Genomic DNA, 109,885 nt, shown 5'->3' with positions numbered 1-109,885 from the left:
CGCCAAGACTGCACCCGCCAAGACTGCACCCACCGAGACTGCGCCGGCCAAGCCCAATGCCTCCGCCGTTCCTCCCGCGCAAGCAGCCGCAGCGGCTCAACCAAAGTCGCCCTCCTCGGCCGACTATGCGAGCGCAAGGCCTGAGATCGTCGCCCTCAACCGCATCGGCAAGCTCAACGATTCCACCGTGAACCGCTTCGCGATCCGCGGTGAGACCGCTAATTTGTACACCGCGCTGTCGGTGCTGTCGGGGGCGCCGGTCGAGATCGTCGAGCACGTCATGACCGACGACGATTGCGAGGGCCTGGTCATGGCCTGCCGGGCGTCGCGCCTGAACTGGGCGACCACGCTTGCGATTCTGAGCAACCGCAGCGGCGCCCGGCTCTCTTTCGCCCAGCGCGAGCGCGCGCAGCTGATTTTCGAAACGCTTCTATTGTCGACCAGCCAATGGACGGTGCGCTGGGGGGAAATCGCAGCAAGCACCAACACAAGCGATCCGGGAAATCGCGGCGCGAAAATGGGGGTTAGCCGATGAAGTTCGACGGTCGCAAGGCGCTTCGTGTACGGATGGACCACAGGCAGGCGGTGAACCTGATGGGCTCGGACGGCACCTGGCGGCGCAGCTGCGTGCTGCTCGACGTGTCGCAGACAGGTGCCAAGATCGAGGTCGAAGGCTCGCTCGACGTGCTGCAAGCCAAGGAATTCTTCATGCTGCTATCGTCGACGGGTCTCGCCTACCGGCGCTGCGAGCTGGTCTGGATCGACGGCACCTTGGCCGGCGTGCACTTCATCAACGCGGACAGCAAGAAGAAGTCGGCGAGCGCGAAGGTGGGAGCCGCCCGGACCAAGTAGGCAAACCGGCTCACCACATCATCAAGCTCGCTCAACTCCAGTGCAGTTCGGGTTCATCCGTGCAGAAAGCGCGAACCACCATCCGCCCCGTCAAAGGCGACGGCAGCATCCGAGCGGCGCAATTGGCGCGCCCGTTCGTGCATGTGCTGGCGGATTCCTCCGACAAATTGGCGGGCATCTGCGCGGCGCTCGAACGGCAATTCATCGTCGCCGGCGAACGGCTCGACGCGGAAGCCAGGCTGTCGCAAGTGCCGTTTGCCATCGTCATCCGCGCGGAGCTGCGTGACGTCGACAATATCGCGGCGATCAAGAAGCGGTCAGCCAGGCTGGCAAAGGCCGCAAAGCGCATCTTTCTCGTCGAGCACGCCTCGCACGTCCGCATCTCGCAAGCCTATGCGCTCGGCGCGACGCTCGTCCTTCCCGGCCCGCTCAACAAGACCAAGCTGCTGGCGGCGCTGGCTGATCCGGCCGAGCCGGCCTCGGACTCATTGGGCGGTTCGACCCAGCCGGACAACGCCGTCGAGACGGCTGCCACCGCCATCGCGTCGATGTTCACGGCCGTCACACTTGGCCAGCCGCTTGATGTCGACGGCACCAAGGACGCCGGACGCCAGATTGCCGACCGCATCACCCAGCATGGCCTGTCCGAATGGCTCACCACGGTACGGCGCCACCATGAAGGAACATATCAGCATTGCTTGCTCGTGACCGGCGTTGCCATCGACTTCGGGCTGAGCCTCGGCGTTGGACGAGTGGATCTCGAGCGTCTGTATTCGGCCGCCATGTTCCACGACATCGGGAAGGCGCAGATCCCGCTTGCGATCCTCGACAAACCCGGCCGTCTCGATCCCGAGGAGCGCGCCATGATCGAGACGCATCCGGCGGCGGGCTACGACTTTCTCAAGGGCCAGGAGAAGATCACGCCGGAAATTCTCGATGCCGTCCGGCATCACCACGAATTTCTCGACGGCAGTGGCTATCCGGATGCGCTTGCCGGCGAGAGCATCAACGACATCGTGCGCATTCTCACGATATCGGACATCTTCGCCGCGCTGATCGAGCACCGGCACTACAAGGCGACGATGCCGCGCACGGATGCCTATAATATTATTTGCGGCATGACCGGAAAACTTGAGAAGGCACTGGTCATATTCTTCAAGAAGGTCGCACTCTCACGCTGAGCGTGCGCCAAACCAGCGGGCGGACCAAGACATCGCGGCTGCGCCTAATGCGTAGCCCGGTATTTGATGCGGCGCGGGATCGAGCGGCAGGCCAGTCCTTCGGCCAGCAGCTTCATGTCCTCGCGCCGGCCACTGCGGACCAGCCTGCCGAACTCTTCAGGAGTAAAAGGAAGACTGGGATCATCATCGATCGGACGCTGTATCCGCGGACCGAACAACCGTCGAACCAGGCTAGCCAGCCGCCGCATGTCAATTCCCTCGCGCCAGCAACAAACCTTTGAGTCCGTATATTGTTCCTCCTGCACGGATGAGATTGCAAGAGGCCGTAACGAGTCCGCACGAAAAATTTCGTGGGGGAATAATCTCCTCCGGCCTCTCCGTGTCAGTCGGCGAAACCGACGTAGCGGACGAACTCGTCATTGCCCTCGCGATCCGAACGCACGGCGTTCGCGGCAAAGTTGTCGTCGGGATAGCCCATCGCAACGCAGGTCATGATGACCTCGTCCTCGGGAATCTTTGCGACCTCGCGCACGATGTCGGAGCGCATGATGCCCTGCCCGTTGATCACAGAGCCGAGCCCGCGGTCCCAGGCCGCCAGCACGATGCCGTAGCAGAGCGCACCGAGATCGAAATGGCAGACGGCGCCGGGATCGAGCACACGGTCATAAGTCAGCACCAGCGAAACCGGCGCGTCGAACTGGCGGAAGCCGCGCAGCACCCAGTCCTGCCGCATCGGCTTGTCGTCACGCGCAATCCCCATCGCGCCGAACAGCTTCTTGGCGATGTCGACCTGACGGGTGCGATGCACGCCCTGGTACTCGCCATGGCTGATGATGTCGCGCTTGACCTTGGCGCCGCCGACCATCTCCTCCATGTTGCGGCGGCGCAGCTCTTCCAGGGGGCGGCCCGTCAGCACATGGACATGCCAGGGCTGGGTGTTCATCGACGACGGTGCGCGCTTGGCGCTGTCGATGATCGCCTCGACCACCGCGCGCGGCACTGGCTGCTGTTTGAAACCACGCACGCTGCGGCGCGATTGGACCAGCGTTTCGAATTCCACCTCAAGACCTCCCTGCCCGTTCATTCATCTGCACGACATCTGCAACACGTCTCCGGTTGCCGATGCGGTGCGCGAAATCTATGCTAACGGCCAAGCAAGACCAAGAACCCCGTGAGGACCCGATCATGGCCGCACCGCTCGATCCCGTCGTCGCCCAGATCATTCCGCTGCTGCCGCTGCGCGATCCCACGACGATGACGCCACAGAGCGCCCGCGATTCCTTGCGCGCACTGGCTACCGCGCGAGCGGCCGTGCCGCCGCCGCCCGTCGATGCCGTGCAGGATATCAAGGTCAGGGGCGGCGCCGGCCCGCTAGATGCGCGCGTTTATCGCGTCGGCAGCGCGCCCGCGCCCACTGTTGTGTTCTTCCACGGCGGCGGCTGGGTCGCGGGTGACCTCGAGACCCACGACCGGCAGGCGCGCAATCTCGCGATCGAGACCGGCGCGGTCGTGGTCTCAGTCGACTATCGCCGCCCGCCGGAAACGCGCTTTCCCGGCGCCTTCGAGGACGCCTTCACGGCTGCGAGCGACGTGTTCAACCGTGTCGCGGAATTTGGCGGCGATGCAAAGCGTCTTGGCGTTGCCGGTGACAGCGCCGGCGGCAATCTCGCAGCCGCTACCGCGATCGCCTGCCGCGATGCCGGCATTGAGCTCGCCGCGCAGCTCCTGGTCTATCCCGTGACCGACGTCGCGGGCGGCTATGCCGACGCGCGCGAGAACGCGCGCTTTCCATCGCGCGTCGAGAATGCAGAAGGCTACTTTCTCTCGCGTGCCGTCATGGAATGGTTCGCCGGCCATTATCTCGCTGACGCCGGTCACGCCACCGACTGGCGGGTCTCGCCGCTGCGTGCCGCCTCGCTCGCAGGCCTTGCGCCCGCGATCGTGACCACCGCCTGGTTCGATCCGCTGCGTGACGAAGGCGCGGCCTATGCGAAAGCACTGGAGGCCGCCGGCGTGCGGGTGAAGCATCACGAGGGCGCCGGTCTGATCCATGGCTATTTCGGCCTCGGGGACGCCTCCGAGGTCGCCCGTGCCGAAGCGCAGCGTGCACGCGCCGACTTCAAGGCGTTGCTCGCGCGCGGGGTCTAGAGACCCTGGGCGGACAAAAATCCGCAATGTCCGTCGTGCCCCGGCCCTGATCCTGCTTGATTGCGCCACGATTCCGGGCTCCAATTCCCGCGCCATCTTTTTGGTTTAGGGAGACACCCATGATGAAGCGAATTTTCCTGGCTGCGATCGTTGCCACCTTTGCAGCGGGCTCGGCCCTTGCGGACGACACCTGCGAGAGCAAGGCAGTCGGCAAGGACGGCAAGGCGCTCGCCGGCGCGGCCAAGACCTCGTTCATGAAGAAGTGCAAGGAAGACGCCTGCACGCCCAAGGCCGTCGGCTCCGACGGCAAGCCGCTCGCCGGCGCCGCCAAGAACAGTTTTATGAAGAAGTGCGAGATGGGCGCCTGATCGCGGCGAGTTCTACTCCCTCGCCCCGCTCTTGTCCGTCGAAGCCTTGGCGAAGGCGGATGCGGGGCCGCGACGAGCTCCGCTCGCGCTGAGACGGTTGGGGTGAGGGGGAGTCTCCGCGGGGACGGCGTTAGTTGGATTCGTGGGGAGTTCCCCTCACCCGAATTTGCGCTTCGCGCAAATTCAACTCCAGAACGTCTGGCGCGCGATGCCCGCACTCACCCGCCAACTTGGTCAGTCCTTTGCGAGGGTCTCGGAAGAAAATCAAAAGCGCCCTTCGCCGAGCTTTGCTTTTGTCGCAACTACGGTTGATGCAAAGAGTGTGGACGCACGATGCTGGTGCGCCCGTAATGTGTCGATGAGCTGATCAATATCGTGGCTGGTATGCCCAGCATTGAGTTGAATGCGAAGGCGCGCTTTGCCCAAGGGGACCGCAGGGAAACGAACGGCATCGACGTGGATGCCCGATTCGCCAAGCGACAGCGCGAGAGCGTCAGCGGCATCCTCATCTCCGATCAGAATTGGGACGATCGGCGAGTCTGTCGAAATGAGCGGATAGGGCAGTTCAGACATCCTTGTGACGAAGTAACGCTGATTTTCCCACAAGCGAGCACGACGTTCAGGTTCGTCCACGACCATGTCGACCGCTTCGCTCAGGGCGATCGCTTGATCCGGTGGCAATGTCGACGTGAATCCATAGGCTGAGCAGGCTAGACGAATGATCTCGGCAATATGAGCCTCCGTGGCAATGAAGCCACCAATCCCGCCATAGGCTTTACTGAGCGTGCCCATGTAAATGATGCGTGCGCTTGTGACACCGAAATGTTCGCAAATTCCACCACCGTTTTCACCAAGTATCCCGGTCCCGTGAGCATCGTCTACATAAAGTGTCGCGTCGTAGCGTTCGGCAAGCTGCAATAAGTCGGGTAGAGGCGCAATATCGCCGTCCTGGCTGAAGACCCCATCCGTGACGATGATTTTGGTTGTGGCGGTTGATTTCTTGAGAAGTGCTTCAAGGTGGTTGAGATCAAGGTGACGATAAGTTGCCCGCGCGGCTCCGGACATGCGGATGCCATCACGGATACTGACATGATTCAATTGGTCCCCAAAATAAGCGTACGTATATTCCCGCGCGCTGGTGAATCCGTAAATGCGAGCATATTTGGACGTTTGCGGAAGAGACGACAGAACTCCTAAGTTCGCCATGTATCCCGTGGCGAATAGTACCGCGGCATCCTTCTTCTTACAGGCTGCGAGTTTGTGCTCAAGCTCGCTGTACACTGCCAGGTTTCCGGTCAGCAGCCGTGACTCGCAGTTTCCTAGGCCGTAGGTTTCTAGCCCCCGTGTTGCTGCACTGATCAGCCGAGCGCTAGTCGCAATTGATAGATAGTTGTTGGTGCTGAAAGAAATATATTTTCTTCCATTGGCCAGAAAGGCCGGAGTGGGCAGAGATTCAACCGGATCTCCATCGTGCAAATTCTGATCAACAAGCCACTTGGCCATTTCAGTAAATTCTTGCAAGCAAACCCCTTAAATTACGGTCCCAGATCGGTGTCGTACCCATATGAAAGTGCATGCCACTCGATTGGCAAGGGGCAAGGTAACTGCGGTCGAACTGCGCCCCACGCTGCGCTAGGCCGTTCGTAACAGCCTGTGTGCATACTTTACCTAAAGCAGCGCGCCAAGCTATTTGCGAGGCCGCACTCCTGCCGTTGAAGACAAGCCTAGTGTCCCGCGCAGCTCCGATACTTACTTCTTACCGAGATATTGCAAGCTCAGTAAGGTTTTGTCGGTCGCATCCCGTGCCTCCCGACAGTCTTGAAGCCAGCGGCTTTCAGCGCGTGTTGTACACGAGGTGGCAGACGTACGCTTTCCAGAAGCGTGTCGTCGGGCAATTCAGGGCGAGAGACGCGCCTTCATTGTGGAGCGTCTGCCATTGAGAGTTTGCCACTGATTGGATCGATGTGGATTTGCTTGGCGCTTTTTTTAGTTCGAACAAGAATCTCCCAAACAGCTTTCCCGCGCACTTGCTCCAATCCCGCGTTGAGAGCCCGACCACCGTTTGTCTTCTCGGCCAAGGCAATAGCTTCGCGTAGTGTGATTTTGGCGCCCTTCAACGCGGCTAACTCCGCCTTGTCCTCCGCGTCCAGAGCTGACTCCTCCACTACAGTCCCGCTGCCGATGGCTTGGCCGCTTGTTGCGTCAATAATGCCGTCCCAGACCTTCCGATTGGCATAGGTTCGGACTGCGTAGGCCGGCACGCCGTTTTGGGGTTCGAAGCTTACGTCGAGCACGCTCGCACCTGCCTGAAGCTTTTCGGCGGCGGCAATAACATCGGTAACCGAAAGCTTGGCTGTTGCGAGAGCGTTGGTTTCGCCAAGCGCGGCCGTCTTAGGAGGATTGGCCGGATCGAGGATCAAGAGCAAGGCGTGTAGAGCATCTTTTGCGCCCGACGCTTGAGGTTGGTCGGCGCGCAGCTGAGCGAGTGCAACATCAATGGCCTTATCGACGGCTTGCCATTGCTCGGGATGGCGCGGGCGAAGCTTGACTTCAGCTCTATCCCAAGCCGCTTCGAGATCCTTTATGCGCATCTTGGCACGGTCGAGATCCCCGGCATCGACGATGCCAAGCGTGTCTGCGGCGATGTTGCGAAAAATTGAAAGATCGCCCAGATTCCGAGGCTGGTTCGCGGTGCCCTGCGCCGAGGCTGCGCCCCCGACAAAAAGTGCGAGTAGCAGAAAACCGAAAATGCCAAAGAGCCGATTGAGCGAAGGGGAGCGCATGATCCTTAATCCTCACGAAGAGCAGAGCGTGAGCTTAATGTCCATTACTTAGGGGAGACTGAGGAGCCGCGGGCGGAGACCGCCTCGCAGCCCGGGGCCTCCAGCATTGCCGTTAGCACTTCGGGCTCTTAGAGCCTACTACAGGTGTCCACCCATTCGGAGGAGGTTCAGACCTCTCCCCGCAAGCGGGGCGAGGTGAAGAAAGACCTTCAATCCCGCTTGAAGTCGAAGGCGGCTCCCTGCGCGCCCAAACAAAGTCAAGCGATGACATCACAACCCTAGACAGAAGCCGTCGGCTGACGGATCATGGCGTGCTGAGCGAATTGGGGCGCATCGACCAGGCTTTCCAGGAAAGGGACGTCAAGATGTGGCAACTTCGAGTGCGTAATCAGATCGTGGCGACAGTGAGCTTGCTCTTTGTGCTGCTCACCAGTTTTGACGTCGCGAATGCAAGGGGCCCCGGTCTGCCCAACGTCATGGTTCTCGCGACCGGCGGCACGATCGCCGGCACCGGGGCGAGCAGCACGACCGTGGTCGGTTATACCTCGGCCACGGTGGGCATCGAGACCCTCCTGAACGCCGTTCCCGAACTGAAGGCGGTGGCCAACGTCAAGGGCGAGCAGGTTTTCCAGATCGCCAGCGAGAACATGAACAATGACTACTGGCTGAAGCTTGCCAAGCGCGTCAACACGCTCCTCGCGCAGGACGACGTCGACGGGATCGTGATCACGCACGGCACCGATACGATCGAGGAAACCAGCTATTTCCTGGACCTGGTGGTCAAGAGCAAAAAGCCCGTCGTCATCGTCGGCGCGATGCGGCCGTCGACAGCGATCAGCGCGGACGGGCCGATTAACCTCTTCAACGCCGTGATCCTCGCGGGCAGCGAAGAGGCGGTCGGCAAGGGCGTGCTCGTCGCCCTCAACGATCAGATCAACGCGGCGCGCGAGGTGACCAAGAACAACACCTCGACGGCAGACACCTTCCGCACGCCGGAACTGGGCTTCCTCGGCTACATGCAGGGCAACAAGCCGTACTTCTATCGTCAATCGACGCGCCGGCACACGGCGGACTCCGAATTCGACGTTTCTAACCTCGATACCCTGCCGCAAGTCGATATCGTCTACGGCTACGCCAACATGAACCGGGTCGCGATCGACGCTTTTGTCGCCGCCGGCGCCAAGGGGATCGTGCACGCTGGCGTAGGTGACGGCAGCCTTGCCCGGCCCGCGGTCGAGCCGGCTCTCGACGAGGCCCACAAGAAGGGTGTCGCGATCGTTCGCAGCAGCCGTGTCGGCAACGGTATCGTCGCGCGCAATGGCGAAGCCAAGGACGACGAACACGACTTCATCGTCTCGGATACGCTCAATCCGCAAAAGGCGCGTATCTTGCTGATGCTGGCGCTGACCAAGACGACCGACAGCAAGGAAATCCAGCGGATGTTCTACACGTATTAGGGCGTCCGAGGCGCGGCGTCGGTGAGCGCGGAGATTGATCCCGGATTGCGCAGCGCGCCATCCGGGCCACCGCTCATCGCTACGACCGCAACCCCGGCGCTTCCTGCCCGGTGCGCGCGACATACTCCGTGTAGCCGCCGCCATACTGGTGAATGCCTTCGGGCGTCAGCTCGAGCACGCGGTTCGACAAGACGCTGAGGAAGTGGCGATCATGCGAGACGAACAGCATGGTGCCCTCGAAATCCGACAGCGCGGTGATCAGCATTTCCTTGGTGGCGAGGTCGAGATGGTTGGTCGGCTCGTCCAGCACCAGAAAATTCGGCGGATCGAACAGCATTTTTGCCATCACCAGCCGCGCCTTCTCGCCGCCTGACAGCACGCGGCAGCGCTTCTCGACGTCGTCGCCGGAGAAGCCGAAGCAGCCGGCGAGCGCGCGCAAGGAGCCCTGCCCCGCGGTCGGAAACTGGTCTTCCAGCGACTGGAACACGGTGCGCTCGCCGTCGAGCAGATCCATCGCGTGCTGGGCGAAATAGCCCATCTTGACGCTGCCGCCGAGTGCCACGGTGCCCTCGTCCGGCTCGCTCGCGCCAGCGACGAGCTTGAGCAGCGTCGACTTGCCGGCGCCGTTGACGCCCATCACGCACCAGCGCTCCCTGCGGCGGATCATGAAATCCAGCCCGTCATAGATGCGCTTGGCTCCATAGCCCTTGAACACCTTCTTCAAGGCGACGACGTCCTCGCCGGAGCGCGGCGCCGGCAGGAAGTCGAACGCCACCGTCTGGCGGCGGCGCGGCGGCTCGACCCGCTCGATCTTGTCGAGCTTCTTGACCCGGCTCTGCACTTGGGCGGCATGCGAGGCGCGCGCCTTGAAACGCTCGATGAACTTGATCTCCTTGGCGAGCATCGCCTGCTGGCGCTCGAACTGCGCCTGCTGCTGCTTCTCGTTCAGCGCGCGCTGCTGCTCGTAGAACTCGTAATTGCCCGCGTAGGTCGTGAGCGAGCCGGAATCGATCTCGACTACTTTGGAGATCACGCGGTTGATGAACTCGCGGTCATGCGAGGTCATCAGCAGCGTGCCTTCGTAATCGTGCAAGAACTTCTCGAGCCAGATCAGGCTTTCCAAATCGAGATGGTTGCTCGGCTCGTCGAGCAGCATGACATCAGGACGCATCAGCAGGATGCGGGCCAGCGCCACGCGCATCTTCCAGCCGCCGGAGAGTTTGCCGACGTCGCCGTCCATCATCTCCTGGCTGAAGCCGAGGCCTGAGAGCGCTTCGCGCGCACGGCCGTCGAGCGCGTAGCCGTCGAGCTCCTCGAACGCGTGCTGGACCTCGCCATAGCGGGCGATGATTTCGTCCATCTGGTCGGCCTTGTCGGGGTCGGCCATGTCGGCCTCGAGCTGGCGCAGTTCGGCTGCGACCTCGCTGACGGGACCTGCGCCATTCATCACCTCAGCCACGGCGCTCCGGCCACTCATCTCGCCGACGTCCTGGTTGAAATAGCCGATGGTGATGCCGCGATCGGTCGAGACCTGCCCCTCGTCGGGCAGTTCCTCGCCGGCGATCATCCGGAACAGGGTGGTCTTTCCCGCGCCGTTCGGGCCAACGAGGCCGATCTTCTCGCCCTTGTTGAGGGCGGCGGAGGCTTCGATGAACAGGATCTGGTGGCCGGCTTGCTTGCTGACGTTGTCGAGGCGGATCATGGGGGTCTTTTGCGGGAATGTTGCGTTGCGGCGTAATAGGCCATGCCCACGCCCAAGGGAAGCCCGGCCGGGCCCGGGTTTCACCCCCGCTCCTGACAAATCCTTAGCAATTTTCCGCCAGAACCGCGGGTGGCGACGTCCAGCGAATCTGACGGACATCCGTCGATCTGACGCTTGCTGAGACCCCGGGGGGAATGCCGATGAAAACTCGCTTTGGCCTGGCCATGGCCGCCGCACTCATGCTCGGCGGCAGCGCCGCAACGGCTCAGACCCTGCCCGATTACATGGCGCCGATCTCCGGCAAGACCAATGCCGCGCCCGGCGACGTCGCGACCAGGGACGTGCTGGCGCTGAACACGACGATGTTCGAGCTCTATGGCGACGCGGCAAAACTGTTCCAGAAGAACATCCTCGACAAGCACCCCGTGATCCTCGGCCTGTTCTCCGGCGCCGGCGGACGCCTGATCCTCTATCGGCCGGGCCAGCCGCCGCTCGACGCACCGCAGGTGCCGGTCGTCTATCAGCTACTGAAATCGGTCGGCCACAGCACCATGGCGCTGGCCGAGGTGGTCGGCCCCTATGTCGACAATCCCGACAACAAATCCTGGCGCGGCGCGATGCTGGCCTTTCGCAGCCGGATGCAGTCGGCGCTGGACAGCCTCGACGCCACGCCGATGCAGGCCGACTGGCGCGACAACAACCGCACCATCCTGAAAAACAACATTGCCTTCATGGACGAATGCCTTGCGAGCGGCGTCATTCCGTTCGCTAAGCTAGAGGCCTTTGGCAAACAGCAGGCCCCCTTCCTCGCCAAAAACGTCGCGTGGGCGGCCCAGACCCAGGTCGCGCACTGGATGGGCGTACTGGCTGACTGGAAGGCGCAGCTCGGTCCCGACTGGGAGAAGACCTATGCCGCCAGCAACACCATCTACGTCGCGCGGCAGAACAACGTGATCTTCAGCGTGCTCGCGCAGTTCTTCGGCCCGGAGGCCATCAACACGCGCCTGCTGCTGATCGAGACGGTCTCGTTCACCACGACGCCATCAGACATGCTGGAATCGCTGACGCGGATCATCGCCGACCGCTCGGTCGGCGCACTGTTCTTCGGCAATTATCACTTGATGGACTACGAGCTGATGGGAGGCGACGCGCGCGCCGCGATCATCGCCGAGACGGGAAAGCGCGGCATGACACCGTTCCTGCCCCCGCTGGTCCCGTTCGGCTCCAAGCAATGGCCGACCCTGGTCACGCCCGGCCCCGGCCCCGCGACGATCGCCGACCTCAAGTGAAGGTTTAGGCCAGACGAGAGGCGGCTGCGTTCGTGCCGGCCGCCTTCACCTCTCGTAAACAGCCGCCCTGTTCTATTCCCGCATGGCGAATCATGACAGCTTCGGGCCAGCGTTGGCGCGTATCCAAGAGACCTTGTATAAGGATGAGACCATGCGGCCTTCGCGACGCGAGTTCGTGAAGTGGTTGTCGGCGGGAGGCATTTCGGTCAGCCTGTCGCATCTCGCTGCGGCGGCAAGCGCGCCCTTTGCGACGCACGAGACGCTTCCCGGACGCGGACATTTCAATCCAGCAACAAAGGGCGCCGGCCGCGTCGACGGCGTCGCCAAAGTCACCGGCGCCAAGCTCTACGCCTCCGACTTCCGCGCCAATGATCTGCCCGGCTGGCCTTCCGCCACCTCGCACGCGATTTTGGTGCGCGCCAACGACGCGACGCACGTCTACACCGGCATGGACCTCGCCCGCCTCTCGGGACCACTCAAGCCTTCGGTCGTCGTCACGGCGAGCGATCTCGACCGCATCGGCACGCAGGTGCCGGCATTCTATGCCGGCGACCTGTTCTGCCCGCTCGGCAAGACGCCGCTCTATCTGGGCCAGCCGGTCGCGCTTCTGATCTTCGAAAAATTCGACGCCTTCGATCAGGCCCGCCTCGTCCTGCGCGACGGCACCTTCGTCAAGTTCGGCGAGGAAACGGGGCCAGTGATCGCGCCCGATTACGGTGCCTTTCGCTTCACCCGCGTGGCAGGATCCTCGCCGGAGAAGCCGGACCTCTATTCGCCGGTGCTGGCCGGCTGGGTGTCGCCGAAGAAGAGCCAGAACGCGGCATTGCCGGTGTGGACACCGCTCGCCAAGGAGACACCGGCCGACTACGCCAAGGCTGCGAAATACGGCGAGCAGATCCGCGCCGAGCTCGCCGCGGAGGACGCCTCGCTCCTGGTGCTCGACCGCGAGTTCGAGACGCAGTCGGTCGACCCGATGTTCCTGGAGCCGGAATGCGGGCTCGGCTGGTACAGCGGCAAGGGCGGCAGTCTCGAGCTGGTGCTCGGCGTGCAGTCGCCTTATGAGGCGACCGAGTCGATCGCAACTCTGCTCGCCAAGGCCCACGCGCCCTACAAGCCCGCGCACATCAATGCGCAGTTCGCCCATGTCGGCGGCGGCTTTGGCGGCCGCGACCACACGCCGTTCATTCTCTATGTCGCGCTGGCCGCGATCTGCTTCCCCGGCAAGCCGGTGCGGCTCGCGCATGACCGCTATCAGCAATTCCAGGCCGGCATCAAACGCCACGCGATCAAGATGCGCTCGCGGCTCGGCATCGATCGTGCGACTGGCCTGATCAAGGCGTTTGCCGCCGATCACGTTCTCGACGGCGGCGGGCTGCAGAACTTCTCCACCAACGTGGCGGTGGTCGCCGCCACCGGCGCGATCGGCATCTACGACATTCCCAAAGTCGACGTCACCACGACCGCGCTGCATTCGCGCGGCGTTACCGCCGGCTCGATGCGCGGCTACGGCACGCTGCAGACCATGACCGCGCTCGAAGCGCTGATCGACGAAGCAGCCAGCGAGCTCCAGCTCGACCCCATCGAATTCCGCCGCCGCAATGCGCTGAAGCAGAACGGCCGGACCATGACCGGCAATCCCTACATCGTCTCGGTGCGCACGCCCGAAATCCTCGACAAGCTCGAAAAGCATCCGATCTGGCAGCAGCGCGCGCAGCTCAGGCAAACCACGGGCGATCGGCTGGTCGGCACCGGGGTTGCCTGCGTCACCAAGGATTACGGCTCCGGTGCGGACTGCTCGCTCGGCCGCGTCGAGCTCGGCGCCGACGGCAGAATCGCGATCTTCTGCGATCATGTCGAGATGGGCAACGGCATCGGCACGGCGCTGGCCAACCGCGTCGCGAGCCATCTCGGCACTATTGCCGACGAGGTCTCGGTCGCGCGCGTCGACAGCTACGACGTGCTCGGCCTCGTCACCTCGGGCGATCCCTACACGATGGATCAGAAGACCCAGGACACAGCGGAACGCAATCCGCGCTGGGTGCCCGCGATCTCATCGGCGACATCGGCCTCGATCGGCGCCCATGTCGGCACGCACTCGTCGGCGGAAGCCGCGCGCGTCATCTTCCGCTTCGGCCTGTGGCCCGCGGCGCTGGAGTTGTGGCGCATTGCGAAGACCGACCCGCGCGCACGGCAATGGGCGAGCGCGAGCTGGCGGAACGGCCAACTCACGATGCCCGGCCTTGCGCCGCTGGCGCTGACGACGCTGGCCGCAACGGCGCATGTACGCGGCTTCGTGACCGGCGCGGTCGCGCACAGTTTTTCGCGCTGGGCCTGGTCGCGGGCGCGCTTTGCCTTGCTCGGCGAGCAATGGCGCGCCGACATCGATGCGCTGGCGATTCGCAGGGGCAGCGGCAAGTTCGAGCGGATCAACCGCAGCAGCGTTAAATTTCCGCCGACCGACAACAACCGTATCGGCACCGCCTTCACCTCGATGTGCGGCACGCTCGTCCTCGTCGAGATCGAGCGCGCCTCCGGCGCACTTCGCATCGCCAAGGCCTACAGCGTGTTCGAATGCGGCACCGCGTTGGTGCCTGAGGTGGTGATGGGCCAGGCCCATGGCGGCTTCGCGATGGGCGTCGGCTACGCGCTTTTGGAAACGCTGCCGCCGTTTGAGGGCGGCCCCGGCAACGGCGAGTGGAATCTCGGCCGCTACCTGGTAGCGCGTGGCTCGGATCTTCCCCTGCGCGATCTCGAGATCGAGATGCTGAAGCCGCTCACCGCGGACGAAGCGCCGAAGGGCATGGCGGAGGTCGTCATGATCCCGATCGTGCCGGCGCTGATCAACGCCATCCATGACGCCACCGGTCATCGTTTCCGCGCCCTGCCGGTCACGGCCAATCTCCTGAAGGGAGTGCTCGCGTGACGACCCTCAGCCTCACCATCAACGGCCGGAAGCACGGTCCGATGGACGTCCGCGACGATCTCTCGATGAACGATTTCCTGCGCGAGATGCTCGGCATGACCGGCACCAAGTTCGGCTGCGGCGCCGCGCAGTGCCTGAGCTGCGCCATCATCGTCGACGAGCCGGACGGTTCGAGCTACACCAGTCCGACCTGCGTCGCGCCGGCCGTGAATTTCGACGGCAAGTCGATCCGCACTGTCGAGGGGCACGCCAAAGACGGCCAGCTCTCGGTCCTGCAACAGGCCTTCGTCGATCACTTCGCCTTCCAGTGCGGCTATTGCACCGCCGGCTTCCTCAATGAGGGCCAGGTGCTGCTCGAACGTCTGGCGCGCACCCCGGTCGCCCGCGAGGCGCTGGAGCAGACCATTGCGGACGCGCTCGACGGGCACCTGTGCCGCTGCACCGGCTACATCAAATATCACGAAGCGGTGCGCGACGTGATCCTCGCCGATTCAAACCGCTATCTCGTCGCCACCAAATGAGTGCGCCAGCGATGATCACCATGCGCCTCAAGATCATGGCCGTGATGGCGACGCTGACGAGCAGCCTGTGCGCCGGCTACGCCGCGTCGGACACGGCGAGCCACGGCCTCGCCTCGCCCGAGAGCTTTGTGAACATCGCCGACACCGAAAAACGCTCGGCCGCGATCTTCACCGAGCTTGGAAAAGTGCTGACGCATCCGCGTTGCACGAACTGCCATCCCGCCGGCGACAGCCCGCGCCAGGGCGACAATCCCCGCATCCATCAGCCGCCGGTGACGCGCGGCGCCGACGGCCACGGCGTGGAAGCAATGCGCTGTCACAGCTGCCATCAGAACGCCAATTTCGAGCCCGGCCGCATTCCCGGCCATCCCGAGTGGCACCTCGCCCCGCGCGAGATGGCCTGGGAAGGCAAGACGGTCGGCGAGATCTGCGAGCAGATCAGCGACCCCGCGCGCAACGGCGGCCGCAAGGTGGAAACGCTGATCGACCACATCGGCAAGGACACCCTCGTCGGCTGGGCCTGGAAGCCCGGCTTCGGCCGCTCCCCCGCGCCGGGCACGCAGGAGCAGGCCGGCGCGCTGGTGGAGGCTTGGGTGAAGACGGGCGCGGCGTGTCCTGCGCCGTGATGGGGCGTTGGGGCGAGCGCTCATCAGTGTCGGCTTCAGAGGTCAAAGCGGAAGTCGCCCGCTTGGTCATCATCGACGGCTTGTGACCCGTTGCGGACGTGGGCACCCTTGCGCCGCAAGTCCAGCAAGTGACCCGCGGGGCTTGGATCACGCCGCGGATCTAGTATGAGGGATTGCAGTTTAGCTCCTTGATCCTCCCGGCGGCGTCAAACGCAAAAAGCGCGCTCATAACACCCGTATTGGTGACGTACGAGATAATGGTCCCGTCGTTGTGCGAGCGATTGAGATCGTCCAACTCGCCTGCCGGATGCTCTCGGAGGCGATCGACCCAATAGGCACGAAGTGCCTCGCGGCTAGCCATGGTTTTGACGCCGCAGCGGCCGCAGCCGCAGTGAACCACGGCATCTTCGGCATACATTTCTAAGATCGCCTCGATATCGCCCGCGCGGTAGGCATCGAGCCAGTCAATCGCAACCGCCATCGGGTCAAATGACATAACTCCTTACCTAAATGTCCTCAAAGTCGCGGTTCCAAGTCAGGTTAGCCCCGCCAAGCCTCTTTCTTCATTCGATTAGTTGTATTTTAATATCTCTCCCGGCCTCGGCCATATGCCAAAGTCCATAGATGGCCGGGCCGAGGCAGAGTCCATGTTAGACGTGCCTGCGAAGCATGGGATGTTCGAGTGCAACCGGCTTGTGATCGTAGATCGACAACCGATCGTTCTACGGGGGCTGAAATCGATACTCGGAGCACAGCAGGACTTCGACGTTGTCGCGTCATGCAGCGATGGAACAAGCTGCCTCGAAGCCATCCGGAATTTGACACCCGACGTCGCGCTTGTTGCCGACACCCTGCCAGACCTGACGGTAACCGAGATCCTGGCGATTGCGAAAGCTGAGACTCTCCCCACGCGCCTGGTGTTCTTTACCGAGTCCGAATCCAACCCCGATCTAACCGCAGCGACCGCTGCTGGCGCCTGCAGCGCAATTTCGAAGTCCGTCTCCCCCGACACCATGCTGCGACTCCTGCGGCTGTCGACGAAGCGCAGCGTGTCGCCCGAGCATTTCGCTCTCTCGCCAACCGGCAAGGAAGCCGACGGCGTCGGCAAAATTGAAAAGACGCTGGAGCTATTGACGCACCGGGAACGTCAAATCGTGCGACTGGTGTCAGAAGGAATGTCGAACAAGGAGATCGCGCGCCGGCTAGACGTTTCACCGGGGACGGTCAAAGTACACCTGTACAATATATTTCAGAAGCTTGAGATCACCAACCGGACTGTGCTCGCTACCCTTGCGTTGTTAAGACATCCCTCCGGCTTCGGTACACTCGCGGTGGCCTTTCTGGTGATCGCCATTGCGGACGAGCTCAAGGCGTCGGAAGCGAACGACATATTTCCGGATGACAACGGCATCGGCCACCCGGGAGAGCACACCGGATATGAGCCCTGGAAAAAAGCCATTCTCCAGCAGCTCATCGTCTGGGACTCCGGCGAGACGCTCGCGCTCAGCCAGAGAGACTTTTTGGCCAAGGCGAGCCAAATCACGACCGCGGCGGCGGCACTGGAAGCGCGGCGCGCAGCTGAGCAATCTGCAGGCTCAAAATCTTGGAAACACCACGGTCCTGTTGGATCGAGCACGCCCAATCTTCCTGCGCCTCTGCTGCGAGGAACCAGTGACACAAAGATTGGAGGCGAACCGACCGCCGACCATCAATTCCCACGGCTTACTTCCAATCCGTTGATTCATGCAGGGTATGGCACCTTCGCCACTCTCGCCGGTGCGTTGATCTACGCACTGCACGACCCGCATCTCGGCGTGCAGTCGCATGACCCGGGCAAAGCGTCGATCGATAGCTTCGTCGTCGCCGCAGAGAATGCGACCATAAAACTAGCCGCGATCACCCATGCCGACGCCAATCATCTAGACAACCCAGCCCCGGGTTTCCCTTCGCACGATTTCCGCCCCCCTTCCGGGAACGTGACCACCGGAAACGAAAGCGTCGCTGGAGAAGACGCTCCGAGCCAAAAGAGTCATGACGCCGAGGGTGACGCACTCCAAAAACCTGTTCGCTTAGTGGACGCCGGTCACGATGCCAGTGTTGGCGGATATAGCCGCGATCAGCTGTTGGGCGGCAAAGATGATAAAAACGTTCATCGCTCCGCGACGGATTCCAATACCTCGTCCCACTCTGCCTTCGATTTCGCATCCGGGTCGAGCAGGATCAATCTTGCGACTTTAGGAGCGCTTGCGTGGCTGCATATGACAGTCGCAAGCAAGTCTATACCGCCACATACCCTCGCCTGGATCTACAACTCCGCGAGCAATGAAACGATCGTCTATGTGAATCCGACCGATCATGTTCTTGGTATCGGAGATCGCGATCTGCTGGAAGTCCATCTGCAGGGGATTGTATCCGTCGCGGAGCTGGAGTTCGTCGACCAGCGAGAAGGCGCAGCTGTCGCCATCACCTTTGAGAAGCTCGAAGAAGCGCTGACATCAGCGAGTACAATCGATGAGACTGCTCCGAGTAAGGACAATGTCCAAGCCAGCATCGAGGCGAGCGAGAGCGCGCTCGGGACGGCTGGAGTTTGGGCCATTCTGGCCGACGACGGCTTGAGCTTCCAGTTCGGGCAGACTCGGACCGGCTCGGAAGCGCCGACGAGGTTCAGAACCTCCACTGGCGAGTCTGCGGATAAAACGGAAGAGAGCGATGGTGCGTCTGCCGTGTCAGCTCACGCATCATCAATCGAGCCTGCTCGTAGCGCGACGGCGACGGCAGTCGAAAATGTCCCATTGAAGAGTGGTCCGGTCAATGCGGACACCGGCGTTTCGTCGCCTGGGCCAAAGGAGATCGTCCAACCGAGCGTCGCAATGGCCGCCAGCGCGGACCACGGCCACTCGCAGCACGCTTCGGAGCCAGGGTCTGCAAAGGCGGCAGCTACGGAATCGACAGAAGCTGACTCCGAACCGGACAACGGCGTCGGCAATGGCGCGGAGCATCACGCTCCAGCTTCGGATGCTGCACGAGAGTCAGCAATGACGGGAGAACCAGGCGGAGCCGAACACGGCAAATCCGGGCACTCAACCGCGGCAAACGCACCGGACGCAGCCGAGATCGATCCGGGTGTCGCAACGGCCGCCAGCGCGGACCACGGCCACTCGCAGCACGCTTCGGAGCCAGGGTCTGCAAAGGCGGCAGCCACGGAATCGACAGAAGCTGACTCCAAACTGGGCAACGGCGCCGGCAATGGCGCGGAGCATCACGCTCCAGCTTCGGACGCTGCACGAGAGTCAGCGAAGACGGGAGAACCAGGCGGGGCCGAACACGGCAAATCCGGGCATTCAACCGCGGCAAACGCACCGGACGCAACCGAGATCGATCCGGTCGTCGCAACGGCCGCCAGCGCGGACCACGGCAACTCGCAGCACATTTCGGAGCCAGGGTCTGCAAAGGCGGCAGCCACGGAGTCGACTGAAGCTGGCGTCAAACCGGACAACGGTGTTGGCAATACCGCTGAGCATCACGCGCCAGCTTCGGACGCTGCGGGGGCGGCAGCGAAGACGGCAGAACCGGCCCTCGCGGACCACGGCAAGTCGCAGCACGCTTCGGAGTCAGGGTCTGGAACGGCGGCAGCCACGGAGTTGACTGAAGCTGGCGTCAAGCCGGACAACGGCGGCGGCAATGGCGCCGAGCATCACGCGCCAGCTTCGGACGCTGCGGGGGCGGCAGCGAAGCCGGCAGAACCGGCCCTCGCGGACCAAGGCAAATCCGGGCACTCAACCGCTGCAAACGCACCGGACGCAGCCGTGATCGATCCGACCGTCGCAATGGCCGCCGGCGCGGACCACGGCAACTCGCAGCACGCTTCGGAGCCAGGGCCTGGAACGGCGGCAACCACGGAGTCGACTGAAGCTGGCGTCAAACCGGACAACGGCGGCGGCAATGGCGCCGAGCATCACGCTCCGGCTTCGGACGCTGCAGGAGAGTCAGCGACGACGGGAGAACCAGCCCTCGCGGACCAAGGCAAATCCGGGCACTCAACCGCTGCAAACGCACCGGACGCAGCGGAGATCGATCCGGGCGTCGCAATGGCCGCCGGCGCGGACCACGGCAACTCGCAGCACGCTGCGGAGCCAGGGCCTGGAACGGCGGCAACCACGGAGTCGACTGAAGCTGGCGTCAAACCGGCCAACGGCGGCGGCAACGGCGCTGAGTATCACGCTCCAGCTTCGGACGCTGCGGGAGAGTCAGCGAAGACGGCAGAACCGATCGCCGTGGAACCCGGCAATTCGGAGCTACACTCAGCCTCTGCAAACGCACCGCAAGCAGCCGAGATCATAGAGCCGAGCGTCGCAACCGGCGGTAACGCCGGACGCGGTAACTCGCAGCACGCTGCGCAATCTGCTGCAATCGCATCAGAAGACGCACAGCCGGCCAAAGCTGCGTTCGAGACCGGCGGCGCAGATCAAGAACCGGCCTTCCGCTTCGATAGCGGCGTAACTCCGTCTACTCTCGTCGCGGTAGTCGAGCTTAAGGACCTAAATGATCCGCTCGATCCGCACGTTCCGCTCGGCCTGGCAGAGGACCTCGCGATGATCGTCAAAATGGGCCTGAATACACTGGACGAACACGCGGCCAACTACGGCAATAGTGGCCCGCATCATGCCACTGTACCTGCGCCTCATGACTTTCTGATTTGAAGCGTTGCATCGTCATTGACTGAAAATGGGCCTGTTTCCGTAGTTGAAGTACAGATGGACAGTGCTCAGGAGCCCTCACACCATGATTACCCCTGGACGTCATCGTCCGCTTGTACAGGACAGCTGGAATGAATCTGCTGTTCGGGTTGCGATCGAAGAAATTGCGGCGGATGCGATCGCCCATTTCGATCCCGACACCTTCTGGCCGGCTCACCCGAGTGACGACGGGGTGGGAGATGGCGATCCCAGCTTTTACAAAGGCGCGGCAGGTGTCATGTGGGCACTGGATTACTTGCATCGCATAGGGGCGACCGGCGTCGCTCCAGACTTTCGCTCTGTGCTGCCAAAGCTGATTGAGCGGACAGTCATCGACCACGAAGCCAGTTCGCCGACCGATTACGAGAAGCATGGCTCGCTGCTTCGCGGCGACATGGGGGCGGCACTTCTCGCAATGCGCCTTGAGCCCACATCGAGCCTCGCCGATCTGGTTTATAGGCGCGCCGAAGGAAATATTGGACTACCAATCCGAGAACTCATGTGGGGCATGCCGGGGTCGATGGTTGCGGCGGTCCACATGGGCGAGATGACGCAGGAAGGGCGATGGCGCGGCCTCTTCGAGGTTCAGGCGGCGCGGCTGTTGGCCGAACTGGAGGACACGCCACAAGGTCCACTTTGGACCCAGGATCTTTACGGTGCCAGAGACCGCTTTCTCGGGCCCGTGCACGGCTTCGCTGGCAACGTCATCCCGTTATTGCTTGGATGGGACTGGTTGACGGCGGCGCAGCAAGCACACGTAGCCGAATTTGTGCCGAAAACGCTTGAAGCGAATGCTTGGCGGTACGACGTTGGAACAACATGGGGCCCGAGAAGCAAGCGCGAGAAGCGACTTTTCATATGTCAGCACTGTCACGGTGCGCCGGGAATGGTGACGACCTTTGCTGACGCGCCCTTCGCTACGCGAGAATTCGACGCGCTTCTGTTGGATGGCGGGCGCTTTGCCTGGGCCGCCGGACCACTAACAAAGGGCTCGAACCTTTGCCACGGCACGGGTGGAAATGGTTACGCATTCCTCAAACTCTACCGACGCACGAATGACCCGATCTGGCTCGACCGCGCGCGCCAGTTCGCCATGACTGCCATCTTCCAATATCGCGGCGCTCAGATGGTTGCCGGCCGCGGTCGGTATTCGCTTTGGACCGGTGACATCGGTCTTGCCATCTACCTTTGGGATTGCATCACAGCGGACGCTCAATTCCCGACTATCGATGTGTTCTGACAAAGTATCGTCAGGACTAGCGAACCGGGGATTACCGTGCATAAAAATCCAAACGCCATCCTGCGGGCTATGCGGCTTCGGTCAGCGCTTGGCGGACACAGTTAGTCGCGCCGCTTGGTCGTCTTCGACGGCTCATGTCTCATAGCAGACTAAGACAACTTGTATTAGATTGTCGGCCGCATATAGCCAAACGGAGCGCGGGATGCCCCTTTTCGAAAAAGTGGTCAGCGTGTTGGCCGTACTTGTTGTGAGCGGATTTTGTGCAGCAGTGGCGGCGGACACACTTGAATATGACCGCGTAACGTCGACAGACCTCAAGTGGAATCCGCTACCCTCTATGCCCAAGGGGACGCAAACGACGGTGCTTCACGGTAATCCTGGCAAACCTGGACTTTATACCGTCCGGCTAAAAATACCAGCAAATTCAAAAATGCCGGTACACTCTCACCCTGATGAACGCGTCCGCGTTATCATTTCGGGGACATACTACTCTGCGCTTGGAGACAAGGTCGACGAGACGAAACTCTTGAGCTTTCCGCCCGGAACATTTTCACATGTGCCGCCCAAGGTGTGGCAGTTCGCGGAAACAAAGGATGAAGAGGTCGTATTTGAGATTACTGGAATTGGACCGACAGGCATTGACTACTTGAACGCTGAGGACGATCCACGAAAGCAAAAATAACGTCTGTACTCATTTCCGCTCTCGACCCTCAGCGGACGCGAGAAGAGCCCACCTGCGCAGCTATTTCAACTCGCTCGCCAGGAACTGTATGACACGATTGATCGCATCCGCGCGGGCTTCGGGATTTGATCCCGCGATCGGCGAACTGCCATCCGGCCGTTTCTGGCTGATCATTTGCATCATCGGAAGGTTCGGATGGTCGAAGGCGTGATAGGTGTTGGGATAGAAATGCATGTCAATGGGAGGGCTGCCTTCGGCCTTTGCCCGTGCGACCATGTCCTTGCACGGCCCCGGAGGCGTAGCGGTGTCTGACTCGCCCATCAGCAGCAGCATCGGTTGGCGGGGCCGCCAATGCGGGTCCTTGTCCGCGACCGGAGGGCAGTTCGGATACAAAGCGATCGCAGCCCGGAAATCCTTATCCGGCGCCACGACTTTCGGCAATGCGCCGTTGGCGATCGTGAACATCATTGCCATTCCGCCGTACGACTGACCAAGAATGGCAATGCTCTCGGACCGAACGTCGGAGCGCGACCTCAAATAATTCATCGCGCCATACACGTCCATTGGCGTCTCCCGGTTCGGCAGAACGGGGCGCGAGAAGACCGGCAACATTGCGCAAAGACTGCCGTGTCCGCGAGATTGAAAGGAGTCGATCAGGAGAAGGACATACCCCTTTTGAGAGAGGATTTCGCCCCATGTTCCGTAGAGCGGGCGGACTTCGCCTTTTTCGTTTGTTGCGCCGTCGCATCCGTGAATGCTGACAACTGCTGCAAAAGGACCCGGTCCAGATGGTCGGTAGAGATAGCCGCTGATGCTCGTTGGCGTTCCACCGTTCAGCTCACCGTCCGTCGAGGCGAACGAGACCTTCTCTTGCGCACCGGCTGTCGAAATCAATGTGAGAAGGAGACTAAACGCGAACGCAATGCAATCAAAGAACGCAATGGTCGACTTGGAGACCGAAGCCATATCGCACTCCATGGTTTTGCTAATCAGCTATTCAAGAAGCATTGCCGCTCCATCGTCTTGCTATCGGATCGTACACCGGACATCGGACATCATGCCGTTACACAATCTCTAGTATTTCAGACATTTGAGGACTGGTCATCCCCTAAACGGGTGACGAAATGCCCCGCCGCGGCGAACCCAGCCCCTGCCGTCCTTGCGGAACACGGAGTACGGTGACAGTGCATCAAATAACCAGCTATCGCCATCCTGCGGGCTGCAGCATCGGAATTTCGCTGACAGTGCACTTAATTTCTGCCACCCGCCGAACAGTGACCGCCGCAGCCGCAGGCTATTGTGATCAATTTAGTGCACTGTCACCGTAATCCCGTCGACATCCTGCGGGCTGCAGCGTCGACCACGGTGAATACCCCCGGTTAAGTGCACTGTCACCGCAACCCATCCATTTCCTAAAGAAAACGATGAGCACACGACTGCTTACTTCGCGGGGAACTATGGCCATTTCCTTGCGCTTACTTAAATCGTCTTCAGCCCGCAAAGTTATCGTCGACCACCATCTCCGCGAACTCCTGCGGCGTCAGCACTGCGTCATTCTGTCGAGCGATCTCCATGTTCCGCATCCAGAGGACCCTCAAGCGCTCAGGCATTTCAGCGTCCATACCGACAGTTCCAGCAACAATATCCTGCCACCGCCCCTCAGACTTATATAGAACTTGGAGCTTTGGCGTCATGCTCACAAGGGAGGAAGATTCCTTCTCAGGCAGTTCATCGATGGCCCAAAGAACATAGCATTCAAGAAGGCGAAGGAGTGGTCTGTCGGCGTAGCGAGGGTTGGATCGCATAGTTAGATCATATCCGGATCGAGTTCGAGATGATCGATAAAGTCGCTGAAGGAAGGCGCTACTTCGACAAGAACAAAGCCTTCATCATGCAGGCAGGCCGATACCTTCGCAGGCATAGTCGACATGTCGAGGATGAAGCATTACGGCGCACTAAATTACTGGCCCGTCGCTATCCTGCAGGCTGCAGCGTCGGTCCCCGCTTGGCGAACACCGCCGGTTGAGTGCACTGTCACCGTAATCCCCTTCTGACAGTCGTCGCAGTAGCACACCACGCTCACGATTGGCACGCCAACGCCTTGGCATCGAACGCGACCACAAGCGCATGACGACATTCTGATCGTCTGGTGTTTGGCCATCTGGTTCTCTTCTGCGCAGACCTTCCTCTTCCAGTCTATTGTCAACAAACCGTAGCGTCAAACGAGCAGATGGATGACAAGACCCGGTTGAATTGTAGCACGCCGATTGTCCGAAACTGGCCCGAGGCCGACTCCGAGACGCATCGGTTTCAACGTCGCCTTCCGAGAGCAAAGCGAACGTGACGAAGTTATGGGACGCCTACGCCCGCCGCATCGGCTTGAGCGAGGCCGCCAGCCGCAAACTGCGCTTGCCGGCGAGCGCGATGCCTTCGAGCTCGTCACCATCTTCCGTGCAGGTCCCGAAAAACCGATCCCGACCTCGTAGCTGCCGAACACGGGATTGTCGCCGTCGCCAAATCAAGGCCATCCGACTTATTCGCACAGGGCCGCTCGCGGAGCCTTTTCTGCCATGATGCCAGCATGCCCCTGTTTTGCCCGACGGGTCAAGCTAATTTCGTAAAATCCGCAACGCGCCGTTTGCTTCGGCCAATCGGCTGTTTTGTCAGCCACTTGGCTACTGTGCATGGGGTTGTTTTCGAGCGTTTGGTTTGCCGGCGTGCCCCGCGCGACCTGCCTCAGGTGTCGGTGACGCCTAAAATACTGCACGTCGCGCTCGTGCTTCTCGGCCGCCGCGCGGCTCTTGAAGGTGCCGAGGTTGCGCCGCTTGCCGGTCTTGGGATTCACCTTGCGCGAATAGAGCCGGTATTCGCCGGACGCGAGCTTGCGGATCATGGTTGCGCCTCCTGCTCGTTGTGACGTCAACCGCCCGTCCCCGCGCAAGTTCCTTTTCGAGCCGCAAGTCCCGGCGCGCGACCGCTCGATTCACCTCTCGCGAAGGGAGAGGTAAATCAAAAGCACAGCGTGGTGACGAGCTTGCCCTGCTTGTCCTTGATCGCATAGGGACAGCGCAGCCGCTCCAGCGCCTTCTTGGCGTCCTCGTCGCCGAGCGCGGCGGCACGCTCGTAATAGGCCTTGGCGGCATCCTTGTCCTTCGGACCGCCGCGGCCTTCCTGCGCGAAGGCGCCCATCCGCTCCAGCGCGCCGGGATGGTTTTGCGCCGCCGCCTTCTCGAACAGCGCGCGTGCGGCGACGTCGTCCTTCTCACCGCCATTGCCGTTGGCAAGCATCAGGCCGAGCTGGTACTGCGCCTCCGCATTGGTCTCGGCGGCCTTGCCGAGCAGCGTGCGGGCCTGCGCGGGATCGGCGGGCGCGCCACCGCCGGCGTTGCCGAGTGCCGCGAGATTGGAGACGCCGCGGGGATTGCCTGATTGCGCCGCCTTCTCGAACAGCTTTCGCGCCTGCGCCTCGTCCCTGGCGACGCCGGAGCCGGTGCCGTAGGCGACGCCGAGCTCGACCATCGCAGCGCTGGAGCCCTTGTCGGCCGCCTTGCGCCAGGCGGCGATCGCTTCGCCGGTCTGCCGGTTGGCCGCATAGGCGCGGCCGAGCGCGAACATCGCACGGCGCGACGAGGATGCCGCCTGCTTGCAGAACTTGATCGCGGTCGCAACGTCGGAGGCTGCGATGTCAGGCACGCCCTTCACATCGGCCGGCTTGTCGGGATCGCTTGCGTCGGCGGCGACACGGTCGCACAGCACAAGATCGGCCGATTGCGCACGCGCTGCGCCGGGCGCGGCAAGCATGACGAGGATGGCAAAGAGACAAGTCCGCATGACCATCACGTTGCGTCCGTGTGCCGGCGATTTCAAGGCTCGAGTCCGGATTGCCGCAGCACGGGCACGACCTCCGGCGACGCCAGATAGCGCAGCAACCAGTCGGCACCTTCGGCCTGCTTCGCATCCACCATGCGGCCGGCGGAGAACACCGCCGGCATCTGCATTTCGTGCGGGACCGGGCCGATCACCTCGATGCCGTCGACCTGCTTCAGCTCGCTGATCTGCTGCACGGCGAGGTCGGCCTCGCCGCTGACGAGCCGCTCCGCGGTAAAGCCCTGCTCGACGATGGTGGCCGTGGCGTTGATCTCGGCGGCGATGCCCATCCGCACGATCAGCTGGGCGAAGTACACGCCGCTCGCGCCGAGCCGCGAATAGGCAACGGATCGCGCCGCGAGCAGCGCCTTGCGTAGCGCGGCCTCGTTGGCAATGTCGGGATGCGGCTGCCCTGCCCGCACGGCAAGGCCGACATAGGAGCGCGCGAGGTCGACGGCGCTGTCCGCGACCACGCGGCCCTCGCCGATGATCTCGTCGAGCCCTTCGCGCGTGAGGATCACGAGATCGGCAGCCTCGCCGGCGCGCATGCGCTTGAGCAGCGCCAGCGTCGGCGCGAAGTCGGCATCGACGTGAATGCCGCTCGCCGCCTCGAAGGCGGAAGAGAGGCTGCGCATCGCGCCCATCAGGCCGAGCGTCGAGAGCATGCGAATTTTTTCCATGGGCGATTTCCCGGTGCGATCAGGCGCGATGCATCAGCTTGAGCGCCGCCGTCAGCCGCAAGCTGCGCTTGCCGGCCAGCGCGGTTGCTTCCAGCACCGCCGCCTCGCCGTCATAGCTGCCGGAGAACCCGATGCCGACCTCGTGGCCGCCGAAGATCGGATCGTCCTTGGCGGGCGTGTGCTCCTGGTTGAGGATCTGCCCCTTCCAGCGGCCGTTCGCAGCGGTGTAGCTGCCGAGATAATAGAACGAGGCATCGCCGCCGAGGATGCGGCCCCGGTTGAGCAGCATCACGCCGGTAAGCCCGCCGTCGACACCGTCGAGCATGCGCAGGTGAACCGAGTAGAGGCCGTCGACGATGCCGGCCTCGCCGACGCCGCCGGCAATCGGCACCTCGTCCTCCATGATCGGCGTCATCAGCGACTGGAAGGGCACGCCGGGCAGCTCCTTGAGCTCACCCTTGAAGCGGTAGAGATCGCCATCGGCAAACCCCTTCGCGATCAGCGTCGCATCGTCAGTGCCGGCCATGGCGCGGTAGTTCGGATCGGGGTTGTGGCGGACCGTCTTGATGACGATGTCGATGCCATCTGCGGTCTTCTCGTAGGTGCCGATATGGGCGAACGCCGAATTGCCGCCGAGCATCTTGCCATTGCCGGCATGCATCACGCTCCGGCCGACGTTGTGGCCGAGTTGAAATCGCACCTTGTAGAAGCCTTCAAACACCAGCCGAGTCCCCGGCCCCGCGCGCATCCTGCGGTCACTCTATCCCGGTTTGGGCTGACATGGACAGGCTCCAGGCCGGCATGGTCGCCAGACCCACCAACAAGCACTGTCATCGAAATGCAAAAATCCGCCGGAGCCTTGCAGCTCCGGCGGATAAGGCCAACCCGGGCCAGCCCCTGCCCGGGCCGGGAGGATCTTTAGGCCGCGGCCTTCTTGTCAGCCGGGACGGACGCGATCGTCTTCAGGATCTGCGAAGCGATCTGGTATGGGTCGCCCTGCGAGTTCGGACGGCGGTCTTCCAGATAGCCCTTGTAGCCGTTGTTGACGAAGGAGTGCGGAACGCGGATCGACGCGCCACGATCGGCCACGCCATAGCTGAACTTGTTCCACGGCGCGGTCTCGTGCTTGCCGGTCAGACGCTTGTCGTTGTCGGGGCCGTAGACGGCGATGTGGTCCATCAGGTTCTTGTCGAAGGCTGCCATCAGCGCCTCGAAGTACTCCTTGCCGCCGACCGTGCGCATGTACTCGGTCGAGAAGTTGGCATGCATGCCGGAGCCGTTCCAGTCGGTGTCGCCGAGCGGCTTGCAGTGGAACTCGATGTCGACGCCGTACTTTTCGGTCAGACGCAGCATCAGGTAGCGGGCCATCCACATTTCGTCAGCGGCCTTCTTGGAGCCTTTGCCGAAAATCTGGAATTCCCACTGGCCCTTCGCGACTTCCGCGTTGATGCCTTCGTGGTTGATACCTGCCGCGAGACAGAGGTCGAGATGCTCTTCGACCATCTTGCGAGCGATGTCACCGACGTTCGAATAGCCGACGCCGGTGTAGTACGGACCCTGCGGCGCCGGATAACCGGAGGCCGGGAAGCCGAGCGGACGACCGTCCTTGTAGAAGAAATATTCCTGCTCGAAGCCGAACCATGCGCCCTCGTCATCGAGGATGGTGGCGCGCTTGTTGGTCGAGTGCGGGGTCTTGCCATCCGGCATCATGACTTCGCACATCACCAGCACGCCGTTGGTACGGGCACCGTCCGGGAACACCGCGACCGGCTTCAGCACGCAATCCGAGCTGTGGCCTTCGGCCTGCTGGGTGGAGGAGCCGTCGAAGCCCCAGAGCGGAAGCTGCTCGAGCGTCGGGAACGACGCGAATTCCTTGATCTGTGTTTTGCCGCGCAAGTTCGGAGTCGGCGTATATCCGTCGAGCCAGATGTACTCGAGCTTATACTTGGTCATTGAGCCTCTCTGTAGATGATGCGAAAGGTGGGGTTGAGAGCCCCCGCACGTTTGTACCCGGCCATCATCGGCCGGCCCTTTACAAGCATTTTGCGTGCCAAAAGGCCGCAGCGCGGGAGGTTTTCCACCGCGACCGGAACCGGCCCGCCGGCGCAAAACCGCCCACACAACGTGCGTCATAGACGCGCACCTTCGCGTGAAGCCGCACTGCAAAAATCTCGCGGAAAACGCCCGTTTCTGGAGCAGGCAGATCCCTCTCGCAGGTTGCCGATGAAACGCACATCAACGTCCGGCAACTTTCGCAAAGCGTCTCGCCCCTGCCTAGCAACCTTTGGAATGGCCCGGGCATTAATCACCAACGCGGTGCCTTGGGGGATGCAGACAGTCGATTGCCCACAAAATAGGCGAGCACTGATTTCCTTTTCAGCACTTCCCAATTTGTGATGCGCGGCCGATATGGGGATTCCAGTAACCACAATCGAACGAGTCGGGCGCACCATGGAGGCCAAGACGCTTCGACCACAAGACGCTTCGATCAAAGGAGCAATCGCAATGATGAACAATGGTCTGAGTCACGGATCTGCGAAGATCTACCAATTCCCTGTCGGGGGCCGCGCGGCTCTCGTCGGACGCCACCATGGCGAGACCCGCCTTCCTGTCGATCACGCTTCGCTTCCCGCGAACGTCTCGATCTGCAGCGATAGCTGGTACCACCAGGACGCGGTCGACGAGGCAAAGCCCAAATGGGAACGCTAATGCCAATGTCTGGTTTGAGACCGACGCGCTCTTTCAGGCGCTCAGCGGAGGTTTGAAAAAGGGTCGAAACAACGAGGTTTCGACCCTTTTTGATTCCGGACCTGCGCTGGAGGAAGCCGCGCTTGTCGTAGTCATAAAACTCCACGATGAACTGAGTACCATCGGCAGCGATAGGTCCGGAATGTCTGTGCGCCGGCCTGCCACGCGCGGGAAATTCCAGCCGCCAGCAATGGCGATCCCCAAAAAGAATGGCCTTGTGCCGGCGCATGATCGCCCCCTGCAATAGCCTGCCGGCAACATAACAAAAGAAGCGCCCATGTCAGACTCACCTGCCCGTCACCTCGCTCTGCAAGGCGCCAGCAATTTTCGCGACCTCGGCGGCTACGCCACGACTGATGGCCGCACCACGCGCTGGCGCCACATCTTCCGCTCCAACCATCTCGGCCAGCTCACCGCTGAAGACATCGCGATCGTCCGTGCGCTGGGCGTCAGAAGCGCGTTCGACTTCCGCGGTGTCGAGGAGCGCGCGGCCGGCGTCTGCGTCGTCGACGAGATCACCGTGCATTCGCTGCCGATCGAGCCGACGGTGGTGGCCTCACTGCGCGCCGAGCTCGCCAGGGGTGCGCTGACTGCGCCGGTCGCGCTTGAGCTCATGCGCGAGTCCTATCGCAACTATGTCCGCCACAACACGCACAGCTTCCGCATGCTGTTCGGCCATCTCCTGCAGGACCACGCCCCGCTCGTGATCCACTGCACCGCCGGCAAGGACCGCACCGGCTTTGCCAGCGCCCTGATCCTGCATGCGCTCGGCGTGCCCGAGGAAGTCATTGCAGAGGATTATCTGCTGACCAATCGCCACTACAAGCGCGACGTGTCGAGCGTCTCCGATCTGCCCGCCGACGTCCTCGACGCCATCGGCTCGGTCAACGCCTCCTATCTCGATGCCGCTTTCGATGCCGTCGGCCGCGACTATGGCGATCTCGAAACTTACTTGCGCGACGGCCTCAAGCTCGGGGCGGCAGAGCGGACCGCGCTGAAGGCGCGCTATCTTCAAGCGTGAGCAACACCGGGAGCCTCACGCCGTTGGAGTTGCGGCCTTAATGATCGAATTGGTCAGGGCGAGCGATACCTGCATGGTGCTCCAATTGCTCTGATGCAGCTTCAGATCATCCTCCGGATCGAGCAGCTGCTCGAACGAAGCGTTGTTTAGCACGTGCCAGTGGCGCATGAGCGCCCAACGCTGGAACAGGTTGACCTTGGCGTCCTCGGCCGCGGTTCGAATCGCCGAAACCATCTTCTCCGCGAGATCGGCGTTGTCGTCGAACAGCATGGCCGTCACGTATTGCGGGTCGATCAGAATGACATCCATGGTCGGGTGAGCGCGCAGGAGCGCCAATCCCCCGATGATGCTTGCGACCACCTCATCGAAGTTGAACTCCTTCTGGCGAAACACGGCGTTGGTTCCGACTTGCCAGAGCACCAGGGAAGGATTGTCAGCAAAGATGTCGTCTTTGAACCGAGCCACTTCCAATGGCGCTTCTTCGCCGCCCTGGCCGCGGTTGAAGACGTCGATCCGAATTTTCGGATGGGGAGCGTCATCCTTGTAGTGCTTTCTCAAATACAGCTCGAGCCGCGCGGGATAGGGAACGACATTGCGAAGTCCCGCGGTCGAGGACGACCCCATCGCCACGACGCGCACGGGTCCGCTTGCGCTCAACGCGGCCCGGAAATTCTCCAGGGGATGCTTCAAATCAACGATCTCAGGGGGACAATCGAGAGTCGGCAATTCGTTAGACATGAACCAACCTCCGCCGCCATCTCAAGTTGCAGCAATCATTCAGCCTTGATGCCGCCGCGATTGCAAGTCCAATTCGCCTCACGCAATAGTCGGCGCGAATTGAGACGACGGAGAGTATCGTGCAGGGAAAAATCATTGTCGTGACCGGCGCGCTCGGCGCGCTTGGCAAGGTGGTCACCGACCTCGCACAATCACGCGGCGCGCGGGTCGCCGGCATCGATCACGCGCCCTCTCAACTGCCGGCGACGACCGAGCGCATCGAGATCGGCGGCATCGACCTGTCCGACCCGGCGCAGGCGAAGACGGCGGTGGACGCTGCCGCGAAGCATTTCGGCAGATTGGACGCCCTGGTCAATATCGCCGGCGGCTTTGCCTTCGAAACCGTCGCCGACGGCGACATCAAGACGTGGCACCGCATGCATGCGCTGAACGTGCTGACGGCCCTCAACGCCTCGCACGCGGCGTTGCCGCATCTTGCCGCTTCAAAGGCTGGCCGCATCGTCAATATCGGCGCCATCGGCGCGCTGCAGGCGGGCTCCGGCATGGGTCCCTACGCGGCATCGAAGGCGGGCGTGCACCGCCTCACCGAGGCGCTCGCCAACGAATGGAAGGGCAAGGTCACTGTGAACGCGGTGCTGCCCTCGACCATCGACACCAAGGCCAACCGCGCCGACATGCCGAAAGCCGACTTCGCCAAATGGGTGACGCCGCAGGAGCTTGCCGAGGTGATCCTGTTCCTCGTGAGCGACGCCGCGAGTGGCGTCACCGGTGCACTGATTCCGGTGAGCGGACGGGTGTGATCAATCTGGCACAAGCAGCCGCGGACCACGTCCGGGCAAATGCCGGTCAGCCCGAGTCCGATCCGGGCTAGACTGCCCGCAACTGATTCTCCGATCGGAAACTCGCTTTGGAAACCGCACTCTATCTCCCCGTCAAACGATTTCTCGAAGAGCTCGGCTTCTCCGTGAAAGGCGAGATCGGCGGCTGCGATCTCGTGGGCCTGAGCGCCGGCGATCCGCCGGTCGTGGTGATTGGAGAGCTCAAGCTGTCGTTCAATCTCGAGCTGATCCTGCAGGCGGTCGATCGCGCGCCGGCCGGTGACGAGATCTGGATCGCGGCAAAGATGTCGATCCGCGGCAAGGGCCGCGAGAGCGACGCACGCTATCGCAATCTGTGCCGTCGCCTCGGCTTCGGCATGTTGGGGGTGACCGACAGCGGCCAGGTCGAGGTGCTGGTGAAGCCACCGACGGCAGCCCCTCGCCGTGAACCGAAGACGCGCTCGCGGCTGGTGGCCGAACATCAGCGCCGCCAGGGTGATCCCGTGCTCGGCGGCAGCACCCGCGCGCCGATCATGACGGCGTACCGGCAGCAGGCGCTGGCCTGCGCATCGGAGCTCGCCTCAGGCCCGCGGCGCGTGCGCGAATTGCGCGAACGCTGTCCCGATGCCGGCAAGATCTTGCTTAACAACGTGTATGGCTGGTTCGAGCGCGCCGACCGGGGAATCTACGGGCTTACCGAGGCGGGACATGCGGCGCTGAAGCGCTGGCCGCAGCAACGGGTCAAGATCGATGCCGCTGTCGCGTCACCGCCATGACACCCGACCGGTGCATAGCTGAGATGCCACACCAAATTCATATTGCAATGCAACATCCAGAGCACTAGGTATCCCGGCATCAAACCGAGGCCGTTATGAGCGCAGACTGGAATACCAAATATGGCACGCGGCGCGTGCGCCACGATCCGCCCACCCTGGACGAGGCGATCTTCGCCGCCGTCGGCATCACCGACGACCAGGAGCAGCAGGCCGAGATCGCCGCGGCGCTGATGGGGATGCCGCTCGAAATCGTTCAGGCCGAAGTGAAGAAGCAGGCCCGCACCAACAGCCGTATCACAGCGACGCGCGTGATTGCCGGCGAACAGGGTGCGCAGCGCTCGATCGTGGTTGAACGCCGCGTCGTCCGCCGCTTCGGCAACGACAAGCGCACCGGCACCTGAGCGCTCATTCCCTTGCTTCAATACAAAAGCGGACCGGCCCAGCCGGTCCGCTTTTTGATTCAGGCCTTTTTTGAATTTCAAGTCTTTGGATTTCAGGCCGCGCGATTGCCGTACATGCTGGAGATCAGCTTCCAGTAGGTCGAGTTGAAATTGAGAAGCGCACGGCCGGCCTTGAACGGCGCTGCTGCGAGATCAGCGAGTTCGGCCTCGGGCGTCTTGGCAAGATCGATCGTGCCGGTGGATTCACCATGGCGGAATTGCAGATACGCGCCAAACTTCTTGGCGAGCGCCCGCATGGCGTGATTCTCCGCGCCCGTGGTGATGCGCAGGCTCTTGTAGCCCTTCCAGCGCGCTTCCGCGATCAGGCGGCTGAACAGCACAGTGCCGACGTTCTGGCGGCGGGCGGAGGCTTCCACGCTGAAGGCGACCTCGGGCAACGAATCGCCCTCCGGCGGATGCAGCTCGGCCGCACCACGGACCACGCCATCGACGATATAGGCGACGATCACGGTGCCGTCGTCGGCGCAGCGGGCGGCGTAACGCTCGATGAAGCTGTCGTCGAGAAAACCGTTGAAGCGGTCGTGCCGGCTTGCGGCATCGAGCCTCAGCAGGTGATCGCGCAACAGCGGCAATTCCTCCTGCTGGATCAGGGTCCGCACATAGCCCGGGGCGGTGCTGGCTTTGTCTTCAAGTACCACGTCAAAACTCCTCTTGGTGTCCCTCGAGGAGGCGTTCGAATCCCTAGGCCCCCAATATTGTGCATCGCAACAAATTTTTCAAGACGAGAACCTGCTCAAGTTTGAGGCAAGGGGAACGATTAATTCGTTAACAAAATCAAGGTCCCGTAGTCTTACAGGACCAGCTGCGTCTGGGTCACGACGGCGACCAGCTTGCCATCCTCGGTCTCCAGCCGGGTGGTCCAGACCTGGGTTCGGCGACCCCGATGGACCGGGGTGGCGGTGGCGATGACAGTGGTTCCCTCCTTGGCACCGCCGATGAAGTTGGTCTTGCTCTCCAGCGTCGTCGTGCCCTTGGCGTCCTCCGGCAGGTTGATCACGGTCGCCGCCGCACCAACGGAATCGGCCAACGCCATCACCGCACCGCCATGGATGGTGTGATGCAGCGTGCAGAGATCTGGCCGCACCGCCATCCGCGCTACCACGCGATCCTTACCGGCCTCGACGAATTCGACGCCTTTGAGCTCGGCGAACGGCATCTTCATCGCTTTAAGTTTCTCGAGCGGTGTCATCAGATCTCCTCCCAATTCCTTGTGCTTTCAGCGTGAATGGCCCCGCTCAGCAAAGCAATGACGTTCGAGGTCATGGCCGCGGAGCTCCTCGCAGTGACGGCCGAGACACCTTTCTTCAGGTCACCGCATTCACGACCTGATACTCCGGCCGCCGCCACACCTCACCTGCGATCACGTCCTCGATGATCTCGGCTGCCCGCATGATCTCGCGTTCGCCGATATAAAGCGGCGTGATGCCAAACCGCATGATGTCAGGCGCACGGAAATCGCCGATGAGGCCGCGGGCGATCACGGCCTGCATGGCAGCGTAGCCGCCCTCGAAGGCGAACGAAACCTGCGAGCCACGGCGCTCATGTGCGCACGGGGTCACGAGCGTCAGAGATGGACAGCGCCGTTCGACTTCCGCAATCAGGAGATCGCCGAGCGCCAGCGAGCGGGCGCGGACCTCCGCGATATCAACCCGATCCCAGATATCGAGCGAAGCCTCCAGCGCCGCCATCGCCAGCACCGGCGGCGTGCCCACGCGCATGCGCTCGACGCCGCCGGCGGCCGCATAGCCAAGCTCGAACGCGAAGGGTTTTGCGTGGCCCATCCATCCGGACAGCGCGGCGCGTGCGTCGTCGGAATGACGCGGTGCGACGTAGAGGAACGCCGGCGCGCCCGGACCGGCATTGATATATTTGTAGGTGCAGCCGGCCGCGAAATCGACGCCGCAGCCGGCGAGATCGACCGGCAGCGCGCCGGCTGAATGCGCGAGATCCCAGACCGTGACGATGCCGCGCGCATGCGCCATTGCGGTCAGCTTCGCCATATCGTGACGGCGGCCGGTGCGGTAGTCGACCTCGGTGATGTAGAGCACCGCGATCTCCTCCGACAGCGCGGCCTCGATCTCCTCCGGCGCCACCAGGCGCAATTGATGGCCGCGCCCGAGCGTCCCGATCAGACCCTCGGCCATGTAGAGATCAGTCGGGAAATTGCCGGTGTCCGACAAGACGACCTTGCGCGAAGCATCCATGTCGAGCGCAGCGGCGAGCGCCTGATAGACCTTCAGCGACAGCGTGTCGCCGACCATCACTGAGCCGGCTTCCGCGCCGATCAGCCGCGCGATGCGGTCGCCGACGTGGCGCGGCTGGGCGTACCAGCCGGCCGTGTTCCAGGCGCGGATCAGCTCGTTGCCCCACTCCGCCGTGATGACGCGGTTGACGCGCTCGGCGACACCAAGCGGCAATGCACCGAGCGAATTGCCGTCGAGATAGATTACGCCGTCAGGGAGATGAAACAGCGCTTTGGTGTCTTCGTAGACGCGAAGCCTGGCCTTAAGAGTAGACATCTTTGGTCATCTCTACAAAATCGTGCGGACGCGCCAGAGTTCGGGAAACAGCTCGATCTCCAGCATGCGCTTGAGGTAGCTGACGCCGCCGGTGCCGCCGGTGCCGCGCTTGAAGCCGATGACGCGCTCGACCGTCGTGACATGGTTGAAGCGCCAGCGCCGGAAATAGTCCTCGAAATCGACCAGCTTTTCGGCGAGCTCGTAGAGCATCCAGTGCGTCTCCGGCGCCTGGTAGACCTCGCGCCAGGCGTGAAGCACGCCCTCGCTAAAACTATGGGTCTCGCGGACGTCGCGCGCCAGCACGGCCGCGGGCATCTTGAGGCCGTGACGGTCGGCGAGCCGCAGCACCTCGTCGTAGAGGCTTGGCGTTGCGAGCTCGGCTTCGAGCAGCTTCGTCGTCCCCACATCGTGCGCATGCGGCTTCAGCATGGCGTGGTTGCGGTTGCCGAGCAGATATTCGATCAGCCGGTACTGGCGCGACTGGAAGCCCGAGGACTGGCCGAGCTGGGAGCGGAAGCGCGTATATTCGCTCGGCGTCATCGTGCGCAGCACATCCCAGGCGCCGTTGAGCTGCTCGAAGATGCGCGACATCCGCGCCAGCATCTTCATGGCCGGAGCCACCTCATCCCTGGCGATAGCGCGGCGCGCGGCGCTGAGCTCGTGGATGGCGAGCCGCATCCACAGCTCGGTGGTCTGATGCTGGATGATGAACAGCATCTCGTCATGCGCGTCCGACAGCGGATGCTGCGCGCCGAGGATCGCATCGAGCGCCAGATAGTCGCCATAGGACATGCGCCGGGCGAAATCGGTCTCGGCGCCTTCGCTTGTGGGATCGTAATCGCTGGACGTCATGACAGGCCCTCTCGATCGATCATCCCTGCCCTCGTCAGTCGAGGCCGATCAGCCGCGCGGTGATCGGCGACGACGGATCCTTGAGCGCGTCGATTACCGTGAAATGGTTCAGCCCGGGATCGATGACGAGACGCGTCGGTACGTCAAAACCGGTCCAGATATTGGCGAACAGGTCGGACTGGCGGATGAATTCCGGCCGCTCACTGCCGCCGACCCAGGCGGTCACAGGCGAATGCCCGCGCGGCAGATGCAGCGCCGCGCTTTCGCGTGTGGCTTCCTCCATCGTCATGCGCAGCGTCTCGTTCATCCTGGTCTTGAACAGCGGCCGCAGATCGTGCAGGCCGCTGATTGAAAGGGTGCCGGCGATGCGGTTGAAGACGGCGGCCTCGAGCCGGCTGTCGTCGCAGAGCATGCGCGTGACGAGATGGCCGCCGGCAGAATGGCCGGCGAGCCGGATCGGCCCCGCGACGAGCGATGCCGCTGTGGCGATCGCGGCGGTCATCTCCGCGGTGATGTCGGAGATGCGCGCGGCCGGCGTCAGCGTGTAGCTTGGCAGCGCCACTGTCCAGCCATGGTGCCGCGCACCTTCAGCGAGATCGGTCCAGGTCGACTTGTCGAAGCGCATCCAGTAGCCGCCGTGCACGAACACGACGAGGCCCTTGCTGTCGCCGTCGGGCAGGATCAGGTCGAAACGCTGACGCTCACCGGGGCCGTAGGCGATGTCGGGACGAAAACCCTTCAGCCCGACGCGGTAAGCCGCCGCCCGCTCCGCCCATTGCGCCGGCATCTTGTCCGAGCCCGGGATATGGGCCGAATTGGCGTAAGCATCATCCCAATCGCGCATCGTCACTCCCGCGGACTCGTCCAGCGAAACAGCGCCAGTCTGCCACCGGTCGGGGCGGCATCCTAGTCTTTCTTTTAAGCTTAAAGGATTTGGGAAGCCGTTGTTTCGGGCAGCGGGCTTCAAAGCCGAGATGCCGTAGGGTGGGCAAAGCGACTTGTCCGCCGTAGCTCGCAGAGCGAAGGCGGAAGCGTGCCCACCGTTCCATTGGGGATTGAGGAAAGATGGTGGGCACGGCGCAATGCGCCTTTGCCCACCCTACGACACCGCCAACGCCGCAGCCGCTACGCCTTCTCCACCCCGCACCATTCCGCGACGAACAACGCCATCGCCTTGGTCGTCTTTTTCAGCGATTCCAGATCGACGTATTCGTTGAAGCCGTGCATCTCCCCGCCGCTGGCGCCGAAGCACAGGCTGGGGATGCCGTAATTGAGTCCGTAGAAGCGGGTATCGGTGAGCGCGGTGAAGACAAGATCCTCGGCCGCGCCGCCATAGACCTTGTTGAAGGCCTTGCCGAAGGCGGCTTCCGGCGCGGCGGAATCGGTCAGCTCATAACCTTCCGACAGGAAGCCCGACCATTCAATCTCCGGCGGGTTGTTGGCGAGGAAACGGTGGTCGCGCGAAGCGGCGGCCACGCAGGCCATGATCTCCTTCTGGTGATCGGCGACCGACCAGCCCGGCAGGATCGCGATACGGCAATCAACGTCGCACCAGGCTGGCACGCTGGAGGCCCAATCGCCGCCCTTGATGATGCCGGGGTTGAAGTTGATGGGATGGTTGAGCGTCTTGAAGTGACGGTCGGCCTTGGCGCGCTCGTTCCACTCGATCTCGAGCTTCTGTAGCGCGTGGACGAGGTGATACGCCGCCATGATCGCATTGGAGCCGGAACCGGCAAAGGCGACATGGGTCGGATGGCCCTTCACCCGCAGCCGAAACCAGATCACGCCGACCTGAGAACGCACCATCTTGCCTGCGGTGGGCTCGGGAATGAAGCAGGCATCGGCCCGGTAGCCGCGCTGAAGCGTCGAGAGTGCGCCGACGCCGGTGCTCTCCTCCTCGATCACCGACTGAAAGTGGATCCGCGCGGTCGGCTTGAGGCCGGCCGCCTTGATCGCGTCCAGCGCGTAGAGCGCGCCGATGGTGCCCGACTTCATGTCGCAGGCACCGCGGCCGAACATCTTGCCGTCCTTGATCACAGGAGAGAACGGCGGCGTGTCCCACAATTCCAGCGGCCCCGCCGGCACCACGTCGCAGTGGCCCTGGAGGATCAGCGATTTGCCGGCCTCGGTGTTCGGACGATAGGTGCCGACCACCGAGCGCGCCTTGGAGAAATCATGCTCGATCGGCCCGAAGCCGCGCAGATCCTTGAGATCATCGACATTGATGTGCCAGTCGTCGACCTCGTAACCGCGCGCGCGCAAGAGGTCGCCGATCATGTCCTGGCACGGCCCCTCCGCGCCGCGGGTCGAAGGGATTGCAACGAAATCGCGGGTGGTCGCAAGCTGGGCTTCGAAGCCGGCGTCGACGGCGTCAAGAATCCTCTGCTGCGTTTCGGCATTCATCAGGCAACTCCGGGCATCCAGTTGGTCAAGGGTGCGCGCAAGCTAGCCGATTTCAGCCGTTCGGGTACTCCACAAAATAAGCATCCCGCAATGCATCTTCGAGCAGTCGGCCTTCGGAATAGCCATTCAGCGTCGCCGGCCGGCTCACGCCACCGAGCAACCGCGGGCATGGCTCCGGCGCGCCGAGAACGGTGCGGACCGGAATGCGCTCGGCGTAGATCGGCAACTCGTAGTCCTCATCGTCGTCGGCGACACCCTTGGCGCGGACCTTTGCGGAAGCTTCCTCGATCTCCATCGCGATGAAGGAGGTCGCCTTGATCTCCTGGGTGTTGCTGGCCCGCAGGCTCGCGGTGCGATCCGGGAAGAAGCGGTCGACCATCGCGACCACGGCGCGCTCTTTCTCTTGCGCGTCGGTCACGAGATAGGCGGTGCCGAACGCCATCACCGCGCGGTAATCGGCGGAGTGATTGAAGCCGCAGCGCGCCAGCACGAGGCTGTCGAGATGGGCGACCGTCAGGCACACCCGCTCGCCCCTGGTCTGGTTGCGCAGCATGCGGCTCGCGCTCGAGCCGTGCCAATAGAGCTTGGTCCCCTCGCGCCAGAAGAAGGTCGGCGTGCAATAGGGCTGGGCGTCGATGACATAGGAGACGTGGCACAGCATCGAAGAGTCCAGGATGCGATGAACCGTCTCGTGATCGTAGAAGCCGCGATCGTGCCGGCGCTTCACCTGGTTGCGCGCTGACGTCGGATAGGAATCTTGGCTCTCGGTCTGGCTCACGGCCGCCCCTCATCAGAATTGGAGAATTCCAGGGCTGTTGTAGCGGCGCATTTGGTCTGCGATAGTGCCAATTCCATGCAAAAAATTCCGACCAATTCTCTCGCCCCGGCCAAAGCCGAGTTGCCGCTCGATCTCAGCGGCCCGCACATCACCGCCGGCGCCCCCTCGGCGCACCGGCTGTACCAGGCGCTGTGCGAGATAATCGTCTCTGGCCTGGTCAAACCCGGCGAGCCGCTGCCGCCGTCGCGCACACTGGCGAAGCAGACCGGCTTTCGGCGCAACGCGGTGGTCACGGCCTACGAGCGCCTGATCGCCGACGGGTTTGCGGAAGCGACCGTCGGCTCCGGCACCTTCGTCGCTGCGCGGATCCCGGCGCGCGCCGCCGCACCGAAGAAGCCGAAGGTGATTGTCGAAGCGCCCAAGCAGGGCGCCCTCTCGCTCGGCTGCACCCATTTCGACGAGCGCGCGGTGCAGCGCTTTCGCGCGTTCGTCGGCCGTCGCATGCGCGCCTTCGGTGCCGAGCACCTGCACTACGGCGATCCGCGCGGCAGCCGCGAGTTGCGCGTTGCAATCGCCGATCATCTGCTCTCGGCGCGGGGTCTGCGCTGCGATCCCGACCAGATCATGCTCACGTCAGGCACGCTCCACACGCTGCGCATCGTTCTCGGCACGATCCTGGAGGCCGACGATCAGGTTTGGTGCGAAGACCCCGGCTATCCCATCGCGCGAAGAACCATCGCGCAATGCGGCTATCGCACCGTGCCCATTCCCGTCGACGCCCACGGCCTGCAGGTAGCGAGGGGCCGCACCGCCGCATCGGCCGCCCGCGCGGCCTATGTGACACCGTCGCATCAGTTTCCGCTGGGCGTGCAGATGTCGATGCCGCGGCGGCTCGAGCTGCTCGACTGGGCCAAGCAGGCCGGAGCCTTCGTGTTCGAGGACGATTACGACAGCGAGTTCCGCTATGACGGCGCGCCATTGATGTCGCTCGCCGGCATCGATCGCCTCCAGCGCGTGATCTACATGGGCACGTTCGCCAAGACGCTGTTTCCGGGCCTGCGCATCGGCTATTGCGCCCTTCCCGAACGCCTGATCGGCGACGTCACGGCTGCGCGCGCCGCGCTCGACCGTTTTCCCGGAACGCTGATGGAAGGCGCGGTCGCCGACATGCTCAATTCCGGCGCGTTCGCCGCAAATTTGAAGCGCGTCCGAAAACTCTATCGCGAGGCCCGCGATGCGCTGGCCGAAACGCTCGAAGCGGCGTCGGATGGCGCGCTGTCGGTCCCGGTGCCGTCGCAGGGCTTGCATCTCGTGGCCCAGTTCGATCCGGCCGTAGCCCCGGCGGTCGCGGCCGAAGCGAAACAGGCCGCGGGCGCGGAAGGCTGGCTGCTCGCCGACACCTATGCGCGTGCGCGTCCGCTGCCCGGATTCGTGCTGGGATTTTCGGGGCACGCGGTTCCGCGCCTCGTCGCCGCCGCCGAACGGCTGGCGCGGGAAGCGCGCGCCGCCTTGCGCGGCAAGGGCAAGTCGGCCCGGCAGGCGTGACAAAGGTTCACTATGAGAATCATGTGCCGCTCCCTAGATTGCGGCATCGATGCTGGAACCTCTCATCATGTCACTCCGCTACGCAGCCTGTCTTTCGTTCCTGATCTCCGCCGCACTCACGACGACGGCGTATGCAGCCACGGTCGGCCGGGAGCAGGACATCGTCGATCTCAAGCTGGGTCAGCGCGTCATGGTGGATGACGGAACCTGCCCGGCCGGACAGGTCAAGGAAGTGCGCGGTTCGAAGATGAGCGACCAGGGCGTGGTGCGAACCAGCTCCTGCGTGGCGCGGTACGGTCCGAAATCTAAGTAACGAGCATGATCCGGAAAAGTGTGAAGCGGTTTTCCGACGAGATCATGCTCAATCGATAGAGGCTACGACTTCGCCGGGTCGAACATGCACTGTAAAGTCGGCTTGGCGATCTTGGTGAAGGTCGCGCCGATCTCACCCTGCTTTGCCGCCGGCACCCAATCGGTCTCGATCGTGGGAACACCGGTCTCGCTGATGCCGCGCAGCAGCGCTTCGCGCAGGTCGCGATCCTCGACCACGGCTGCGGCATGATCATGCAGGCAGCCGCAGACCTCCTCCGGATGCTCCCAGCGCCCGAGCATGCGCGGGGCACATTGCCTCACGAACTCAGTGCGCGGATCCGGCAATCGGCTCGGTGCGCGCACCTGCGCCTGGACGGAACTGATCGTCAGAAGGGAGAGGGAGGCTGCGGCGCAGAGACGAAGGTACATGATGGCCTTTGCCGGCTGATTTTCTTGTTGGTGATCAGAAACGCGCCGCAAGAACGATTGGCTGCGGCGCCGTGGTCGTCACCGGCGAGCCGCTGTACTGGAAGGTGCCGATACCCGGCAGATTGCCGTCCGGCGCGCCGGCGAATGAGGAACCGGCGAGCACGAAGCCGAAAGCGAGGATGAAGCTGAGCGCGCGCATGGATATGTTCCAGAATTGCGTGGCCGGCGGTGTGCCGTCGTCGTTGTGACGCTGATAACCATCCGCAGTTTCTTCCGTGATGCGCCCAAAGCCCAAAATGGTTTCATTCCCTTGAGAATTGTTTCGTCGCCTGCGGCGTGACGAAACAATTCCCGGAAAACATCAATCATTTCAAATGGGGCGCGTGACGGTTTAAACCCGCTTGGGAGCAACCATCCGCGCAGGTTGAGGTGACACGGTCACATCCACGACGTCAGCGCTTCACATGCATTTTACGGTTTTCTGCTGAAGAGAACCGCAAAACGAAGGCCGGTCCCGCCGATGAACCCGGAGTTCGCCGGGCGAGACCGAAGTCGTCGAAAACCGAAAGGCCCGTCAACCGGGCACATGTGAGGAATGGCCACCATGATGGCGCAAGATCGCGCAACGGCGCGCGACGCGGCCGAACGGACCGACGGTGCCGGTCAACGCACCGCTTCGCCGGGGGCGATGGCCCTGCAATCAGGCCGCGGCTACGAGGCCGCGCCGCAGGCGTTCGTCCGGCTGAGCGGCTCGCACCTCGCGAAACCGCGTGTCAGCCGCGATCCCATCACTGAGTGAACGCGAGTGCGTCACTGAGTGAACGCGAGCGCGTCACTGAGTGAAGAAGTCGCCGCACTTCTGGACGTTCGCATCGGCTGGTCCCCACGGCATGATTGGCACCGTCGAGGTCGAATTCTTCGGCGATCCCTCGATCAGCTTGTCCGAATAAACCATATAGACCAGCACATTGCGCTTGGCGTCGCAGCCGCGCACGATCTGCATCTTCTTGAAGAAGAGCGAACGGCGCTTGCGAAACATGTCGTCGCCCTGCTCCATCTTGTCCCTGAATTTGATCGGACCGATCTGGCGGCAGGCGAGCGAGACGTCAGAAACCTCCTCGGCAAGACCGAGCCAGCCCTTGAAGCCGCCCTTTTCCGGCACCGTGAAATGGCAGGCCACACCCTCGACCTCGGGGTCGTCGAGGCCGTAGGTCGCGAGCTTGTCATTCGGGCTCATCCATTTGAACACGGTGGAGCGGCGGAAGATCAGATCCGGCTCGTCGGCGGCCTGCGCGAACGCCGTCGGGATGATCAGAGCAAGAAGGAATAAAGCGAGGCCTTTCAAGCGGATGCGGGAAAGACCAGGGAAACGAGATGACATGAAGTTCTCCGGTAACAAGTCCCGGCAATGTAGGCATGAGGTGGTCGTTCAGGAAGACGATGGCAGCCGGGCGCGGCCGCCGTTTACCGCTCCGTGAGGCTTTTTTGCTACGTCTTGGACAAAAGTAGCTGATGGCAGAACTGCCGTGCTGGTGAACGCGTATCCCCTCTGCGACACTAATGTCTGATTTGGATTATGGATTCGAGGAATGACTAGCCTGAAGGGGTCCCGTTTTGCTGCCGCGCCGACACGGCTGTGGCAGTTCGCCATTTTGACGGCCGCCAGTGCGATCGGTACGACCAGCCAGGCAGAAGCAGCGTTCTATTACACGCCGGATTATTCGGACGGGTCCTACTATTCACGGCCGGTGCGGCATCCCGACGTGCCGCAGCAGAAGCCGCAGAAGCGCGGTTCGGCTGCCAAGAGCAAGAAAGAGGCGCTCGTCGAGAAGGAGAGCGGCGCGAAGCCGCAGGGTCCGCTCGTCATCGTCGTCTCGATCGACCGCCAGAAGGTGACGATTTACGACTCCAACGGTGTGTTCGCGGAATCGCCGGTGTCGACCGGCATGAAGGGCCACTCGACGCCGATGGGCGTGTTCAGCGTCATTCAGAAGCACAAATTCCACCACTCCAACATCTATAGCGGCGCGCCGATGCCGTACATGCAGCGGATTACCTGGTCCGGTGTCGCCATGCATGCGGGCGTGCTGCCGGGCTATCCGGCCTCGCACGGCTGCATCCGCATGCCGATGGCGTTCGCCGTGAAGATGTGGAACTGGACCAAGATGGGCGCGCGCGTGATCGTCTCGCCCGGCCAGATGACGCCGCAGAGCTTCTCGCATCCGATGCTCGCCTCGCTGCGCGTCCCGCCGCAGCCGGCCGCAAGCCTCGAGCCAGCGACGAGCGTTGGCGACAAGGCGGACAAGGGCGCGCCTGAGGCCAAGGTCACGGACGCCAAGCCCGTCGAAACCAAGTCTTTTGAGACGAAGACCGCCAGCGCGGAAGGCATGCTCGAGCTGCGCTCCAGCGTCGGCCATACCGTGATGTCGGATGTGACCACGGGCAATGCGCCGATCCGCGAGGAAGCCGCCAAGACCGAGATCAAGACCGACACCAAGTCCGCCGAGGCCTCCGAGCCGGCCAAGCAGCCCGACGCAGCGGCGAAGCCTGCCGAAGCTGCCAAGGCGAGCCCGGACGAGAAGCCGGCTGACAAGGTCGAAGCCGCCAAGTCCGAACCAGTCAAAACTGACGCGGCAAGGACTGACAACAAGCCCGACGCGGCCGTGACGTCAATTGCGCCCGCGCCAGCCGCGTCCCCGGACGCAAAGAACGATCAGACCCGCGTCGCCGATCCCGCGCCGTCCGTAAAGCCGGACCTGCCGAAGCGGACCGGCCAGATCGCGGTATTCATCAGCCGCAAGGATTCCAAGCTTTACGTGCGGCAGAACTTTGCGCCGCTGTTCGAGGTACCCGTGACGATCGCGGCAAGCGAGCGGCCGCTCGGCACCCACCTCTTCACCGCCGAGGTCGACAAGACCGATTCGAACGCCCTGCATTGGTTCGTGGTGTCCCTGCCCGTCAACGCGCGCTCCGCCGCACGCGAAGACGACAGCCGCCTGACGCGCCGCCAGCGCGGCGCCGCCGTGATTCCCGTTGCCGCAAAGCCGGTGATCACGCCGGATAGCCCGACCGAGGCACTGGATCGCATCACGATCCCTGCCGACGCCATGGCGAAGATCAACGAGATGCTCACCACCGGCGGCTCGGTCATCGTGTCCGATCAGGGCATCAACCAGGGCGAGACCGGCGAAGGCACCGACTTCATCGTCCGCCTGTACTAAGCTTGGTACCGCGTCAGATAACGCGGTGTTGAGCGGGCCAGTCGCATCGGCGGAGTAAGCTCCGACCCGGATCACATTCGGGGGACGCCGCCATGCTGAACCGCAGAACCATGCTCACCACGGCGCTTCTCGCAGCAGCCACATCGGCAACGCGTGCGCGGGCCGATGGCGGCATGAGCCGGATTTCCGCTTACGCCTTCTCGTTCCCCGCTCTGTCCGGCGACGACATTCGCTTGGCCGCCTTCACCGGTAAGCCAGTGCTGGTCGTGAACACCGCCTCGCTGTGCGGCTACACCCCGCAATATGCCGGCCTGCAGGAGCTCTGGAACGAGTTTCGCGAGCGCGGGCTCACCGTGATCGGCGTGCCCTCCAACGATTTCGGCGGCCAGGAGCCCGGCGGCACCAGCGAGATCTCGGAGACCGCGCACCACCAATACGGCGTTACCTTCCCCATAACCGCCAAGGCCGTCGTAGTCGGGGCGAAGGCGCATCCCTTCTACAAATGGGCGGCCGAGGCACGGCCGAAGGAGGTTCCGAAGTGGAACTTCCACAAATACCTGATCGGCCGTGATGGCTACATCGCCGAGGTCTTTCCGTCGGCTGTCGAGCCCGCCGACACGCGCATCAAGACGGCGATTGCCAGGGCCCTGGCTGACAGCTGAGGCGCCTCGCTCAAACAGGCTCCTCCAACAGTCTTCTCAAACAGGCCTGGGCACAATTGTGGCGAAGCGCCAAACAGCCGTTGCAATAGCGATGGAGCACCATCTAGGCTAGGATGATCAGGGGCAGGACAAGTTTTGCCGGAGGCGAAAAGCCGCGGCGGAACAACGGGATCAATCTCGAGGACAACACCATGCGCGTGGCAGCAGGACTGATTTTGGCGAGCGCGATCTCTGTTGCGCTGACAGGCGCGGCATGGTCGCAGACCCCGGCCGCAAAACCCGCAGTCGCCACGCAGGCGGCCCCCGCGGCAACGCTGGCTGCGGCGCCCGCGCCGCCGCAAGCCGCTGCCTTCCCGCCCCCGCCGCAACAGGCGCCGCAGCCGGCGCGCGCGGCCTGCAACAATCCGAACGCGCTGGGCGTCGCCCGCACCGTGGAGATCGACACCACAGGCGGTCCCGGCTTCGGCTTCGAGCATTTCAAGGAGCTCGACTTCCTGCGCGACAAGGAGGTCGTGCTGACCTTCGACGACGGTCCCTGGCCGCACAACACACCGGCGGTGCTGAAGGCGCTCGCCGACCAGTGCACCACCGGCATCTTCTTCTCGATCGGCAAGCACGCCACCTACGAGCCGGAGCTCCTCAAGGAGGTTTACGCGGCCGGTCACACCATCGGCACTCACACTTGGTCGCACGCTAACCTCAACAGCAAGAAGCTGACCGAAGCGCAGCGCAAGGAAGAGATCGAGAAGGGCATCAGCGCCGTGAAATGGGCGCTCGGCGGCATCTCGCCTGCAGCGTTCTTCCGCTTCCCGGCGCTGCAACATCCGCCGGAGATGGTCACCTATCTCGGCAACCGCAACGTCGCGATCTTCTCCTGCGACATCGACTCCTTCGACTTCAAGGCTTCGAAGCCCGAGAAGGTGATCGAGACCGTGATGAAGAAGCTCGATAGCAAGGGCAAAGGCATCATCCTGATGCACGACTTCCAGAAGCACACAGCGGAAGCCCTGCCCGAGCTTCTGAACCGTCTCAAGGCCAGCGGCTACAAAGTGGTGGCGATGCGCGCCAAGGCGCCGGTCGCCTCGCTCCCCGAGTACGACCAGGAGCTGATGAAGGACGTCAAGCTGCCGACGGTGAGCTCGCGTCCGGTCAATTCCGTGGTGACGACCGTTTCCGAGTAGCCGTCGCTTGTCGTTCCGGTTCGAAGGCTACGTCATCGTCTCGGCGGACGGCATGCTCGCCGACGCCAGCGGTGTCATGCCCGACACTCTGAAGTTCGACGGTGACAAGCTGTTCTTCGAGCAGGCGCTCGATGGCGCCGCGCTGATCGTGCACGGCCGCAATTCGCATGAGCAGCAGCCGGACTCGCCCAAGCGCAAGCGGCTGATCACCACCCGCAAGATCAAGGCCCTCACCGTCGATCCGGAGATGCCGAACGCGACGCTGTGGAATCCGGATCATGCGAGCTTCGAGGACGCCTGCACCTTTGCCGATGTCGCCACGGGGCGGATCGCGATCATCGGCGGCCCTGTCGTGTTCGACATGTTCATGGACCGCTTCGACACGTTCTGGCTGTCGGAAGCCCCGCATGTGCGGCTGCCCGGCGGCGAAGGCTGCTTTGCCGGCGTCCCGGAGCGGACGCCGCACGAGGTGCTGGCGTCGCATGGGCTGAAGCCGGGCATGCCGTATCTGCTCGATGCGGCGCATGAGGTGACGGTCACGCCGTGGCGGCGGAGTTAGGCAACACAGCACTAACCGTGATGTTGCATAGCCGCAGACTTCCTCACGGTGTTCTTCGTCTGCGGTTATGTCATCGGCGCCGCCACCGGCGAGACGACAACGGACGGTTTCAGCCTGCATGGGGCGTCCGCGCTGGTGCTGTTCGCCGTGATCGTCCTGTACTTCTATCTCGGCTGGAAGGTGCTTGGCGGCACGCTCTGGCAGCGCATTCTCGGAGCGCGTTGACCCTCCCTACTACAACAGCACCGCGCCGAGCGGCCGGTAAACCCAACCTCACACGTCCCCGTAGGCCGTCTCGGCCGAGCGCGTGGCGCGGCCATAGCCCATGAGCATGAACAGTGCGCCGATGATCGAGAGATTCTTCAGCGCATCGATCAGCATCTTGGCGTTGTCGGGCGCCGCCTGGTTCCAGAAATCGTAAAACAAGAAGGTCCCGACCGCGACGTCGATGATCAGCAGCATCGCGAAGAATCGCGAGCCGAAATTCAGCGCGATCAGCAATCCCGCGATGATCTCGAGCCCGCCGACCGCGATCGCCAGGAGCTGCGGCGTGGTCATCGCCGTCGCCGTCTCGATCTGTTTCGCATAAGGCGCGATCATCTCGGGCACCACGACCTTGGTGGCGATGACATCCGCCGTCGCCTGGATGGCAAAGAGCTTGGTCGCGCCCGTGTAGATGAACAGCACGGCGAACAGGATTCGCCCGAAAGTCACGAACGCTGGCATGGTCGGCCTCTTGGCAAAACGCTAAGCACGGGATGCCTGCGGATTATGATGAGTCCGCTTGAGGTTTTCAAACGGTGAAATGGAAAACTGCAAGTAATTCAAGACTGACGGCGCGACTTCCCCTCTCCCCTTGTGGGACCTTGTGGGAGAGGGTGGCTCGCTGCGCAGCGGCGAGACGGGTGAGGGGTTTCTCTCCACGCGTCCAACTCTCGCTGAGTTTGCGGAGAAAACCCCTCATCCGGCGCTTCGCGCCACCTTCTCCCACAAGGGGAGAAGGGTTTGCACCGTGAACGCGGTTAGCGCTCGCCTTACGTGAACAACGTCGGCTGCTGCCGCGCGGCCCGCTCCTGCGCTTCCACCACGGCCACCGCGGTCATGTTGAGGATGCCGCGCGCGGTCACCGATGGCGTGAGGATGTGGGCGGGCCGCGCCGGGCCGATCAGGATCGGGCCGACGGGAAGCGCGTCCGCGAGCGACTTGATCATCTGATAGGCGACGTTGGCGGTGTCCAGCGTCGGCATGATCATGATGTTGGCCTCGCCCTCGAGCTTGGAGTGCGGCAGCACCATTTTGCGCGCAGCGGCGGAGAGCGCGGTATCGCCCTGCATCTCGCCGTCGGCCTCGATCTCCGGATGCTTCTCCCTCAGCAGCTGGGTCGCCCGCCGCATCTTGCGCGAGGAGTCGGTGTCGTAGCTGCCGAAATCGGAGTGCGAGACGAACGCGATCCTGGGCTTCAGCGCAAAGCGCTGAACATGGACCGCCGCGAGCGAGGCGATCTCGGCGAGCTCTTCGGCGCTCGGATTGGGGCGAACTTGCGTGTCGGCGATGAAGAAGGCGCCCTTGCTGGTGATCAGCAGCGCCAGCGCGGCATAGTCGCTGACCCCCGGCGCAAAGCCGATGATCTCGCGAACATGCCGCAGATGATGCATGTAGCGGCCCTCGACGCCGCAGAGCATGGCATCCGCCTCCCCGCGCGTCACGGCAAGCGCCGCGATCACCGTGTTGTTGGTGCGCACCACCGTGCGTGCCGCATCCGGCGTCACGCCGCGGCGGCCGGCGACCTCGACATAGGACTGCACGTAGGAGCGGTAACGCGGATCGTCTTCGGGATTGACGAGATCAAAGTCCTTGCCAGCGCGGATCAGGAGGCCGAAGCGCTTGATGCGGGCTTCCACCACCGAGGGACGGCCGACCAGGATCGGCCGCGCCAGCTTCTCTTCCAACACCACCTGCGTGGCACGCAGCACGCGCTCGTCCTCGCCTTCGGCGTAGATCAAGCGCACCGGCTGGGTCTTGGCCTTGGCGAACATCGGCTTCATGACGAGGCCGGAGCGGAAGGCGAAGCGCTCGAGCAGCGCGGTGTATTCGTCAAAATTGGTGATGGGCCGCGTCGCGACACCCGATTCCATCGCGGCCTTCGCCACGGCCGGCGCGATGCGCAGGATCAGCCGCGGATCGAACGGGCTTGGGATCAGCGAGCCCGGGCCAAAGCCCTGCGTCTCGCCGGTGTCAAAGCCTTGCGCCACCGCATCCGACGGCGCCTCGCGCGCGAGCTGCGCGATGGCCTCGACGGCGGCGTGCTTCATCTCCTCGTTGATGGCGCTCGCACCGACATCAAGCGCGCCGCGGAAGATGAAGGGGAAGCAGAGGACGTTGTTGACCTGGTTCGGGTAGTCGGAGCGGCCGGTGCAGATCATCGCGTCGGGGCGCACCTTGCGCGCCTCCTCCGGCATGATCTCCGGCGTGGGGTTGGCGAGCGCCATGATCAGGGGCTTGTCGCCCATCGCCTGGGCCATCTCGGGCTTGAGCACGCCCGGAGCCGACAGGCCGATGAAGATGTCGGCGCCGCCGATGACGTCGCCAAGCGTGCGCTTGTCGGTCTTCTGCGCGTAGACCGCCTTCCAGCGGTCCATCGTGGTGTTGCGGCCCTCGTGCACGAGGCCATCGATATCGCAGACCCAGATGTTCTTGCGCTGCGCCCCCATCGAGACCAGCAGATTGAGGGTCGCGATCGCAGCCGCCCCTGCCCCCGACGCGACGATCTTGACGTCGGACAGCTTCTTGCCGTTCAGGCGCAGGCCATTGGTGATGGCGGCGGCGACGATGATCGCGGTGCCGTGCTGATCGTCATGGAAGACCGGGATCTTCATGCGCTCCTTCAGCTGCGCCTCGATCTCGAAACATTCCGGCCCGCGGATGTCCTCGAGATTGATGCCGCCGAAGGTCGGCTCGAGCGCCGCCACGGTCTCGACTACGCGCTCGATGGTGTCGGCGGCGATCTCGATGTCGAACACGTCGATCCCGGCGAATTTCTTGAACAGGACCGCCTTGCCCTCCATCACCGGCTTGGACGCCAGCGGGCCGATATTGCCGAGGCCGAGCACCGCGGTGCCGTTCGAGACCACCGCGACCAGATTGGCACGGGTGGTCAGGGTCGCAGCTTCCGCCGGGTTCTTGGCGATCTCGGTGCAGGCGGCGGCGACGCCCGGAGAATAGGCAAGCGCGAGGTCGCGCTGGTTGGCGAGCGGCTTGGTCGCCTGGATCTCGAGCTTTCCGGGGCGCGGCAGACGGTGATAGGCCAACGCCGCCTGGTGGAGATCATCAGAATAGGACGACATGCGGTGTCTTGCCTCGCGTTATCCGGCCTCAAGATGTATTGCCCCGACCGACTTGCCGCAGTGCACACGGTATTCCGGCTCGTGGAAACGGGGATGAAGCACGGCCGACGCCTCGGTGGCAATATCCGATTGCAATCCCATTAGCAGATCGCACGGTCAAATAATTGACACCGCTAGCTTTCCCTGGACCGTACGACGTTTCCCGAATATGGCAGGTTGCGCAGCGCATAACGAGCAACTGGAGCTGGGAATGAAGCGGATCCTGATCGGCCTGATCGCAGTCGCCGTGCTTGCCGCGGGCGGATGGTTCGGCTTCAGCCTCTATGTCCAGCACCGGGCGACCAGCGAGGTCGAGGCCGCCTTCGAGCAGATGCGCGCTGGTGGCGGCAAGGCGAGCCACGGCAAGATCGGGTTCGAGCTGGCGAGCCGGACGCTGACGATCGAGGATATCAATGTAGAGCCGAGCCAGCCGGAGCTAGCCCACGTCAAGATCGCAAAGGTCACGGCCGTCGGCGTGCGCCGGCCGGATGAAGCCCATTTCTCGGCCGACAGCATCGAGGCGGGAGGTGTCGAGGTCGCCTTCACGTACACCGAGCGGGTGAAGCTGAAAGCGAACTACAAGATCCCGCAGATCACCGCTCGCGACTTTAATGGTCCCACCCGTGCAGCGAACGCTCCGCTGTCCGGATCGATCATCGACATGTACCGCTTCATGCTCGCGCAATACGCAACTGTCTCGGCGTCCTCGATCGTGGCGCCGACGGTCATGGTGAACGTCGATGCGGGCGCCGGCAATGCCGGCAGCGGGGACTTCATCTATTCCGGTCTTGCGGTCCAGAACGTCGATCGCGGCAAGATCGAAACAGCGAAGACGAACCGCATCACCTATTCGGTCGACGTGACCCAGCAGCCGGGCAAGCCCGCGAAAATGACCGGCGAGGTCTCCGGTATGGCCGCCTATGATTTCGACGCAAGCGCAGTGACGGCCGCGCTCGATCCTCAAGGGTCGAGCGACGACAGTTTCCACAGAATCTATCGACGCATCTCGGCCAACTCATACATGGTGACAATGTCACCCGGCGTACGTGTGCAAATCGAAAATGTCGCCATCGACGACATTGCGATCCGGCCCTCGAAATTCCGTCTTGCTGAGATCATGGCGCTGATGCCGGCCGGCGGTTCGACTCCGACGGGGGCGCAGTCGCGTGACATCATCGAGAAGGTTTCCGAAGTCTTCGAGGGCGTTCAGATCGGCAAGGCCGAAATTGGCAACCAAACGGTCGAGACGCCGCAAGGGACCGGAAAGCTCAACGCCGTCAAATACGATCAAAACCAGATAGCGCTGGAAGGCCTCGACATGCCGATGCCGCAGGGGCGCCTCAAGATGGAGCGCTTCGCGCTGAAATCCTTCAGTGTGGCGAATCTGATGCGCTGGGTGGCGGACCTCAGGACCCCAGGGCAGCCTTTCTCGCCCGATCAGATGCTGGGCCTGTTTCGCGTGCTCGAAGGCGCCGAGATCAAGGGCGTGGTCTCTCCTTTCAAGAACACGCGGCAGCTCGTCACCATCGACACGATCAGCCTGAACTGGGGGCAGCTGGTCGGGTCGATCCCGAGCAAGGCCAGTCTGGTCGTGAAAATGGTCACGCCGACCAATCCCGCCAGTCCAGCGCAGCGGACGTTGATCATGGCGGGCGTCGACAAGCTCGCGATCGACCTCGATCTCGGTGCGGCCTGGACGGAGTCCTCGGGCGCCTTCGCGCTCACTCCGGCCACACTCGATCTCGGCAATCTCGCCAGGGCGCAGGCCCGCTTCGCGCTCGCCAACGTACCGCGCGGGGTGTTCTCGCTCGACCCGGTGCAGGCCATGAGCCAGGCCGGGCATATCGAAACCGGCGCGGTCGAGCTCTCCTTGCGCGATAGCGGCGTCGTCGATCTGGTCGTGGCGCAGTTCTCGCGCATGCAGAATGTCAGTCGCGACACCGCCCGCAGCGCCATCGTCGAGATGATAAGGGCGCAAGGCGAGAAGATCGCGGCCTCCAATCTCGATGCCAGGGTGGCGGTGGACGCGCTCGCGAGCTTCGTCGCGACATCGGGGCAGACACTGACGATCAAGCTGACGCCGCTCGGCAAGGTGCCTCTGGTCCAACTGATGGACGCGCTGAACAGCGAGCCGATCGTTGCACTCGCACAATTCAGAATCGAGGCATCGACTGGGTTGTAGGAGAGATGCAGATCTCCCTCCTCGTCATTGCGAGGAGCCCTTGCGACGAAGCAATCCAGAATCTTTCCGCGGAAGGACTCTGGATTGCTTCGCTGCGCTCGCAATGACGATGTGGAGGCACCGCAGCCTCTCCCCTTGTGGGGCCGCGTGCGGGGAGAGGCACGAGCCCATCACTTCTGCGGCAGGTTCACCCGCACATGCAGCTCGCGGAGCTGCTTGGTGGTGGCTTCCGACGGCGCGCCCATCAGCAGGTCCATGGCCTGCTGGTTCATCGGGAACAGCGAGATCTCGCGCAGATTCGTGGTGCCACAGAGCAGCATCACGATACGGTCGACGCCCGCCGCCATGCCGCCATGCGGCGGCGCGCCGTACTGGAAGGCGCGGTACATGCCGCCGAAGCGGTCGACCACTTCCTGCTCGCCGTAACCTGCGATCTCGAACGCCTTCACCATCGCCTCAGGCACGTGGTTGCGGATGCCGCCCGAGGCGATCTCATAGCCGTTGCAGGTGATGTCGTACTGGAACGCCTTGATGGTCAGGGGGTCCTGGCCCCTGAGCGCATCGAGGCCGCCTTGCGGCATCGAGAACGGGTTGTGCGAGAAGTCGACCTTCTTGTCGTCCTCGTTGTACTCGTACATCGGGAAGTCGACGATCCAGGCGAGCTCGAACCGCTCCTTGTCGGTGAGGTTCAATTCCTCGCCGACCTTGTTGCGGGCCAACCCTGAAAACTTCCAGAACTTGTCGGGATCGCCGGCGACGAAGAAGGCGGCATCGCCTTCCTTGACGCCGATCTGCGCGCGGATCGCAGCGGTACGCTCCGGCCCGATGTTGTTCGCAAGGGGACCTGCACCCTCGCCGCCCTCGCGCCACATAATGTAGCCGAGACCAGGCTGGCCTTCGCCCTGCGCCCACGAATTCATGCGGTCGCAGAAGGCGCGGCTGCCGCCGCCCGGCGCCGGGATCGCCCAGACCTGGTTCTTGGGGTCTTCGAGCATGCGCGCGAACACCTTGAAGCCGGAGCCGCGGAAGTGCTCGGAGACGTCCTGCATCTCGATCGGGTTGCGCAGGTCCGGCTTGTCGCTGCCGTATTTGCGCAGCGCCTCGGCGAACGGAATCCGGCGCCAGTTCTTGCTCACCGGCTTGCCCTTGGCGAACTCCTCGAACACGCCGGTGATGACGGGCTCCATTGCCGCGAAGACGTCTTCCTGCGTGACAAAGCTCATCTCGACGTCGAGCTGGTAGAACTCGCCGGGCAGACGGTCGGCGCGCGGGTCTTCGTCGCGGAAGCACGGCGCGATCTGGAAGTAGCGGTCGAAGCCGGACATCATCAGCAGCTGCTTGTATTGCTGCGGCGCCTGCGGCAGCGCGTAGAATTTGCCGGGATGGATGCGCGAGGGCACCAGGAAGTCGCGCGCGCCTTCCGGCGAGGACGCGGTCAGGATCGGCGTGTTGAACTCGAAGAAGCCCTGCCCCTCCATGCGCCGACGCATCGACTTGATGATCTCGACGCGCGTCATGATGTTCTGGTGCAGCTTCTCGCGGCGCAGGTCGAGGAAGCGGTATTTCAGGCGGATGTCTTCGGGATATTCCTGGTCGCCGAACACCGGCAGCGGCAGGTCGCCGGCCGGGCCCAGCACCTCGATCTCGCTGACATATATCTCGATCTTGCCGGTCGGCAGATCGTCATTGTCGGTGCCGTCGGGGCGGCGGCGGACCTTGCCGTCCATCTTGACCACGAATTCCGAGCGCAGCTTTTCGGCCAGCGCGAACGCCGGCGAGTCCGGGTCGACCACGCACTGGGTCAGGCCGTAATGGTCGCGCAGGTCGATGAACAGCACGCCGCCATGGTCGCGCACGCGATGGACCCAGCCCGAGAGGCGGATCGTCTCGCCGATGTTGCTCTCGCGGAGCGCGCCGCATGTATGTGACCGGTAGCGATGCATGGTCGTCCCAAAATGATGTCTGAGGGGTCGAATCGGACGACTGTGCCAGCCGGTCCGAAGTTGCGGCAGGGTTTACCCGACGAGGAACGGGGCGGCAACCAAGGGAACGGGCTGTTTTGGGCCCGAGGGCGTCCATTTTTGCCCAATCCGGGCCCCTCCGTTTGCCATCCGGCGTTCCCCGCCTATCTTTAAGGTCATGACGGTCCATTTCCCCTTCCAGAACTCGTATTCGGCGCTGCCGGACAGCTTCTTTGCCCGCGTCGCACCGACGCCCGTATCCGCACCCCGGCTGATCAAGCTGAACCGGCCTTTGGCGGTCCAGCTCGGGCTCGATCCCGACCTGCTGGAGACCCCGGAAGGCGCCGAAATCTTGGCCGGAAAGACGGTTCCGGCCGGCGCCGATCCCATTGCCATGGCCTATGCCGGCCATCAGTTCGGGCATTTCGTGCCGCAGCTCGGCGACGGTCGCGCCATCCTGCTCGGCGAGGTCATCGACAGAGATGGCATCCGCCGCGACATCCAGCTCAAGGGCTCGGGCCCGACCCCGTTCTCCCGCCGCGGCGACGGCCGCGCCGCGCTCGGGCCGGTCTTACGTGAATACATCGTCAGCGAGGCGATGTACGCATTGGGCATCCCGACCACGCGCTCGCTCGCCGCCGTCGTCACCGGCGAGCACGTCATCCGCGAGACCGCGCTGCCCGGCGCGGTGCTGACGCGCGTTGCCGCGAGCCATATCCGGGTCGGCACCTTCCAGTTCTTTGCCGTGCGCCGCGACACCGACGCCATTCGTCGGCTCGCCGATCACGTCATCGCTCGCCACTATCCGGACCTGCTTCGTGCGGAGCGGCCCTATCACGCGCTGCTCGCCGGCGTCGTGGCGCGCCAGGCCGATCTGGTCGCACGCTGGCTCCTGGTCGGCTTCATCCACGGCGTGATGAACACCGACAACTCTTCCATCTCGGGCGAGACCATCGACTACGGCCCCTGCGCTTTCATGGATGCCTACAATCCCGCGCAAGTCTTTTCGTCGATCGACGAGATGGGCCGCTACGCCTACGCCAACCAGCCGCGCATTGCGCTGTGGAATCTGACGCGGCTCGCCGAATGCCTGCTGCCGCTGTTCGGAGAAGAGCAGGAGAAGGCGATCGAGCAAGCACAGGAAATTTTGGGCGCATTCCCGGATAGCTTCAGCGACGCCTATCAGGCCGGCCTGCGCAAGAAGATCGGCCTGTTCACGGAGCGCGACGGCGACGAGACCCTGATCCAGGACCTCTTGGATGCGATGGCGAAGAATGGCGCCGACTTCACCCTCACCTTCCGCAAGCTCGGTGACGCCGCCGGCGATCCGGCAGCGGACGACGCGCGCGCCCAGTTCATGGACCCCGCGGCCTTTGATGAATGGGCCAAGCGCTGGCACGAACGCATCGCCCTGGAGCCGCAATCCGCCGCCGAGCGGCAAGCCGCCATGTACGCCGTCAACCCCGCCTTCATCCCACGCAACCACCGCGTCGAAGCCGTGATCCAGGCCGCCGTCAACAACGACGACTACGCACCGTTCGAGGAGCTGGTGAAGGTGCTGGCGAAGCCGTATGAGGACCAGCCTGAGTACGCCGCCTACCAGGACCCGCCGTTGCCGGACCAGCGCGTGCTGCAGACGTTCTGCGGGACGTGAGGCGAACTCGGTGCGTAGGGTGGATTAGTTAGCCGAAGGCGTAATCCACCAGCCGCCTCATCCTCGCTCTCCGAACTCGCCGACGACCTTGGATGCGCCGCCCCAATCCTCGGGAAACAATCCGAATTAGGGTGACTGTGTCTCCGTAATTCTATGATTCCATTTGGTTAGAACCAGCTCAGGGGACAAGCGCAAAAATAGTAATTGCGGTATCGGTCGTCGCAGCAATGAGCCGACCGTCAGGCGAGAAGTTTACAGAGCTTACACTGCGGTAACGCGAACTAGTGGCGATCGGCTGTTCCGGCACCTCTTGTGCAAAGACCCGCACGGCGTGATCGCGCGCAGCTACCACCAGAAATCGACCATCAGAACGCCAGCCCAACTGCCGCACCGGCGATAACTCTTCTACGCTTGAAAAACTAGCTACCTGGCTGCGATCAGCGAGCCTCCAGATTTGGATCGCCGGGACTGCGGGCCCCTGTGAAGCCGGAGCGCCAGCTCCGGTAGCTAGGAAACGACCATCGAGACTGAAGGATAAGCAACCGACGCCGATCGTTCGTCCACCGGTGTAAACGGGGATTTCCACGGGGGGCCGATTTAATTGGTTCAAATCGAAGAGCTCGACTTTCCCGGACACCTTCCCTCCAGTGCCGACCCCCACGGCGAGAATGTTGCTATCGGGTGAAAACGCTAAAGCCGAAGCTATTGCAAGCTCTCCCGGTGCGCTGACTGGGATGCTGGCCAGGACGTTCCAGTCCTGCGTGGAGTAAACTGTAACTCTTTCGTTGCCAGTCGAGGCGATTGCAGCGACGATTTTTCCATCAGGTGCGACCTCAAAAATCTCCGCTGAGTTGTAGGGCGGGGGCTTTCCTGGGGCGGGCCCTGCAACATTCCGGACAATGCCCGCCTTTGATACGCTCCACAGCGAGAACGCCAGAGATTCGTCCTCTGTTTGAGAGGCAGCGGTGATCACCATTTCATTGGACAGGAACGCAATCGAATTATCGACATACGTTCTGCGACGATTCATTTCAGCAAGACGGGTTCCGTCAGCGCTCCATACCGTCACTTTTTGTCCGAAATTGCTGATCGCCGCTAGCCTGCTGCTGTCCGCGGACCAAACTACGCCCGTTGCGTACCCGACGGTTGGAAGTACTCGGCTGCTTTCAAGGCGCATTGCATGCCCCCGCGTCGAGTCCAACTCCTGACCGAAGGCATTGAGCGCTGGCGCGATCATCTCTTTTCTTCCCCAAATGCACAGGGCCGACGCGCCGGTCAGTCCGAAAACGACATTTCTTCGCGTAAACAACGACATCGCAGCAATGCCCCCGCGTCATCGGAATTTTGCTCAATCAAGACACGATATACGAATGCCGATCTCTTGTCGGAGCACCACGCTAGACAGGCGCGGACTTCGTAGGGTGGATTAGCCGCAGACGTAATCCACCAATTCGACCCTACACTCGCTCTCCGAACTCGTCTGTCGGCTCGCAATCCCCGCCCCAATCCTGCGGAAACAATCCGGCATGGACATCCCGGTGGAACGACGAAAACGGCCAATCGCATACCCTGGACACGTATCCATGTTTCACGGGATTGTAATAGCAATACTCGACCTGACGCACGTAGTCGGCCTCATTGCGGATCAGGTGCTCCCAGAACCGGCATTGCCAAATGCCGCGTTCGTTGCGCGCGGCACGGACCGCGCTTAGCCGCTCTGTCGATGGACGCGCTTTGGCAAAACGAGTCTTGATCAACCGCCAGCGCACCGAGAAATCGGAATTGCCCGGCGGTATGATCCAAATTGCGTGCAGATGATCGGGCAGGACCACAAATGCGTTGAATCGCGAACGCATGGCTCAGGCGTGTTGCGGCGACCGCCTCGCGTAAAATTTCGATCTGGTCGGTCAGCAGGGCTTTCCGTCGATCGAGCAGGTTCACCGTGAAGAACCAGCATCCTCCGGGAACGAATGCGCGGCTGTAGTCGGACATCGGCGTCAGATAGCACAACTTTAGATTGGCTTACAGGTGGTGGATTACGCCTTCGGCTAATCCAACCTACGCAGCTGTCCGATGATGCCATCATGCTGGTGTTTTGCCCGACGTGTCAATTGATTTCGAAAAAAGCGCAAACCATCTGCCGGCCATCGTCGGCTACTTTGCATGGGGTTGTTTTCGACATTTTTTGTGAGGCATGCGGACCGGCCAGCGCGCGCACCCGCGCTGGCTGTGGAATTCGGGGGCGCGGGAACCGCTGTCATCAAACTGAAACACTCGCGCTCTAACGGCCTGTCAGGGCCGTCTTGCCGGAGGCGCCCGTCCTCCAACAGTCCTGACAAGCGCGCCATGCCGTTCAAATTCATCCACATCACCGACACGCATCTCGCGAACCCCGGGCTGAAGCTCTATGGCCTCGACCCGCGCGCCCGGCTCGACGCTGCGATCGCCGACATCAACACGCACCAGCCGGATGCTGCGTTTGCGGTCGTGACCGGTGACCTCACCCATTGGGGCGAGCCGGAATCCTACGGCAATTTCGCGGATGCGATGTCTGCACTGAAAATGCCGTACATCGCCATGGTCGGCAATCACGACAAGCGCGCGGCCTGCCTCGACGGGCTGAAGGCCGCGCCGCGCGATCCCAACGGTTTTGTGCAGGGCACCCGCATCACCGAGCACGGCCTGTTCGTCTTCCTCGACACGCTGGACGAGACCAGCCATGCCGGCGAGATGTGCGCCAGGCGTTTCGACTGGCTGGCGAAGACGCTGGCCGCCGCGCCCGCCGACATGCCGTTCGTCGTGTTCATGCACCATCCACCCTTCCCGGTCGGCGTGCACGCGATGGACGAGATCGCGCTGAAGCAAAGCGCCGAATTCGCCGAGGTGATCGCGCCGTATCGTTCGCGCATCCGCCATCTCTTCTTCGGCCATGTGCACCGGCCGATCTTCGGCAGCTACGGCAAGATCCCGTTCTCGACGCTGCGCGGCACCAACCACCAGGTCTGGTTCGAGCTCGATGCCAACGCGCCGCATCTCGCGAGCCACGAGCCGCCGGCTTACGGCGTGGTGCTGATCGACGATCAAAACCTCGTCGCGCACGTCCACGACTTCCTCGACACCAGTCTGCGCTTTCCCTTCGAGCCACCTGCGGGAGTGGACGACCGCGACTATGCGCTCAATTTCCCGGCGCGGTGACATGAGCCTCGCTGAACCCGCGGCTCTCCCGGTCGCGGCATCGGCGCCGCCGCGCCTGCACATCGTGACGCGCTTCACCGCTCGCTTCAAAGCCTCGCTGCCGGCCTATCTGCTGCTGCTGCCGTCGCTGATCTTCCTCGCGCTGTTCACCTATGGCGCGATGGGACGCGTGCTGATCGACGCCCTCTATCAGCGCGCCACGCCGAAGGCGCCGCTGCGCTTCGTCGGCCTCGACAATATCGCCGCAGTGCTGGCGGACCCCGCCTTCACCGGCGCTGTTATCAACAACCTCATCTACGCCGTCGGCACCGCAGTCCCGAGCATCGGCCTCGCGCTGCTGTTCGCGCTGGCGCTGGCACGGACCAATGCCGTAACCAGCGCGCTGCGGGCTGCGCTGTTCCTGCCGGTGCTGATCCCGATGGTCGCGGCGTCCGCGCTGTTTCTCTTTATCTTCCTGCCCAATGTCGGCCTGCTCGACTACTACATCGGCCGCCTGCTGCCGGTGCTGCCGAACTGGCTCGGCGACCCCGACATCGCGCTTTATGCGATCATGATCATCACGATCTGGAAGAACGCGGGCTATTACATGCTGTTCTTCCTCGCCGGCCTCCAGGCCGTGCCGGAAGACGTGATGGAAGCAGCCCATCTCGACGGCGCCGGTCCCCTCATGCGGCTGCGCTACATCATCCTGCCGGAGCTCAAGCCCACCTTCCTGTTCGTCATCGTGATCGCCACGCTCAACGCAGTGACGCAGGTCGACCACGTCTTCGTCATGACCAAGGGCGGGCCGTCGAACGCGACCAATCTCGTACTGTTCTACATCTACCAGCAGGCGGTCGAGCACTACGACATCGGCATGGCTTCGGCAGCAACGCTGCTGACGCTCGCCGCCTTGATGGCCCTCACCGCGCTGTCGTTCCGCACCATGGCCAACCGCGAGGGCGGCGCATGAAGCTGATCGACAAGCTCTACAAGGGCGCCCCGCTCGCCACGCGCAACGAGATCACGCCAAAACTCGGCTTCGCGCTGACCGTGCTGCTCGCGCTCGCCTGGCTGATCCCGTTCCTGTGGATGGGCATGGCAACGCTGCGCCCGGCCTCCGACGGCATCAACCTGATGGCCGAGCTGATGCCGAGCCTGAAGCCGACGCTCGACAATATCAGGGATGCCTGGGAGATCGGCGACTTCCCGCGCTACTTCCTCAACACCACCATCATCTGCACCGGTATCCTGCTCGTGCAGTTCTTCACCATCACGCTCGCAGGCTTCGCCTTTGCGCGGCTCGACTTCGCCGGCAAGACGCTGATCTTCTATTTGTTCCTGATGCAGCTGATGCTGGTGCCGGTGCTGCTGATCGTGCCGAATTTGCGCATCGTCGCGCAATTCGGCCTCTACGACACGCTCGCCGGCGTCATGATGCCGTTCTTCGCCTCAGCCTTCGGCACCTTCCTGATGCGCCAGGCGTTCGAGGCCATTCCGACCGAGCTCGAGGACGCCGCCCTGATCGACGGCGCCAGCCTGTTCCAGCGCATCCGCCACATCTATGTGCCGCTGTCGATCCCGAGCTTCTCGGCGTTTGCGATCATCTCCGTGACCAGCCACTGGAACGACTTCCTGTGGCCGCTGATGGTGATCAATTCGCCGGACAAGCGACCGCTCACCGTTGGCCTCTCCGTCTTCACCGCGACCGCAGAAGGCACGCAGGCCTGGGGCACCATTGCCGCCGGCACGCTGATGGTGATCGCGCCGCTGCTCATCACCTTCCTGATCTTCCAGAAGCGTTTCATCAGCTCTTTCGTCACCTCAGGCATCAAATAGGAGATTTTTCGATGCTGTTCTCCCGCAGGCTCATGCTCGGCCTCGCCATCGCAGGTTCTATGGCGAGCGCCCTCGCCGTCCCGGCGATGGCCGAAGGTCCGACCGAAATCGACCTGTTCTTCCCGGTGCCCGTCGACGGCAAGCTCGCCCGCGACATGGGCACGCTGATCAAGGAGTTCAATGAGGGTCACCCCGACATCAAGGCGACCGCGGTCTACACCGGCTCCTATGACGACACGCTGATCAAGACGCGCGCCTCGATCAAGGCCGGCAAGCCGCCGTCGGCCGTGATCATGTCGGCGAACTTCCTGCTCGACATGCAGATCGAGAACGAGCTCACCAATCTCGACAGCCTGATCGCCGCCGACGGCAGCACCAAGGAAAAATTCCTCGGCCAGTTCTTCCCGGCGCTGCAGGGCAACGCGGTGATCGACCGCTCGGTCTACGGCGTGCCCTTCCACAATTCGACGCCGCTGCTCTACATCAACGCGGACAAGGCGAAGGAAGCCGGCCTCGATCCGAACAAGCCGCCGCAGACCTGGGCCGAGCTGACCGACTGGGCCAAGAAGCTCACCAAGCGCGAAGGCGACAAGGTGACGCAATGGGGCATCGCGATCCCCTGCGCCTATGACTATTGCGGCTGGATGATGGAAACGCTCACCATGAGCAATGGCGGGCGCTACTACAACGAGGAGTTCGGCGGCGAGGTCTATTACGACACGCCCTCGATGCTGGGCGCACTGACCTGGTGGAGCGACCTCGTCTACAAGCACAAGGTTCACACGCCCGGCGCCACGCCGGGACCTGCCGTCAGCACCTCCTTCATCTCCGGCAACGCCGCGATGATGATGCTGTCGACGGGCTCGCTGACCTATGTGCGCGAGAACGCCAAGTTCAACTACAAGGTCGCCTTCATCCCGCGCAACGTCCGCAACGCCGTGCCGATCGGCGGCGCATCGCTGATCATTCCGGCGGGCGTCGAAGCCGACAAGCAGAAGGCCGCCTGGACGCTGATCAAGTGGATGACCTCGCCCGAGAAGAGCGCCTGGTGGAGCCGCGCGACCGGCTATTTCGCGCCCAACATGGCCGCCTACAAGACGCCTGACATGATCGACTTCCTCAACAAGAACCCGGACGCCAAGACCGCCGTCGAGCAGCTCGACGTCGCCAAGCCGTGGTTTGCGACCTACAAGACCGTGCCGGTGCGCAAGAACCTCGAGGACGAGGTGATGCTGGTTCTCAACGGCAAGAAGCAGCCGAAGGAAGCCCTCGTCGCCGCCCAGAAGGCTGCGGATGAGACGCTCAAGCCGTACAATGCGGAGACGTCGCTGAAGCTGCCGTAAGGCCAACTCCAACGACAAACGAACTTCGGCGCTCCGCGATGCGGGGCGCCGAATGCGTTTGGGGATAGCGCGATCTCAAATCGTCACCACGATCTTGCCGAACTGCTCGTTCGACTCCAGGAAGCGATGCGCCTCGACGATGTCCTCGAACCGAAACGTTCGGGCGATGATCGGCTTCAAGGTGCGGTCCACCAGCCCATCGAGGATGAAAGCCTTGGCCTTCGCGAGTCGCGCGGGATCGCGGGTGATCTCGTGCACGAGGTAACCGCGCAAGACCAGGCTCTTGGTCAGCACGTTGAAGAGCGGGAATGGCGTCGGCTCCGGGCTCAACCCGCCATATTCGATCAGGATGCCGCCCGGCGACATCGCCGCGGTCAGCGGCTCGAACGCGGGTCCGCCGACCGCATCAAGCACCACACGGACGCCGCTTGCACCGGCGATGTCCTCCAGCCGCGCGCGGATATCCTGTTCGGCCGACGCGATGACGTGTGCGGCGCCGGCATCGCGCAACGCCCGCTGCTTGGCCGGGGTCCGCGTCAGGGCGATCGGAACGGCCCCGATCCGGTTGGCGATCTGAATGGCCGCGAGCCCAACGCTACTCGACGCCGCCGTGATGGCGACGACGTCCCCTCGCGCCAGTCCGGCGATGTCGATCAACGCACCGTAGGCCGTGAGATATTGCATCCACACCGCAGCCGCCGTCTCGAAATCCAGCTCGGGCGGATGCTTCACGACGAGCTGGGCGGGAAACGTCGCGAGCTCGGCATAGGCCGGCCATCGCACCATCGACAGCGGCGGCACGATGCTGACGGCGTCGCCCGGCGCGAAGCCGGCAACATCCTCTCCGACAGCCTCGACGATGCCCGCCGCCTCCAGTCCAAGGCCGGACGGAAACGTCGCGGTCTCGATGTAAGTCCCCCTCCGCAACAGGGCTTCCGCTCGATTGAGGCCGAGCGCCTTGACCCGGATCTGCACTTCGCCCCGTGCCGGCGGCGCGACGTCGATGCTCTCGATGCCCAGTACTTCGGGGCCGCCATGCCGGTGAAAGCGAACGATTCGGGCCATTGGATCCACTCCAAAACAATTGAACTGAATGGAGCTATGCCGCGCCTGCGGAAGCGGATAAATCGCAGGAAGACGCGAACAGTCAAAACCTGGAGTTTTCAATCATGGACCGCCTGACCAGTATGGCCGTGTTCGTCAAGGCGGTCGATCTCGGCTCGTTCGCGGCCGCGGCCGACGCCTTCGAGATATCAGGGCCGATGGTCGGCAAGCATGTGCGCTTCCTCGAAGAGCGCCTTGGCGTCCGCCTCCTCAACCGCACCACCCGCCGCCAGAGCCTGACTGACGCCGGGCAAGCCTATTACGAGCGCTGCCGTGCGGTGCTCCACGAAGCCGAGGCCGCCGACGCGGTCGTCGCCAACGAACTCTCCGAGCCGCGCGGCAGGCTGCGGGTGACCATGCCCGCCCTGCTCGGACGGCACTGCATTGCTCCCTTGCTGATGAAGCTCGCGCGAAAGTATCCGCATCTCGAGCTCGACCTCTCGTTCGGCGACCCGATCGCTGACATCATCGAGGCCGGCTATGACCTCGCGATCCGGACCGGCGATCTCGATGACCAGTCCGGTCTGATCACGCGACGCATCGCGAGCCAGCGCATGGTGGTGTGCGGCGCCCGCTCGTACTTGCGCGCCAACGGCAAGCCGAAGACGCTCGACGATCTCTCCGCGCACCAGGCGATCATTTATCGCCGCTCCGGGCGCGTCCGGCCGTGGCTGTTTCCGCAAGCAGGCCAGCCGCCGCGCGAGATCATGCCTTCTGGCAGGCTGAGGCTCGATGATCTCGATGCCATCGCCGATGCGGCCGCGCAGGGCATGGGGCTCGCCTGGTTGCCCTATTGGCTCATCCGCGAACGCCTCGACGCCGGCGCGCTGATCGGTCTCTTCCGCCGCCAGGGCGAATTCCTCTACGACTGCCACGCGCTATGGCCGCGTTCGCCCCGGATGCCGCCAAAGGTCCGCGCCGCCGTGGATGTCCTGGCCGCCGCCCTACCGAAGCTGATGACATGATGGTGGCCCCTGTGCGCACCGTTAACCCCGCGTCCACCATCCGGCCCGCCCCGCCGCCGGTAACCATTAGAATTAACAGACCCTCAACGCACAGCCGACAAATCTAACGGTGTTTCTGGAGATTTCCGCCGTGGATTTGCTGGTTTTCGAGTTCCTTGGGTTGGCGCTGGTTGGCATGTGCCTGATCGTGGTGGCGCTGCCCTGCGCGCGCAAATCCTCGCACCGGATCCGCTACGAGTAGGAATTTCGGCGGTAAGAGCGATTCCGGTCCGAATGCAAGGCTCGAATTCGCTTAGAGCCCCTTGACATCACAGCGCTTTCGGCAGAACGGCTGATGGCAAGTGTCATGGGCCGTTCATGGATTTGATTACCACCACTGCTGACCTCGCGGCTGCCTGCAGCCGGCTGGCCAAGCACACCGTCATTACGGTCGATACCGAATTCCTGCGCGAGACCACCTATTACCCGCTGTTGTGCGTGGTGCAGATGGCCAGCCCCGAGGAAGCGATCGTCATCGACACCCTGGCCGAGGGCATCGACCTCAAGCCGTTCTTCGAGCTGATGGCGAACGAGAGCGTGCTGAAGGTGTTTCACGCCGCGCGTCAGGACATCGAGATCATCTGGCACCAGGCCAACATCATTCCGCATCCGGTGTTCGACACCCAGGTCGCGGCCATGGTGCTCGGCTATGGCGAAAGCATCGCCTATGATGCCCTGGTCGAGAAGGTCACCGGCCACCGCCCGGACAAGACCCATCGCTTCACCGACTGGTCGCGCCGTCCGCTGACCAAGGAGCAGATGCACTACGCGGTCTCCGACGTCACTCACTTACGCGATGTCTTCGCCGCCCTCGACGCCGATTTGAAGAAGCGCCGCCGCAGCGAATGGGTCTCCATCGAGATGGAGGTTCTGACCTCGCCCAAGACCTACGACTTCCACCCCGAGCGCGCCTGGGAGCGGCTGAAGACGCGGGTGCGCAAGCCGAAGGACCTTGCGGTCCTGATGGAGGTCGCCGCCTGGCGCGAGCAGGAGGCGCAGAGCCGCGACGTGCCACGCGGCCGCGTGCTGCGCGACGAAGCCGTCAGCGACATCGCCACCCACGCGCCGAACACGCTGGAGAAGCTCGCCCATCTTCGCTCGGTGCCGAAGGGCTTTGAGAAGTCCAAATGGGGCGCGGACATCGTCGCCGCGGTCGAGCGCGGCCTGGCACGGGATCACTCCACGCTGCCGAAGCTCGAGAAGCCGCGCAACAACAACAATGGTGCCGCGACCGTCGAGCTTCTGAAGGTGCTGCTGCGCATGACCGCCGAGCGGCATGCGGTCGCGAGCAAGGTGATCGCAACCGTCGATGATCTCGAGGAGATCGCGGCCGATGACGAGGCCGACGTGCCGGCGCTGCGCGGCTGGCGCCGCGAGCTGTTCGGTGACAACGCGCTGAAGCTGAAGCGCGGCGAGCTGGCGCTGGCGATCGAGAAGGGCCGCGTGATCGGGGTGACGCGGGTGGAGCCTGGCCAGCGAGATCTTCTCAACGCCGGCAGAGCCAATCCCTCATCCTGAGGAGCGCGGAACGCGCGTCTCGAAGGATGAAGGCCCGGTCCTCGGCCTCGCCCTTCGAGACGCGCGCAAAGAGCGCGCTCCTCAGGGTGAGGGTCGGCTATCTCTGATGCCTCACTAAGCCGGCGGCAGCTTCGCCACTTCCGGCTGCATGTCGTTGAGCACGCCTGAGATCGCCGCGATCAGCTCGTCGATCTGGGCCTTGGTGACGATCAGCGGCGGGCAGATGGCGATGGCGTCCAGCATGTTGCGCGAGATTACGCCGCGCTCCTGCAGCATGCGGCTGGCCATGCCGCCGACGGCACCGGGCGTCGCGGCTGCGTTCTTGCGGCCCTTGTCGAGCACGAGCTCGATCGCTGCGATCATGCCGACGCCGCGGACCTCGCCGACCAGCGGATGGCTGGTGAGCTCGCGCAGCTTGCCCTGCATGTAGCCGCCGAGTTCGGCGGCATGCGCGACCAGGCCGCGCTCCTCGATGATCTTGAGGTTTTCGAGCGCAATCGCCGAGCCGACCGGATGGCCGCCCGCGGTAAAGCCGTGACCGAGCACGCCGATCTTGTTGCTCTCGTCTGCGATCGGCTCGAACATGCGGTCGTTCATGATGATCGCCGACAGCGGGAAATAGCTCGAGGTGATCTGCTTGGAGACCACGATCGCGTCCGGCTTGATGCCGTAGGTCTCGCAGCCGAACATCTTGCCGGTGCGGCCGAAGCCGCAGATCACCTCGTCCGCAACCAGCAGGATGTCGTACTTGTTCAGCACCTTCTGGATCTTGTCCCAATAGGTTGCCGGCGGCACGATGACGCCGCCCGCCCCCATCACCGGCTCACCGAAGAAGGCCGCGATCGTATCAGGCCCTTCCTTCTGGATCAGCGCGTCGAGCTCCTCGGCCCGGCGCGTCGCAAAGGCTTCCTCGCTCTCGCCGGGCGCGCCGTCCTTGTAGAAATGCGGCGAGCCCGTGTGCAGGATGTTCGGCAGCGGCAGGTCGAACGAGCGGTGGTTGTTGGGCAGGCCGGTGAGGCTCGCCGACGCAATGGTGACGCCGTGATAGGCGCGCATGCGGCTGATGATCTTCTTGCGCTGCGGCTGGCCGAGCGCGTTGGAGCGGTAGGCGATCAGCTTGAGGACGGTGTCGTTCGCCTCCGAGCCGGAATTGGTGAAGAACACCTTGCTCATCGGCACCGGCGCGAGCGCCACCAGCTTCTCGGCGAGGTCGATCGAGGGCCCGTGCGATTTGGCCGAGAAGGTGTGATAGAACGGCAGCGCCTGCATCTGCTTGTGCGCGGCCTCGACCAGCCGCTTCTCGTTGAAGCCGAGCCCGACGCTCCACAGGCCCGCCATCGCCTCGAAATAGCGCTTGCCCGACGCATCGAACACGTAGGGCCCCTCGCCGCGCTCAATCACCAGCGGACCGGCCTGCTGATGCGCGCGCGCGTTGGTGTAGGCGTGGAGCTGGTAAGCCACATCCCGGGCTTCTTGCGAATTGGGCAGCATGGACATTTGCGGGATCCCTTAAGTCGTCACGTCGCCGGCGCGGCTCACGTCATCACTTGGCTATTGCCATGAGACAGAACTTGCAACGCCAATTCGTCGGCAGCAAGCGCTCAGCAGCGATGCACAAAGCCGCACACAAGACCGCGCTCAGGCAGCGCCGTCGTCATTCCCCGCATCGCCTGCTGCGGCTTCCCTCACCTCGACCAGCGCCATCGACAGCAGATAGACCGTCGTGGGCAGACCGACCCGGCGCGCCGCCTCGATGGCACGCGACAGGTCGCTCGCCAGCTCCTTGAACTCGTCCTCCCGAGACAATGTCCCACCCACCCCATCCATCCGCCGATCGCGTCCCGCTCAGACCGCGACGGCGCCGCTGGTTCTGATCAGTTCGGCGCTGGACTGGAGTGTAGCAAAGCTGGCGATGACATTCACCACCGACTGTTTGTAGGCGGCCGCCTCGCCCGTTCCCGGCTGCCGGCAAGCCACGGCATCGACGACCACCTGATAGCGGTGGCTGCGGTGAAATCCCTCGACGACGGTGGCCAGGATGGTCTCGTCGAGGGAAAAGCCTGTTACCACGTAGCGCACATTGCGGATGCTGGACATGTAGTCCACGAAACGCGACGAGCTGTAGGCCGACGGCAATGGGTGCTCGAACGTCATCTCGCCCGGACGCGGCCTCGTCTCCGCGATCCAATCGGTCAGCCTGGATGACGGATTGAACCACGCCGCCTGCGCGATGCGCTTCAAATGCATCACCGGCCAGAGGTTGCTGCGCCACAGCGTCAGCAATTCCAGGCACCGCGAGGTGGCGGCGTCGCCATCGAGAATGACGTGGCGACGCCCGGGGGTCAGATATTCGACCTGAAGGTCCGCGCAGACCAGGACCAGCGGATCGTCGTGGATGGAGACCAGCATCGTCTTGCGCAGAGTTGCACCAGTTTCAGCGGTCGGCGAGCGCGAGGCCCCGCAGCGGCGATGTCACCGCCCGCCCCGCCGAGGCATCGAGCACGCCCGGACGGTCCCAGTCGCCCTCAGGACGGATGATCACGTAGGGATCGCTGTCCAGCGTGATGGCGTCCGGCCCCGGTTCGATCTCCAGCAGCATTTCCGTGTAGGAGAAATCCGAGAAGGTGATCTTGCGATTGTGGCCGAGCGGCTTGGCGCCGAAATGAGCCCAGAAATCGACCAGCCGGTCCTGAGCCTGACCATAGATCTTGCGGAACCCCTTGCGCTTCACATAGTCGACGCTGGCCTGCACCAGCTTGAACGAGATGCGCGAGCGCCGGTATTGGTGACGCACGGCAAGCCGCTCGACCTTGGCGAAGTCGCCGAAGAAGCGCACCCGCAGACAGCCCGCAGGCTCGTTGCCGATATAGCCGATGAAATGTGCGGCAACCATGTCGTTGCCGTCGAACTCCTCATCGAACGGACAATCCTGCTCGGCGAGATAGACCGCGGAGCGAATGGCCGTGACCAGCATGAGGTCGCTCGGATCGCGCGCAAGGCGAACGGTGATCGCGCGGGAGTCAGGCTTGGCGAGAGGAATCCTAGTGCCGTGCATCTGAAAAACTCCTTGCTTGGATGATCGCGCCCGGCATGCGCATCGGCTCCCGGTGCCAGGGGCGCTCGTAACACCAGAGGTCGGGCTGGAAGCTCGAAATGGGCGCGAAACCCGTAGCCTTCATGATTTCGCGTCCGGCCACGGTTGACGGCTGCGCATAGCAGTCCGCGCCGCGAAACCTTATCTGGCGGAGATGAGCCGCGGCCTTGCCGAGACCGGCGATGCCACGGCCGGTCGCCGCCATCGCCCAGATGTAGATCGCCGCAACATCGTCATTCGCGGCAGCGAGGTAGCGCGTCCCGGGCGCTGTCAGACAGATATCGTCGAGCAGCAATGCATCATGTCCGCGATCATTGAGAAACAGGAAGGCCATGCCGCCGAGCAGATTGCCGTTCCGTGTGAACGTCAGGATGCTCTCGGGATCGAAGGCGAAATATTTCGCAAGCTCCATCGCCCCGATCTGCACGCCCGGCACCAGCCGATGCGCCATTTCCGAAAGCGCGCCGATTTCCTCAAATTGCGCGCAATGGACATCCAAGTCGGGGCTGAGCGGCAAGGCATCGAAATCATGCCTTGCGGCAAACGAGCCCCTTTCCATACTCATGTCGTCCCTCTATCGTTCAGGGGTTTTGTACGCCGCTATCAGGAGAAGCTTAGCGGCAGGAGATCAGGAGTATGCAGCAAGTATTGCACCGGGGTGCTGCAATGATGCAGCACCATGAAGAAGCGCTAAATGCGTCATGGGATGATTTGAAACTGTTTTTAGCCTGCGCAAAATTTAAAAGTTTCCGAAATGCGGCCGAAGAGCTCGGGCTCACCTCCACCACATTGATGCGCCGGATCGACCGGCTCGAAGACAGCATCGGCTGCAAGCTTTTCCTGCGCGACCAGAGCGGGCTCACGCTCAGCGACGAAGGCACCGCGATGATTGCCGACGTCGCGCATATGGAGCGTCACGCCTTCAACGTCTTCCGCCGCGCCTCGCGATCCTCGAACGATACGTCGGGGACGGTGCGCGTCGCGGTGACGGAGGGCCCCGGCAATTTCTGGATCCTGCCGCGGCTGATCGATTTCCAGAAGACCTATCGCAAGATCACGGTCGACCTGCGTTGTGCGATGGAGCAGGCCGACGTCGCGCGGCTGGAGTCGGACATTGCGATCCAGCTCGAGCCGCCGACCAATCCCGACCTCATCGTCGCCAAGCTCGGCCGGCTGCACATCTATCCGTTCGTCTCCAGGGACTATGCGGACCTCTACGGCGTGCCGGCGACGCTCGCCGATTTGCCGAGCCACCGCATCATCAAGCAGAGCGCGCCGCAGGTCGACGACGGCGCCTATGCCCGCGTGCTCGGGTTGAAATCGCTGGAAGGTATCGTCGGGATCAAGACCAATTCGTCCGTCGGCGTGCTCTACGCGGTCGAGCGCGGCGCCGGGATCGGCTTCCTGCCGACGGTGTCGATCGCGCTTGGCGCGCCGCTCGTCGCCGTCGACCTCGGCGTCAGCCACCACGCCGACCTCTGGCTCACCTATCACAAGGAGTTCCGCGCCTCCGAGCGGCACAAGATCGTGGTCGACTGGCTGAAGAAGATCTTCGACCCCAAGACCCATCCCTGCTTCCGCGACGAGTTCATCCATCCGAACGCGCTGGTGCCGATGATGACGGCCGCACGCGAAGGCTTTGGATTGACGGGCTATGTCGCGGCGACGCCAAACTGAGCGCGCCTTACCACCGATATTCGAAGCCGATCGTGCCCTGGTGCGACGTCAGCTCGTTGCGGAACTTGCCGTCGTAATTGACGTAGAGCCGCGCGGTGTTGGTCAGGCTGAGTGAGGCAGACGCGCCGGCGTCCATGCCGTAACGGCTCTCGCCGATGCCGGGGACGACGATGTTCTGGGTCCCGAGGCTGACCTGGACCGAGCCCAGATCCTGATAGAAATTGTCGACGAACTTGCCGTAGGCTGAGAGGTCCAGGATCTTCTGGTCGAAGATGAAGTATCGGCCGATCTCGGCGCCAATCATGACCCGCGCGCGCGCAATCGCGCTTGAGCCGACGTTGAGTGGATCGAGCCCGCCGGCCTCCTGGAACGCCGCGCCGGTGGCCCGCACATATTCGAGCGCGCCCTTGGGCACGATGCGCATCTGGTCCTTGGTCCAGTAATAGCTGATCTCGGTCAGCGCACCGTCGACCGCCGCACGATAGCCCGCCGTCGCAAAGCCAAAGCCGGTGTCCCGGCTGGAGTGGACCTTGCCGAAACCGTGCACCACCGCAAAGGCCCAGGTCCACGGTCCCTTGTCGACGGAGCCGTTGAAGCCGATCTGGGTCAGGTCGAGCGTCGCCGACTGCAGCGCGAGCGGCACGTCAATGTCGGTGTGGCTCTGGTCGACCGAGAAGCCGAGATTGACGCCCGGCGCGACCCGCGCACCGAAACCGGCGACGCCGCCGAACGTCTTGCGCTTGTCACCGACGAAATCGCCCTGCGGATCGGTCCGGACCGAAACGCCGTAGCCCTCGTACCAGGTGCGGTAGCGCGGATCCTCCGTGCTCGCCGAGGCCCCGCCACCGCCGGGATTGGTACGGAACGCGCGATTGGCGCCGCCGGAGGCCTGGTTGCCGAGGCGTTCCAAAAATCCCGAACCGAGATTGAGGGTGCTGTTGCCGACCGACGGATCGTAATTTGTGGCTGTCGGGACCGGCACCGGGGTCGGCGACGGCGACGGCGTGGGTGTGGGTGTGGGTGTGGGTGTGGGTGACGCAGTCGGCGTCGGAGACTGCGCAAGGCCTGATGTCGCCGGCATCATCACGATGACTGCAAAGGCCATGGTGATCGCCGTCACAATCCGGCGGACACAGTCCAGCCCAATCGTCTGCCGTGGCCCGGAGGGCTGCAAGGCGCAGCGCATGACGATACTTCCCAAAGCAAAAAGGCGGCCCGCAAAAATGCAACACGAACGGCGAGCAGGTGCAGCGATTTGTGCTGAACTGCCACGGACGGTCAACCGTTTGCCGGGCGATCACGGAGGCTATTGCCCTCGGTTGTGGTTCCGCTGCCACAGGTCGCAAATAGCGGATTGCGATGCCCGGCACGGCCTTGAAATCCGCGTACGGCTTGCTAACGCGCGATTTTCATGTTGCAATATCAGACACAATCGGAATTGGCGCTCGGCTGTGCGTTTCGCGACATTGAGACTCAAGACTCGAACAGACTTCCGGAAGCCCGTTTGTGGCGTGGCACGCGAAAAGCGGCCGCGTCTTTTTTGTATCTAGCGGAGGAGACGAACGATGCCACAAAAGGGCACCGTCAAATGGTTCAACCCGACCAAGGGCTATGGGTTCATCAAGCCGAACGGCAGCGATAAGGACGTGTTCGTCCACATCTCGGCCGTCGAACGTGCGGGACTCTCGACCCTGAATGAGAATCAGGTGGTTGAATACGACCTCGTGGAGAACCGCGGCAAAGCGTCCGCGGAGAACCTCAAGGTCTCCTGATTTCTCTCAAAGCGACGTGCGAGAGATCATCATGACGTTGCCCCCGGCTCTGCCGGGGGATTTTGTTTGTACGTCATCTCTCCATTGCATCCTCTGAATTTCCGGTTATATTACCGGACATTCAGATCGAGGTGAGCCGTGGCAACCAAATCCCAACGAAAGGCAACCCGAACCCATCGGCGCCGCGCTGCGGCGCGGGGTCTTGTGCGGGTGGAAGTCCAGGCCGCAAAAAAGGACGCAAGCCTTATCCGTGCTTTGGCCGAAACCCTGCGCGACAAACCAGAGAGAGCCGCGGCACTTCGATCGACGCTTGCCAACGCCCTCCTCAATCCTGACGTCAGGACGGCGTTTGACGTCTTTGGTTCCGAGCTTCCCGATGAAGCCTTCGACGGGGTGTTCGATCAGCCACCGCGCGACAGCTGGCGAGAAGTCGACTTGTGAAGTTTCTGATCGATACGAACGTCATTTCAGAAATTCGCAAGCGCGAACGCGCCGACCCCAATGTCATTCGATGGGTTAACCAGACCTCAGCGGAAGACATCGGGACCAGTGTCCTGGTTCTGGCCGAAATTCGTCGGGGCATCGAACTGAAAAGACGAAGCGATCCGCTCCAGGCGAAATCTCTCGACCGATGGTTTTCGCAGATGAGGATCCGGCTTGCCGATCGGGTTCTCCCAATCGATGAGACCATCGCCGAGACCTGGGCTCTCCTTGGTATTCCCAATCCGCTGCCGCTCATTGACAGCCTTCTCGCAGCCACGGCCAAGGTGCATAGCCTGACATTGGTGACACGCAACATTGCCGATATCGCAGCGACGGGCGTATCGTTGCTCGATCCGTTTTCAACGCAGTAAGAGTTCGAGGGAACCTTGTTTTGCGAGGAGTTCGCGAGGTCTAGATCGAGGATTTTCGAAATTGCGCAAGCGCGTCTTCCCAGGGAGTAGCAGTCGGAAGGTGATGAACACACCCGGCCCGATCGACAAGTATGGGACCGTTTCCGGCAAGTCGGGAACTAGAGTTGCCGGTTTCGATATATTCTCGGGTATTGTAGAAGAATATCCACCCTTCCGCGACCTCAAGGGTCTGCTCGGAAACAAGCGCAAGATCATCGCCGCAGGCAATGCCGACTTTCATCACTTCGGCTTGAGCAAGTGCCATAGCCTGGTCGGGCGACATCAGGTGGTGACCACAGGCGCAACCAGAAAATTCTCCGACGCCGAACTGCCCTCCGTCCTGCACACGTCGCCCTCGATCCGGACCTTGCCAGTCGCAAGCAGGCCCAGCGCCGCAGGATAGATGCGATGCTCGACTTCGAGGATGCGCTCCGACAGGGTATCGGCCGTGTCGTGATCGCTGACGGGCACCGCACCCTGCATCACGATCGGACCCGCGTCGGTCTCGGGGATGACGAAGTGCACCGTCGCGCCAGACAGCTTGACGCCGGCGCGCAAGGCTTGGCCATGCGGGTCGAGGCCCGGGAACGACGGCAGCAGTGACGGATGGATATTGAGCATCCGTCCGTACCAGGCCTTGGCGAATTCGGCGGTGAACAGGCGCATGAAGCCGCCCAAACAAATCAGCTCGATGCCGTGCTGGTCGAGCGCGGCCTGCAGCATCGCCTCGAAGCCGGCGCGGTCCTTGCCGAACGGCTTGCTCTCGATCACCTGCGTTTTCACGCCGGCCGCCTTGGCCCGTTCGAGCCCAGGCGCATCGGCCTTGTTCGAGATGACGAGCGAAATCTCCGCCGGGAAATCCGCCGTAGCCGCTGCCTTGATCAGCGCGGACATGTTGGAGCCACGGCCGGAAATCAGGATGGCGACGCGGCGCTTCATCACAGCGCCAGGTCGAGATGGCCGTTATAGACGACGCGATGCTCGCCCTCGGCCGGGATCACGGTGCCGAGCTGTGCCACGGTCTCGCCGGCATCGGTGAAGACCCGCACAACTTCGTCGACCTTCTCGGGCTCGACAATCGCGATCATGCCGATGCCACAATTGAAGGTCCTGAGCATTTCGAGCTCGGCGATGCCGGCTTGCGCCGCAAGCCATTTGAACACCGGCAGCACCGGCAGGCGCGCCAGATCGATGCCGACGCCGAGATGCTTCGGCAGCACGCGCGGAATGTTGTCGGTGAAACCGCCGCCGGTGATGTGGGCGAGGCCCTTCACCGCAGCCGTTTCGCGGATCGCCCGCAGGCAGGATTTGACGTAGAGCCGCGTCGGCGTCAGCAGCGCGCCGCCAAGCGTCATCACCGGCGCGAACGGCGCCTGCGCCTCGAAGCCGATGCCGGACTGTTCCACGATCTTGCGCACCAGCGAGAAGCCGTTGGAGTGCACGCCCGACGAGGCCAGGCCGATCACGGCGTCGCCCGCGGCAATGTCCTTGCGCGGCAACAGCGTGCCCCGCTCGGCGGCGCCGACGGCAAAGCCGCCGAGATCATAGTCGCCATTCTTGTAGAGGCCGGGCATTTCGGCGGTCTCGCCGCCGATCAGGGCGCAGCCGGACTCGCGGCAGCCGTCGGCGACGCCGGCGACGATCGCCGCCGTTGCCTCCGGGTCGAGCCTGCCGCAGGCAAAATAGTCGAGAAAGAACAGCGGCTCGGCGCCCTGCACCACGAGGTCGTTGACGCTCATGGCAACGAGGTCGATGCCGATCCCGCCATGCAGGCCGGTCTCGATCGCGATCTTGACCTTGGTGCCGACGCCGTCGGTGGCCGCGACCAGGACGGGATCCTTGAAGCCGGCCGCCTTGAGGTCGAACAGGCCGCCGAATCCACCGATCTCGGCGTCGGCGCCGGGCCGTGCGGTGGCGCGTACCATCGGCTTGATCAGGTCGACCAGGCGGTTGCCCGCGTCGATATCGACGCCTGAATCGGCGTAAGTGAGGCCGTTTTTGCGGTCGGTCATGCCCGATTTCCAGTGGGTTTGCGGCTGGTTACGTCGAATTCCGGGGACGCGCAATGGCAAGCGTGGCGGCCCACCCTATAGTATGTAGATATCAACCGGTTCAGCCTCCAAACGGGCCGGATTCGAGGTCAGGCCGGGTGCCGGGAAGCGCCGCGTGAGTATTCCGAACATCATTACGCTGGGCCGCATCATGCTGGTCCCGATCATCGTCTGGGCCATCGTGTCGAGCCAAATGGAGGTCGCGTTCGCCGTCTTCCTGGTCGCCGGCATCAGCGACGCCGTCGACGGCTTCCTGGCCAAGCGGTTCAACATGGCGAGCGAGCTCGGCGCCCTGCTCGATCCGCTCGCCGACAAGGCCCTGCTGGTCTCGATTTACCTGTCGCTCGGCATCTGGGGCGACATCCCGCGCTGGATCGTGATCCTGGTGGTGTCGCGCGACATCATGATCGTCACCGCCGTGATCGTGTCCTGGCTGTTCGACAAGCCGGTCGAGATGAAGCCGTCGAAAGTATCCAAGCTAAACACAGCAGCTCAGGTCGCCTACGCGGCCCTGGTGCTGGCCGCGCTTGCCTTCGGCTTCCAGGCGGCGCCCTATGATATGATCCTGATGGGCTTGGTCACGGTGTTCACGCTCTCTTCGGTGTCACTCTATCTCGTCGAGTGGCTACGGCACATGAGCACGATCGACGGCAAATGAGCTGGGATACGGCCCCGCAAAAGGCCAACTCCCGCCCGATATGCCGAATCTCATCAAGCAAAGCCGGCGCGCCGGCACGGAGCAAAGCAAGCGTGGCAGGCCGCGTTCATCCCCGACAATTGGCGTTTTCGCTTCCGCACGCGGAGAGCCTCAGCCGGGACAATTTTCTCGAAGGCCCCGCCAATGCTGCCGGGCTCGCCCTGATCGACGGCTGGCCGGAATGGCCGAACCGGGTCATGTCGCTCGCCGGCCCCGAAGGCTCAGGCAAGAGCCATCTCGCCGCGATCTGGGCCGAGGAGGCCGGCGCCCGCTCCACTTCGGCCAATGCGTTGACCGCAGCCAGCGTCCCCGGCGCGCTCGCGACCGGCGCGCTGGTGGTCGAGGATCTCAAGGCCGGGGATTTTGACGAGCGCGCCCTCTTCCATCTGATGAACCTCGCCCGCGAGGACGACGCCTATGTGCTGTTCACCGGACGCGAGGCACCGGCGGCGGTGGAGGTCGAGCTCCGCGACCTCCGCTCCCGGCTTCGAACGATTCCCGTGATTTCACTCGCGCCGCCGGACGACCAGCTGTTCCGCGGCCTGATCGTCAAGTTCTGCGCCGACCGCCAGCTCTCGGTGGACGAAAGCGTGGTAAGCTACCTCGCGACCCGGCTGGAGCGATCGTCGGCCGCGGCCCGGCGCGCTGTGGAACTACTCGACGGCGAGGCGCTGCGGCTCGGCCGCCCCGTCACCCGGGCGCTCGCGGCCGAGCTGCTCCGGGACGCCTGACCGCCGAATCCCCTTAGCGCCGCTTGACGCGGCGCGGCGGCGGAACATCAATGTCATCGAAACGTCATCGCGCTAACACATGCTCCGGCCGGTTTTGCGCATAAGTCGCAAATTGGGGCGAACTGGATGGACCGACTTCTCATGGACTCCGCGCAAGCTGTTGAAACGAAAGAGAAAGCCACGGAAGCTGAGGCCCTGCCGGCGATTGCCTCGAGCCCTGAGCGATTCATCAATCGCGAGCTCTCCTGGCTGCATTTCAACCGCCGCGTCCTGGAGGAATCGGTCAACGCCAGCCACCCCGTGCTGGAGCGGGTGCGATTCCTGTCGATTTCCGCAAATAACCTCGACGAGTTCTTCATGGTCCGCGTCGCCGGCATCAAGGCGCAGATCCGCGAGGGCATCGCTGAACGCGCCCCCGATGGCCTGACGCCGTCCGAGCAGCTCGCGCTGATCAACCGAACCGTCTCCAAGCTCGCCTCCGACCAGCAGGCGATCTGGGCTGATTTGCGTGGCACGCTCGCCGACGTCGGCATCGTGCTGGTCGACGGCAAAGAGGTCACCAAGGCGGAGCGGACCTGGCTCGAGGATTATTTCCTCAACAACGTGTTCCCGCTGCTGACACCATTGGCGATTGATCCGGCCCACCCGTTTCCGTTCATCCCGAGCCTCGGCTTCACCATCGCGCTTCAGCTCACGCGTGCCATCGACGGCAAGCAGATGAACGCGTTGATCCGCATGCCCGGCAAGATCGACCGCTTCATTCGCCTGCCGGGCGACGGCAAGGTGGTGCGCCTGATCTCGCTGGAGCAGGTGACCGGCCTTTTCATCAATCGCCTGTTCCCCGGCTACAGTCTCCACGGCCAGGGCTCCTTCCGCATCATCCGCGACTCCGAGCTCGAAATCGAGGAAGAGGCCGAAGACCTCGTCCGCCTGTTCGAGACCGCGCTGAAGCGCCGCCGCCGCGGATCGGTGATCCGGCTCGAGATCGACGCCAAGATGCCGGAGCAGCTGCGCAGCTTCGTGCAGCACGCGCTCTCGGCGGCCGACGACGAGGTGTTCCTGGTCGACGGCGTGCTCGCCATGAACGAGCTGTCGCAGCTCACCCGTCTCGACCGGCCCGATCTCGAATTCACCCCTTACGTGCCGCGCCATCCCGAGCGCGTGCGCGAGCATGGCGGCGACATCTTTGCCGCGATCCGGCAGAAGGACCTGGTCGTCCATCACCCCTACGAATCCTTCGACGTGGTCGTGCAGTTCCTGCAACAGGCCGCGCGCGATCCTGACGTCGTCGCGATCAAGCAGACGCTCTATCGCACCTCCAACAACTCGCCGATCGTGCGCGCACTGGCCGAAGCGGCCGAAGCCGGCAAGTCCGTCACCGCGCTGATCGAATTGAAGGCGCGCTTCGACGAAGAAGCCAACATCCGCTGGGCGCGCGACCTCGAACGCGCCGGTGTGCAGGTCGTCTACGGCTTCCTCGAGCTGAAGACGCACGCAAAACTCTCGATGGTGGTGCGCCGCGAGGGCGGCAGCCTCACCACTTACGTCCATACCGGCACCGGCAACTATCATCCGGTCACCGCGCGTATTTATACGGACCTCTCCTACTTCACCTCGGAACCGACCATCGGCCGCGACGCCGCGCGCGTATTCAACTTCATCACCGGCTACGCGGCGCCGAGCGATCTGGAAAAGATGGCGGTGTCGCCGCTGACCCTGCGCAAGCGCATCATCGAGCACATCCAGGGCGAGACCGAGCACGCGCGTCACGGCAAGCCCGGCGCGGTCTGGATGAAGATGAATGCGCTGGTCGACCCCGATATCATCGACGCGCTCTACGAGGCGTCACAGGCGGGCGTGCAGGTCGAGCTCGTGGTCCGCGGTATCTGCTGCCTGCGCCCCGGCATTCCCGGCCTGTCGGAGAACATCCGCGTCAAGTCGATCATCGGACGCTTCCTGGAGCACGGCCGAATCTACTGCTTCGGCATGGGCCAGGGCCTGCCGAGCGCGAAAGCGGCTGTGTATATCTCGTCGGCCGACATGATGCCGCGCAACCTCGACCGCCGCGTCGAGGTGCTGTGTCCGCTGCAAAATCCCACGGTGCATCAGCAGGTTCTCGAACAGATCATGGTCGCGAATCTGAAGGACAATGAGCAGAGTTGGCAATTGTTGCCGGACGGGTCCTCAACGCGTATGAAGACCGCGAAGGGCGAGGAGCCTTTCAACGTGCACAATTACTTCATGACAAATCCGAGTCTGTCTGGCCGTGGAAAGTCGCTCAAGGAATCCTCGCCGCGCCGTCTCACGCGCCGAAACGAACGCCATCAGTCCTGACCGGAGAGCTTTGCCGTGAAACGCCCGCGCAAGCGTGGCGCTAGCGTCGCGGTCATCGACATCGGCTCCAACTCGGTTCGTCTCGTCGTCTACGAGGCGCTGGCGCGGAGCCTGATTCCGATCTTCAACGAGAAGACGCTGTGCGGCCTCGGGCGTGAGGTGCAGAGCACGGGTCTGCTCGCGCCCGACGCCGTCGACAAGGCGCTGACCTCGCTGAAGCGCTTCCGCGCGCTGTGCCGCGTGATGCAGGTCGGCCGCGTGTTTGCGATTGCGACCGCGGCCTGCCGCGACGCTTCCAACGGCCCCGACTTCATCGCGAAAGCCGAGCGCATCTGCGCCGTGAAGATCGAGATCCTGTCCGGACCGCGCGAGGCGAAGCTGTCGGCACTCGGCGTGATCTCCGGCATTCACCGCCCCGACGGCATCGTCGGCGATCTCGGCGGCGGCTCGCTCGAGCTGATCGACGTGCGCGGGAACAGCGTGCGCAGCGGCGTGACGCTGCCGCTCGGAGGTCTCGCACTGCAGGACCTCGCGCACAAATCGCTGAAGCGCGCCGACCGCATCGTGCGCGAGGCGATCGACGAGGTGCCGCAGCTCGCCGCCGGCCGCGCCCGCACCTTCTACGCCGTCGGCGGCACCTGGCGCGCGCTCGCCCGCATCCACATCATCCAGAGCGGCTATCCGCTCCAGGTGATGCACGGCTATTCGATTCCCGCGACCGAGGCGCTCGATTTTGCCCGCCGCCTGCGGCGCCTCGCCGCCGTCGACATGCTCGCCGACATCGAGGTCGTCGCCGATGCGCGGCGCCCTCTCCTTACCTACGCAGCGCTGGTGCTCGAGCACATCATCCGGGTCGCAAAACCGAAGACCATCGTGTTCTCGACCTTCGGTGTGCGCGAGGGGCTGCTGCACGAGAAGCTGCCCGAGGCCGAGCGCAACAAGGACGGTCTGATCTGCGCCGCCGAAGAGCTGAACCAGCTGTTGTCACGCTCGGCCAAGCACGCCCGCGAGCTGATGACCTGGACCGATCGTCTGGCGCGCGTGGTGAAGTTGCGCGAGACCGAGGAAGATCGCCGTCTGCGCCACACCGCCTGTCTTCTGTCCGACATCGGCTGGCGCGTCCATCCCGACCATCGCGGCGAGCAGACGCTGAGCCTCGTGGTCAACGCGAATTTCGGCGCGATCGACCACCGCGAGCGCGCCTTCGTCGGACTGTCCGTGTTTTATCGCTATGCCGGCTTGAGCGAAGAGAACCAGCCGCCGCTGACGATGCAGGAATTGCTGACACCGGCGCAGCTCGAACGCGCCCGCCTCCTTGGCGCGGCATTCCGTGTCGCGCATCTGATCTCGGCGGCACGTCCTGGCGTGCTGTCCGCCACGCATTTCCGCAGTCAGGGGCGCAATCTGATGCTGGTGTTCGAACACCGGCTCGGCGATCTCGTCGCCGACCGTGTCGGCAGCCGCTTCAAGCAGTTCGCCCGCCTGATCGGGCGCAGCGGATCGATCGTGCGGCGCTAGTTCACCTCCCCCAGCGGGGAGAAGTGAAAGCACCTCTTCCTCGCAAGAGTTTATTCCACCGAGACCTTGGCGTGTTGCTCGGAGGCTTCGAGCGCGGCCTTGCTCAGGCTGCGCCGGCGCCAGATCGAGCCGACCAGCAGCACGACGACGACACCGAGCGCGGCGCAGAGATATTCGGCGCCTCCGCCCCCATGGGCGAATTGCGGCGGGATGTGCAGAGCGCCGAGCATGTTGTCCAGCGAGGCGCCGAACGGACCTTCGGATAGCAAGTGCAGCTTCGGCACGATGCCGGGATCGGTCGCGATCACCTCACCCGCGATCCAGCCGAGCAGCGCAGCGCCAGCCCAGACCAGGATCGGCAGCTTCGACAGCAGCGCCATGATCAGCGCTGCGCCGGCGACGATCAGGGGCACGCTGATGGCCAGGCCGAGCACCAGGAGCGGCACGCTGCCACTGGCGGCCGCGGCGACCGCAATGACGTTGTCGAGGCTCATGACGATGTCGGCGACGACGACGATCTGCACTGCTTGCCACAGATGCGAGGCCGACTCGACGCCGTCCTCGTCCTCGTTCTCCGGCACCAGCAGCTTTGCCGCGATCACGATCAGCGCGAGGCCGCCGACCAGCTTGAGGTACGGCAGCGCCATCAGGCTCGCGACGATGCCGGTGAAGATGATTCGCAGCAGCACGGCGGCGCCGGCGCCGAGCACCATGCCCCACAGCCGATGCCGCGGCTTCAGGCCGCGGCAGGCAAGCGCGATCACCAGCGCGTTGTCGCCGGACAAAAGGATGTTGATCCAGATGATCTTGCCGACCGCAATCCAGAAGGTCGGCTCGGCCATCTCATTGCGGAACTGGGTGAAGAATGCCTCGATCGTGGCGGGATCGAAGATCTGCCAGAGCCAGTTCACAATCAGTCCTTTCGCCCCGTCGACTTAACTCATCGGCTGAAGCTCAGCCGACGATCTCGTTGCCCGAGAAGAACTGCGCGATTTCGATCGCGGCGGTCTCCGGGGCGTCCGAGCCGTGGGCGGAGTTCTCGCCGATCGACTTTGCGTAGAGCTTGCGGATGGTGCCCTCGGCCGCCTTGGACGGATCGGTCGCACCCATGGCGTCGCGGTACTTGGCGACGGCGTTCTCGCCTTCCAGCACCTGGACGACGACCGGGCCGGAGGTCATGAACTCGACAAGCTCGCCGAAGAACGGGCGGGCCTTGTGGACGGCATAGAACATCTCGGCCTGTTCCTTGGTCATGCGGATGCGCTTCTGCGCGACGATGCGCAGGCCCGCCTTCTCGATCACGGCGTTCACGGCGCCGGTCAGGTTACGCGCGGTCGCGTCGGGCTTGATGATCGAGAAAGTGCGTTCGATGGCCATGATCTTGTCCTTGAAGAGAAAAAGGTGGTTCGGAGTTGCGGGGCTTATATCGGCGCCTTCGCGATCCGGCAAGCGACCGCCGGAACGGCCTGGCGGGCGCTTCGCCGCAGGCTAAGGACCGGATTCCAACATGGATTACAACGATTTCACTCAGATGAACCCAATCTGAAGGCTCTATCAGGGTTTGGTTCAGCCTCGCTGGCGTAACGTCAGGTCTATCGAAACCAAAGCCTCCTCCGGAGGCGGAGCGTTTCGGCGGCCTTTCCATCGGCGCGATAGCCCCGCGCCGGCAGTTTGAGGAGATCATCATGTTGAGGAAACTTTCGCTCGCTGCAGTCGCCGCGGTCGCGCTGGGTGCCGCGCTGGCCCCCACCTCCGCGTCCGCTCACTGGCATGGCGGCGGCTGGGGCTGGCACGGCGGTGGCGGCTGGCATCACGGCGGCTGGGGCTGGGGCGGACCGCGCTTCTACGCCGCCCCCGTCTCCTACGGTTATGGCGGCTGCTATGTGCGTCGGCTGGTCCCGACCCCCTGGGGACCCCGCTGGCGGCTGATCAACCGCTGCTACTGAGCCCAATACTTTCCTGAGGTACCGTTCCCCCCCGGCGGTACCTTCCAAGAGAGGCCCCGGCGTTCCCCCCGCCGGGGCCTTGCATTTGGGCAGATGCGGCGAGTTCATACAATTTTTACTAGAATACCAGGCATCCCCAACGCCCGGCGAAACATTTTCGGGGCCAGTGACTTGGTACCGTGTCGTTACTTCAAAAACACGGAACCTCGCAATGGCTGGCCTTTTTCCCAATGACAGCGAACAGATCGACCGGCGCACCAGCCGCTCGATCTGTGATGCCGTGGGCGAACGGCTTCAGCAGAGCCTCCGTCCCGAACCCCGGCTCCCCACGCATCTCGAGCAGCTGATGGACGAGTTGAGGAAGCGCGAGCGCGAGTCCCACTAACGAAAAATCGGGTTGCGTTTAATCCCGCCTGCGGTGACAAGGCCGCATGCTCTCCATCACCGACCTTTCCATCCGCCTCGCCGGACGCCTTCTGATCGATAGCAGCTCCGTGCAGATCACACCCGGATCGCGCGTCGGCATGGTCGGCCGCAACGGCACCGGCAAATCGACGCTGTTCAAGGTGATCCGCGGCGAGCTTGCGGCCGAGCACGGCTCGGTGACGCTGCCGCCGCGCTGGCGGGTCGGCAGCTTGGCGCAGGAAGCCCCGAACGGCCCCGAAAGCCTGATCTCGGTCGTGCTCAAGGCCGACCTCGAACGCGACGCGCTGCTTCACGAAGCCGAGAGTGCCACCGACCCGCACCGGATCGCGGAGATCCAGACCCGGCTCGTCGACATCGACGCGCACTCCGCCCCGAGCCGCGCCGCCGCGATCCTGTCCGGTCTCGGCTTTTCCGCCGCTGACCAGATGCGCCCTTGCGCCGAATTCTCCGGCGGCTGGCGCATGCGCGTCGCGCTGGCGGCGACGCTGTTTGCAGCCCCTGACTTGCTGCTGCTCGACGAGCCCACCAACTATCTCGACCTCGAAGGCACGCTGTGGCTCGAGGATCACCTCGCGCATTATCCGCGCACGGTGATCGTGATCAGCCATGACCGCGACCTGCTGGAGAGCTCGGTCGACCAGATCCTGCATCTGGAGCGTGGCAAGCTCACGCTCTACAAGGGCACCTACTCCTCCTTCGAGGAGCAGCGCGCCGCGCGCGAGCTGCTCGACGCCAAGCAGGTCAAGCGCCAGGAGGCCGAACGCGCGCACCTGCAAGCCTTCGTGGACCGCTTCAAGGCCAAGGCCTCCAAGGCGCGCCAGGCCCAATCACGCGTCAAGATGCTGGAACGGCTGAAGCCGATCCGGGCGCTGGTGACGGAGGACGTGCGCGAGATCACGTTCCCGGCGCCGGAAAAGATTTTGTCGCCGCCGATCATCGCCGTCGACAATGCTTCCGTCGGCTACGATCCGGCAACGCCGGTGCTCAGCCGCGTGACGCTGCGCATCGACAATGACGACCGCATCGCGCTTCTCGGTGCCAACGGCAACGGCAAGTCGACACTTGTCAAACTGCTCGCCGCGCGTCTTGCGCCGTTCTCGGGGAAAGTGACCCGCGCCGACAAGCTGTCGATCGCCTATTTCGCGCAGCATCAGCTCGACGAGCTGAACGAGGACGCCTCCGCCTACGACCATATCCGCAAGCTGATGGGCGATGCGCCCGAAGCCAAGGTGCGTGCCCGCGCCGGCGCGATCGGCTTCTCCGGCAAGGCGGCCGATACCAAAGCGGGAAAGCTCTCCGGCGGCGAGAAGGCACGGTTGCTGTTGGGGCTTGCCACCTTCTTCGGCCCCAACATGATCATCCTGGACGAGCCGACCAACCATCTCGACATCGACAGCCGCGCTGCGTTGGCCGAAGCGATCAACGATTTTCCCGGCGCGATCATCATGGTCTCGCACGACCGCTATCTGATCGAGGCCTGCGCCGATCAGCTCTGGATCGTCGCCGACCGCACCGTGACCAATTACGACGGCGACCTCGACGAGTACCGCCGCCTGGTGTTGTCCTCGCGCAACGGCGAGCCCGCTCCGCGCGAGCGCAGCGCGCCGAGCGAGAAGCCGCAGCGACCGAGATCTGACAATCGCGGCTCGCTGAAGAAACGCATCGCGGAGGCCGAAAGCGAGATTGCGCGCGTCAGCGACATCATCGCCAAGATCGACACCGCACTCGCCCTGCCCGACATTTTTACGCGCGATCCCAAGCAGGCCGCGCAGCTCTCAAAGGCACGCGCGAATGCCGCTGACGCGCTCGCGCGCGCGGAAGAACAGTGGCTCGAGGCGAGCGCGCAGTTCGACGAGGCGGCGAGCTAATAGCGGACGGTAGCCGCGGATTCAGCTCGCCTTACTTTACCGTGCCGGCCCCCGCATCGAGGCCGGCTGCCCCGGCAATTTCAGCTTTGGCCCGACTTCGGTCAGCTTGCCGCCAGCGAGCGCAAACACCTGCAAGTCCTTGTCGATGTAGTTAGCTACATAGAGGTAATCGCTGTTCGGGCTATAGACGACGCCCTCCGGCAGGCCACCGAGCGGCGCACGGGCGGTGACTGTCAGCTTGCCACCCTCGCCGATCGACATCAGAGCCAGTTCGCCAGTCTTGGTCTTGAACCAGTCGCTGTCCTTGGCGGAGGTGCCGAGCAGCAGCGGGGCAGCTGCAGTCTTGCCGTCTGGCGCGATGGCAAAACCTTCCGGTCCGATGCCGGGGCTCATGACGTCGACCACGTGGGGATGCGGCCCCGTCGCTTCGATGATCACCTCGGCATCGGCGTTGTTCTTCCCTGCAGCAGTGTTTGAGGCAATGACGTATTTGCCATCAGGCGTGAAGTCGATGTTGTAGGGATTGAATGCCGATGGAATGTCCAGCGACTTGTCGTAGGTGACCTTCTCACCATCGATGGACAGCACACCGATCCTGTTCGCGAGGTTCAGGCAGACGAAAGCGCGCTTGCCATCGGGTGCGATGACCACCGCCGCAGCCTGCTGCTCTACAGGCACCTCGGCGATCGCCTTGACCGTCAAACCGTGGATCGAGACAACAGAGACACTCTTGCCGTCTCGATTGGCAATCAGGGCGAGGTCGCCCTTCTTTGAGATCGACAGGCCGGACGGCTGCCGCCCAACGGTGACCGTATCGATCAGCCTTGGCGGCTCTGCCGTGAGATCAATCACGTATAGCTTGTCATCCGGGACCGCCTTCCAGGAGTTCCCCTCCTGAACGTGAATCACGGAATTCGCGACCAGGCCCAGCTTGCCATCTGGCGTGATTTGCAGGTTCGTGGGCGGGCCAAGAAGGGAGTTCGTCAGCGGCAGGCTGGCGCGAATCCTGGGCTTGGCGGGGTCTGAGATGTCTACAACAAGCACGGCGTCGTTTGCTGGAGCGCCGTTGGTCTGGCCTTCGGGACCATAGGTAATCTTGCTATCAAGGCCTATCAGCATGTCATTGGTTCCGGCGATTGCCCAGCCGCTGGCCATGAGGCACAGGCACGTCGCGCAAAAAACACTGCGTAAATGCATGATGCGTTTCCTAATCACCCGGCTCATTTCTGGACGAGCCTGTTCTTCTACCGTACCTCGCAGCCTTTATGGCCCGCAACCCATACCACTCCGACGCGGCGAAAACTTTCGAGCCGCGCGAAATCGGTTATTGGATCACCAGATCAGCGCGCGCGAGCAGCACGGGCGGCAGATCGCACGCCAAGCGCCTTGACCGTCTCAAGCGCCTTGACCATCTCAAGCGCCTTGGCCATCTTCAGATTGTTGATCAACTGGTAACCGCGGGCGCCTGGATCGGCAGATCGTTCGGCGAGGCGCCTTCTTGAATGCGATCGATATAGTCGACGGGGGCGCTGAATATGCAGGCCGTGCTTCCAGTCGGAAAATGTCCGAGCCCGCAAATTGTCTGCAGCATGTCGCGCACGGTTCGGCTCCGTGCTAGGAAACAAGGATCGGCCTTTTCAGCCCGAAGGAATTTGCATAGGTCGTAGTTGAGGAAATATCTCAGATGTCATCACCCGAACCGATCAAATTCACCGACGGCGCGGCTTACGAGCGCTTCATGGCGCCCTGGAGTCGATCAGCCGGGACCCTGTTCCTCGACTGGCTGGCGCCCCACCCTGGACTGGCCTGGGCGGATGTCGGTGCCGGCAACGGCGCGTTCACCGAGCTCCTGCTTGCGAAGTCCGCCCCTTCATCCGTTTGCGCGATCGATCCCTCCGACGCACAGATTGCGACGGCGCGCCAAAAACTATCGGCAAAGCAGGTCGAGCTGTCGATTGGCGATGCGATGGCCCTTCCCTACGAGGCCAACCGCTTCGACGTCGCAGTGATGGCACTGGTGCTGTTCTTTGTCCCCGACCCACGCAAAGGCGCCTCGGAAATGGTCCGCGTCACCAAGCCCGGCGGCATGGTCGCGTCCTACACCTGGGACATTATGCGAGGCGGCACACCTACCCAACCCTTGTGGGAAGAGACAGACGCTATGGGCATCCCCGCAGCGCGCCCGCCGAGTGCGGACGTATCGCGTTTCGAGATGCTCAAGGCGCTCTGGGCGGAGCTCGGTCTTCGCGACGTCGAAACCCGCGAGCTGGTCGTCGAGCGGACATTTGCTGACTTCGACGACTATTGGCTCTCCATGGTCGTCAGCAGCCCGAGCGGCGTGTTGGGAAAGCTGTCGGAAGTCGAGAGCGCGGAGCTGAAGCGCCGATTACAGGCGCGATTGCCGGCGAGCGCGACCGGTGAGATCACGGTTCATTCGAGCGCGACTGCAATCAAGGGACGCAAAGCCGCTTGATGGTCTGGACGAGCATCCGCAGACGATCGCGTTGACGGCCGCAACCGGCTTCAGGGAAGGCCAACGACGAGTTACGTCGCCGCCTTCTTCTTCGCCTTCGGCTTCACCGCCTTCGGCGTCGGCTGCGGCTCGGGATTGCCTTCGATCGCGGACAGGCGTCCTGAGCTGAAGGTGTAGATGCCCGCGCGCGGACCCGTGGTCCAGGTGACCACCGCGACGCGACGGCCGGCGGCATCGCTGGAGAGATTGACGGTCGAGGGCGCGCCGATGCCGCGCACCACGTCGCATTCGGTGTGGCCGAGCGCGACCGTGCCGCCCATCGGCGCAGGCGCCGCGGTCGAGGCATTGGCGTCGGCAGGTCCAGGCGGCGGTGCCATGCCGGGGCAAGCGCCGTCGGCGCTGACGTAATCCTCAGGCCTGACCGGCTTGTCGGGGGTCAGCGGGGGCGATTCGATCGAGATGTTCTTGATGAACAGGCGGCTCGGCTTGTTGAACCATTCGGCGTCCCTCGACAGCAGATCGGCCCCGCCCGAGCAGCCCGCGATCAGCGGCGCGACAGCGGCCATCACAACTATCAGCGACTTTGGAAGCTTTTGATGTCGCACGATAAACTAAATTCCCCACGTCAAGGAGCAGCCCTAAGCGATTGTCCCAACATCACTTTGCGGCACGAAGGTGGCCGAAGCCAGTCTGTCTGAGAAAGTCCAAATTATCATTAATTGCGAGCGGACGCTAATTCCGCCGCTGCCACCGGCCCCGTTCGTCGACCTGCCAATAGGTGACCTCAAATCCGCGCGTCTTGCAATCCGTCCAGGTGCTGCGGGCCGCCGCAAGCGCATCCGGATCGTCGCCGTTGAACAGCAGCACCATGCGCTCATAGGCCTGCGCGTCCTGAGGCAACGCGGCATTGTCGACCAGAAAGCGGACATGGGCTGCGTTCGGGTTGTCCTCTTCGATCGCCAGTATGATCGGCTGCTCGGCCACGTCGCTGACGCGCCATGTCGCATGCGGCAGGAAGGAATCGTCGCGATAGGTCCATAAATGCGCGTCGAGCGCATCGGCGCGCTCAGGCGAGGTCGACTGCACCACGACGCGCCAGCCGCGCTCGAGCGATTTCTCGAGAAGCGGCGGCAAGACGTTCTCAACCGTCATGTTTTGCAGATGGTAGAAAAGTACTTCTGTCATCTCGCGTCATTTGCGCTCGTAATGATCCGCCACCAGACGATCCAGCAGCCGGACGCCATAGCCGGAACCCCAGCTCTGGTTGATGTCGGTCTTCGGCGCGCCCATCGCGGTGCCGGCGATGTCGAGATGCGCCCAGGGCGTGCCGTCGACGAAGCGCTGCAGGAATTGCGCCGCGGTGATCGAGCCGCCGTGGCGGCCGCCGGTGTTCTTCATGTCGGCGAACTGGGAATCGATCAGCTTGTCGTATTCGGGGCCCAGCGGCAGGCGCCAGACCTTCTCGCCGCTCTCGATGCCCGCCGCGAGCAGGCGCTCGGCGAGCTCGTCATTGTTGGAGAACATGCCGGCATGATCGGTGCCGAGCGCGACCACGATCGCGCCGGTCAGCGTCGCCAGATCCACCATGAATTTCGGCTTGGTCTTCTTGGCCACGTACCAGAGCACGTCGGCCAGCACGAGGCGGCCTTCCGCGTCGGTGTTGATGATCTCGATGGTCTGGCCCGACATCGAGGTGACGATGTCACCCGGCCGCTGCGCATTGCCGTCGGGCATGTTCTCGACGAGGCCAATGGCACCGACAGCGTTGACCTTGGCTTTGCGCGCCGCCAGCGCGTGCATCAGGCCGACGACGCAGGCAGCGCCCCCCATGTCGCCCTTCATGTCCTCCATGCTGCCGGCCGGCTTGATTGAAATGCCGCCGGTGTCGAAGCAGACGCCCTTGCCGACGAAGGCGACCGGCGCCTCGCCTTTCTTTCCGCCGTCCCAGCGCATGATCACGGTGCGGCTCGGCCGGGCCGAGCCCTGGCCGACGCCGAGCAGTGCGCCCATGCCGAGCTTCTGCATCGCCTTGACGTCGAGCACCTCGATCTTGACGCCGAGCTTCTTCAGCTGGCTGGCGCGGCGCGCGAACTCCTCGGGGAAGAGCACGTTCGGCGGCTCGTTGACGAGATCGCGCGCGATGATGACGCCATCGATGACTGCGCCGGCCGACGCAAAGGCCTTCTTCGCCGCAGCCGCATCGCCGACCGCGAGCGAGACGTCAGCGCGCAGGGCGCCCTCCTCGTCGTCCTTCTTCCTGGTCTTGTAGCGGTCGAACTTGTAGGCGCGCAGCCGCAGGCCCGAGGCGATCGCAACCGTCTGCTCGCTGGTCATGGCGCCGGTCGCCAGTTCCGCCATGATGGTCATGGCAGCGGTTCCCGCCTTGAGCTTGCTGGCGGCCATGCCGCCGAATTTGAGGAAGTCGTTGCCCTTCAGGCTTGATTCCTTGCCGGTCCCGATCACGATCAGGCGCTCGGCCTTCAGACCCTCGGGCGCGAGAATGTCCAGGGCAGCGCCGGTTTTACCTTTGAATGAGGCAGCGGCCGCCGCCCGCTTCACGAGTTCGTTTGCCCCGCCGAGCGCCTTGGCCGTCGCCGGACCGACCTTCAGGGCGTCGTCACAGAACACGACCAGGATGCCACGGGCGGCGGTAGCCAACGGGACGAAGCCGACCTTGATGGCATCGGACATGGGTAACTCCTCGAAAACATGGGGCTTTTTGCCAATCAAGGGAACCGGCCGAGAGCCGGATTTGAACGGCGATTCACTCGTCTCTGCCCACTATGGGCGAGAAGCGCGGTCGATGCCAAGCACCGCCCGTGGCAGGGGCGCCACAACGAGAGAAATGTTAACCATATATTGAGGGTGCCATGGGTCAGCCATTTTGTTGACGGATCAAAGGGATGGTAGTGAGAAAGTGAGCCTCCGGAAGAGCTGCCTGGCCGACCTTGGGGATCCCCATCAGGGGATTGGTTGGACAGACGGAATTCCGGTGCGCGCGTTGGGGCTTTGGTGGGATTCGTGCGGTAGCGCATGGGGTCAATCGACAGGTATATTTTCCGCACGACGCTGGCGTCGTTTGCGCTCGTCCTGGTCAGCCTCACCGGCGTGATCTGGATTACGCAGGCGTTGCGCGGCATCGATCTGATGACCAGCCAGGGTCAGACCATCCTGACCTTCCTCGGCATCACCGGGCTCGTGATCCCGGCGCTGATCCTGATCATCTCGCCGATCGCGCTGATGATCGCGATCTCGCACACGCTGAACAAGCTCGCGACCGATTCCGAGATCATCGTGATGAATGCCGCCGGCTTCTCGCCGTTCCGGCTGTTCTATCCGTTCTTCTACGCGACCTGCGTGGTGGCGCTGCTGGTCGCCTTCATCTCGGCCTATCTCGCCCCCGACGGCATGCGGCGGATCAAGCAATGGGACGCCGAGATCACCGCCGACGTGCTCACCAACATCCTGCAGCCGGGCCGCTTCGCCCAGCTCGACAAGAACCTCACGATCCGGATCCGCGAGCGGCAGCCCGGCGGCATCCTCGCCGGCATCTTCATCGACGACCGCCGCGATCCGAACGAGCGCGTCTCGATCGTCGCCGAGCACGGCGAGGTCGTGAAGAACGACAACGGATCGTTCCTGGTGCTCAAGGACGGCAACCTCCAGCGCTTCGAGGCCGGCAAGCGCGATCCTGCGCTGGTGGCGTTCGGCCGCTACGGCTTCGACATGTCGAAGTTCTCCAACCAGGGCCACGACGTCACCCTCGGCATCCGCGAGCGCTATCTCTGGGAGCTGTTCTCGCCGTCCGAGGACGATCCCGTCTACAAGGCGGTGCCCGGCCAGTTCTGGTCCGAGCTGCATGACCGCCTGATGGCGCCGCTCTATCCGTTCGCGTTTGCGGCGCTGACCTTCGCCTTCCTCGGCGCGCCGCGCACCACGCGCCAGAGCCGCAATTTCTCGATCGGCGGCTCGGTGCTCGCGGTGTTCGGGTTGCGCATGGCCGGATTTGCCTGCTCGGTGATGGCTGTGAAGTCACCGATCGCGGCCGCCGTGCAATATGCGATGCTGGCGGTCGCGATCGGCGCCGGCATGTGGCTGATCGTCGGCGGCGTCGTGGTCGAGCCGCCTGCCGGCCTGATGGAAGCCATCAACAGATCGAACGCGCGTATCGCGCGGCTGTTCGGGCGGCCGGCCGCCGCATGAGCATGCTAACCAATACGCTCGGGCGCTATTTCGCCGGCCGCTTCGTGGTCGCCGCACTCGGCGTGTTCGCGAGCATTTTCCTGCTGCTGGTGCTGGTCGACTACATCGAGATGGTGCGCAAGACCTCAGGGCTCGCGTCGGCGTCCGCGATCATGGTGGCCGAGACCTCGCTGTTCCGGGTGCCGCAACTGCTGGAGAAGCTGACGCCGTTCTGCATGCTGATCGGCGCCATGACCTGCTATCTCGCCCTCTCCCGCCGGCTCGAGCTCGTGGTGGCGCGCGCCGCCGGAATCTCGGCCTGGCAGTTCATCTCGCCCGCACTCGGCAGCGCGCTCCTGATCGGCGTGATCGCCACCGTTGCCTACAATCCGATGTCGGCGAATCTGCGCGAGCTCTCCAAGCGCATGGAAGCAGAGCTGTTCGGCTCGGCGCCCGGCGGCGGCATCCAGGATGCCTCGGGCTTCTGGCTCAACCAAGTGACCAGCGACGGCCAGACCATCATCAACGCAGCGCGCAGCGAGCAGCAGGGCGTCCGGCTGACGGGACTCACGCTGTTCCGGTTTGACACAGAGCAGCATTTCAAGGAGCGGGTCGAGGCGCGCGAGGCGACGCTCGAGGCCGGCCACTGGCTGTTCAAGGGCGTGCGACGCTTCTCGCTCGATGCCCCGCCGGTCGACCAGGCCAGCATGGAGATTCCGACAACCCTGACCGAAGCGCAGGTCCGCAACAGCTTTTCCACACCCGAGACTGTGTCCTTTTGGCAACTACCGAGCTACATCCGCTCATCGGAGAGCTCGGGGTTCGCGACAGCCGGATATCGACTCCAGTATCACAAGCTGCTGGCACAGCCGTTTTTGCTCGCCGCTATGGTGATGCTCGCGGCTTCCGTGTCGCTGCGCTTCTTCCGGATGGGCGGCGTACAGAAGATGGTTTTGAGTGGCGTGGGCGCAGGCTTTCTGCTCTACGTTTTGTCGAAAGTGACTGAAGACTTGAGCAAGGCTGAGTTGATGCATCCGATCGCTGCGGCGTGGTTGCCCGCGGTGGTGGGCGGCCTCACCGGCTTTTTGGCCTTGCTGTACCAGGAGGACGGATAGTGACGGCCGTCCGCCGAGGACACGTATCTGGTTTGGCGTTGCGCACCCCCGTGCGCGCGAACGGATACGGCTTGTCTGTCCGCTGGCTTCTGCTCGCCCTGATCGCGACCGCATCGCTCGCCGACATGATCAATGTTGCCGCGGTGACGCCGGCTGCCGCCCAGAGCTACACCTATAATCCGCGGCCGCCACGCCCGACGCCGCCGAAGGCCGCCAATGACGGGCAGATGCTCGTGCAGGCGACCGAGGTCGATTACGACTACAACAATTCGCGCGTCTCCGCGGTCGGCAACGTCCAGCTGTTCTACAACGGCACCAGCGTCGAGGCCGACCGGGTCATCTACGACCAGAAGACCAAGCGGCTCCATGCCGAAGGCAACATCCGCATGACGGATGCCGACGGCAAGATCACCTATGCCGAGATCCTGGATCTCTCCGACGACTACCGCGACGGTTTCGTCGATTCGCTGCGCGTTGACACCGCCGACCAGACCCGCATGGCCGCGACCCGCGCCGACCGCTCCTCCGGCAACTACACGGTGTTCGAGAACGGCGTCTACACCGCCTGCGCGCCGTGTAAGGACGATCCGAAAAAACCCCCGCTCTGGCAGGTCAAGGGCGCCCGCATCATTCACGACCAGCAGGAGAAGATGCTGTATTTCGAGACGGCGCAGCTCGAATTCTTCGGCGTGCCGCTCGCCTACATGCCCTATTTCTCGACGCCCGACCCGACCGTGAAGCGCAAGACCGGCTTCCTGATGCCGGGCTTCACCTCCTACACGGCGTTCGGCTACGGCGTCGAAGTCCCGTTCTACTGGGCGATCGCGCCCGACATGGACGCGACCTTCAGCCCGCGCATCACCTCCAAGCAGGGCGTGCTGTTCCAGGCCGAGTTCCGCCAGCGCCTGATGGACGGCGCCTACCAGGTCCGCGTCTACGGCATCGACCAGCTCAACCCCGGCAATTTCGCCGGCCAGCCGGGCGACCGTCAGTTCCGCGGCGGCATCGAGACCAAGGGCCAGTTCGCGCTGAACGACAAATGGGTCTGGGGCTGGGACGGCGTCCTGCTGTCCGACTACTATTTCATGTCGGACTATCGCCTGTCGGCCTATCGCGATCCGCTCGGCTCGTTCCTGAACCTGCCGACGGATGCGCTGTCGCAGCTGTATCTGACCGGCGTCGGCAATCGCAGCTTCTTCGACGCGCGCACGATGTACTGGACGAGCTTCTCGGGCAACCAGCAGCAGGTCCCGGTCGTCTATCCCGTGATCGACTACTCGAATGTGCTCAACTATCCGGTGTTCGGCGGCGAGTTCTCCTACAAGACGAACTTCGTCAACTTGACCCGTAACGACGCGGCGTTCGACCCGATCACGACGACGGCCAATACCAACGGCCTGTGCACGACGACCTCGGCCGATCCGCTCGCGCGCACGCCGTCGCAGTGCCTGCTGCGCGGCTTCCCCGGCACCTACACCCGCCTGACGGCGGAGGCGCAGTGGCGCAAGTCCTTCACCGATCCGTTCGGCGAGATCTGGACGCCGTTCGCGATCCTGCGCGCCGACGCGATCAACGCCGACGTTTCCAACCAGCCGGGCGTGTCGAACTACCTGCCCGTCGGCAACACCCAGGCGTTCCGCCTGATGCCGACCGTCGGCCTCGAATATCGCTATCCCTTCATCAACGTTCAGCCCTGGGGCTCGACCACCATCGAGCCGATCGCGCAGATCATCATCCGCCCGAACGAAACCTATGCCGGCAAGCTCCCGAACGAGGATGCGCAGAGCATGGTGTTCGACGCCTCCAACCTGTTCAGCGTTGACAAGTTCTCCGGCTACGACCGCGTCGAGGGCGGCGGCCGCGCCAATGTCGGCGTGCAGTCCACCACGCAGTTCGACAAGGGTGGCGCCGTCAAGGTGCTGTTCGGTCAGTCCTACCAGCTGTTCGGCATGAACTCCTACGCGGTGCAGGACTCCATCAATACCGGCATCAATTCCGGCCTCGACAAGCCGCGCTCGGATTACGTGGCGAGCGCCGCCTACTCGCCGAACAGCACCTATACGTTCAGCGTCCGCTCCCGCATGGACGAGCAGACCTGGAACATCCAGCGCTTCGAGGCGGAAGGCCGCGCCAACTTCAATCGCTGGTCGGTCAGCGTGCTGTACGGCAATTACGCGGCACAGCCGGAGCTCGGCTACCTGACCCGCCGCGAGGGCATCCTGACGACCGGCTCGATCAAGGTCGCGACCAATTGGGTGGTGACGGGTTCGGCGCGCTGGGACCTCGAGGCCAACAAGATCAACCAATATGTGCTCGGCGCCGGCTACGTCGACGATTGCTTCGTGCTGGCGGCGAACTATGTAACTTCGTATAGCTATTCCGCGGGCACCACCCCGCCCGTGCTGAGCCACGCGTTCATGTTCCAGATCGGCCTGCGCACGCTGGCGACCTCGACCGGCAGCAGCAGCTCCGCCGGCTACCAGTAACAGTCTGAAGTGCCGGCCGGCCTGTTCCCGATCGCAGGATCATCTCGGCTGACATGCGAGCGACAACCATGACGACCCGATTGCCTGTCTTCCGCCTCCCCCTCCTCGTGCTGAGCGCCGTGCTGGCCTCCGCACTGGTTCTCGCCGGCGCACCTGCGCGTGCGCAGAACATCGTCGTCATGGTCAATGGCGACCCCATCACCGATTTCGACATTGAGCAGCGCTCCAAGCTCGACCAACTGACGACGCAGAAGACCCCGAACCGCCAGGACGTCATCAACGTGCTGATCGACGACAAGATCAAGTTGAAGGAAGGCAAGAAATACGGCGTCGATCCCGGCGCTTCCGACATCAACCAGTCTTACGAGGGCATGGCGCAGCGCATGCGCATCTCGCCCGATCAGCTCACCAAGTCGCTGGAGAGCAAGGGCGTACGTCCTGAAGCTCTCAAGAACCGCATGAGGTCCGAGATGGTCTGGACCAGCCTCGTGCGCGGCCGCTTCAAGGAGAAGCTGATGGTCGGCGAGAAGGACGTCGCCGACAAGGTGCGCGAAGGCGGCGAGGAGAAGCTGCAGATCGAGGGCACCGAATACAAGATGCAGCCGATCGTGCTGATCGTGCCGCGCGGCTCGTCCCCGGCCTTCCAGGAGACGCGGATGAAGGAAGCCGAGCAATATCGCTCGCGTGTCGGAAGCTGCGAGGAAGCCAATTCGCTGTTCCGTTCGACGCCGAACGCCACCATCCGCGACAGCGTCACCAAGACGACGGCCGACCTTCCGGAGCCGCTGCGCAAGGTGCTCGACGACACCCCGATCGGCCACCTCACGGCCCCCGAGGTGACCAAGGCCGGCATCGAGATGGTCGTGCTGTGCTCGCGCAAGCCGACCACGATCGATACGCCGAAGAAGCGCGAGATCCGCGAGAAGATGTATACGGAGAAGTACGAGAAGACCCAGAAGGCCTATCTCGACGAGCTCCGCAAAGCGGCGATGATTGAATATCGCAACCGCTGATGGCCGCTCCCGCAAAACCCCTTGCACTGACGCTCGGAGAGCCCGCCGGCATCGGCCCCGACATCACCATTGCGGCCTGGCTCAGGCGCCGCGAGCTCAGCCTTCCCGCCTTCTATTTGCTCGGCGATGAGGCGCTGATCGCGCAGCGCGCCAAAGCACTCGGTGCCGAGATCAGGATCGCCGCGGTGAACCCGGGCGAAGCCGAGACCGCCTTTGCCGACGCCCTGCCCGTGGCTGCGACCGGCGAGCGTGCGACCGCTGCGCCCGGTAAGCCCGATGCCTCGAGTGCACCGGCCGCGCTCGCCTCGATCCGCCAGGCGGTCAGCGACGTCCGCGCCGGCCGCGCCGGCGCCGTCGTCACCAACCCGATCGCCAAGAGCGTGCTTTACCGCGCGGGCTTCCGTCATCCCGGCCACACCGAATTCCTCGCCGAGCTCGCAGCCACCGACGGCCGCGTACCGCAACCGGTGATGATGCTGTGGTCGCCGCGACTCGCCGTGGCGCCGGTGACGATCCACGTTTCCTTGCGGGAGGCCCTCAGCCAGCTCACCAGCGAGCTCATCGTCTCGACCGTGCGCATCGTCGCAACCGAGCTCACATCCCGCTTCGGCATTGCGCGGCCGCGGATCGCGATCTCCGGCCTCAATCCGCATGCCGGCGAGGACGGCTCGCTCGGCCATGAGGAGCAGACCGTGATCGCGCCGGCGCTTAAAGTTCTGCGCAATGACGGCATCGACGCCAGGGGACCTCTGCCCGCCGACACCATGTTCCACGAAGCCGCGCGAAACACCTATGACTGCGCGGTCTGCATGTATCACGACCAGGCGCTGATCCCGATCAAGACGGTGGCGTTCGACGACGCCGTCAACGTCACGCTCGGCCTGCCCTTCATCCGCACCTCGCCCGATCACGGCACCGCCTTCGACATCGCCGGCACCGGCAAGGCCAACCCGGCGAGCCTGATCGCGGCGCTCAAGCTTGCCAGCCGCATGGCGGCTGCAAACAGCTGATGAGCGCGATCGACGACCTCCCGCCGCTTCGCGAGGTCATTCGCCAGCACGCTCTGTCGGCGCGCAAATCGCTCGGCCAGAACTTTCTGCTCGATCTCAATCTCACCGCGCGCATCGCCCGCGCGGCAGCGCCGCTGGAAGACAGCACCATCGTCGAGATCGGTCCGGGCCCGGGCGGGCTGACACGCGCGCTGCTCGCGCTCGGCGCCAGGCGCGTCATCGCAATCGAGCATGATGAGCGCGCGATCCCGGCGCTGAACGACATTTCCGCGCGCTATCCCGGCCGGCTCGAGATCGTGCATGGCGATGCCATGACCTTCGATCCGCGGCCGCTCCTTGGCGGCGAGCGCGCGAAGCTCGTCGCCAATCTGCCTTACAACATCGCGACCCAGTTGCTGATCAACTGGCTCACCACCGAGCCCTGGCCGCCCTGGTTCGATATGTTGGTGCTGATGTTTCAGCGCGAGGTCGGCGAGCGCATCGTCGCGCGCGAGGACGAGGAGGCCTATGGCCGGCTCGGCGTGCTCGCCAACTGGCGCTGCGAGACAAAGATCCTGTTCGACATTTCGCCGTCCGCCTTCGTGCCGCCGCCGAAGGTCACGTCTTCCGTGGTACGGCTTGTGCCGCGCGGAAAACCGCTGCCCTGCGATCGCAAGATGCTCGAACAGGTGGCGGCCGCGGCCTTCGGCCAGCGCCGGAAAATGCTGCGCCAGAGCCTGAAATCGCTCGGTGTCGATCCCGCGCGGCTTGCGCAGGCGGCCGGCGTCGATGCGACGCGGCGCGCCGAGACCATTCCCATCTCCGGCTTTGTTGCCATGGCACGCGAATTGGCGGATATACGCAGCGAGGCTGAGTAACAAGAATTTCGGAGGAAGGAATATGGCGTTGATGCGTCGGCAGTCGCTGGTCAAGTTCGATGCGCCCTTGTGCGAGACCATCGTCGACACGCCCAAGCCTAAGGTTGCCGAGGTGCTGGTGCGCATCGAGCGCTGCGGCCTCTGCCATTCCGACCTGCACATCCAGGACGGCTATGCCGATCTCGGCGGCGGCAAGAAGCTCGACACCACGCGCGGCATGACGCTGCCCTTCACGCTCGGCCACGAGATCGCCGGCGTCGTCGACGAAGTCGGCCCCGACGTACCGGCGGGCCTCGTCGGTTCGAACAAGGCGGTGTTTCCCTGGATCGGCTGCGGCCAGTGCCGCGACTGCAAGAACGGCGACGAGAATCTTTGTGCGAAACAGCGCTTCCTCGGCGTCTCCATCGACGGCGGTTTCGCCACTCACGTGCTGGTGCCTGACGCGAAGTATCTGCTCGATTACGATCCGCTGCCCGTCAACCAGGCCGCGACCTTGATGTGCTCCGGCGTCACCGCCTACGGCGCACTCAAGCGCCTGGTCGACCGTCCGCGCCAGCGCAATCTGCTGCTGATCGGTCTCGGCGGCGTCGGCATGATGGGTCTGTCGTTCGCGCAAGCGATGTTCAAGCAGCCGATCACGGTCGCCGATCTCTCGCCGGCCGCGCGCGAGACCGCGCTGAGGAGCGGCGCCGCCAACGCCTACGATCCGTCCGAGCCCGACGTGATCAAGCGCATCCTGAAGGAAACCGACGGCGGTTTTGACGAGGTCGTCGATTTCGCCGGCAACGAAAAGTCGATGGCGTTTGCGGTCACGGTTGCCGCGCGCGGCGGCAAGGTCGTGGTCTCCGGCCTGATGGGCGGCCAGTTCACGCTGCCGATGGTGCAATGGGTCTACAAGCGACTTACGGTCGAGGGTTTCATGGTCGGCACGCTCGCGGAAGCTCACGAGTTGATGGCGCTCGCCCGCGCCGGCAAGATCAAGCCGACGCCGATGCGCGAGGAGCCGATGGGCGATGTCCAGAAATGGATCGACGAGCTGCGCGCAGGCCACGTGGTCGGCCGTATCGTGCTGAAGAACTAGCGCAGATGATTTCGGCTCGCTCGGGTTCACCTCTCCCCAGCGGGGAGAGGTCGGATTGCGCCTGGCGATGCGAAGCATCGTCCAGTGCAATCCGGGTGAGGGGCCGCAGCATTCGGTGAGGCTGTAACCCCTCACCCGGATCGCATCTTTGATGCGATCCGACCTCTCCCTTCGGGAGAGGTGTGGCACCTCGGTTCGCATCGCCGCTTTCGTTGGCGCAATTAACTCGGAATTCATGCAAGGCTCGGAACGGCTGCGGCTGCACCGCGTTGGCAGCGCATGTCCATTCGCTGCACCGTCGAGAGCGCATTCTTCGTCGCCTGGAGCTTCCTCGAGAAGAGCGGCGAGCTCGGCCCGCCCGACACCTCCGCGAACATCATTCTCGATGCGATTGAAGCGCAGCTGAAAACCGGCGAGCGCCGGCCGTTGATGCTCGCCAACAGGGCGATCGACATCTACCGCGACCAAATGGCCTTCGACCGCCGGTCGGCCGCGCGCGAGGCCCGCCTCGGCTAGCGGCATCAGGCGACGCCCTCGGCTCGTTCCAGTTCGAATTCCGTAGTTCTCCGGACAAGAACAGAGTTCGAGGCGTGGCGCGCGTGCAACGCGGCACGCTCGCCCGCCCCGACTTGCCGGATTCCGATAACCGGTTAACCGGAAACTTGCGTCAAACGAAAGCACAACTTGCATTGGGATGCGAACGGCCGTTCAATGCCTACATAAGCCGACAGCATATTGTATCACCCTGGGTTTTGAGCGGAATGCGGACCCTTCTTGTCATTCTGGGCATCTGGCTCCTGATCAACGTACTGTTCGTCGTGATCATGTTCCCGCCGCGCAAGCTGCGGAAATCTGATCAGCCGCGATCGTCGAACGGGCTCGCGCCTGTCCCGATCGGCCAGAATGCTTACGCCTTTGATGAGGACGAAAAGGTCTCGCTGCGCCACACCATCATCGCCATTGCGATGGGCGCGTTGTTCTCCCTGACTCCGCCCTTGCTGCAAGCCGTCGACGACATCAAGCGGCTGATCGGCAAATACCGCGGACCGCGGCAGAATACCGAGACCGCGGGCAACGAGCGATCCCTTGACGTCCGCGCTCTGGAGAATCGGTCGCCGACGGACGCCGCGTCATCCGGCGAGCAGGACGCCTCGAAGCACTAAGGCCGCGGGTCAACCCGATCACTTCGCGCCAGAACCTGGAACACCTCGAACCGTCCGCGCGTTGCCCCCTCGTCAAGGCAACGACGGAGTTTCAGCGCATGACGAAGCCGCTGACAAAAACGGTGCAGCCAGTTCCCGACGAAAACCAGAGCCACAAGGGCGCCAGCAGCGCGCCGACGGTTCCCGTCGACACCACCAAAGGCCATCGCGACGACGAGAAGCAGAACATCCGTGAGCAGGCCGCTCACGGCAACCTCACCCGGAACACCAGCAACCGGCGCATGGGTTAAGCGCAGACACCAGGGGGATCAGAAGAGGAGAAACGAGCGTGGTCAATCCGGGCAAATGGTACGATCCGATCTCCGAACGCTGGATCGGGCCGCGTGAACTTCATTCCGAACCCCGATCTCCTCACACAAACCAGAACCACGTCCTCGAGCTTCAGAGGACGGTCGAGATTCAGCGCATCTGGCGCGCTCTGGTCGATTGCTGCGCAAGCAAGTGATGCTTTTGCACCTGCGCGGCGGAGCAACGCGGCGTCTGCCGCATAGTTGTCATCCTGCATGCACGATCCTGCATGAACGATTCCGCATCCTCCGCCAGGCCCGTCGCAACCGCGATACGGTACCTCTCGATCATCGCCGGCTGCGCCTGCCCGCTGCTCACCGCAATCTGCTTCGCCATCGCGTGCCAGGTCTTCATCCAGACCGGCGTGTTCGCGCAATCCTACGCGATGGTGGGATTGATCAGCGGCGTGCCCGGGCTGCTGGCACTGAAGCTCGCGAGCGTGTGGAAGTAGATTCGCAAAGCCTGCACTCCTCGACGGTGAGGTCGGAGCGTCCAAAGCCTTCCGTCAATGCGTTGATCCCGCGGCATCCCTCAGCACGGCCAGTGCGCGGGCCGTCTCCAGAATCATGTCGATCCGCTGCTGCAACCGCTGCTGCAGATCGGGGATATTGACCTTGTCGGTCACGCGGTAGGCGTTGCCGATGCGCTCGACATAACCCTGCTTGATCATGTCCTCCAGACGTCGCAGCACCGTTGCGCGCGGCAATTTCAGCGCCTGCGCGACCGTGCTCGCCCGCACCGGCGAGCACATCGCCGTTCGCAGGAAAAGGTAGATGCCGATGGTCCGGAAGGTGGCACTGTCGTTTTGCCTGACGAACTCCGCGCCATAATCGTCGTTGATGCTTCTGATCAGACCGAGATAGAGCCGGCTCAGCAACATGCGCTCGCGTGCCAGCGCGATGCGGGCGGGCGGCTGAACCGCGTCGAGAAGAACGAACTCGTCGCCTGCCGCCGTCCAGGTGGAAGCATCGGTGGGGCTGCTCTTGCCGGGATCCTGAAGGGCCATGGCCGTGCTCCGTCAAACGACATCGCAGGGACCAACCTTACAGCGCGCTAGCCCCATCCGCATAGGCCCTAATCAGCGCGACATGAGCACCAGTTGGTTCCGCGGATCAGTGTGAGAAGACCCCGCTCCCTCCGTCATTGCGAACGGGCCACGCCCGCGACCCGTCGGGCAAAACACCCCGTCAATCCCTCCTCGCGAAAATATTCCACTTTACCGAATTTCGGATTTGTGACATATAACCTCTCATCCCGGCCCTGCCAAAGGGGCGCTTCGCGATCGTCACGAGATGCGGGCCGGGTTGCGGTGGACGCGGCAGCGCCGGCGCGGTCTGCGTGGTGACAGGGCGGGCAACCGTGAGTCCTCGCGCGACGCGGCACGACACGGTGCGGTCACAACGGGTTCGTCGGTCGCCGGGGGTGAGCACGCGCCAGCTTCCGGCACTCAGGCGGAGCCGTCCGCGGACGGAGAAGTCGTGTGGTCCTGACGCCCGGGGTCTGTGCGTCAAGCCTTGCGGTGATGTGGCGGCCCGACCGGGCGCGCGCATCAGCCATCCGCAAGACGACGGGGGCAATAGTGCATCGCTCCCCGAGGAGAGCACGAAGGACACCGTTAAAACCATCCGCGCAGGGAAGGCCGGGCGACCGGCGTCACCTGTGATCCACCCCGTGTGCATTTCCAGAGCGCACGGATCTCGGGTGCCAGCCGGCGCCCGGCCTTCCCTGCGCCCTTTGGCTTCCATCGGGCGATGTGACGGCGCAAGGCTCGGGCAAAACCTGCCGCGAGGATGCGAGGTCATGCTCCCTTCCCGGCCGCGAGGCGTACAGGCCATGACGGGTACAGATTGTCGTACCGCTTTTCGCAAGCGAATCCGGCTGGTAGATTGCCGGCATTGCTTTGGGGGTCCCTGATGCACGCGAGGGTTTTCAATCGCGTCCTGATGCTGGCAGCGCTCGCCGCGGCCACGCTCGCCGTCGCGCTTCAGCCGGTATCAGCCGAGAAGCGCATCGCGCTTGTCGTCGGCAACTCGGCGTACAAGAATATCACACCGCTCGACAACCCGTCGAAGGATGCGAGCCTGATGGCGGAGACGCTCAGTACGCTCGGCTTCACGCTGGTCGGCGGCCACGCCCAGCTCGATCTCGACAAGAGCGCGATGGACATCGCCGTGCAGAGTTTTGGCCGGCAGGTGCAGGGCGCCGACGTCGCGCTGTTCTACTATGCCGGTCACGGCGTGCAGGTCGCGGGCTCGAATTATCTCGTGCCGGTCGGCGCCAATCCGACGCGCGAGGCCGACGTCGACTTCCAGATGACCGACGTCAATTTGGTGCTGCGCCAGATGCAGGGCTCCGGCACGCGGCTCAACCTCGTCATCCTCGATGCCTGCCGCAATAACCCGTTCGGCTCGCGCGGACTGCGCTCCTCCGACGGCGGTCTTGCGCAGATGCGCGCGCCGGAGGGCACGCTGATCTCCTACGCCACGCAGCCCGGCAATGTCGCCCAGGACGGCAGCGACGGCCACAGCCCCTACACCAAGGCACTGGCCGCGACGGTCCGGACCGCGGGCCTCGACGTATTCCAGACGTTCAACCAGGTCGGCCTTGCCGTGAAGCGCGCCACCTCAGGCGCGCAGCAGCCCTGGGTGTCGTCCTCGCCGATCGACGGCACCTTCTACTTCGTGCCTCCAACGCAAGTCGCGCCGCCGCAGGTCGCCGCGATGCAGCCCGACCCGCTGCCGGCGGACCGGCTGCGCGCCGATCCCGACCGCGCGCCGCTGCGCGATGCTGCCCTGCTCAGCGAATTGGCCGAGCGGCTCTACGAGCTCAATTTCGATCCGGATACGCCCGACGGACTGACCCGCGCGATCACAAAACTGCAGCAACGGATTTCGATGGCGCCGACAGGCGAGGCAACCGAAGGCCTGCTGCTGCGGATGCGCAAGATGGAGGATCTCAAACCGTGGGGCTCGATCGTCTACGGCCCCGACGGCAACAAATGGGGCATCTCGTGGAATCATGCTTCACGGCGCGCGGCGGTGGCGGATGCGCGCGGCAATTGCGCCGGCGCCAAATGTCCGATCGAGCTGTCCTTCTACGGCAAAAGCTGCGGCGCGTTCGCGATCTCGGACAAATCCTGGTCGCTGGTCCAGCGCGAGGGCGTGCAGCGCGCGAAGGACGCCGCGCTTGACGATTGCGGCAAGGCTGGCAAAGCTTGCCGCATTATTGGAGCCGTCTGTGCCGATGGCTCCGGTCGCTGATTTTGCCGCTGATTTTTTTAGATGATGGATTTCTGGCTCATGTCGAACACCGCAAGCCGCAAGTTTGCCCTCGCCGCGCTTCTCGTCTCGCTCGCCTCGCCATCGGCCTTCGCGCAATCCGGCAGCGCCGGCGGCTCGATCGGCAATGACGAAAAATCGCTGTCCGGCTCGCGTTCGGACCGCTCCGCCGAACCCGCGCCATCGGCGCGCCGGAGCAAGCCGGCCGCTGACGAACAACGCTCGTCGTCGCGGCGCAGCGGCGGCGGAGGTGGCGGCGGCGGCTTCGACGGCGCCTGGGCCGTCATCAGTGTCGGCTGTGGCGGCTCGTCCAGCAGCGCAACCGTCGTGACCTCGGGCCGCGTCATCGGCGAGGGCGTCAGCGGGACTGTCAGCTCCAATGGTTCGGTGCACACGTTTGGACAAGCCGGAGGCGGCGTCACCTATACCGGCGCCGGCCGCCTGTCTGGGCGCAGCGGTTCCGGCACCTTCCGCCGCTCCGACGGCTGCTCGGGAACCTGGACCGCAAGCAAGCAATAGTGCCGGCAAAAAGCCTGAATTCGCGGTGGAACGAAAGCCGCGCAGGCCCGATTCAGGCCACATCCTCTCCGGATTTGCGGCTCATTGCCACCTAACTCTTTGTTGAGAAAGGGAAGGTAACGAGTTGCGTCATGCGTAACCGGGAGACCAGGATGGGCAACCGCACCGCAAATTTCATATCCGCGCTGATTGGCAGTATCATTGCCGGCGCACCACTGGCTGCTGTTTCGCAGACCGCGCCGAGTGCACCCAGCACCGCAAGCACGGCGAATGCCGCGAGCGACTGTCTCGCCTCGCCGAAGGGCGTCGCGCCGCAGGGCCAGCACTGGTTCTATCGGCTCGAGCGCGCGACCAAGCGGCAATGCTGGTATCTGCGTGCCGAAGGCGCCAAGGAAGGTGCCAAGGAAGGTGCTAACGCCACGCTGAGCGCGCAGGCGACGGCCGATACGCCGAATGCGCCTCCAGCCGGGCCGCAATCAGTGCAGAATGCTCATGCTGAATACATCGCGCCGCAGACCAGTGCTGCAGCGGGCACGCCGGCGCCGGCCGCAGCCTCAGCCCAGCAGGCTCCCGGCACCACTGATGCAAATGCAGCGCAGGCCGCCGTCGCCACGCGTTGGCCCGATGCCGCCCCCGCTTCGCCCGCACCGCAGCCATCACCTGCAACGGCTGTTGCACCTGCAGCGGCGTCTGTACAGCCGAGCGCGAAGCCGGCCGCAGCCCCTGCCCCGGTGACGCTTGCCGCGGCAGACGCGCCCGCCGACAAGCCGACCGGATCGCTGCAAATGCTGCTGCTCGTCAGCGGCGGCGCGCTGGCGCTCGCCGGCCTCCTCGCCAGCGTGATTTATCGCTTCGCCGGTGGACGCGTGCGCGTCCAGACGGCCGATCGCCGCGTGAACTGGGACCATCGTCACGATGACGACGACAGCCGCGCGCCCTGGCATACCGAGCCGGCGCCGCGCGTAGAGCGGCCGCTTCCGGTGGACTTCGACGCCGTGCGTGTGGAAGCCCCGCAGATCGCCGCATTCTCCGACGCCATCGGCCGGATCGCTGCACAGGGCCGTTCCATTGAGGTTGCGACAGCAGAGTCCGACGAGACCGGGATCGACTATTTCGATGGGGAGTTCGAGATCGAGCCCCCGGCGCCTCAGCTCGCCGCCGACGACGTCCACCACGAAGAGCCGGCAAAGCACGACGCGGATGCGCATGAAGAACATGTGCGCGAAGAGGCTACCGGCGCCGACATCGACATCATCACGGCGATGCTGGAGCGGCTGGCGACGGAAGGGCCGCGGCTGACGCCGCCCGCCCCCGAAACTGACCTTGCTAGCCTTGAAGCTGACCTTGCAGCCCTCGCACGAAGCTCACGAGGCCAGTCCGCCGCTCGCGCTTGAGGCGCTCGGCCTTCAGGATCGACTGCACCTCGGCGAAGGCGTCATCGACATTGTGGTTGATAACGATGTAGTCGTACTCGGCCCAATGGCTCATCTCGTGGCTGGCGCGGCTCATGCGCTTGCGGATTACCTCGTCGGAATCCTGCGCACGCGAATGCAGCCGCTTCTCGAGATCGGCGGCTGACGGCGGCAGGATGAAGACGCTGACGACGTCCGCGCGTGCCTTCTCGCGGAGCTGTTGCGTGCCCTGCCAGTCGATGTCGAACAGCACGTCCTGCCCTGCCGACAGCGCGGCCTCGACGGGCGCACGCGGCGTGCCGTAGCTGTTGTCGAACACTGTGGCCCATTCCAGCAGCTCGTCGCCCTTGACCATGGCGTCGAACCTGGGCTTGTCGACGAACAAATAGTCGCGGCCGTCGACCTCGCCGGGCCGCATCGTGCGCGTCGTCGCCGACACCGACATGCGCAGGCCGGGCATGCGGTCGATCAGCATCCGCGACAGCGTCGTCTTGCCCGCGCCCGATGGCGAGGACAGCACGAACATCAGCCCGCGCCGCTCGACACCGTCAGTTCCGTGACCGCCCGTTGTCATCGATCACTCCAGATTCTGGACCTGCTCGCGGAATTGCTCGACCACATTCTTCATGGCGAGCCCGGTATTGGTCAGCTCGATGTCGTTCGACTTCGAGCAGCAGGTGTTGACCTCGCGGTGAAACTCCTGCGCCAGGAAATCGAGCTTGCGGCCGATCGGACCGCCCTTGCCGATCAGCTCGCGCGCCTGCGCGATGTGGGAGGCGATGCGGTCGAGCTCCTCGCGGATGTCGGCGCGGGTCGCGATCAGGATCGCTTCCTGCATCAAACGGTCGGAATCGAAACGGTCGGACGTGTCCAGCAGCGCGGCGATCTGCTCGGCGAGCCTCGCCTTGATCGCCTCCGGCTTGCGGCCCGGCGCGGCTTCCGCCTTCTTCGCCAGTTGCTCGACCTCGTCGACCCGCTGGGTCAGGATCTGGCCGAGCGAAGTGCCCTCGCGCTTGCGCATCTCGACGAGATCGGCGAGCGCCTTGTCGAAGGCATCCGCTGCGGCAGCCCGCGCGGCCTTGTCCTCCTCCTCGTCACCCTCGGGCTCGGCGACCTCGACCACGCCCTTGATGGCAAGCAGGCCATCAACGCTCGGCGCGACCGCGTCGACCTTGCCGGCGATGACGGCAGCCGCCTTCAGCACGGCGTTGAGCACGTCCTCATTGACCCGGACGGTGGCGGCCGCATTGGCGCGCTTGACGTTCAGATTGGCGTAGACGGTGCCGCGCGACAACAGCTCGCCGGCGCGCTTCTTGGCGTGGGCCTCGAGCTCGTCGAACCCCTGCGGCAGCCGCACCCGCAAGTCAAAGCCCTTGGCGTTGACCGATTTCAATTCCCATTCGAACGTATACGGCCCGCTTGCGCCGTGGCTTCGGGCAAAGCCGGTCATGGACGACAGCGCCATCAGGTCAAATTCTCCGGAAACATGGGATTCGCGAGGCCATCAGGCCACGCGAATCTTAAGACTATTTTGCAGGAAAGTGGAATCCGCAAAGTCCGGTAGGCAGGTCTGCGCAGGGGCTGACGCCGGGCCAGGCCTAGCGCTGGATCACCGGCGGCGACGGCTGCACCGCGCCCTGCCGCGCCGGGGCCGAACCAGCGGGCCGCGCCGGCGGCTTCTTCTGCTGGGTCGGCTTGGGCGTGGTCGCGGTCGGCGCGGTATCTGCAGCCGCGGGCGCGACGGCCGGCGCCTGTGCGTCATCGACCGGCTCGACCGTGTCGTTCTGGATCTGCTTCTCCATCGCGCGCAGCTTGGCGACGTTCTTCTGGTGCGCGTCGTAGGTCTCGGTGAAGGCATGCCCGCCCGAGCCGTCGGCGACGAAAAAGAGGTCGCGGGTGCGGGCCGGGTTGGCTGCCGCCTCCAGCGAGGCGCGGCCGGGGTTGGCGATCGGGCCCGGCGGCAGACCCTCGATCACATAGGTGTTGTAGGGCGACGGCTGCGTGATCTCGCTGCGCTTGATCGGGCGGCCCAGTGTGCCCTTGCCGCCGACAAGGCCGTAGATGATGGTCGGGTCGGACTGCAGCTTGATCTTCTGCTTGAGCCGGTTGACGAACACGGCGGCGACACGGCTGCGCTCGTCCGGCTTGCCGGTCTCCTTCTCGACGATCGAGGCGAGCGTGACCAGCTGCTCCGGAGTCTTGACCGGAAGGTCCTGGCTGCGGCGCTCCCAGATCTCCGCGAGCACGCGCTTGTGCGCCTGCTGCATGCGCTGGACCACCTGGTCGCGCGGGGTCCCGCGCGGGAACTTGTAGGTCTCGGGCAGCAGCGTGCCCTCGCGCGGCAATTCGCGCACGCTGCCGATAAAGATGTCGTTGTCGGACAGCCGCGCCACGATCTGCTCGGAGGTCAGGCCTTCCGGTATCGTGACGGCATGCTGCACCACCTTGCCCTCGACGATGGTGGCGATGACGTCGCGCAGGGAGGCATTCTTCTGGAACGAATATTCACCCGGCTTCAGGTCCGAGCTCGCCTTCAGCGCAGCCACCGCGGCGATGAACACCCACGGATTGACATCGGTCACACTTTCCTTGTTCAGCGTCTCGGCGATGTCACGCTTGCCGGCACGCTGCGGAATGTTGACGATCTTATCTTCCTTCAGCGGCCCTGGCGCCTCGAGCACCTGCCGGCCGTAATAATAGG

The 109,885-nt window shown here is 63.6% G+C and carries 111 protein-coding genes and 1 pseudogene (2 of these 112 only partly in view); 61 read left to right on the top strand and 51 right to left on the bottom strand.

Annotation, left to right across the window (positions count from 1 at the left end; translation table 11 throughout):
• The 3 genes in view from ACP2YP_RS18500 to ACP2YP_RS18490 are tightly spaced (at most 59 nt apart) and all read left to right on the top strand, a layout consistent with a single transcriptional unit that may run on beyond the window.
• Window positions 1-535, top strand: partial view of a DUF2336 domain-containing protein gene (locus tag ACP2YP_RS18500; protein ID WP_426426196.1) — the end only. Its footprint begins 599 nt before the window's first position; only the last 535 of its 1,134 coding nucleotides appear in the window; its start codon lies beyond the left edge, outside the window; it ends in the stop codon at window positions 533-535.
• Complete coding sequence (locus ACP2YP_RS18495; protein WP_426425840.1) at window positions 532-852, top strand: PilZ domain-containing protein; 321 nt, start codon at window positions 532-534, stop codon at window positions 850-852. The genes ACP2YP_RS18500 and ACP2YP_RS18495 overlap by 4 nt, the downstream gene beginning before the upstream one ends.
• A 59-nt stretch (window positions 853-911) precedes the next feature.
• Entirely contained in the window at window positions 912-2,033 is a 1,122-nt protein-coding gene (locus ACP2YP_RS18490) for an HD-GYP domain-containing protein (RefSeq protein WP_426425838.1), read from the top strand.
• 44 nt (window positions 2,034-2,077) lie between these two features.
• Here ACP2YP_RS18490 and ACP2YP_RS18485 read toward each other — a convergent pair whose 3' ends face one another.
• Together ACP2YP_RS18485 and ACP2YP_RS18480 are read right to left on the bottom strand one after the other, a co-directional pair.
• Window positions 2,078-2,281, bottom strand: a complete 204-nt coding sequence (locus ACP2YP_RS18485; RefSeq protein WP_426425836.1) for a hypothetical protein — start codon at window positions 2,279-2,281, stop codon at window positions 2,078-2,080.
• A 134-nt stretch (window positions 2,282-2,415) separates the two neighbouring features.
• Window positions 2,416-3,093 (bottom strand): nitroreductase, encoded by a 678-nt coding sequence (locus ACP2YP_RS18480; RefSeq protein WP_426425835.1) that lies wholly within the window; start codon window positions 3,091-3,093, stop codon window positions 2,416-2,418.
• Between the two features lie 125 nt (window positions 3,094-3,218).
• On the opposite strand from ACP2YP_RS18480, the gene ACP2YP_RS18475 reads away from it, so the two are divergent.
• On the top strand, window positions 3,219-4,181 hold the full coding sequence (locus tag ACP2YP_RS18475) for an alpha/beta hydrolase (RefSeq protein WP_426425834.1): 963 nt from the start codon (window positions 3,219-3,221) through the stop codon (window positions 4,179-4,181).
• 119 nt (window positions 4,182-4,300) lie between these two features.
• Window positions 4,301-4,549 carry a hypothetical protein gene (locus ACP2YP_RS18470; protein WP_128952136.1) on the top strand — a complete coding sequence of 83 codons (249 nt, stop codon included), beginning with the start codon at window positions 4,301-4,303 and terminating at the stop codon, window positions 4,547-4,549.
• Window positions 4,550-4,813: 264 nt separating this feature from the next.
• Here the strand turns inward: ACP2YP_RS18470 and ACP2YP_RS18465 are convergent, their stop codons facing one another.
• Both ACP2YP_RS18465 and ACP2YP_RS18460 read right to left on the bottom strand, forming a co-directional pair.
• On the bottom strand, window positions 4,814-6,070 hold the full coding sequence (locus ACP2YP_RS18465; protein WP_426425833.1) for an aminotransferase class I/II-fold pyridoxal phosphate-dependent enzyme: 1,257 nt from the start codon (window positions 6,068-6,070) through the stop codon (window positions 4,814-4,816).
• A 395-nt stretch (window positions 6,071-6,465) separates the two neighbouring features.
• Window positions 6,466-7,332, bottom strand: coding sequence for a PepSY domain-containing protein (locus ACP2YP_RS18460; protein ID WP_426425832.1), 867 nt, complete (start codon window positions 7,330-7,332; stop codon window positions 6,466-6,468).
• Window positions 7,333-7,643: 311 nt separating this feature from the next.
• On the opposite strand from ACP2YP_RS18460, the gene ACP2YP_RS18455 reads away from it, so the two are divergent.
• Window positions 7,644-8,789: a type II asparaginase gene (locus ACP2YP_RS18455; RefSeq protein ID WP_426425830.1), complete on the top strand. Its 1,146-nt coding sequence runs from the start codon at window positions 7,644-7,646 to the stop codon at window positions 8,787-8,789.
• Between the two features lie 79 nt (window positions 8,790-8,868).
• Here ACP2YP_RS18455 and ACP2YP_RS18450 read toward each other — a convergent pair whose 3' ends face one another.
• Window positions 8,869-10,491 (bottom strand): ABC-F family ATP-binding cassette domain-containing protein, encoded by a 1,623-nt coding sequence (locus ACP2YP_RS18450; protein WP_426425828.1) that lies wholly within the window; start codon window positions 10,489-10,491, stop codon window positions 8,869-8,871.
• 200 nt (window positions 10,492-10,691) lie between these two features.
• On the opposite strand from ACP2YP_RS18450, the gene ACP2YP_RS18445 reads away from it, so the two are divergent.
• The 4 genes from ACP2YP_RS18445 to ACP2YP_RS18430 all read left to right on the top strand — a co-directional run bounded on the left by ACP2YP_RS18445 (window position 10,692) and on the right by ACP2YP_RS18430 (window position 15,850).
• Window positions 10,692-11,780, top strand: a complete 1,089-nt coding sequence (locus ACP2YP_RS18445) for a hypothetical protein (RefSeq protein ID WP_426425827.1) — start codon at window positions 10,692-10,694, stop codon at window positions 11,778-11,780.
• A gap of 151 nt (window positions 11,781-11,931) precedes the next feature.
• Window positions 11,932-14,703: a xanthine dehydrogenase family protein molybdopterin-binding subunit gene (locus ACP2YP_RS18440; protein ID WP_426425826.1), complete on the top strand. Its 2,772-nt coding sequence runs from the start codon at window positions 11,932-11,934 to the stop codon at window positions 14,701-14,703.
• Window positions 14,700-15,224, top strand: coding sequence for a (2Fe-2S)-binding protein (locus tag ACP2YP_RS18435; protein ID WP_426425825.1), 525 nt, complete (start codon window positions 14,700-14,702; stop codon window positions 15,222-15,224). The genes ACP2YP_RS18440 and ACP2YP_RS18435 overlap by 4 nt, the downstream gene beginning before the upstream one ends.
• A gap of 11 nt (window positions 15,225-15,235) precedes the next feature.
• Complete coding sequence (locus ACP2YP_RS18430) at window positions 15,236-15,850, top strand: Isoquinoline 1-oxidoreductase subunit (protein WP_426425823.1); 615 nt, start codon at window positions 15,236-15,238, stop codon at window positions 15,848-15,850.
• Window positions 15,851-16,010: 160 nt separating this feature from the next.
• On the opposite strand, the gene ACP2YP_RS18425 is transcribed toward ACP2YP_RS18430, so the two are convergent.
• Window positions 16,011-16,346: a nuclear transport factor 2 family protein gene (locus tag ACP2YP_RS18425; RefSeq protein ID WP_426425822.1), complete on the bottom strand. Its 336-nt coding sequence runs from the start codon at window positions 16,344-16,346 to the stop codon at window positions 16,011-16,013.
• A 178-nt stretch (window positions 16,347-16,524) separates the two neighbouring features.
• On the opposite strand from ACP2YP_RS18425, the gene ACP2YP_RS18420 reads away from it, so the two are divergent.
• The 3 genes from ACP2YP_RS18420 to ACP2YP_RS18410 all read left to right on the top strand — a co-directional run bounded on the left by ACP2YP_RS18420 (window position 16,525) and on the right by ACP2YP_RS18410 (window position 22,508).
• Window positions 16,525-20,550, top strand: coding sequence for a LuxR C-terminal-related transcriptional regulator (locus ACP2YP_RS18420; protein ID WP_426425821.1), 4,026 nt, complete (start codon window positions 16,525-16,527; stop codon window positions 20,548-20,550).
• 82 nt (window positions 20,551-20,632) lie between these two features.
• A complete protein-coding gene (locus ACP2YP_RS18415; RefSeq protein ID WP_426425820.1) occupies window positions 20,633-21,826 on the top strand; it encodes a lanthionine synthetase C family protein in 1,194 nt (397 codons plus the stop codon).
• 202 nt (window positions 21,827-22,028) lie between these two features.
• Window positions 22,029-22,508 (top strand): cupin domain-containing protein, encoded by a 480-nt coding sequence (locus ACP2YP_RS18410; protein WP_426425819.1) that lies wholly within the window; start codon window positions 22,029-22,031, stop codon window positions 22,506-22,508.
• 60 nt (window positions 22,509-22,568) lie between these two features.
• Here ACP2YP_RS18410 and ACP2YP_RS18405 read toward each other — a convergent pair whose 3' ends face one another.
• Both ACP2YP_RS18405 and ACP2YP_RS18400 read right to left on the bottom strand, forming a co-directional pair.
• Window positions 22,569-23,474: a dienelactone hydrolase family protein gene (locus tag ACP2YP_RS18405; protein WP_426425818.1), complete on the bottom strand. Its 906-nt coding sequence runs from the start codon at window positions 23,472-23,474 to the stop codon at window positions 22,569-22,571.
• Window positions 23,475-23,998: 524 nt separating this feature from the next.
• A complete protein-coding gene (locus ACP2YP_RS18400; protein ID WP_426425817.1) occupies window positions 23,999-24,130 on the bottom strand; it encodes a hypothetical protein in 132 nt (43 codons plus the stop codon).
• A 212-nt stretch (window positions 24,131-24,342) separates the two neighbouring features.
• Between ACP2YP_RS18400 and ACP2YP_RS18395 the strand changes: the two genes are divergently transcribed.
• The gene (locus ACP2YP_RS18395; RefSeq protein WP_426425816.1) at window positions 24,343-24,534 is read left to right on the top strand and encodes a hypothetical protein; all 192 of its coding nucleotides are present in this window, start codon (window positions 24,343-24,345) and stop codon (window positions 24,532-24,534) included.
• Window positions 24,535-25,041: 507 nt separating this feature from the next.
• On the opposite strand, the gene ACP2YP_RS18390 is transcribed toward ACP2YP_RS18395, so the two are convergent.
• The 5 genes from ACP2YP_RS18390 to ACP2YP_RS18370 form a co-directional block, all read right to left on the bottom strand.
• Window positions 25,042-25,401, bottom strand: coding sequence for a hypothetical protein (locus tag ACP2YP_RS18390; protein ID WP_426426492.1), 360 nt, complete (start codon window positions 25,399-25,401; stop codon window positions 25,042-25,044).
• 116 nt (window positions 25,402-25,517) lie between these two features.
• On the bottom strand, window positions 25,518-26,339 hold the full coding sequence (locus ACP2YP_RS18385) for a tetratricopeptide repeat protein (RefSeq protein ID WP_426426195.1): 822 nt from the start codon (window positions 26,337-26,339) through the stop codon (window positions 25,518-25,520).
• Window positions 26,340-26,371: 32 nt separating this feature from the next.
• Window positions 26,372-27,055, bottom strand: a complete 684-nt coding sequence (locus ACP2YP_RS18380; RefSeq protein WP_426425815.1) for a substrate-binding domain-containing protein — start codon at window positions 27,053-27,055, stop codon at window positions 26,372-26,374.
• A gap of 19 nt (window positions 27,056-27,074) precedes the next feature.
• Window positions 27,075-27,776 carry a GrlR family regulatory protein gene (locus tag ACP2YP_RS18375; RefSeq protein WP_426425814.1) on the bottom strand — a complete coding sequence of 234 codons (702 nt, stop codon included), beginning with the start codon at window positions 27,774-27,776 and terminating at the stop codon, window positions 27,075-27,077.
• Between the two features lie 197 nt (window positions 27,777-27,973).
• Window positions 27,974-29,008, bottom strand: a complete 1,035-nt coding sequence (locus ACP2YP_RS18370; RefSeq protein ID WP_148740899.1) for a glutamine synthetase beta-grasp domain-containing protein — start codon at window positions 29,006-29,008, stop codon at window positions 27,974-27,976.
• A gap of 552 nt (window positions 29,009-29,560) precedes the next feature.
• On the opposite strand from ACP2YP_RS18370, the gene ACP2YP_RS18365 reads away from it, so the two are divergent.
• Entirely contained in the window at window positions 29,561-29,764 is a 204-nt protein-coding gene (locus ACP2YP_RS18365; RefSeq protein WP_426425813.1) for a DUF2735 domain-containing protein, read from the top strand.
• 316 nt (window positions 29,765-30,080) lie between these two features.
• On the top strand, window positions 30,081-30,824 hold the full coding sequence (locus ACP2YP_RS18360; protein WP_426425812.1) for a tyrosine-protein phosphatase: 744 nt from the start codon (window positions 30,081-30,083) through the stop codon (window positions 30,822-30,824).
• Between the two features lie 15 nt (window positions 30,825-30,839).
• On the opposite strand, the gene ACP2YP_RS18355 is transcribed toward ACP2YP_RS18360, so the two are convergent.
• Window positions 30,840-31,562, bottom strand: a complete 723-nt coding sequence (locus ACP2YP_RS18355; protein ID WP_426425811.1) for an SGNH/GDSL hydrolase family protein — start codon at window positions 31,560-31,562, stop codon at window positions 30,840-30,842.
• Window positions 31,563-31,681: 119 nt separating this feature from the next.
• On the opposite strand from ACP2YP_RS18355, the gene ACP2YP_RS18350 reads away from it, so the two are divergent.
• The 3 genes from ACP2YP_RS18350 (at window position 31,682) to ACP2YP_RS18340 (ending at window position 33,557) form a co-directional block, all read left to right on the top strand.
• Window positions 31,682-32,362 carry an SDR family oxidoreductase gene (locus ACP2YP_RS18350; RefSeq protein WP_426425810.1) on the top strand — a complete coding sequence of 227 codons (681 nt, stop codon included), beginning with the start codon at window positions 31,682-31,684 and terminating at the stop codon, window positions 32,360-32,362.
• Window positions 32,363-32,469: 107 nt separating this feature from the next.
• Window positions 32,470-33,156: a DUF2161 domain-containing phosphodiesterase gene (locus tag ACP2YP_RS18345; protein ID WP_426425809.1), complete on the top strand. Its 687-nt coding sequence runs from the start codon at window positions 32,470-32,472 to the stop codon at window positions 33,154-33,156.
• 95 nt (window positions 33,157-33,251) lie between these two features.
• On the top strand, window positions 33,252-33,557 hold the full coding sequence (locus tag ACP2YP_RS18340) for a hypothetical protein (RefSeq protein ID WP_426425808.1): 306 nt from the start codon (window positions 33,252-33,254) through the stop codon (window positions 33,555-33,557).
• Window positions 33,558-33,649: 92 nt separating this feature from the next.
• Here the strand turns inward: ACP2YP_RS18340 and ACP2YP_RS18335 are convergent, their stop codons facing one another.
• The 7 genes from ACP2YP_RS18335 to ACP2YP_RS18305 all read right to left on the bottom strand — a co-directional run bounded on the left by ACP2YP_RS18335 (window position 33,650) and on the right by ACP2YP_RS18305 (window position 40,169).
• On the bottom strand, window positions 33,650-34,255 hold the full coding sequence (locus tag ACP2YP_RS18335) for an N-acetyltransferase family protein (protein WP_426425807.1): 606 nt from the start codon (window positions 34,253-34,255) through the stop codon (window positions 33,650-33,652).
• Between the two features lie 152 nt (window positions 34,256-34,407).
• On the bottom strand, window positions 34,408-34,806 hold the full coding sequence (locus tag ACP2YP_RS18330) for a PaaI family thioesterase (protein WP_426425806.1): 399 nt from the start codon (window positions 34,804-34,806) through the stop codon (window positions 34,408-34,410).
• A 115-nt stretch (window positions 34,807-34,921) separates the two neighbouring features.
• Window positions 34,922-36,136, bottom strand: coding sequence for a kynureninase (gene kynU, locus ACP2YP_RS18325; RefSeq protein WP_426425805.1), 1,215 nt, complete (start codon window positions 36,134-36,136; stop codon window positions 34,922-34,924).
• Window positions 36,137-36,148: 12 nt separating this feature from the next.
• Window positions 36,149-36,988: a tryptophan 2,3-dioxygenase gene (gene kynA / locus ACP2YP_RS18320; RefSeq protein ID WP_426425804.1), complete on the bottom strand. Its 840-nt coding sequence runs from the start codon at window positions 36,986-36,988 to the stop codon at window positions 36,149-36,151.
• Window positions 36,989-37,022: 34 nt separating this feature from the next.
• A complete protein-coding gene (locus ACP2YP_RS18315) occupies window positions 37,023-37,832 on the bottom strand; it encodes an alpha/beta hydrolase (RefSeq protein ID WP_426425803.1) in 810 nt (269 codons plus the stop codon).
• A gap of 281 nt (window positions 37,833-38,113) precedes the next feature.
• Window positions 38,114-39,391, bottom strand: a complete 1,278-nt coding sequence (locus ACP2YP_RS18310) for an ArgE/DapE family deacylase (protein ID WP_426425802.1) — start codon at window positions 39,389-39,391, stop codon at window positions 38,114-38,116.
• A 52-nt stretch (window positions 39,392-39,443) separates the two neighbouring features.
• Complete coding sequence (locus ACP2YP_RS18305; RefSeq protein WP_426425801.1) at window positions 39,444-40,169, bottom strand: pyridoxamine 5'-phosphate oxidase family protein; 726 nt, start codon at window positions 40,167-40,169, stop codon at window positions 39,444-39,446.
• 75 nt (window positions 40,170-40,244) lie between these two features.
• Here ACP2YP_RS18305 and ACP2YP_RS18300 point away from each other — a divergent pair, with 75 nt between their 5' ends.
• Entirely contained in the window at window positions 40,245-41,714 is a 1,470-nt protein-coding gene (locus tag ACP2YP_RS18300; protein WP_426425799.1) for a PLP-dependent aminotransferase family protein, read from the top strand.
• Between the two features lie 67 nt (window positions 41,715-41,781).
• Complete coding sequence (locus ACP2YP_RS18295) at window positions 41,782-42,027, top strand: DUF6719 family protein (RefSeq protein WP_426425798.1); 246 nt, start codon at window positions 41,782-41,784, stop codon at window positions 42,025-42,027.
• 62 nt (window positions 42,028-42,089) lie between these two features.
• Here ACP2YP_RS18295 and ACP2YP_RS18290 read toward each other — a convergent pair whose 3' ends face one another.
• The gene (locus ACP2YP_RS18290; RefSeq protein ID WP_426425797.1) at window positions 42,090-42,455 is read right to left on the bottom strand and encodes a hypothetical protein; all 366 of its coding nucleotides are present in this window, start codon (window positions 42,453-42,455) and stop codon (window positions 42,090-42,092) included.
• Window positions 42,456-42,489: 34 nt separating this feature from the next.
• Entirely contained in the window at window positions 42,490-42,654 is a 165-nt protein-coding gene (locus tag ACP2YP_RS18285; protein WP_426425796.1) for a hypothetical protein, read from the bottom strand.
• A 405-nt stretch (window positions 42,655-43,059) separates the two neighbouring features.
• Here ACP2YP_RS18285 and ACP2YP_RS18280 point away from each other — a divergent pair, with 405 nt between their 5' ends.
• Entirely contained in the window at window positions 43,060-43,254 is a 195-nt protein-coding gene (locus ACP2YP_RS18280; RefSeq protein WP_426425795.1) for a hypothetical protein, read from the top strand.
• A 33-nt stretch (window positions 43,255-43,287) separates the two neighbouring features.
• Here the strand turns inward: ACP2YP_RS18280 and ACP2YP_RS18275 are convergent, their stop codons facing one another.
• The gene (locus tag ACP2YP_RS18275) at window positions 43,288-43,836 is read right to left on the bottom strand and encodes a CreA family protein (RefSeq protein WP_426425794.1); all 549 of its coding nucleotides are present in this window, start codon (window positions 43,834-43,836) and stop codon (window positions 43,288-43,290) included.
• Window positions 43,837-44,044: 208 nt separating this feature from the next.
• Between ACP2YP_RS18275 and ACP2YP_RS18270 the strand changes: the two genes are divergently transcribed.
• The 5 genes from ACP2YP_RS18270 to ACP2YP_RS18250 all read left to right on the top strand — a co-directional run bounded on the left by ACP2YP_RS18270 (window position 44,045) and on the right by ACP2YP_RS18250 (window position 48,303).
• Window positions 44,045-45,676 (top strand): L,D-transpeptidase family protein, encoded by a 1,632-nt coding sequence (locus tag ACP2YP_RS18270; protein WP_426425792.1) that lies wholly within the window; start codon window positions 44,045-44,047, stop codon window positions 45,674-45,676.
• A gap of 92 nt (window positions 45,677-45,768) precedes the next feature.
• The gene (locus ACP2YP_RS18265; protein ID WP_426425791.1) at window positions 45,769-46,338 is read left to right on the top strand and encodes a glutathione peroxidase; all 570 of its coding nucleotides are present in this window, start codon (window positions 45,769-45,771) and stop codon (window positions 46,336-46,338) included.
• A 191-nt stretch (window positions 46,339-46,529) separates the two neighbouring features.
• Entirely contained in the window at window positions 46,530-47,519 is a 990-nt protein-coding gene (locus tag ACP2YP_RS18260; protein ID WP_426425790.1) for a polysaccharide deacetylase family protein, read from the top strand.
• A 7-nt stretch (window positions 47,520-47,526) separates the two neighbouring features.
• The gene (locus ACP2YP_RS18255; RefSeq protein WP_426425789.1) at window positions 47,527-48,078 is read left to right on the top strand and encodes a dihydrofolate reductase; all 552 of its coding nucleotides are present in this window, start codon (window positions 47,527-47,529) and stop codon (window positions 48,076-48,078) included.
• A 48-nt stretch (window positions 48,079-48,126) separates the two neighbouring features.
• The gene (locus ACP2YP_RS18250) at window positions 48,127-48,303 is read left to right on the top strand and encodes a hypothetical protein (RefSeq protein ID WP_426425788.1); all 177 of its coding nucleotides are present in this window, start codon (window positions 48,127-48,129) and stop codon (window positions 48,301-48,303) included.
• A gap of 48 nt (window positions 48,304-48,351) precedes the next feature.
• Here the strand turns inward: ACP2YP_RS18250 and ACP2YP_RS18245 are convergent, their stop codons facing one another.
• Window positions 48,352-48,804, bottom strand: coding sequence for a DoxX family protein (locus ACP2YP_RS18245; protein ID WP_426425787.1), 453 nt, complete (start codon window positions 48,802-48,804; stop codon window positions 48,352-48,354).
• A 308-nt stretch (window positions 48,805-49,112) separates the two neighbouring features.
• Entirely contained in the window at window positions 49,113-51,422 is a 2,310-nt protein-coding gene (locus tag ACP2YP_RS18240; RefSeq protein ID WP_426425786.1) for an NADP-dependent malic enzyme, read from the bottom strand.
• A gap of 250 nt (window positions 51,423-51,672) precedes the next feature.
• On the opposite strand from ACP2YP_RS18240, the gene ACP2YP_RS18235 reads away from it, so the two are divergent.
• Window positions 51,673-53,643: a hypothetical protein gene (locus tag ACP2YP_RS18235; protein ID WP_426425785.1), complete on the top strand. Its 1,971-nt coding sequence runs from the start codon at window positions 51,673-51,675 to the stop codon at window positions 53,641-53,643.
• 170 nt (window positions 53,644-53,813) lie between these two features.
• Here ACP2YP_RS18235 and aspS read toward each other — a convergent pair whose 3' ends face one another.
• A complete protein-coding gene (aspS, locus tag ACP2YP_RS18230; RefSeq protein WP_426425784.1) occupies window positions 53,814-55,586 on the bottom strand; it encodes an aspartate--tRNA ligase in 1,773 nt (590 codons plus the stop codon).
• A gap of 196 nt (window positions 55,587-55,782) precedes the next feature.
• Between aspS and ACP2YP_RS18225 the strand changes: the two genes are divergently transcribed.
• Window positions 55,783-57,258 carry a protein adenylyltransferase SelO gene (locus ACP2YP_RS18225; protein WP_426425783.1) on the top strand — a complete coding sequence of 492 codons (1,476 nt, stop codon included), beginning with the start codon at window positions 55,783-55,785 and terminating at the stop codon, window positions 57,256-57,258.
• Between the two features lie 178 nt (window positions 57,259-57,436).
• Here the strand turns inward: ACP2YP_RS18225 and ACP2YP_RS18220 are convergent, their stop codons facing one another.
• Together ACP2YP_RS18220 and ACP2YP_RS18215 are read right to left on the bottom strand one after the other, a co-directional pair.
• Window positions 57,437-58,495, bottom strand: a complete 1,059-nt coding sequence (locus ACP2YP_RS18220) for a WD40 repeat domain-containing protein (RefSeq protein ID WP_426425782.1) — start codon at window positions 58,493-58,495, stop codon at window positions 57,437-57,439.
• A 220-nt stretch (window positions 58,496-58,715) separates the two neighbouring features.
• Window positions 58,716-59,250: pseudogene (locus ACP2YP_RS18215) on the bottom strand (REP-associated tyrosine transposase).
• A 354-nt stretch (window positions 59,251-59,604) separates the two neighbouring features.
• Between ACP2YP_RS18215 and ACP2YP_RS18210 the strand changes: the two are divergent.
• Genes ACP2YP_RS18210 through ACP2YP_RS18195 form a run of 4 tightly spaced genes read left to right on the top strand, consistent with a single transcriptional unit; the run spans window position 59,605 to window position 63,614 of the window.
• Window positions 59,605-60,453, top strand: coding sequence for a phosphodiesterase (locus ACP2YP_RS18210; RefSeq protein ID WP_426425780.1), 849 nt, complete (start codon window positions 59,605-59,607; stop codon window positions 60,451-60,453).
• Between the two features lies 1 nt (window position 60,454).
• Window positions 60,455-61,405 carry a carbohydrate ABC transporter permease gene (locus tag ACP2YP_RS18205; protein WP_426425779.1) on the top strand — a complete coding sequence of 317 codons (951 nt, stop codon included), beginning with the start codon at window positions 60,455-60,457 and terminating at the stop codon, window positions 61,403-61,405.
• Window positions 61,402-62,271, top strand: coding sequence for a carbohydrate ABC transporter permease (locus ACP2YP_RS18200; RefSeq protein WP_426425777.1), 870 nt, complete (start codon window positions 61,402-61,404; stop codon window positions 62,269-62,271). Before ACP2YP_RS18205 ends, ACP2YP_RS18200 begins: the two co-directional genes overlap by 4 nt.
• A gap of 11 nt (window positions 62,272-62,282) precedes the next feature.
• On the top strand, window positions 62,283-63,614 hold the full coding sequence (locus tag ACP2YP_RS18195; RefSeq protein ID WP_426425776.1) for an ABC transporter substrate-binding protein: 1,332 nt from the start codon (window positions 62,283-62,285) through the stop codon (window positions 63,612-63,614).
• Window positions 63,615-63,689: 75 nt separating this feature from the next.
• On the opposite strand, the gene ACP2YP_RS18190 is transcribed toward ACP2YP_RS18195, so the two are convergent.
• Entirely contained in the window at window positions 63,690-64,679 is a 990-nt protein-coding gene (locus tag ACP2YP_RS18190) for a zinc-dependent alcohol dehydrogenase family protein (protein ID WP_426425775.1), read from the bottom strand.
• 104 nt (window positions 64,680-64,783) lie between these two features.
• Here ACP2YP_RS18190 and ACP2YP_RS18185 point away from each other — a divergent pair, with 104 nt between their 5' ends.
• Window positions 64,784-65,683, top strand: a complete 900-nt coding sequence (locus tag ACP2YP_RS18185) for a LysR family transcriptional regulator (protein ID WP_426425774.1) — start codon at window positions 64,784-64,786, stop codon at window positions 65,681-65,683.
• 357 nt (window positions 65,684-66,040) lie between these two features.
• A complete protein-coding gene (gene rnd, locus ACP2YP_RS18180; protein WP_426425773.1) occupies window positions 66,041-67,240 on the top strand; it encodes a ribonuclease D in 1,200 nt (399 codons plus the stop codon).
• 114 nt (window positions 67,241-67,354) lie between these two features.
• On the opposite strand, the gene ACP2YP_RS18175 is transcribed toward rnd, so the two are convergent.
• The 5 genes from ACP2YP_RS18175 to ACP2YP_RS18155 all read right to left on the bottom strand — a co-directional run bounded on the left by ACP2YP_RS18175 (window position 67,355) and on the right by ACP2YP_RS18155 (window position 70,899).
• Window positions 67,355-68,737, bottom strand: coding sequence for an aspartate aminotransferase family protein (locus tag ACP2YP_RS18175; RefSeq protein WP_426425772.1), 1,383 nt, complete (start codon window positions 68,735-68,737; stop codon window positions 67,355-67,357).
• 141 nt (window positions 68,738-68,878) lie between these two features.
• Window positions 68,879-69,058, bottom strand: coding sequence for a hypothetical protein (locus ACP2YP_RS18170; protein WP_426426491.1), 180 nt, complete (start codon window positions 69,056-69,058; stop codon window positions 68,879-68,881).
• 27 nt (window positions 69,059-69,085) lie between these two features.
• Complete coding sequence (locus tag ACP2YP_RS18165; protein WP_426425771.1) at window positions 69,086-69,649, bottom strand: isochorismatase family protein; 564 nt, start codon at window positions 69,647-69,649, stop codon at window positions 69,086-69,088.
• A 25-nt stretch (window positions 69,650-69,674) separates the two neighbouring features.
• Window positions 69,675-70,295: a GNAT family N-acetyltransferase gene (locus tag ACP2YP_RS18160; protein WP_426425770.1), complete on the bottom strand. Its 621-nt coding sequence runs from the start codon at window positions 70,293-70,295 to the stop codon at window positions 69,675-69,677.
• Window positions 70,282-70,899: a hypothetical protein gene (locus tag ACP2YP_RS18155; protein WP_426425768.1), complete on the bottom strand. Its 618-nt coding sequence runs from the start codon at window positions 70,897-70,899 to the stop codon at window positions 70,282-70,284. Before ACP2YP_RS18155 ends, ACP2YP_RS18160 begins: the two co-directional genes overlap by 14 nt.
• 71 nt (window positions 70,900-70,970) lie before the next feature.
• On the opposite strand from ACP2YP_RS18155, the gene ACP2YP_RS18150 reads away from it, so the two are divergent.
• The gene (locus ACP2YP_RS18150) at window positions 70,971-72,011 is read left to right on the top strand and encodes a LysR family transcriptional regulator (protein ID WP_426425767.1); all 1,041 of its coding nucleotides are present in this window, start codon (window positions 70,971-70,973) and stop codon (window positions 72,009-72,011) included.
• 7 nt (window positions 72,012-72,018) lie between these two features.
• Here ACP2YP_RS18150 and ACP2YP_RS18145 read toward each other — a convergent pair whose 3' ends face one another.
• Window positions 72,019-73,197, bottom strand: a complete 1,179-nt coding sequence (locus ACP2YP_RS18145; RefSeq protein ID WP_426425766.1) for an autotransporter outer membrane beta-barrel domain-containing protein — start codon at window positions 73,195-73,197, stop codon at window positions 72,019-72,021.
• Between the two features lie 379 nt (window positions 73,198-73,576).
• Here ACP2YP_RS18145 and ACP2YP_RS18140 point away from each other — a divergent pair, with 379 nt between their 5' ends.
• From ACP2YP_RS18140 to ACP2YP_RS18130, 3 genes are all read left to right on the top strand, one after another.
• The gene (locus ACP2YP_RS18140; protein ID WP_007591938.1) at window positions 73,577-73,783 is read left to right on the top strand and encodes a cold-shock protein; all 207 of its coding nucleotides are present in this window, start codon (window positions 73,577-73,579) and stop codon (window positions 73,781-73,783) included.
• Window positions 73,784-73,921: 138 nt separating this feature from the next.
• Entirely contained in the window at window positions 73,922-74,224 is a 303-nt protein-coding gene (locus ACP2YP_RS18135) for a hypothetical protein (protein ID WP_426425765.1), read from the top strand.
• Complete coding sequence (locus ACP2YP_RS18130) at window positions 74,221-74,637, top strand: type II toxin-antitoxin system VapC family toxin (RefSeq protein ID WP_426425764.1); 417 nt, start codon at window positions 74,221-74,223, stop codon at window positions 74,635-74,637. Before ACP2YP_RS18135 ends, ACP2YP_RS18130 begins: the two co-directional genes overlap by 4 nt.
• Window positions 74,638-74,677: 40 nt before the next feature.
• Here the strand turns inward: ACP2YP_RS18130 and ACP2YP_RS18125 are convergent, their stop codons facing one another.
• From ACP2YP_RS18125 to purM, 3 genes are read right to left on the bottom strand one after another with little or no spacing between them, the layout of a single operon-like run.
• Entirely contained in the window at window positions 74,678-74,959 is a 282-nt protein-coding gene (locus tag ACP2YP_RS18125; RefSeq protein ID WP_426425763.1) for a YrhB domain-containing protein, read from the bottom strand.
• A complete protein-coding gene (gene purN / locus ACP2YP_RS18120; protein ID WP_426425762.1) occupies window positions 74,959-75,615 on the bottom strand; it encodes a phosphoribosylglycinamide formyltransferase in 657 nt (218 codons plus the stop codon). Before purN ends, ACP2YP_RS18125 begins: the two co-directional genes overlap by 1 nt.
• Entirely contained in the window at window positions 75,615-76,688 is a 1,074-nt protein-coding gene (gene purM, locus ACP2YP_RS18115; RefSeq protein WP_426425761.1) for a phosphoribosylformylglycinamidine cyclo-ligase, read from the bottom strand. The genes purN and purM overlap by 1 nt, the downstream gene beginning before the upstream one ends.
• Before the next feature lie 154 nt (window positions 76,689-76,842).
• Here purM and ACP2YP_RS18110 point away from each other — a divergent pair, with 154 nt between their 5' ends.
• From ACP2YP_RS18110 to ppx, 4 genes are all read left to right on the top strand, one after another.
• Entirely contained in the window at window positions 76,843-77,385 is a 543-nt protein-coding gene (locus tag ACP2YP_RS18110) for a CDP-alcohol phosphatidyltransferase family protein (protein WP_426425760.1), read from the top strand.
• Window positions 77,386-77,477: 92 nt separating this feature from the next.
• Window positions 77,478-78,155: a chromosomal replication initiator DnaA gene (locus ACP2YP_RS18105; protein WP_426425759.1), complete on the top strand. Its 678-nt coding sequence runs from the start codon at window positions 77,478-77,480 to the stop codon at window positions 78,153-78,155.
• A 141-nt stretch (window positions 78,156-78,296) separates the two neighbouring features.
• On the top strand, window positions 78,297-80,489 hold the full coding sequence (locus tag ACP2YP_RS18100; protein WP_426426193.1) for an RNA degradosome polyphosphate kinase: 2,193 nt from the start codon (window positions 78,297-78,299) through the stop codon (window positions 80,487-80,489).
• 15 nt (window positions 80,490-80,504) lie between these two features.
• Window positions 80,505-82,007: an exopolyphosphatase gene (gene ppx, locus ACP2YP_RS18095; protein ID WP_426425757.1), complete on the top strand. Its 1,503-nt coding sequence runs from the start codon at window positions 80,505-80,507 to the stop codon at window positions 82,005-82,007.
• A 50-nt stretch (window positions 82,008-82,057) separates the two neighbouring features.
• Here ppx and ACP2YP_RS18090 read toward each other — a convergent pair whose 3' ends face one another.
• Both ACP2YP_RS18090 and ndk read right to left on the bottom strand, forming a co-directional pair.
• Window positions 82,058-82,918, bottom strand: a complete 861-nt coding sequence (locus ACP2YP_RS18090) for a TerC family protein (protein ID WP_426425755.1) — start codon at window positions 82,916-82,918, stop codon at window positions 82,058-82,060.
• A 43-nt stretch (window positions 82,919-82,961) separates the two neighbouring features.
• The gene (gene ndk, locus ACP2YP_RS18085) at window positions 82,962-83,384 is read right to left on the bottom strand and encodes a nucleoside-diphosphate kinase (protein ID WP_426425753.1); all 423 of its coding nucleotides are present in this window, start codon (window positions 83,382-83,384) and stop codon (window positions 82,962-82,964) included.
• A 308-nt stretch (window positions 83,385-83,692) separates the two neighbouring features.
• Here ndk and ACP2YP_RS18080 point away from each other — a divergent pair, with 308 nt between their 5' ends.
• The 3 genes from ACP2YP_RS18080 to ACP2YP_RS18070 all read left to right on the top strand — a co-directional run bounded on the left by ACP2YP_RS18080 (window position 83,693) and on the right by ACP2YP_RS18070 (window position 86,247).
• Window positions 83,693-83,953: a sulfur globule protein precursor gene (locus ACP2YP_RS18080; RefSeq protein ID WP_148752965.1), complete on the top strand. Its 261-nt coding sequence runs from the start codon at window positions 83,693-83,695 to the stop codon at window positions 83,951-83,953.
• 211 nt (window positions 83,954-84,164) lie between these two features.
• Complete coding sequence (locus ACP2YP_RS18075) at window positions 84,165-84,338, top strand: hypothetical protein (RefSeq protein ID WP_426425751.1); 174 nt, start codon at window positions 84,165-84,167, stop codon at window positions 84,336-84,338.
• 46 nt (window positions 84,339-84,384) lie between these two features.
• Complete coding sequence (locus ACP2YP_RS18070) at window positions 84,385-86,247, top strand: ABC-F family ATP-binding cassette domain-containing protein (RefSeq protein WP_426425749.1); 1,863 nt, start codon at window positions 84,385-84,387, stop codon at window positions 86,245-86,247.
• A gap of 36 nt (window positions 86,248-86,283) precedes the next feature.
• On the opposite strand, the gene ACP2YP_RS18065 is transcribed toward ACP2YP_RS18070, so the two are convergent.
• A complete protein-coding gene (locus ACP2YP_RS18065) occupies window positions 86,284-87,444 on the bottom strand; it encodes a YncE family protein (RefSeq protein WP_426425747.1) in 1,161 nt (386 codons plus the stop codon).
• Between the two features lie 247 nt (window positions 87,445-87,691).
• A complete protein-coding gene (locus tag ACP2YP_RS18060) occupies window positions 87,692-87,847 on the bottom strand; it encodes a hypothetical protein (protein ID WP_426425745.1) in 156 nt (51 codons plus the stop codon).
• A gap of 84 nt (window positions 87,848-87,931) precedes the next feature.
• On the opposite strand from ACP2YP_RS18060, the gene ACP2YP_RS18055 reads away from it, so the two are divergent.
• Window positions 87,932-88,720, top strand: a complete 789-nt coding sequence (locus ACP2YP_RS18055) for a class I SAM-dependent methyltransferase (RefSeq protein ID WP_426425743.1) — start codon at window positions 87,932-87,934, stop codon at window positions 88,718-88,720.
• A gap of 71 nt (window positions 88,721-88,791) precedes the next feature.
• Here ACP2YP_RS18055 and ACP2YP_RS18050 read toward each other — a convergent pair whose 3' ends face one another.
• From ACP2YP_RS18050 to ACP2YP_RS18040, 3 genes are all read right to left on the bottom strand, one after another.
• Window positions 88,792-89,286, bottom strand: coding sequence for a hypothetical protein (locus ACP2YP_RS18050; protein ID WP_426425741.1), 495 nt, complete (start codon window positions 89,284-89,286; stop codon window positions 88,792-88,794).
• A gap of 166 nt (window positions 89,287-89,452) precedes the next feature.
• Entirely contained in the window at window positions 89,453-89,905 is a 453-nt protein-coding gene (locus ACP2YP_RS18045; RefSeq protein WP_426425739.1) for a DNA polymerase III subunit chi, read from the bottom strand.
• 6 nt (window positions 89,906-89,911) lie between these two features.
• Window positions 89,912-91,411, bottom strand: coding sequence for a leucyl aminopeptidase (locus ACP2YP_RS18040; RefSeq protein ID WP_426425737.1), 1,500 nt, complete (start codon window positions 91,409-91,411; stop codon window positions 89,912-89,914).
• A gap of 342 nt (window positions 91,412-91,753) precedes the next feature.
• Here ACP2YP_RS18040 and lptF point away from each other — a divergent pair, with 342 nt between their 5' ends.
• The 10 genes from lptF to ACP2YP_RS17990 all read left to right on the top strand — a co-directional run bounded on the left by lptF (window position 91,754) and on the right by ACP2YP_RS17990 (window position 101,917).
• Complete coding sequence (lptF, locus tag ACP2YP_RS18035) at window positions 91,754-92,923, top strand: LPS export ABC transporter permease LptF (RefSeq protein ID WP_426425735.1); 1,170 nt, start codon at window positions 91,754-91,756, stop codon at window positions 92,921-92,923.
• Complete coding sequence (gene lptG / locus ACP2YP_RS18030) at window positions 92,920-94,017, top strand: LPS export ABC transporter permease LptG (RefSeq protein WP_426425733.1); 1,098 nt, start codon at window positions 92,920-92,922, stop codon at window positions 94,015-94,017. Before lptF ends, lptG begins: the two co-directional genes overlap by 4 nt.
• Window positions 94,017-96,503 (top strand): LPS-assembly protein LptD, encoded by a 2,487-nt coding sequence (locus ACP2YP_RS18025; protein ID WP_426425731.1) that lies wholly within the window; start codon window positions 94,017-94,019, stop codon window positions 96,501-96,503. Before lptG ends, ACP2YP_RS18025 begins: the two co-directional genes overlap by 1 nt.
• Before the next feature lie 68 nt (window positions 96,504-96,571).
• Window positions 96,572-97,516 carry a peptidylprolyl isomerase gene (locus tag ACP2YP_RS18020; RefSeq protein WP_426425729.1) on the top strand — a complete coding sequence of 315 codons (945 nt, stop codon included), beginning with the start codon at window positions 96,572-96,574 and terminating at the stop codon, window positions 97,514-97,516.
• Entirely contained in the window at window positions 97,516-98,526 is a 1,011-nt protein-coding gene (gene pdxA, locus ACP2YP_RS18015; protein ID WP_426425727.1) for a 4-hydroxythreonine-4-phosphate dehydrogenase PdxA, read from the top strand. The genes ACP2YP_RS18020 and pdxA overlap by 1 nt, the downstream gene beginning before the upstream one ends.
• The gene (gene rsmA, locus ACP2YP_RS18010) at window positions 98,526-99,383 is read left to right on the top strand and encodes a 16S rRNA (adenine(1518)-N(6)/adenine(1519)-N(6))-dimethyltransferase RsmA (protein WP_426425725.1); all 858 of its coding nucleotides are present in this window, start codon (window positions 98,526-98,528) and stop codon (window positions 99,381-99,383) included. Before pdxA ends, rsmA begins: the two co-directional genes overlap by 1 nt.
• 22 nt (window positions 99,384-99,405) lie before the next feature.
• A complete protein-coding gene (locus ACP2YP_RS18005; RefSeq protein ID WP_426425723.1) occupies window positions 99,406-100,464 on the top strand; it encodes an alcohol dehydrogenase in 1,059 nt (352 codons plus the stop codon).
• Window positions 100,465-100,743: 279 nt separating this feature from the next.
• Window positions 100,744-100,980, top strand: a complete 237-nt coding sequence (locus ACP2YP_RS18000; protein WP_426425722.1) for a hypothetical protein — start codon at window positions 100,744-100,746, stop codon at window positions 100,978-100,980.
• A 74-nt stretch (window positions 100,981-101,054) separates the two neighbouring features.
• A complete protein-coding gene (locus ACP2YP_RS17995) occupies window positions 101,055-101,627 on the top strand; it encodes a hypothetical protein (RefSeq protein WP_426425720.1) in 573 nt (190 codons plus the stop codon).
• A 98-nt stretch (window positions 101,628-101,725) separates the two neighbouring features.
• Window positions 101,726-101,917, top strand: a complete 192-nt coding sequence (locus tag ACP2YP_RS17990; RefSeq protein ID WP_426425719.1) for a hypothetical protein — start codon at window positions 101,726-101,728, stop codon at window positions 101,915-101,917.
• On the opposite strand, the gene ACP2YP_RS17985 is transcribed toward ACP2YP_RS17990, so the two are convergent.
• A complete protein-coding gene (locus ACP2YP_RS17985; RefSeq protein WP_426425717.1) occupies window positions 101,914-102,192 on the bottom strand; it encodes a hypothetical protein in 279 nt (92 codons plus the stop codon). The two genes, ACP2YP_RS17990 and ACP2YP_RS17985, sit on opposite strands and share 4 nt — an antisense overlap.
• Window positions 102,193-102,204: 12 nt before the next feature.
• On the opposite strand from ACP2YP_RS17985, the gene ACP2YP_RS17980 reads away from it, so the two are divergent.
• Window positions 102,205-102,426 (top strand): hypothetical protein, encoded by a 222-nt coding sequence (locus ACP2YP_RS17980; RefSeq protein WP_426425715.1) that lies wholly within the window; start codon window positions 102,205-102,207, stop codon window positions 102,424-102,426.
• Between the two features lie 54 nt (window positions 102,427-102,480).
• On the opposite strand, the gene ACP2YP_RS17975 is transcribed toward ACP2YP_RS17980, so the two are convergent.
• On the bottom strand, window positions 102,481-102,981 hold the full coding sequence (locus tag ACP2YP_RS17975; RefSeq protein ID WP_426425713.1) for a helix-turn-helix domain-containing protein: 501 nt from the start codon (window positions 102,979-102,981) through the stop codon (window positions 102,481-102,483).
• 907 nt (window positions 102,982-103,888) lie between these two features.
• On the opposite strand from ACP2YP_RS17975, the gene ACP2YP_RS17970 reads away from it, so the two are divergent.
• The 3 genes from ACP2YP_RS17970 (at window position 103,889) to ACP2YP_RS17960 (ending at window position 107,166) form a co-directional block, all read left to right on the top strand.
• The gene (locus tag ACP2YP_RS17970) at window positions 103,889-105,235 is read left to right on the top strand and encodes a caspase family protein (protein WP_426425711.1); all 1,347 of its coding nucleotides are present in this window, start codon (window positions 103,889-103,891) and stop codon (window positions 105,233-105,235) included.
• Between the two features lie 39 nt (window positions 105,236-105,274).
• The gene (locus tag ACP2YP_RS17965) at window positions 105,275-105,772 is read left to right on the top strand and encodes a hypothetical protein (RefSeq protein ID WP_426425709.1); all 498 of its coding nucleotides are present in this window, start codon (window positions 105,275-105,277) and stop codon (window positions 105,770-105,772) included.
• 152 nt (window positions 105,773-105,924) lie between these two features.
• Window positions 105,925-107,166: a hypothetical protein gene (locus ACP2YP_RS17960; protein WP_426425707.1), complete on the top strand. Its 1,242-nt coding sequence runs from the start codon at window positions 105,925-105,927 to the stop codon at window positions 107,164-107,166.
• Here ACP2YP_RS17960 and gmk read toward each other — a convergent pair.
• The 3 genes from gmk to mltG all read right to left on the bottom strand — a co-directional run.
• The gene (gmk, locus tag ACP2YP_RS17955; RefSeq protein ID WP_426425706.1) at window positions 107,099-107,758 is read right to left on the bottom strand and encodes a guanylate kinase; all 660 of its coding nucleotides are present in this window, start codon (window positions 107,756-107,758) and stop codon (window positions 107,099-107,101) included. The two genes, ACP2YP_RS17960 and gmk, sit on opposite strands and share 68 nt — an antisense overlap.
• Window positions 107,759-107,761: 3 nt before the next feature.
• Window positions 107,762-108,649 carry a YicC/YloC family endoribonuclease gene (locus tag ACP2YP_RS17950; protein WP_426425704.1) on the bottom strand — a complete coding sequence of 296 codons (888 nt, stop codon included), beginning with the start codon at window positions 108,647-108,649 and terminating at the stop codon, window positions 107,762-107,764.
• A gap of 133 nt (window positions 108,650-108,782) precedes the next feature.
• Window positions 108,783-109,885: the 3' portion of an endolytic transglycosylase MltG gene (gene mltG, locus ACP2YP_RS17945; RefSeq protein WP_426425702.1), read on the bottom strand. It continues 166 nt past the right edge of the window; the window shows 1,103 of its 1,269 coding nt (coding positions 167-1,269); its start codon lies beyond the right edge, outside the window — the gene reads right to left on this strand; it ends in the stop codon at window positions 108,783-108,785.

Origin of the sequence: Bradyrhizobium genosp. A (assembly GCF_049949275.1) — a bacterium.
Classification (GTDB): domain Bacteria; phylum Pseudomonadota; class Alphaproteobacteria; order Rhizobiales; family Xanthobacteraceae; genus Bradyrhizobium.
Note: the sequence above shows the minus strand (reverse complement) of the source record. Positions and strands in the feature narration are given on the sequence as shown.

What these genes read in the sequence shown, in the direction of transcription:
- ACP2YP_RS18495 (WP_426425840.1), top strand. Translation starts at nt 532, where the DNA reads ATGAAGTTCGACGGTCGCAAGGCGCTTCGTGTACGGATGGACCACAGG.
- ACP2YP_RS18485 (WP_426425836.1), bottom strand. Translation starts at nt 2,281, where the DNA reads ATGCGGCGGCTGGCTAGCCTGGTTCGACGGTTGTTCGGTCCGCGGATA.
- ACP2YP_RS18475 (WP_426425834.1), top strand. Translation starts at nt 3,219, where the DNA reads ATGGCCGCACCGCTCGATCCCGTCGTCGCCCAGATCATTCCGCTGCTG.
- ACP2YP_RS18470 (WP_128952136.1), top strand. Translation starts at nt 4,301, where the DNA reads ATGATGAAGCGAATTTTCCTGGCTGCGATCGTTGCCACCTTTGCAGCG.
- ACP2YP_RS18460 (WP_426425832.1), bottom strand. Translation starts at nt 7,332, where the DNA reads ATGCGCTCCCCTTCGCTCAATCGGCTCTTTGGCATTTTCGGTTTTCTG.
- ACP2YP_RS18450 (WP_426425828.1), bottom strand. Translation starts at nt 10,491, where the DNA reads ATGATCCGCCTCGACAACGTCAGCAAGCAAGCCGGCCACCAGATCCTG.
- ACP2YP_RS18445 (WP_426425827.1), top strand. Translation starts at nt 10,692, where the DNA reads ATGAAAACTCGCTTTGGCCTGGCCATGGCCGCCGCACTCATGCTCGGC.
- ACP2YP_RS18440 (WP_426425826.1), top strand. Translation starts at nt 11,932, where the DNA reads ATGCGGCCTTCGCGACGCGAGTTCGTGAAGTGGTTGTCGGCGGGAGGC.
- ACP2YP_RS18430 (WP_426425823.1), top strand. Translation starts at nt 15,236, where the DNA reads ATGATCACCATGCGCCTCAAGATCATGGCCGTGATGGCGACGCTGACG.
- ACP2YP_RS18425 (WP_426425822.1), bottom strand. Translation starts at nt 16,346, where the DNA reads ATGTCATTTGACCCGATGGCGGTTGCGATTGACTGGCTCGATGCCTAC.
- ACP2YP_RS18420 (WP_426425821.1), top strand. Translation starts at nt 16,525, where the DNA reads ATGTTCGAGTGCAACCGGCTTGTGATCGTAGATCGACAACCGATCGTT.
- ACP2YP_RS18415 (WP_426425820.1), top strand. Translation starts at nt 20,633, where the DNA reads ATGATTACCCCTGGACGTCATCGTCCGCTTGTACAGGACAGCTGGAAT.
- ACP2YP_RS18410 (WP_426425819.1), top strand. Translation starts at nt 22,029, where the DNA reads ATGCCCCTTTTCGAAAAAGTGGTCAGCGTGTTGGCCGTACTTGTTGTG.
- ACP2YP_RS18405 (WP_426425818.1), bottom strand. Translation starts at nt 23,474, where the DNA reads ATGGCTTCGGTCTCCAAGTCGACCATTGCGTTCTTTGATTGCATTGCG.
- ACP2YP_RS18400 (WP_426425817.1), bottom strand. Translation starts at nt 24,130, where the DNA reads ATGGACGCTGAAATGCCTGAGCGCTTGAGGGTCCTCTGGATGCGGAAC.
- ACP2YP_RS18395 (WP_426425816.1), top strand. Translation starts at nt 24,343, where the DNA reads ATGATCGATAAAGTCGCTGAAGGAAGGCGCTACTTCGACAAGAACAAA.
- ACP2YP_RS18390 (WP_426426492.1), bottom strand. Translation starts at nt 25,401, where the DNA reads ATGATCCGCAAGCTCGCGTCCGGCGAATACCGGCTCTATTCGCGCAAG.
- ACP2YP_RS18385 (WP_426426195.1), bottom strand. Translation starts at nt 26,339, where the DNA reads ATGCGGACTTGTCTCTTTGCCATCCTCGTCATGCTTGCCGCGCCCGGC.
- ACP2YP_RS18380 (WP_426425815.1), bottom strand. Translation starts at nt 27,055, where the DNA reads ATGGAAAAAATTCGCATGCTCTCGACGCTCGGCCTGATGGGCGCGATG.
- ACP2YP_RS18370 (WP_148740899.1), bottom strand. Translation starts at nt 29,008, where the DNA reads ATGACCAAGTATAAGCTCGAGTACATCTGGCTCGACGGATATACGCCG.
- ACP2YP_RS18365 (WP_426425813.1), top strand. Translation starts at nt 29,561, where the DNA reads ATGATGAACAATGGTCTGAGTCACGGATCTGCGAAGATCTACCAATTC.
- ACP2YP_RS18360 (WP_426425812.1), top strand. Translation starts at nt 30,081, where the DNA reads ATGTCAGACTCACCTGCCCGTCACCTCGCTCTGCAAGGCGCCAGCAAT.
- ACP2YP_RS18355 (WP_426425811.1), bottom strand. Translation starts at nt 31,562, where the DNA reads ATGTCTAACGAATTGCCGACTCTCGATTGTCCCCCTGAGATCGTTGAT.
- ACP2YP_RS18340 (WP_426425808.1), top strand. Translation starts at nt 33,252, where the DNA reads ATGAGCGCAGACTGGAATACCAAATATGGCACGCGGCGCGTGCGCCAC.
- ACP2YP_RS18330 (WP_426425806.1), bottom strand. Translation starts at nt 34,806, where the DNA reads ATGACACCGCTCGAGAAACTTAAAGCGATGAAGATGCCGTTCGCCGAG.
- kynU (WP_426425805.1), bottom strand. Translation starts at nt 36,136, where the DNA reads ATGTCTACTCTTAAGGCCAGGCTTCGCGTCTACGAAGACACCAAAGCG.
- kynA (WP_426425804.1), bottom strand. Translation starts at nt 36,988, where the DNA reads ATGACGTCCAGCGATTACGATCCCACAAGCGAAGGCGCCGAGACCGAT.
- ACP2YP_RS18315 (WP_426425803.1), bottom strand. Translation starts at nt 37,832, where the DNA reads ATGCGCGATTGGGATGATGCTTACGCCAATTCGGCCCATATCCCGGGC.
- ACP2YP_RS18310 (WP_426425802.1), bottom strand. Translation starts at nt 39,391, where the DNA reads ATGAATGCCGAAACGCAGCAGAGGATTCTTGACGCCGTCGACGCCGGC.
- ACP2YP_RS18300 (WP_426425799.1), top strand. Translation starts at nt 40,245, where the DNA reads ATGCAAAAAATTCCGACCAATTCTCTCGCCCCGGCCAAAGCCGAGTTG.
- ACP2YP_RS18295 (WP_426425798.1), top strand. Translation starts at nt 41,782, where the DNA reads ATGTCACTCCGCTACGCAGCCTGTCTTTCGTTCCTGATCTCCGCCGCA.
- ACP2YP_RS18290 (WP_426425797.1), bottom strand. Translation starts at nt 42,455, where the DNA reads ATGTACCTTCGTCTCTGCGCCGCAGCCTCCCTCTCCCTTCTGACGATC.
- ACP2YP_RS18285 (WP_426425796.1), bottom strand. Translation starts at nt 42,654, where the DNA reads ATGCGCGCGCTCAGCTTCATCCTCGCTTTCGGCTTCGTGCTCGCCGGT.
- ACP2YP_RS18280 (WP_426425795.1), top strand. Translation starts at nt 43,060, where the DNA reads ATGATGGCGCAAGATCGCGCAACGGCGCGCGACGCGGCCGAACGGACC.
- ACP2YP_RS18275 (WP_426425794.1), bottom strand. Translation starts at nt 43,836, where the DNA reads ATGTCATCTCGTTTCCCTGGTCTTTCCCGCATCCGCTTGAAAGGCCTC.
- ACP2YP_RS18270 (WP_426425792.1), top strand. Translation starts at nt 44,045, where the DNA reads ATGACTAGCCTGAAGGGGTCCCGTTTTGCTGCCGCGCCGACACGGCTG.
- ACP2YP_RS18265 (WP_426425791.1), top strand. Translation starts at nt 45,769, where the DNA reads ATGCTGAACCGCAGAACCATGCTCACCACGGCGCTTCTCGCAGCAGCC.
- ACP2YP_RS18260 (WP_426425790.1), top strand. Translation starts at nt 46,530, where the DNA reads ATGCGCGTGGCAGCAGGACTGATTTTGGCGAGCGCGATCTCTGTTGCG.
- ACP2YP_RS18245 (WP_426425787.1), bottom strand. Translation starts at nt 48,804, where the DNA reads ATGCCAGCGTTCGTGACTTTCGGGCGAATCCTGTTCGCCGTGCTGTTC.
- ACP2YP_RS18240 (WP_426425786.1), bottom strand. Translation starts at nt 51,422, where the DNA reads ATGTCGTCCTATTCTGATGATCTCCACCAGGCGGCGTTGGCCTATCAC.
- ACP2YP_RS18235 (WP_426425785.1), top strand. Translation starts at nt 51,673, where the DNA reads ATGAAGCGGATCCTGATCGGCCTGATCGCAGTCGCCGTGCTTGCCGCG.
- aspS (WP_426425784.1), bottom strand. Translation starts at nt 55,586, where the DNA reads ATGCATCGCTACCGGTCACATACATGCGGCGCGCTCCGCGAGAGCAAC.
- ACP2YP_RS18225 (WP_426425783.1), top strand. Translation starts at nt 55,783, where the DNA reads ATGACGGTCCATTTCCCCTTCCAGAACTCGTATTCGGCGCTGCCGGAC.
- ACP2YP_RS18220 (WP_426425782.1), bottom strand. Translation starts at nt 58,495, where the DNA reads ATGATCGCGCCAGCGCTCAATGCCTTCGGTCAGGAGTTGGACTCGACG.
- ACP2YP_RS18210 (WP_426425780.1), top strand. Translation starts at nt 59,605, where the DNA reads ATGCCGTTCAAATTCATCCACATCACCGACACGCATCTCGCGAACCCC.
- ACP2YP_RS18205 (WP_426425779.1), top strand. Translation starts at nt 60,455, where the DNA reads ATGAGCCTCGCTGAACCCGCGGCTCTCCCGGTCGCGGCATCGGCGCCG.
- ACP2YP_RS18200 (WP_426425777.1), top strand. Translation starts at nt 61,402, where the DNA reads ATGAAGCTGATCGACAAGCTCTACAAGGGCGCCCCGCTCGCCACGCGC.
- ACP2YP_RS18195 (WP_426425776.1), top strand. Translation starts at nt 62,283, where the DNA reads ATGCTGTTCTCCCGCAGGCTCATGCTCGGCCTCGCCATCGCAGGTTCT.
- ACP2YP_RS18190 (WP_426425775.1), bottom strand. Translation starts at nt 64,679, where the DNA reads ATGGCCCGAATCGTTCGCTTTCACCGGCATGGCGGCCCCGAAGTACTG.
- ACP2YP_RS18185 (WP_426425774.1), top strand. Translation starts at nt 64,784, where the DNA reads ATGGACCGCCTGACCAGTATGGCCGTGTTCGTCAAGGCGGTCGATCTC.
- rnd (WP_426425773.1), top strand. Translation starts at nt 66,041, where the DNA reads ATGGATTTGATTACCACCACTGCTGACCTCGCGGCTGCCTGCAGCCGG.
- ACP2YP_RS18175 (WP_426425772.1), bottom strand. Translation starts at nt 68,737, where the DNA reads ATGTCCATGCTGCCCAATTCGCAAGAAGCCCGGGATGTGGCTTACCAG.
- ACP2YP_RS18165 (WP_426425771.1), bottom strand. Translation starts at nt 69,649, where the DNA reads ATGCTGGTCTCCATCCACGACGATCCGCTGGTCCTGGTCTGCGCGGAC.
- ACP2YP_RS18160 (WP_426425770.1), bottom strand. Translation starts at nt 70,295, where the DNA reads ATGCACGGCACTAGGATTCCTCTCGCCAAGCCTGACTCCCGCGCGATC.
- ACP2YP_RS18155 (WP_426425768.1), bottom strand. Translation starts at nt 70,899, where the DNA reads ATGAGTATGGAAAGGGGCTCGTTTGCCGCAAGGCATGATTTCGATGCC.
- ACP2YP_RS18150 (WP_426425767.1), top strand. Translation starts at nt 70,971, where the DNA reads ATGCAGCAAGTATTGCACCGGGGTGCTGCAATGATGCAGCACCATGAA.
- ACP2YP_RS18145 (WP_426425766.1), bottom strand. Translation starts at nt 73,197, where the DNA reads ATGCGCTGCGCCTTGCAGCCCTCCGGGCCACGGCAGACGATTGGGCTG.
- ACP2YP_RS18140 (WP_007591938.1), top strand. Translation starts at nt 73,577, where the DNA reads ATGCCACAAAAGGGCACCGTCAAATGGTTCAACCCGACCAAGGGCTAT.
- ACP2YP_RS18125 (WP_426425763.1), bottom strand. Translation starts at nt 74,959, where the DNA reads ATGTCGCCCGACCAGGCTATGGCACTTGCTCAAGCCGAAGTGATGAAA.
- purN (WP_426425762.1), bottom strand. Translation starts at nt 75,615, where the DNA reads ATGAAGCGCCGCGTCGCCATCCTGATTTCCGGCCGTGGCTCCAACATG.
- purM (WP_426425761.1), bottom strand. Translation starts at nt 76,688, where the DNA reads ATGACCGACCGCAAAAACGGCCTCACTTACGCCGATTCAGGCGTCGAT.
- ACP2YP_RS18100 (WP_426426193.1), top strand. Translation starts at nt 78,297, where the DNA reads ATGGACTCCGCGCAAGCTGTTGAAACGAAAGAGAAAGCCACGGAAGCT.
- ndk (WP_426425753.1), bottom strand. Translation starts at nt 83,384, where the DNA reads ATGGCCATCGAACGCACTTTCTCGATCATCAAGCCCGACGCGACCGCG.
- ACP2YP_RS18080 (WP_148752965.1), top strand. Translation starts at nt 83,693, where the DNA reads ATGTTGAGGAAACTTTCGCTCGCTGCAGTCGCCGCGGTCGCGCTGGGT.
- ACP2YP_RS18075 (WP_426425751.1), top strand. Translation starts at nt 84,165, where the DNA reads ATGGCTGGCCTTTTTCCCAATGACAGCGAACAGATCGACCGGCGCACC.
- ACP2YP_RS18070 (WP_426425749.1), top strand. Translation starts at nt 84,385, where the DNA reads ATGCTCTCCATCACCGACCTTTCCATCCGCCTCGCCGGACGCCTTCTG.
- ACP2YP_RS18065 (WP_426425747.1), bottom strand. Translation starts at nt 87,444, where the DNA reads ATGCATTTACGCAGTGTTTTTTGCGCGACGTGCCTGTGCCTCATGGCC.
- ACP2YP_RS18055 (WP_426425743.1), top strand. Translation starts at nt 87,932, where the DNA reads ATGTCATCACCCGAACCGATCAAATTCACCGACGGCGCGGCTTACGAG.
- ACP2YP_RS18050 (WP_426425741.1), bottom strand. Translation starts at nt 89,286, where the DNA reads ATGGCCGCTGTCGCGCCGCTGATCGCGGGCTGCTCGGGCGGGGCCGAT.
- ACP2YP_RS18045 (WP_426425739.1), bottom strand. Translation starts at nt 89,905, where the DNA reads ATGACAGAAGTACTTTTCTACCATCTGCAAAACATGACGGTTGAGAAC.
- ACP2YP_RS18040 (WP_426425737.1), bottom strand. Translation starts at nt 91,411, where the DNA reads ATGTCCGATGCCATCAAGGTCGGCTTCGTCCCGTTGGCTACCGCCGCC.
- lptF (WP_426425735.1), top strand. Translation starts at nt 91,754, where the DNA reads ATGGGGTCAATCGACAGGTATATTTTCCGCACGACGCTGGCGTCGTTT.
- lptG (WP_426425733.1), top strand. Translation starts at nt 92,920, where the DNA reads ATGAGCATGCTAACCAATACGCTCGGGCGCTATTTCGCCGGCCGCTTC.
- ACP2YP_RS18020 (WP_426425729.1), top strand. Translation starts at nt 96,572, where the DNA reads ATGACGACCCGATTGCCTGTCTTCCGCCTCCCCCTCCTCGTGCTGAGC.
- pdxA (WP_426425727.1), top strand. Translation starts at nt 97,516, where the DNA reads ATGGCCGCTCCCGCAAAACCCCTTGCACTGACGCTCGGAGAGCCCGCC.
- rsmA (WP_426425725.1), top strand. Translation starts at nt 98,526, where the DNA reads ATGAGCGCGATCGACGACCTCCCGCCGCTTCGCGAGGTCATTCGCCAG.
- ACP2YP_RS18005 (WP_426425723.1), top strand. Translation starts at nt 99,406, where the DNA reads ATGGCGTTGATGCGTCGGCAGTCGCTGGTCAAGTTCGATGCGCCCTTG.
- ACP2YP_RS18000 (WP_426425722.1), top strand. Translation starts at nt 100,744, where the DNA reads ATGTCCATTCGCTGCACCGTCGAGAGCGCATTCTTCGTCGCCTGGAGC.
- ACP2YP_RS17990 (WP_426425719.1), top strand. Translation starts at nt 101,726, where the DNA reads ATGACGAAGCCGCTGACAAAAACGGTGCAGCCAGTTCCCGACGAAAAC.
- ACP2YP_RS17985 (WP_426425717.1), bottom strand. Translation starts at nt 102,192, where the DNA reads ATGCAGGATGACAACTATGCGGCAGACGCCGCGTTGCTCCGCCGCGCA.
- ACP2YP_RS17980 (WP_426425715.1), top strand. Translation starts at nt 102,205, where the DNA reads ATGAACGATTCCGCATCCTCCGCCAGGCCCGTCGCAACCGCGATACGG.
- ACP2YP_RS17975 (WP_426425713.1), bottom strand. Translation starts at nt 102,981, where the DNA reads ATGGCCCTTCAGGATCCCGGCAAGAGCAGCCCCACCGATGCTTCCACC.
- ACP2YP_RS17970 (WP_426425711.1), top strand. Translation starts at nt 103,889, where the DNA reads ATGCACGCGAGGGTTTTCAATCGCGTCCTGATGCTGGCAGCGCTCGCC.
- ACP2YP_RS17965 (WP_426425709.1), top strand. Translation starts at nt 105,275, where the DNA reads ATGTCGAACACCGCAAGCCGCAAGTTTGCCCTCGCCGCGCTTCTCGTC.
- ACP2YP_RS17960 (WP_426425707.1), top strand. Translation starts at nt 105,925, where the DNA reads ATGGGCAACCGCACCGCAAATTTCATATCCGCGCTGATTGGCAGTATC.
- gmk (WP_426425706.1), bottom strand. Translation starts at nt 107,758, where the DNA reads ATGACAACGGGCGGTCACGGAACTGACGGTGTCGAGCGGCGCGGGCTG.
- ACP2YP_RS17950 (WP_426425704.1), bottom strand. Translation starts at nt 108,649, where the DNA reads ATGGCGCTGTCGTCCATGACCGGCTTTGCCCGAAGCCACGGCGCAAGC.